Genomic DNA, 115,343 nt, shown 5'->3' with positions numbered 1-115,343 from the left:
TCATCCTAATTAATCACCCATCATATAACACAAGATCTTGTAAGGTGTTTTTTTAATACAAGAGTATTTTTTACCTATACAATTATGTAATAGTAATCGCCCGTCACAAAAAATAGCAATCAGTCATAGCTACCGAGGATAGATATAAAATGCGCTCAAGGAGAACAGACTGGCATTCAGCCGATATTATTGCAGCCTTAAGAAAGAAGGGGACCTCGCTCTCTGCAGTATCCCGACAGGCAGGGTTAAGTTCTACGACGCTGGCAAATACGTTATATCGCCCGTGGCCTAAAGGGGAACTGTTGATCGCCAGGGCATTAGGTGTTGGCCCGGAAGAGATCTGGCCAAGTCGCTACTATGACCCGCAAACCAATACCTTAATTGACCGCCAAAAGCTGATGCGCAACAAATCCAGTCGACAAATTTCAGATTAATACACTATCGTCAGTTGAACACCGAGCAGGCTTATTCTCGTAAAACTCGATAATAAAACAACGCAGAATTAGCGTGACGTAAAAACCTAACCCGAAGGTGTTCCCCGGGTTAGGCATTCAAATTAAGGTAGACGTAAAGGGCAGCGTTATACGTGCAGGGTGGTACCTGAAATCGCAGGTTCCGCGGCACCGGCTTGCAACGCCGCCAGTCCCAAACGTTGGATGATGTCCTGTCGTAACAGATATTTCCTGATTTTCCCTGACGCAGTGCGGGGCAAGCGGTCAATCACCACCAGATGCTCAGGGTATTTATACTTGGCGACACGTTTGCGGCAAAAGAAAGCGATCACCTCTTCCAGCGTCAGCGTGTGGTAATTTTCTTTCAATACCACATAGGCACAGGTACGTTCACCCAGCCGCTCATCCGGCATGGCAACCACGCCCGCATCACGTACTCGCGGGTGTTGCAGCAGTATTTCCTCCACTTCCCGACTGCTGATGTTCTCACCGCCGCGCACGATGATGTCTTTCTTACGTCCGGTGATCTTGATGTACCCGGCCTCATCCATTCGGCATAGATCGCCGCTGTAATACCAACCGTCTTCATCCAGCACGCGTGCCGTCAGCTCCGGTTCGTCCAGATAGCCCATAAACACCTGCGGTCCGCGGGAGGCTTCCTCGCCTTCTTCACCGTAAGGCAGCGTCTGTCGGTACTTGTTAACGACCCGGATTTCCACGCCAGCGACGGCGGTACCGTCAGTGTTGACGACACGGGACAGCGGATCGCCCAGCTTAACCACTGCATGGGGCGAGCTTTCTGTCGCGCCATACACGCTCAGCAACTTGATGCCGGCCTGCAAGCAGTCGCGGGTGATTTTTTTCGGGATCGTGGTGCCACCACACAAGAAAAAGCGCAGCGACGATAGATCATAAGGATGCTGTTGTACGGTGCACAGCAGGTCATAGACAAACGGCGTTGCGCCCAGCACGCAGGTACAGCGCTCCCGCTCCAGCAGTGCGAGGCAGTGCACCGGGTTGAAAATGTCCAACAGCACGCTGCGCCCCCCGATCAGAAACGGCAAGGTGACACCGTGCAGAAAACCGGTGGCATGCGCCAGCGGCGCTGGCATCAGGATGGTGTCCAGCCAGTTCAAATTAAGAGTAGCGGCGTAAGCACGTTCGCTAGCGAGAATATTGTTGTGGGTCAGCATCACCCCTTTGGGCACCCCTTCGGTACCAGAGGTGAACAATACGGCGGCCAGCTCGTCACCGTTTACGCTGACCGGTTGCACCAGCGGTGGATAGTCCTGCAACAGTTGGCTAAGCGCAGGCGTCGAGGTCGCGGGTGCCAGCTTGTCTACCGCCACCAGATATTGCAGGTGCGGAAGCTGCGCACGCAAGGGGATCACCATATCCAGCGGGCTGCTGTTTTTGAACCGGGTCGGCACGAACAACACCCGCGCCTGGCTTTTGTTGAGAGTCCAGATCAACTCGGTTTCACGGTAGGCTGGCAGCAGCGGGACCGATACCGCGCCGACTTTCAGGCAGGCCAGATAAATCAGCGTGAATTCGCTCCAACCGGGAAGTTGGAACGCCACCCTATCGCCCGGCTTAATACCGCATGCCAGCAGATAGGACGCCAGACTCCCGGCTGCACTGTCCAGTTCGGCGTAGGTATAGGCGGTTCCCTGATTGTCGATTACCGCGACCTTGTCAGACGCGGCCTTCGCCGCCTGATGCCAGTAATCGCCAAGCGACGCATCCCCCCAGTAACCCATCCGCCGATAAAACTCTCGGCGTTCGGCGTTAAATTTTATTGTGACCGTCATTGTGTTGTCTCTGTTATACACAGCAGAACGCTCGCACGATACCGTGTCGTTCATCACCAATAGCCGACACATTGAACCGTCTCAACAGGCGGGAACATCGCTGTCGGCGTATGCCCGTACCCACCGCCGGAGCCGATAGCCCCGGCAGGTCGCATCACTCAACCGAAGCGAAACTCGATACCGAACGTCCCCTGGGGATATTCCCATTTTTCCAGGATCGTATCGCCGCACAGGATCCGGCAAGTACCGCACTCCAGGCAGCCCGCGTAATCAAAGTGGATATTGCCTTCGCTATCTTGTTTGTAGAGCCCCGCCGGGCAGGCTTTCACCAATTTGTTAAACTGCTCTTGCGCCGGTTTATCCATCAGCACGATATGCGGATTCCCTTCGTCCACATGGAACTTGTTGATGCCCAGTTTGACGTCAACATTGACGCTATTTTCGTTGCTCATAGCGCAGTCGCTCCCTTGATGCCATCTTTCAACAGATTCATCAGCCCTACCTTTTTAGCGCGACCCATGATTTTCGATCGCATGGATTGGCTGGGGCTGCCATCGATAATAAACATGTCGCTCATGATGCCGGCGACCATCTGCGGGTACTGGGTAAACATGCGAGGGTTTTCCATCATCGCTGGCAGTTTGCGATAGCGCTGCATGTCTTGCAGCACAAAGCTCTGTTCCAGTTTTTTCCGGTATCCGGCCAGGCCAGCGGCGGAAAAGTCCTGCGTACTCTTCGCGTCGATGGCGGTCTGCGCGGCAGCCTCCGCCGAGGCGATAGCCAGATCCATCCCCCGTACGGTAAAGCCCAGATTGAGGCACAGCCCCGCCGCATCGCCGACGATCATCACGCCATCGCTCACCAATGTCGGTACCATCTCCAGCCCGCCTTCCGGTACGACGTGGGCGGAATACTCCTGTAATGTGCCGCCCTGAATCAGCGGGCGAATAGTCGGGTGCTGCTTAAAGTCTTCCAGCATCTGCGGCACGCTCTTGGTGGCATGCGCGATATCGCCAAGACCGCAGACCAGCCCCAATGAAATCGTATCCCGGTTGGTGTAAAGAAAACCGCCGCCCATCAGGCCGTTTGACGGCATGCCAGCGAATAGCCAGGCGGCCCCTTCACCGGCAGCCAGATTAAAACGGTCTTCGATCACCGAGGAAGGCAGTGCGATCAGCTCTTTAACGCCGACAGCATAATGATGCGGTGATGACGACTGCACCATGCCGATAGAGCGGCCCAGCAGCGAATTGACACCTTCGGCCAGAATCACGATGTTGGCCTCCAGTACGTCATCACCCGCCTGTACGCCGACCACCCGATTGCCTTCACGTACCAGTGAATCGACACGCACGCCGGGAATAAACTGTGCGCCCGCTTCTTCCGCTTTTTCCATCAGCCAGGGGTCAAACAGATTGCGCAAGACGGTGTAGGAAGCCTTCGACGCAATATCCGGCTGCTCGCTGTGGTAATCCATCGTGACGGCGCTGTCTTCGGTGAGAAAAGAGATCTTTTCCCGGGTCACCTTGCGCTCGACAGGCGCTTGCTGCGCGAAACCCGGTATGATTTTTTCCAGGCTGTGTGCGTAAAGGCGCCCGCCGGTCATATTCTTGCTGCCCGCGGTGTTGCCGCGCTCAACCACCAGCACGTCCAGCCCGGCTTTCGCCATCACATATCCAGCCACACAACCGGCCACGCCGGCACCGACCACGATGGCATCAAATTTTTCTTCCGACATTGCTTCGGCTCCCTAATCCCGCCACCCAACGTGGCGGGATATACGTCATTAACGAGTCAACCGCTCAATCAAGGTGGGGATGACTTTGTAGATGTCCCCAACCAGACCGTAGTCGGCGTATTTGAAAACCGGCGCATTTTTATCTTTGTTGATGGCGACAATGGTTTTCGCACCGTTACCGCCCACCATATGTTGGATCTGGCCAGAAATACCCAGCATCAGATAAAGATCCGATTTCAGCAGCACACCGGAAACGCCGATGTAGCGTTCACGTTCCATCCAGTGTTCGCCTTCAGCAATCGGGCGGGAACAACCGACTTCCGCGCCGATCGCTGCGGCCAGACCTTGCACCATGAGCAGATCGTCCTGAGACGCCAGACCACGGCCAACACCGATGACACGCTTAGCTTTACTCAGGTCGACACTACTCAGGGATTTGGCACGACGTTCCTTGCACAGGATTTCCTGACGCGGGGCAACATAGCTGGCCTGATAGACCGGGCAGTCGTGTGTCGGATTAATGGCAGCAGGCTCTACCGCGCCGGGTGCCAGTGTGACGATGGCGATCGCGGTGTTGATCTTCTCACGGCCAAAGGCCAGACCACCGTACATGCGGTGTTCAGCAAACACGCCGTCATCGCTGACGCTCAGGGTGGTAACGTCGTTGACCACGGCAGCATTGAGCAGAATGCTGAGGCGTGCGGCCAACGCTTTGCCGCGTTTGGTGGAAGACAACAGGATCAGCGACGCGGTGCGGGTACTATCCGCCGGTTTTTCCACGATGGAGGCCAGTGTTTCAGCATAGTTTTCAATACGTTGATTTTCCGCATTCATGCCCAGCACGTAGAGCGCATCTGCACCCAACGGTTTAACCGCAGGTACGATACCGTCATGCTGGACCAACGCGTCGACGCGTTCGCCCCACTGACGTGCGCCAGCCATCAAGTCGGCATAACGATCGGTGTTGTCGCTGAACACCCATACATTGGCTAATTTACTCATGGTGATTTTTCTCCGTCCCGGGTTAGTTCAGCACTTTCTTCAGATGTTCAGCCAGTTCAGCCACGGCTTCCGGCGAATCGCTTTCAATGATGATATGTTTGCGTTCAGCCTGAGGCGGTACATGGATGGCGGCCAGTTCAGTAAAGGGGGCACCCGGTGTCCACTCGATATCACCGGCTTTCCACTGCGTAACCGGTTTTTTCCCAGCGCCAAGAATGGCTTTCATGGAGGGGATGCGAGGCACATTGATATCGGACGTCACGCACAGCACCGCTGGCAGCGTCAGTTCCAGCACCTCGACGTCTTCTTCCAGCGTGCGCTCAACGATAACGCGGTTACCTTCCAGTTGGATGCGGCTGACCGCGTTGATGGTCGGAACCTGTAGCAGTTCCCCGGCCAGCAGCCCTACCTGCTGAGCGTACAGATCGCCGGAGCCTTCGCCGAACAGCATCAGGTCGAAGCCGATTTTGCCCGCAGCAGCAGCAATCGCCTGTGCGGTGTCCTTTGGCTGCGCATTTTCCAACTGCGCGTCCTGAACCAGGAAAAGCTCATGTGGGCCACGCGACAGCACGTCCTTGCGCACCTTGGAGTTGTCCAGATATTTGCCGCCCACGCAGAGCGCTGCGACCTGGCCGTCGTCATCCACCAGTTGGGTTGCCGCTTCAATAGCGTTGAGATCAAACTGACTGATTTTGGCGTCAGCGCGATCGAAATTGAGTGTCCTCTCTGCGGTAACCACAATGTCTTGCTCTTCGGGTACCAGCTTGAAGCAGGTTATAATTTTCATGGTATCTCCTATCGTCAATCACGAGTATTTGGGTTGGCGGTGAAGGCGTCCGTACCTGAATGACGACAAGCCAGTGGGCAGACGGAACAATTCAGACAGATGCCGGTCGCCGGCAATAAGAAAAATGGAGAGACGCTTGATTGACTCATGTTTTTCTCCGGTTAAGACTCTCTATAAACGCCACGGCCCCCAACGTCAGAGGGGGAATACAGCCAGGCACAGGAACAATCATTTATCTAAAACGAATATACCGGCTGATATATTGATGCTGATATATTGCTGCCGCAGCAGATAAAATACGACATGATAATATGTTTTAGTTACCAACTATCTTGCAGAAAAAAACGTTAACATCAATCCAGTGTTAATTAATTGTTTTCTGTTTATCTCTACTCTGGAGGGGATAAAGCAAACATCGTGTTATGTCACAATCGCCACAAGAGGTAAAACCTCGATAACACGCTGTGACTGCCATCATATTTACTTCTATACATTCTATTTTTCCATGATATTTTTAATTCAAAATAAACATCACATTGTATTATGAATGCCGTATCTCCGCGCTGTACTCTCCTCACCATCCATTCCATAGTTTTTATGCATAATTCTATAGATTTTATTAATAAAAAGCAGAATTATCCATTATTTGCACCAGCGCACAATCTTGCATGACATACAAACAATCTTGTTTGGGGCTTAGTTATTTCGTGTTATATACTGTCTTCACTTACTCGATTGAACCATCCAGTTATTGATTTGCACCTTACGGCTAACCGGGGAGGTCATTATGTATCAGTACAGATTTGATAATAAAATGGATGCCATTTTTGAAAACGGATTGACGCCCAAACTCTCCCGCTATGTTATTAGCGACGATCCCAACTGGGAATCGGGTCATCATGTCCATGAAACAGAAACCGAACTGATATATGTCAAAAAAAGGTGTCGTCAATCTCACAATAGACTCCTCCAGCTACGTTGCCCACGCCGGCGACATCATCGTGATAGAACGCGGCAGCCTGCATACGGTGGCATCCGACGCCACATCCCCTGCCACCACCTGTACCTGTGCTGTTTACGGATTTAAAATTAATGGGCTGGAAGAAGGCAGACTCATGCAGCCGCACTCATGCCCTGTCGTCTCCATGGTCAAGAATAAAGACGTTATCAAAAGCATCCTCCAGGAAATCAGCCTGCTGCTACCACGCCAGAACAATCATGCGTCGTCGCTGGTCTATGATGCGTTCAGTTACGCCTTGACTGTTCTTTATTATGAAAATTTCAAAAATGCCAGCCGGTCCGAGCTGGGATATATGAAAAAAGACGTTCTGGTAAAAGATATTCTTTTTTATCTCAACAACCATTATCGGGAAAAGATCACGCTGGAACAGCTGGCTAAAAAATTCCGCGCCAGCGTCAGCTATGTTTGCCACGAATTCACCAAAGAATATCGAATATCCCCGATCAATTACGTCATTAAACGTCGAATTACCGAAGCAAAATTTTCATTAACCAACACCGACCTCTGCCTGAATGAAATATCACTTAAAGTCGGGTACGATAACGTTGATCATTTCACAAAACTATTTATTCGACATGTAGGCTGTTCACCGTCAGACTATCGAAAACAGTTTAAAAACGACCTCAACAGATTGGAATACATGCCCCAGTTTGACGGTAGTGAGGAAGTACTGATTTGATGCTAAATTGACCGTACCCTGACATAATTATGTTTGGGCATATTTATTGATAACAGTTCCTCATCCTCTTCAAAAAAATATATTGTCCATGTGCCAGTAACTAAATAGCATCCCCGGAAACATGATGAAGCAGTGACCGGGGAGAATGACGCACGTATAAAAATGCATGACTCAACAGAGTAATATTGATGTGGTCAACATCCGTCTACATGACGGTTCACCCATAACGGGTGAACCGCACTGAGGATTATTACTTGTCCTGGTAATCTTTCAGGATCTGACGACCGGCAATATAAATCATGATTTCGTCAGTGCCGCCGCCGATACGTTCGCAACGCACATCGCGCCAGAAGCGGGAAACGCGCGCATCGTCGGTGTAGCCCAGGCCGCCCATAATCTGTATCGCATCATCAATGACTTCCAGAGCAGTACGCGCACAGTACAACTTACACAGCGCCGCGCTGGTACGCAGCGACTGGTGCATATCCGCCTGCCAGGCCACCTTCATCACCATATTGCGCATGTTTTCGATTTTGATAGCCATCAGCGCCAGTTTTTCCTGGATCATCTGGTTATGGCCGATAGGCTTGCCGAACGCAATGCGCTGGTTGGCGTATCTGGCTGCATCCTCAAACGCGCACTCGGCAAAGCCAGTGCTACGAGCGGCGTTAATCAGGCGTTCCATTTCGAAGTTGTACATTACGTTTAGGAAACCCATGCCTTCTTCACCGACCATATCGCTTTCATCCACCTCGACATTGTCCAGATAGACTTCGCAGGTACTCAGCATATGCCAGCCGATTTTATGCAGCGGGTTGATCTTGATACCCGGCTTGTTCGATTCCACCCACCACAGGCTAAAGGCTTTCTTCGGATCCTTCGGTTCCGGATCGCGCGCCAGTACCAGCATGTAAGGGTATTCTTTCGCCCCGGTGATAAAGGTTTTCTGACCGTTCAGATACACTTTGCCGTTCTTGCGCGTATAAGACGTGCTGGCACTACTGTTGTCTGAACCGGCACCGGGTTCGGTCAGCGCCAGCGCGTAAGCCGGGTCACCGGTCGCCAGCGTGCTCTCAGCCGTTTTACGCAACTGCTCCGCCGAACCAAAACGACGCATACTGTGAATGCATTGCCCGTTGGTGATAAGGAACGCCGGCGCACCGCATTTCGCCACTTCCATCAGCGCCAGCATCTGGGTGACATAGTCGGCGGGAATGCCGTTATATTCTTCCGGCACACCCAACAGGGAAATACCGTTGTCAGACAACGCTTTCATGAACTCTTTGGGATAAGTCCCGGTCTGATCGCATGTTCTGAAATATTCTTCCGGGAAATTATTGGTAATTAACTCCCGAATACTGGCAAGCAAGAGTTCTTGCTCTTCGGTTAAAGCAAAGTTCATCTTCTTTACTCCTATTATTAATCTGCTTCAGGCAAGACAAATCCCATGACGTTGTCGTGAAACATTCTTTCATCCATCAATTTCAGATCGCTGGAAATAACTGGCGTGAAGTCCATCTGGGCCAAAATATCTTTTTCCAGATCGACACCGGGTGCGATTTCGACCAAATGCAAACCATCATCTTTCAACGTAAATACCGCACGCTCGGTGATATAACGGACATCGAGACCACGCTCCAGCGCCGTTTTTCCGCTGAAGGTAATTTCCGGTATTTCTTTAATGAATTTTTTAACTTTCCCTTCCTGGGTAATGCTCAGCTTGCCATCCCCCACGACGGTTTTCAGGCTGCCCGCGGTCAGCGTGCCGCAGAAAATGATTTTCTTCGACGTGGCGCTGATATCGATAAACCCGCCAGTCCCCATGATCTTACCGTTGAATTTGTGCACACCGACGTTGCCGTGCTGATCGATTTCGGCAAAACTCAGGTAGCACACGTCCAGACCGCCGCCATGGTAGAAGTCGAACTGGGTCGTCATATCCAAAATGGCGCGCGTGTTCACATTGGCACCAAACGCCACCCCCTGAGTGGTGATGCCGCCCACCGGGCCGGTTTCCACCGTCAGCACAAAATCGTCGGCGCATCCCTCTTCACGCGCCACCAGACCGATACCATCGGCAATCCCAACGCCTACGTTACCCACCGCGCCTTTGCGCATTTCGAACAGTGCGCGACGGGCAACCAGTTTGCGCTGGTTGAGTGGAATCTCCATCCTGGTACTGTCATCCAGCGTGAAGTCACCGGAAATAAAGCGGTTGACCGGCGCGCCGCCATAGAGCTGGGTCTGATTCGAATCGACGACTACAATATCCACCAGATAGCCCGGAATCCTGACCGATTTAGGGTGCAGCGTGGCTTTCTTCACCATCTTCTGAACCTGCATCATCACGATGCCGCCGTTGTTGTGAACGGCCTGTGCGATCACCAGCGCATCCAGATACATCACTTCGTCTTCAAACGAGGCATAGCCTTCGCTGTCACAGGTGGTGGCGCGGATAAACGCGATGTTCGGCGCTATCGCCTTGTAATACAGGTATTCCTGGTTATCGATTTCAACCAGTTTGATCAGCGCTTCGTTGGTGACTTCATTGAGCTTCCCGCCCTGCTGACGCGGGTCGACAAAGGTGCCGATACCGATATTACTCAGGATGCCGGGCTGATGCGCTGCCGCGGCACGCAGAGTCTGGGTCAGCACCCCTTGCGGATAGTTATAGGCAACGATCTTGTTCTGCTCGGCCAGATCGGCAATACGCGGCGACTGCCCCCAATGACCGCACAGCGCCCATTTCACCAAACCTTCCTGAGCCAGTGGGCTGATGCCGCGCTCAGCGCGATCCCCCAACCCTGTTGGGCTGATGAGCGACAGGTTACGCGGTGACTGCGTCGCTTTATATCTTTCGGATAACGCAGTAATTAATGTTGTGGCTTCAAGGATGCCGCCACCAGCACCTAATACGCAAAGCGTGGCTTCATCCGGAATATAGTTAACAGCGTCTTCGGCAGATAATACCGGGACTCTGCCATCGACTCTTTTCGGTTTTTCCAGCTTCATAGCTACTCCTGACTCAGGCCGAATTGAATTATTTTTCTGTTCAAAAATGAAATACGCTGCAGCGGCATTAAATAACCTTCATTTACTGTTATTTAAACGTAATGAATACACATTCATTTTTGAATGAAAATATTTTTACCGTTACACTTATCGCAATTAACGCTATCAATCCTGCTTATTGATAATATGTGGACATTCGAGCCATAGCATTCATGCTATTTCTCTTGTTAGTCATGCTATTTGATATTTATCTTATTCAGGTTCCCCCGAATAGATACGCCAATGCCTGTCAATTAGGCTTCATGCAAAATTCTCAGCACGTCTCTCAAATCCTTGATGGCTATCTGACCGGGTGCGGACGCTTTTTTCAGCGCCCCGAACGTTGCCGCCGACCCGAAGACCTCCCCCGCCAGACGTGAAATCACCCCGGCTTTCGACATCGACATGGTGATGATCGGACGATCCGCATATTTCTCGGACATTTCCTGCGCAGCCAACAGCAACGTCAGCACGTCGTTCTTGTTTTGTGGCATCAATGCAATCTTGGGAATATCCGCACCCAGCTCCTGCATTTTGCACAGGCGTTTGATTATCTCTTCCTTCGGTGGCGTTTTGTGGAAATCATGGTTGGACATCACTACCTTGACGCCTTTGGCATGCGCGTGAGCGATGGTGTCACTCACCAGTTGGTCACCGGTAAATAGCTCCAGATCGATCATGTCCACCAGGCCGCTGTCGATCATCTTCTTGTTCAGCGCGATATAAGCCTGCGGGGCAATCTCTTTCTCACCCCCTTCTTTGGCGGTACGGAACGTAAAGAGAATCGGTTTCTCACGAATGATGGTACGCAGCTTGTACGCGGCATCCAGCACGCTGTCGATGTTATCCACGTGATTAAAGTGGTCGATGCGCCATTCCAGGATATCGAAGTCAAAATCCCGGTAGTAATGCGCCTCCGATTCCACGGAAGACACCTCTTTCCCCATCAACGATACGATGATTTTGGGGGTGCCTTCCCCTATCACCAGATTCTTCACAGTTACGGTTTTCATGTTGTTCCCTTAAAATTGATACCCTGACCGGAACCGCCTGAGCGAATAGCGAGCTTCAGGCGGCCCACCGTTGGGCAACTAACAGCCGACGCGGACCATCAGGCGCCAAACCCCATCGCTTTTTTAATGTATTCCAACGGGAAGTCTTTTCCGGTCCAGAGTTTGAACTGCTCTGCACCCTGCCACAGCAACATGCCATAACCATCAATGGTCTTGCAGCCAGCTTCCATCGCCATCTGCAACAATTTGGTGATATGCGGGTTATATACGCATTCGGTAACCAACAAGCCTGGGCGCAACAAGGATTTATCCGTAACGATGCTCTCGTTTTCCAGCGGTTTCATCCCAAGCTTAGTGCCGTTGGTCAGGATATCGGCGGTAGCGATAGCATCAGCGAACGCCTGTTGATCATCCAGATCGTGCACGGTAACAATGCAGTCGGTGTTGTCGTTCACGCGTTTGGCAAAGGCAAGCGCCTTTTCGTAAAACTCATCACGACGATTGAACAGCTTGATGGCCTTGATGCCTTCGATAGCCGCCTGAGCACCGATCGCGGTCGACGCGCCGCCAGCGCCTACCAGCACCATCGTTTTACCTTTTATATCAAAGCCACTTTCCTTGATGGCGCGGATATGCCCGGTACCGTCGGTGTTATACCCTTTGAGGTAACCATCATCGTTGACGATGGTATTTATCGCGCCGACCAGTTTGGCTGCTGGCGTCAATTCATCCACATAATCGCAGGCCAGCTGTTTATTGGGCATGGACACACCAGTACCACGCATTTTTAGCGCTTTAAGCCCTGCTATCGCCTGAGGGAAGGTGGTGTTATCCACCTCAAAAGCCATATAGGTATAAGGTAACCCAACTTCTTCCAGCGCTTTATTCTGCATTTCAGGCGAAAGACTATGTCTGATCGGGTAAGCCATCAAACCGATCAATTCATATTTTGCAGTAACATCCATTATAAACTCCTTACGCTATGAATATATTCTTGCCACCTGCGCCATTATTATGATGACGCGAAATTCTGCTTATGAATGCGACGGTCTATTACTGGCATTTTTCATCGAAAATAGGCTCTCACCCATACGCACATCGTTTTCAGGAATATTGAAAACCTTGTAATAACGAACGAAAACAATTAATGCGGCGAGCAGCGATAATGCAGCAAAACCAATATCCAGCAGAATGATGTATTTCAATTCAACTTTGGATAAATAACCGGTGATAATGGGAATCACGAAATTAGCCAGGCCGCCCATCAACATATAAAGACTGGTGACTTTTGCTTTGCTTTTCGGGAAGAACTCAGACATCACAGAAACGCCCAGTTGCAATAATCCACCGGCAGCAGAGAAACCGATAATAAATGCACCGACGTTACAAACCAGCGCTGACGGGTACAGATAAATCACCGTGCTGGCCACCACCGCCAATGCTGAGTTGAACACGTTGGCCCAGACTGGACGAACCATGCTTTTCAACAACAGAGCGAAGACGAATACACAGACTAACGAGCCCATGCTGTAATAAGAAATGGTCTTCAAGGCGTCGGTTTCCGCCATACCGGCATAGGCTACGGCATATTTCGGCATCCAGACCACGATAACGTAAAAGGTGGAGAAGATGGCGACGCCGAATACGATGGAGGCCGCGCCTTCCAGCCAGGCCAGCGGCTTCTGATTCATCTGCGGCAAATCTTTGATGGCATTGGCATCCACCATCTGGCTTGGGAATTTACTTCTTACTATCAGCAGCGATACCAGCAGGAACGCGATCCCTGGCAGGACAATGCCGTAGCCGTACCAGATATTGCTGGTGATCAGGTAGCCGACCAACACCGGATAGAACATTTGTCCGAAAGAAATCATTGCCTTGAGCAGAATGACAGCTGAGCCGGACGTTTTGGGATAAGCCTCCATCAATGCCGGATAGGCACCGGTATCCAACGCGGCGTTGGCTACCCCCACGCAGACAGCGAGAATAAAAGCAACGATCAGATTCGGGCTGGAAGGAATACCGAAGAAGAACAGTAAATACAGCACCACCCCGATAAGAATCGACACGCGGCGACCGAACTTATCGGAAATCACCCCGAAAAACAAAATACTGACCAATCTTCCCAGACCAATGCCTGAAATAAGATAGGCAATTCCCGCATTGTCAGTGCCGAATTTTGTCGCCAGACTCGTCATATTCTGCGCCAGGGTGATGACGCTGATACCATGAAGAAAATAGCTTAGATAGATGCCGATAACAGCTAATAAAAATGGCGAATTGAAGGCCTTGCTCTGGCTCATACTTCTCTCCGTTTATAGTGATTTTTTCATTGCACAGTTTTCATTGCACAAACTGTATTTCTTGCACAAATCTTATTTCTCACAAAAATTGTGCAAGCCGTCTTATTTCCCTCTTTTTCTTTTATTTTCTATGAGCACTACGTTTCGTAAAATCTTGCTAAATTATTATCTGTATGTAATGTACCCGGCAAGGGGAACAATAAAAACGTAATATAAGGTTTTCGTTGCAAACTTTATTGCAGGAAAAGACAGATTCCATTAGTTCAGGGTGTTGATGATTTGTTCTCTATTTTACAAAATCACCACATCACGATGCCGAAAGGCACCGTACCCAGCACCAAACCAGCAGAATAAAACAATGCGATTTTCTTCAAATTTATTTTTATAATTCGTACATAAAAATTATTTTCATGCCAACTTCCGCCATGAGAAAAAACAACACCCCATTATTGTGAGCTAGCCTGCATTCATACATGAGAAAGAAAAATGAGAGGACAAACTCCCTCTCTCTCCATCGTCGAATTCGCGTGGCGGGATACAACAGCGCCGTTTTCAATTAACAATCCATTTACCTTACTCTCCTGCATTTCGCACTAGGAAAAACATGCTATTTTGCACAAGGCCATAATAATATTGCATGCCGGGGTGCCGTAGCGCCGTACCATTAAAACACCGCCATATTTAGGCAACGGCCTGACACATTATGTGATTTAATCAGCGGCACACGGCAAATATTTGCAGTATGTTAATATTATTCGGCGACATTACTTCGCGCTGCATTAACTTCATGAGAATCAGAATGAATTTAAAACAACTGCACTATTTCAAGCGACTGGCAGAAAAGCAGCACTACACGGAAGCGGCATTCAGTCTGAACATTACGCAACCCTCGTTGAGCCATGCTATCTCCGAACTGGAAAAAGAACTGGGGGTCACCCTGTTTGAACGGCATGGGCGCAATGTTCGAATTACCCAGAGCGGGCAACTCTTTTTACCCTATGTCGAAGGTGCGCTACTTGAATTGGAAAATGGTCGCACAGCGCTGAGGAAAATGTGTGCGCCTCACGATGAGGTCATCAATCTGGCGTTTATTTACACCATGGGGGAAATGGTAGTACCGCAATTGATCGATCGTTTTATTCATATTCCAGAAAATACCAATAAACGCTTCGCTTTTTTTCAAGGCACCACACTGTCGATCGTGCAGGACCTCAAAGAAGATAAATTTGACATGGCGCTGTGCTCCCATATTCCGGACGAGTCAGACATTGAATTTATCCCGGTGATCAGCCAGGAGCTGGTGCTGGTGACCTCACGCGACCACCCGTTGGCGCAACGCGATGACAGCGAAATCGATCTGGAGGACGCCATCGCCTACCCGTTCATCTTTTTCTCCCAGAAAAGCGGGCTGCGGCAGTTCATCGACAAGATCTTCATGCAGAAAAAACTGATCCCCGAAATCGCCTGTTATGTGGAGGAGGATACGGCGATGGTGGGGCTGGTGAGCATCAACTACGGTATCGCGATCATGCCCCGTATCAGCACGTTGTCACTCTCCAACGTGCATGTCATGCGCATTCGCAATCCCGGCCAGACACGCTATGTCTATCTGGCAACGCACAAAGATCGTACCCTGTCACCGGCGGCAGAATCTTTTAAGCAATTCATCCTCAGTACCTGTCAGTCGTTAGCGTTAACATGATGGCGCTAGCGCCAGGAAACTGAACTCAATGAAAATACTCGCTTTCCGGTAAACATTGGCGGTATTGCACCGGTCTTGTGGTCAGGCTCCAAGCTGATTCATACTGACGGAACAGCGGCGGGCTTCCATATCGCGGTAGCCAATAAACAACGCGGTCAGGAAACCGGCCGCCGCCAGACCAACGTCAAACCACATAATGCTGGCAATACTGACTTGCGACAGCCGGGCCGTTACCAGCGGAATAGTGAATGTCGCCAGGCTACCCGCACTGTAATAAATAGCGGTGGCTTTCCCCTTTGCATAGGGAAAACGCAATGCCATCAGTGTTAGCCCCAGTTGTAACACCCCACCCGCCGCAGAAAAACCGATTACAAAGGCAAATATGATCACCACCTTCACACTGGGATAAAGGCACACCACTAACAACGAGATGAAAGACAGGAAAGTACAGCAGATCAACACCAGACTTGAGTGGGTGTTACTCCTCGCCAGTCCTGCGGTAATCACAACCCCAAACAGCGAGCCGATGGTGTAGATGCTGAGCAGCTTGATCGACATTTCATAAGGGATACCAACCACAAACTGCCCGTACTGCGACAGCCATTGGCTGATCAGGTAGAACGTTGCCATAGCGATGTAGCCGAATAAGGTAAAACTGGCAAGATCCAGCATGGCGCATGTATGGTGCTCTTTCTCCACCCGTGTCGGGCTACTCTTCGTATCAATCAGCCCTGTTTTATCAACCCGTTCAGCCCTATTGGGCTGTGAACGAGATGGCGGAAATGGGTATCGGAACAGACACACCGCGTTTAACATCATGATGCTGGCGGCGAGCAAAAACGACCAACCGAACCAGAGATCAGCCCACACCAGTATACTTATCACCAATGGCAGCAAAAATTGTCCGCCAGAAATAAACGCCTTGATCAGGATATTCGCTGTGCCTGGACTATCAGGAAACGCCTCCATCAGTGATGGATAAGTACCGGAATCCAGAAAACTGTTGGCCATTCCGGCAAGCACGCCAAAACAGTAAGCAACAACAATATTAGTCGTGCCGAGCACGCCCAAAAAGAACACCAGATAGCATGCAATACCAAGATAAACAAAAGGTTTCCGACCAAAGCGATCGGAAAGCGTTCCGGCAATCAGCAACAGACTCAGTCGACCGATACCCAACGAAGAGATGACGACGGAGACCCCAGCCGCATCGGTGTGCCATTGCTGTTCCAGGTGCTGCATATTCAGGCTCATCAGGATGACGCCCATGCCATGTACCAGATAATTGAGGTACAAGCCAAATGCCGTTGGTATATAGCGATTTTTCATACAGGACCTTCTGTTCAGAAAAGGATGCTGTCATTCAGCGGCATTTCCTTATTTCACCCGGATCCCCATTCATCAATGGGTACCACACAGAGGGTGGAGCGCAACCTTCTCACGGCAAATCACCTGGCGTCATGCAGACAAAAAAGTCACCGTTTTGTCTGCCCTAAAACACATTTAATCTCAGATATTCAATACTGCTCTTATGCTATCAACTCATTCTTAAAATAAATAATTCCTTTTTTATTCACAATTCATAGATTCTTTCTATAGTAGAATTTTATGAGCCAATGCACATAAAAAACGAATCACTCTATTTTATCCACACAAATAAAAAACAAAAACGCAACATCCACATTGTTATTTAACAATAGAAGTCCTGTCATGCTTTCATTATGAATAAACCGCGTTCACAGTCACCATATAAGTAAAATGCAAGATAGTATGTTTCTTTTATAGAAATAATCTTTCGTTATTCACTCTTCACACCAGTGGGTCGCTATTCACCACGCTGATTTCAATATCGTTTCAACGGTCAGATTTCACTCATGGAAAGACGCCTCACACATTGCTGTCAGGCCGACAATCACATCCGTGACACGCATGCGCCACACACCATTCTTCCGTGCTGCGCCCTTATCTGGCGCACAATAATCATGTGTCTGGCGGCGTATAAAGGTATGCCTTGTTACTCGAGTGTTCTTAGCACAATCGCTCCAAATCACGTGAGTAAAGCTCGTTGGCAACAGATTGATACACTTTCCATTCCAGAAAATCCCCATCCGTATAAACGGCAAGGAAATCATTAAAACTACTAAATGAACGCATGGTGTTATTACCAATTCTGTTATTAATTTTTTCAATTATTGCGCTGATTCTCTGCCTTCTCTCCTTTTTCATTGATTCAAACTTTTCAACAATCAGCAAAGGTATTTCCCTTTCGCCGTTCTCCCACATTACCCACTGTTCGTTATTTCCATCCTCAGCAATATAGTACGCAGCCTCATCCACACTTAATAGGAAAAGCTGGCGCATTGCCAGTAACTCAAGATGATTCATAATGTATTACTCCACAATAACTCGGGTGAGAGAACGATTAAATATCATCTTCATTCTTAAGACGGTATGATCATTATCACACTATCCTCAATAAAATAGGGCTTCAATAAAATAGTACAGCACTCAATGATAATATTTTAAAGGAAGAAAAGTCGTGTGCAGCTAGTGAGGTATAAATCGAGTATCAAAAAAAAAGCCGGAACAGTATTGCCCCGGCAAGTACATTTACGAACGAGTCCGATAAATTATTCCCGGCCCTGAGCATGCCAGACAATCTTCGAAACCTTCCAGTTTTTAAGAATATCGTCGGACGGCATCAACCCTTCCGGGCCATTCCAGTCGCCAGAGAACAGGTAGCTGACGTGTTTCCCCTGCGGTGCCACACACTCCACGCTGCGGGCATCCGCGCCTTGTCCCGGCTGGCAAACGCCAAACGCTTTACTGTACAGTGAGCTGAACTCATCACCGATTTTTACGCCCCACTCGCTGGTAACAGCCTTATCCATCACGATCACCTGCTTCACCTGGCCTTTCGGCGCGCCGCTGATTTCCAGCCTGACGCTGTCATCCTTAAGCGCTTCATAGATAGAGACCAGTTTGCCGTTACGGGTTTCCATACCGCCACGCAGGCGATAATCGCCATTCAGTGCCTTGTCCAGTTCAGACTCCAGCATAGGAGTAGCGGCATTAATATCACCCACGCCTGCGTCCGACACCGTTAACCGATGACCGAACCAGTTAAACGGCGACAAACTGGACCAGGAAAAACTGGAAAGGGTGCTGCACCCTGCCAACAACAGCGGGAAAGCCAGAAACAACGGACGCACTTTTGTCACACTCGACTCCTCAACATAAAACGGTGCCGACTCACAGTCGTCAGCCCTGATGTGCTGGCTGTTGGAGTCTGCCCCCGGCAAAAAGTGCCGTAAATATTCGCGCGGGGTTATCCACGGCGCGCACAATGGCGCCAAGATTACCACTGTTCAGACTGGCCGGGGACCATTTCAACCTGATAAAACGTTCATCAGATAAAAACGCCGCCGACCAGAAGGAGAACGATCAGCGAAACGCCGCCAGATCGATGTGGTAGTGGAACAAATCAGCCAGTTCCTGCTGGTGAGTCACTGCAATCACGGTGCAATCCGGCAATGCCTGGCGGATGACGCCCAGCAAGTGTCGGGCAGCCTGCGGATCAAGATGGCTGGTGGCCTCATCCAGATACAGGTGATCCGGGCGATTGATCAGCGCCCGTGCCAGCGCCAGCCGTTGACGTTCACCACCGGAGAAAACCCGATCCCAGTTCATCTGCTGCTGTAACCGCTCACCCCAGTCACCGAGACCAACCTGCTCCAGTACCTGACGCAACGTAGCCTCATTATCCAGCGGCGCGTGCGGATAACACACCACCTCCGCTAATGTCCCCTGCCCCAGATAGCTCTGCTGCGGCAGCAACAGCGGTGTACCGCGTCCCACCTGCCAAGCCCCTTCGTAATAGGGCCACAATCCGGCCAGCGTACGCAACAGCGTCGATTTTCCCAATCCGCTGTGACCGGAAAGGCAGTTCCAACTGCCGGGTACGCACTGGAAGGTCACGTGATGTAGCAACCGCCGCCCCTGCGGTGTGGAGAAACTGAGCCGTTCGACATGCAGTTGATCCCCTTGCACCAACGGCATCGCCGTATCCTGATGCGCGTCGATTTCTCGCCGAAACTGATCCAGACGCGTCATGCTGGCAGACAGCTCTACCAGTGAGTAGTACACCCGAATAAACCAGCTCAGTGCGCCATGTACCTGACCGAACGCGCTGCGGATCTGCATCAAACCGCCCAGCGTCACCGTCTTGCTGAGAAATGCAGGCAACGCGGCGAATACCGGTACGATCAGGCTGACACGGGTATAGCCGACGGTGAACAGGCCCAGATTACGCTCGGCGTTCATCAATGCGCGCCAGTTACTGACAATCGAAGCAAAATAGCTGCCGAGTTGGCGTTTTTCCTGCTGCTCGCCGCCGTACAGCGCAATCTGCTCTGCGCTGTCGTGCTTGCGTAACAGTGAGGCACGGAAATCGGCTTCCGCCTGCTGCTTATGGTAATTGATACCGTGCAGCCGCTTGCCGATCCACTGGGTAATCAAACTTCCCAGCAAGGTATAGAGCACCGAGACCCACACCAGATAACCGCTGACCGTGACGCTGTGCCCCCACAACGTAAACTGCTGCACACCGGACAGATCCCACAGGATCACCAGAAACGAGCACAGTTGGGCGAACGTGATGATAAACGACACGGACAGCCGTACCGTTTGGGTGACGAACAGGTCGACATCCTGCGCGATACGCTGATCCGGGTTATCCACCTGACCACTTAACGACAGGCGATAAAACGTGCGTTTCGCCAGCCAGCTATCGATAAACGCCGCCGTCATCTGTTCACGCCAGCGAATGATTAACAGTTTGGTCAGCCACTCCTGATACACGAAGATACCGATATAAATCAGGATATAGAGGCAATATTCTTTGATAAGACGGTAAAGCAGACTGCTATCGAATGCTCCCAACGCATCATAAAAGGTCTTGCTCCAGTCATTGATACGGACGTTGAGGTACACAATGCTGCCGCCCATCGCCACGATCGTGGCCAGCAACAACCAACATGGCCAGTAACGCCGATCAAGCCAGAATGGACGGCATAACAGGGCAAACGCCTGCAGAAAGGTGCTCACGATTTTTTCTCCTGCGGCAGCGTGATGTTCGGCAATGTGGTGTTCGGCAGTGTGATGTACAACACCTGATTTTGCGGATGCCACAGCCGGGACGCCGCGTCACGCACCGTTTCAACGGTGATCGACGGTGCCAGGCTATCCAGTTGGGTCAGATAGCGGGGATCGTGATAATTGCGGTAACTCAGTATCAGCCGGGACATCAGGGTGGTGATGTCTTCCTGACGGGCTCGTTCGCTGTGAATAAACTGTTTGCGCTCCTGTTCGACATCCTGCGGTGTGATGCGCGTCGCCAACGTTTCCAGCACCTGCTGGGCGTTATGCCTCAACGCCTGCGCCCGTTGCGGCGAAGTGGTGAAACGCAGCACTGTTTCAATGCGCTGGCTCTTATCATTCAGGCGGCTTTCCATCTTCAGGTTGTACACGCCCTGCGCCTCATCCCGCAGGCTGGCCTTGAGATAACGCGCCGCCAGCCGGGCGGCGATGTTCACCTGCACCGCCTGCTGCGGCGTCCAGGTTTGGGGTGAAAAACTCCACAGATAAACATCCGCTCTCGGCTCCAGATTGATGGCAGAAATGCGCTCGCGCTTCCCTTCCTGTGCCAGATATTGCGGGCTTTCCCCAACGGACTGGCGAGGCAGTGATGCCAGATAGCGCTCCACCAGTGGGCGCAATTGCTCTGCCGGTAAGTCCGCCAGCAGGTAATAGGTTACCGGTGCCGCCACCGTCTGCCGCCACTGTTGCGCCAGTTGTTCGCTGGTCACGGCATCCAGTTGTACTGGCGTCGGGAAAGGCACACCGGCTTTGCCAAACTGCAATTCGGCGCTCTCCCGCTCCCGCTGGGCGCTAATGCTCTGCTCGCGGGTACTCTGCTGACGTTTTAGTGTCGCCAGGCTCTCGCGGAGATCGCTTTCGTCGATACTCGCCGACCGATTCATCACGTGATAAAGATGCAGCAACGCCTCCAGCTTATCGGGGCTCGTACTCCCGCTCCAGCGCAGTTCATCTGGCTGATAATCCAGACTAAGGGAGAGTTTTCGTGCTTTTTTCCAGTCGTTCAAATCACGGCCTGTCCATCCCGCAGGCCCGCTTTGGCTGATCAACTGGGCAGCAAGCTGAGACAGCCACGGTTCACGCCCCGGAGCCATAAAACCAGCAGACGACAGCATGGTCAGTGAGACTGTTTTGCCAGCCTGAGGCGTGCGTAGCCACACCAGACGATCACCGTTGGTCAGTTGCCACTCTTCCACCTTCTGCTCCGGGAAGAGACGTACACCAGCAACCTCGCCACGGCCTTCGCCCGGCTGCAGTACTGGCGTAACCCGCGTCACCGGCAGTTGTAACGGTGCCAGCTCACGCTGCGCGACCGACTGACGCTGTTGCTCAATCGCTGCCGCGGAAGGCGGCGTGAATGGCAGGCTACCGGGAACACTGAACTGAACCAGTTGATCAGGCGACGACAACCAGCGTTGCAGGCAGGCGTTGATATCATCGGCCGTGATGGTTTTCAGTACCGCCAGCGCCTGTTGCCCCAGTTGTTGCTTGCCGATGTAAGGACGGTCCTGCTGCCAGGACACCACCAGTTGCTGTACCCAATCGGAAAACTCGCGCCGCTCTGGCGTCGCCGCCATGTTCTCCGCCGATTGACGTAACCCGTCCTTGATTGCGGTGATATCCGGCTCGTAAAGCGGATAACGCTGCAAGCGGGCAATTTCCTGCAGCACGGCGTCAATCCCTTGCTGATGTCCCTCCGGCAGCACCGAAGCAAACAGCCCCAACGCTACCGTGGTAGTGCCGATATCAGATTTGCGCACCACCAGACTGCTGACTGCCGAAGACGAAGAGAGCGGCTGACGCTGCACCTGCTTACTCAGGGCATCCAGCGTTATCTGGTTAATCAGACGGCGGCGCATCCCCTCTTCCCCTGTTGCTTTGGTCAAGGCATCATCAAAACGGAACACGAATGACACCTGGCTAACGCTGCTTTGGCTGTCTTGCAAGCGCACCACATGCAGTTGCGGGCGCAACGTCGGCTCATACGACGGCCGCGATGGGATCGGCGTGTCCGGCAGACTCCCCATCACCTGCGAAATCGCTTGTTTTACCTGCTCGGGCTGCAGGTCGCCTATCACGATCAAGCGCATATTACGGGGGTGATACCAGCGATCATAAAAACGGCGCAGCACCGTCACCGGCGTATTCTGAATGGAGGTTTCAGTGCCGATAACCGGTCGCTCGGGATAACGAGAACCATGCCTGATGGCAGCGACCCGCTGCTGATTCATGCGCTCTGCGACCCCGAGCTTGCCGCGCCACTCCTCCAGAATCACCTGACGCTCGCGCTGCCAGTCCTCCGGTTCGAAACGCGCGTGTCCGGCTATCTGCGCCAACACGTTCAGCGCCAACGTCAGCGAGGCTTTACCCGCTGGCGGACTCAACATGTACATCGTGCGTTCGTAATTGGTCATGGCATTGTAGTGCTGCCCACGGATCCAACCCTGTTGCCCCAGCGTTTGTGCCAGTCCGGTCGGATAATCCTGTGTCGCGCGAAACACCATGTGTTCAACCATATGCGCTACGCCGGATTCGCCGTCCTGCTCATCCAACGAGCCCGATTCGACCAACAGCCGGATATCCAGCCGTTGTTGTTGACCGGCTAACGGCACAAGGGTGTAACGCAAGCCATTAGCCAGTTGCCCTTCGGTGATCACCGGTAACGGGCTGGTAACGGTTTGCGCTGATGCCAGCGTACTGAACAGGCACAAGACGATGATGCCAATCCAGCGTGATGTCATTTTTTTCATCAATTACTCAATCATAGATATATGAAACAGACAAAATAGTTCGATAAACCATTGTGTTACTGCCAGGTAATCGTGTTACTGCCGGGAAAGGGTATTACCGCCGGGGAAAGCACTATGCCCGGCGGCAAGCCATTACCAGTTGTACGCAACACCCAGCCAGAACTGGCGTCCCAACTTGTAGGTCACCGTATTGCCGGTAGACTCCTGCGAGGTGGCGATCACGTTGTCGAACACGTTGATCACATCCAGCGTCAGATCCAGCGACTGGTTTTTGTAGGTCGGCAGCGAGTAATTGAAACGCCAGTCATAAGAGAGGTAATCCTGATATTTGTGCTCGGTATACAACGTGGCGCTACCGCTGTAATCACCACAGGCACTGACACGACTGGTGCTGCCGGAGCAGGTTACGCTGGTGGTGCGATAGCCTTTGTAGCCCGAGGTATAGGTCAGGTTATGATCCCAGTTCAGGCGAATGGCCGGGAAATAGGTATTGACGTTCAGTGCAACCGACCACGGCGTGTTGTAGTCCAGTGCATCCATGTCACGGCGATCGGTCAGGCGTCCTTTAAAGATCACCTTGCTGTCATCCATGTTGCTCTGGTCGTAATAAATCTGTGAGCTGGTCTTGTTATCCGCCATGCTGGCGCTGAGTCCCCAGCGAATGTCCGCGTATTTCAGTTTATACGGGCTGATCGGTTCTACCGTCAGCGACACGGTATTGCCTTCGGTACGGGCATCGTTGGTCAGGTAGTAATAGCGTTGACCGCTGCTATCGGTTTGGCTGCTGCGGCCAAACTGGTCACGCCCCTGGCGATTCACCCATTTCAGCGTCCAGACGGTGTCATACACCCGTTGCGACAGCCCCAACGACAGCTCATCGCTGTACGGCGTTTTCAGGTCGGAAATATCGTAGTCATATGTGCCATAGCTGGTCGTGCTGCTCGTCCAGGCGCTGTTGGCGTTGGTTCGATTCTGCACCACCGACTCGTTGATTCCGGAACGCAGTTTGTACGCCAGCATATTCTGGGCGTAGTAGCGGTTGGCACCGCCAAAAACACGGGTAGCACGATCGCCAAATACATCGTAAGAGGCCGCCAGACGCGGGGCGACATTGAGGTTTTTCAGGTAGTCGTCATACTGCAGGCGCACGCCCGGCGTTACCTCCAGGTTCTTGTAGCTGACGCTATCTTGCAAATACAGCGCATAATTCACGTAGTTCCCTTCAACCTGACGCGCTGGATACAGCGTGCGGCTGCGGAAATACTGTTCGCGATTGATACAGAACGCATCGCCAGTCTGGCACACAACGCTGGTACTGATAGTTGGCGTGCTGCGGCTGGTATACACATCGCTAAAACGGCGGTATTGGGCGTGATAAGAATCGACCTGCCAGCCCATATCCCACTGATGGCTGGTTCCCCATAACGCCAGTGGGTTTAGCTCGTAATCCTGTTTGAAAGTGAAGGTGCGCTTCTCGGTGGCATACTTACCATAGCCGCCGATCCCGGATAACTGCGAGGTATTTCCCGCCACACCAGTTCCCCAATCCACAACGTTGGATACAAACCTGGATGTCCGGTTATAGCGATACCAGGACTGGTAAGTATCCGCTTCGTGTTCAATACGGTTTTCTTCAGACTGATACCCAGCAAGGCTGCTGACTTTTCCCCAGTCGGCGTTGTGTTCCCATTCGATATTGCCGCGATAGCCGCCGCCGGTATTGGTATAACCGCCGTTTTTAATGTCTTTCTTGTAATAGCCGGACTCATGCGGCGCGTACATCCCGGTAAGGCGAAAAACATCGCCGTTATCCGCCAGATAAGTGCCTTTAAGCAAATAGGTTTCCGCCTCACGAGTCTGTGTGACCCATTCATCCATCACACTGTTGTAAAACGGAATGGTCGACTGCTGACGGTTATAGGCAAAAATAAATCCGGCTTTATCGCTTAATGGCTGATTAAAGGTGGCCGAATAAAAATGCTTGCGGAATTTCGGCTGATAATAGAGCTGACTGGCGGAATAAAAGTCACCTTCAATATCATCGTCAATGTGATAACGGGCCCAACTGTCGCGAGTGGTGCGATAAGAAATTTTTCCGGAAGCGCGATCCAGTTTCGGGTCTTTTAATTTGGCATCGACCACACCGCCGGTAAAATCACCATATTTCGCAGAGATATTACTGTCGAATACCTGTAACTGCTCGATCAACTCCGAGTTAACCCAGAAGGATTGCGCACCACCGGCAGGCAAATCCGTTGGCGAATAACCATCAGGCGTATTAGTCAATTGACCGTTATTGGCTCCTGGGTTAATGACATTATTATTGGATAACCCATCGATCATGTAGTTATTCTGGTAAAACTTTTCACCATGGAAAGACACGTTTTCCGGCGCCAATTCACCTGGCGTCGTACTGCTATCAAGATCATTTGAAAACCGTACATTAGGGTTGGAACGCAGTAATTCAGTAACGCTACCGTTACGCGTCGGCCGACGCTGAATCTGATCGCTATTAATAATTTGCGTTCCCATACTCTGGCTGGTGGGCGTGGAACGCACCAGAATCGTATCTTCATCGGCTGGCTTTTTTTCTGCCGTCACTGGTTTATCCGTAGCGGTATTTTCCGCCTGCGTTGTCTGTTCGGCAGCCGTCACCGTTGATGATACGCCCAGTATCATCATCAAATAGAGATGCTTATTCATGTCAGTATTTCCTGTACCCTGATGATATTGAAAAGAAAACAATCAATTCTGAAGTTCGATATGACCACTCAATCGAAAAATGACTGACACGGTCTGATCGATGGCGGGTGAGCCCGCCTGATAACGCCAGCGCGCCATATCTTTGATAACGTCGCTGCTGAACATGCCGTCGGGGTTTTCCGATAGCACCCGAATGTTGGTCACCGTGCCGCTGGAGGTCACGTCAAAGCGCAATCGCACCTGACCCTCCACCCCCATTGAACGTGCCCGAACCGGGTAGCTCACACGGCGCTGCAACGCCTTGAGCACGTCGTTTTGACTACTTCCTGCGCCACGACTGGCCTGCCCTTGAGTACTTTCGCCCTGCGGCGCAGCCTGACCGCCCACCGATGCACTGGCGGACACCGGCGCGGTAGCACGATCTCCCTGCCCGGCAAACGGTGCTTCAGCCTTCACCGGCGTATCCCGGTTATCACTGAGCACCGCCGTCGGCATGTTTCGGACATCAGTTTTTTCACTCGCTCGCACCGGTGTGGCATCAACTGGTGTACGCGGCGGTTCCCGTGGTTTTTCCGGTGGTTTTTGCAGGCGCGTTTTCGCCACAGTCTCAGCCGACACCGTACGCACTACAGCGCGTTCATTGACAGGCACCACCGACGCAGCAGCAACTGCGGTTGTTTCTGGAACGGTAGGTGTTGCCGGCTCGGTAACCGGTTCGACACTCGGGGAAGGTTCAGGGTGTGAAGAAAACAGCCGCACCGAATGAGGCGAAAATGACGTGACATGCATACTTGCCGCACTTTCCCCGGCACGCCCGGCCTGCAGCACAACCTGTTCACGAGACACCACGCCCCACAACAAGGCCCAGAGTACCGACAGGTGTACCGCGACAGACAGCAGAAAAGAATGCGTAACTTTCAAAGTAATACCATGTTTTATTTATAAAAATAATCATCGAGCCATGAACAGGGCAACGGTATGCCACCCTGAACTCCCCAATCGGCCCACACAAATGTAAATAATTATTGATAATGGTAATTATTTTACAAATGATATTCATTATCAACAAATATTTGTAGCGAGGATGTTGATAGCGTGCAGAACGTGGAAAAGACAACAGAAGAACGTGGCGCAAGAGCGCATACAGCAAGAGGAGGCGAAAGGAATGCGGCCGATAAGCGCAGGAAAATCAGGCGAGCTGGCATCGCCTCGTAGTTATCAGCCGATGATGCACCAGCGGGATTTAATACTCCTGATCTTCAATCAAACGCTTGCCCAGCGTAATGCTATCGACCAGGTCGTAATTCATCTTTTCATACATGCTGATGACGGCCGTGTTGTTCTGGCGCACCATCAGGTGAATCTTCGGGCAACCACGTGCGATCAGTTTTTTCTCCAGACGGCTGATCAGGGCATTGGCGATACCGCGGCCACGGTAATCAGGATGAACACCCAAATAGTAGGCAGAACCGCGATGCCCGTCGTATCCGCCCATCACGGAACCCACGACCTCACCACCCACTTCCGCCACCAGAAACAGGTCGGGGTCATGGTTGAGCTTACGCTCAATATCCATTTCCGGATCGTTCCAGGGACGCAGCAAATCACAACGTTCCCAAAGGGTGATCACTTCTTCAAAGTCATCTTGCCTGAATATGCGGATTTCCATTGCTGCTCGCCATCTAGAGTCAATCGGTTATTCCTGATTATCCCGCGATTCATCGCAGACGCAATATCTCCGTCATACAGTTTTCAACCGCTGGCTGATAATTCACGCCAGCGACATTTTCAGCAATGGGCGACGTTGCGAAGTCCGATATACTAAGGCCAGAATCAGCCCGGGCAGGAAATCCGCCCTCACTGCCTTTTACTATCATGATAAGGGACATTATGAGTTCACCGGACACCAACGCTATCAAGCAATTTCTGCTCGGTTTGCAAGACACCCTGTGCCGACAACTGGAACTGGCGGACGGCACCGCCAGCTTTATGGAAGACGCCTGGCAGCATGCCTCCGGCGGTGGCGGGCGCAGCCGTGTTCTGCGTCAGGGGCGCGTATTCGAACAAGCTGGCGTCAACTTCTCTCACGTTTCGGGCGCGTCGCTGCCCCCCTCTGCCAGCACCCATCGTCCCGAGCTGGCAGGACGCAGTTTCCAGGCGATGGGCGTGTCGCTGGTTATCCATCCGCTTAACCCTTATGTGCCAACCAGCCACGCCAACATACGCTTTTTCATCGCTGAAAAACCGGGCGAACCAGCGGTATGGTGGTTTGGTGGCGGGTTTGATCTCACCCCGTTCTACGGTTTCGAAGAAGACGCCGTCCACTGGCACCAGACCGCGTTTGATTTGTGCCAGCCATTTGGCAATGACGTTTACCCGCGTTACAAGAAATGGTGCGATGATTACTTCTTCCTCAAACACCGTAACGAAGCGCGTGGCGTCGGCGGCCTGTTCTTTGATGACCTCAATACGCCGGATTTCGACACCAGCTTTGCTTTCATGCGCGCAGTCGGCGAAGGGTTCCAGCACGCCTATCTGCCTATCGTCAATCGCCGCAAAGATATCCCGTGGGGCGAGCGGGAGCGTCAGTTCCAGCTTTACCGCCGGGGCCGTTATGTGGAATTTAATCTGGTATGGGACCGGGGGACCTTGTTCGGCCTGCAAAGTGGTGGGCGTACCGAATCTATTCTGATGTCGATGCCGCCGCTGGTACGCTGGGAATACCAGTACCAACCCGAGCCAGACAGCCCGGAAGCCTCGCTGTACCGGGACTTTTTACCCGCTCGCGACTGGCTTAGTGTCTCAACATCGCCGGAGTCTCACGAATGAGTGCCATCTGGGTCGATGCCGACGCGTGCCCTAACGTCATTAAAGAAGTGTTATACCGTGCAGCCGATCGTACCTCGACACGGCTGACGCTAGTGGCCAATCAGCCGCTCAAAACGCCACCTTCGCCACACATCCACAGCCTGCGCGTGGCCGCAGGGTTTGATGTCGCGGATAACGAAATTGTGCGTCGTGTTCAGCCTGGCGATCTGGTGATCACCGCCGATATCCCGCTTGCCGCTGAAGTGCTGGCAAAGCAGGCTATCGCCCTTAACCCACGGGGTGAACGCTACACAGAAGATACCATCCGCGAGCGGCTGACCATGCGGGATTTCATGGATACGCTGCGCGCCAGCGGTGTACAGACCGGTGGCCCGGCGGCATTAAACCAGCGTGACCGCCAACAGTTCGCCAACGAACTGGATAAGTGGCTCCGCCAGCAGGCGTAAAAAAACCGGCGGGTCACCCTGCCGGTTTCGTTGTTCTCACTGTAATCAGGACGATTACAGCGGTGCGGTCTGTGCTTCCACAACAGCCAGTGCGACCATATTGACGATACGACGAACAGAAGCAATCGGCGTCAGGATATGTACCGGTTTCGCCACGCCCATCAGTACCGGCCCGACGGTCACGCCTTCGGAAGAAGAAACACGCAGCAGGTTATAGCTGATACGCGCGGCTTCCATGTTCGGCATGATCAGGATGTTAGCCGCCCCTTTCAGCGGGCTGTTCGGCATCTGTTCACGACGAATGGCTTCCACCAGCGCGGCATCGCCGTGCATTTCACCATCGATCTGCAACTCCGGCGCCATCTTGTTCACCAGTTCCAGCGTCGCACGCATTTTCTTCGCCGTCGGCGAATCAGAGGTGCCGAAGCTGGAATGCGACAGCAAGGCCACTTTAGGCTCGATACCAAAACGACGTACCGTGTCGGCGGCCATCAGCGTAATTTCCGCCAGCTGTTCTGGTGTCGGATCCGGGTTGACGTAGGTATCGGCGATAAAGGTGTTACCGCTCGGCAGCAGCAACGCGTTCATCGCGCCAGCTACATGCACACCGTCACGGTAGCCGAACACTTTCTCTACCACACCGAAATGCTCTTCGTAATTACCGACTGTCCCGCAGATCATCGCATCCGCTTCACCGCGATGGACCATGATAGAGCCAATCAGCGTCGGGTTAGCGCGCATCTCACGCTGCGCCTGTTCCTGAGACACACCACGGCGCTTCATCATCTCGAAGTATTCAGTCCAATAGGCTTTGAAGCGTGGGTCGGACTCGTTATTGACCACTTCGAAGTCTTTACCAATGGCTATCTGCAAGCCCAGTTTCTGAATACGTTTTTCGATAACACCAGGGCGACCGATCAGCACCGGGAATGCCAGCCCCAGCGACACCAGTTCCTGCGTCGCATGTAGTACGCGCGGGTCTTCCCCTTCCGCCAGTACCACACGTTTTGGCTGGGTACGGGCCTGAGCGAAGACTGGCTTCATGAACAGGTTGGTTTTGTAGACGAATTGCGTCAGCTTCTCGATGTAATCATCGAAGTTTTCAATCGGGCGGGTTGCCACGCCGGAGTCCATCGCCGCTTTCGCTACCGCCGGTGCAATCTTGATGATAAGACGCGGATCAAACGGTTTCGGGATCAGATATTCCGGCCCGAAAGAGAGATCCTGATCGCCATAGGCAGACGCCACCACATCGCTCTGCTCCGCCAGCGCCAGGTCTGCAATCGCATGCACGCAGGCCAGCTTCATCTCTTCATTGATGGTGGTTGCCCCAACGTCCAGCGCGCCACGGAAAATAAACGGGAAGCACAGTACGTTGTTAACCTGGTTCGGGTAGTCAGAACGGCCAGTACAGACGATAGCGTCCGGGCGCACTTCTTTTACCAGCGGCGGCAGAATTTCCGGTTCCGGATTCGCCAGCGCCATGATCAGCGGGCGCGGTGCCATGGTTTTCACCATGTCCTGAGTCAGCACACCTGGGCCAGAACAACCGAGGAAAATATCCGCGTTCGGGATAACATCCGCCAGTAAGCGGCTGCCATTATCGTCAATCGCATAGGCCGCTTTGGTTTCCGCCATATTGGCTTCACGACCCTTGTAGATAACACCGCGGGAATCACACACCACGATGTTTTCACGTTTCAGGCCCAACGCCACCAGCAGATTGAGGCAGGCAATCGATGCCGCGCCCGCACCGGAAACCACCAGCCGGACATCGGCAATCTGTTTTTCTACCACGCGCAGCCCGTTGAGTACCGCTGCGGTACAAATGATAGCGGTGCCGTGTTGGTCGTCGTGGAATACCGGAATCTTCATGCGCTCGCGCAGCTTCTGCTCGATATAGAAGCATTCCGGGGCCTTGATGTCTTCCAGGTTGATACCACCGAAAGTCGGCTCCAGTGCGGCGATCACATCGATCAGCTTGTCAGGATCCTGCTCATCCACTTCGATATCAAAGACATCGACGCCGGAGAACTTCTTGAACAGTACCCCTTTACCTTCCATCACCGGTTTACCGGCCAGTGCGCCGATATTACCCAGCCCCAGCACGGCGGTACCGTTGGAGATCACCGCCACCAGATTACCGCGCGCGGTGTATTTGTAAGCGGCCAGCGGGTCTTGCGCAATTTCCAGACAAGGCGCGGCAACGCCCGGTGAGTAGGCCAGCGCCAGGTCACGCTGAGTTGCCAGCGGCTTCGTCGGGGAGACCTGGATTTTTCCCGGCACCGGATATTGATGGAAGTCCAGTGCGCTTTGCTTGAGTTGTTCATCCATAGCTAATTACCTTGTCTTCTTGCTTTGTTTGTAGGGTAGTGGGCTACCCAGTCTATCGTGTCTGTCATTTGCGAAACCATGAAGCATTACAAAATCCGCGCCGGAATACCGCTTAATATAGTTAATTAATGAGAGTGAAAATCACTCAGCGGCATACCTCCCCACAAGCTGTGACAACGCGTATATCCGCGATAACCCCGCGTGATGCGCCGGGCAAAAAAAGCAGAAAATGCCAGAAAAAACGCCACTCACCCCTCAATTTATCCAACCCGACGGCAGATGGCGTACAGATTAGCTATGCTTAGCCAGTGTTACGGCATGACGGGGTCAGCTCTGCCGATGGCTGCGCAATCAGAAAAAACGCATGTCATTCCACCACAGAATCCTGCAGTGTGATTCCGCCAAATTTATCTTCAGGGAGCTAAGCCATGAACCAGCTAGACGCATTGAAACAATTCACTGTGGTAGTGGCAGACAGCGGCGATATCGAATCGATTCGCCACTTTTCACCGCAGGACGCTACCACTAACCCCTCACTCATTCTGAAAGCCGCCAGCCTGCCTGCGTATCAATCACTCTTTGCCGATGCACTGGCGTATGCCCGCCAGCAAGGCGGCTCGAAAGAGACACAACTCATCAACGCCAGCGACCGCCTGGCGGTCAACATCGGGACGGAAATTCTCAATAGCATTCCTGGGCGAGTCTCCACCGAAGTTGATGCCCGCTTGTCGTTTGATCGCGGTATGTGTGTGGCGAAAGCCCGCAAACTGATCGCGATGTATGAGGAAAAGGACATCCATCGCTCGCGTATTCTGATTAAGCTGGCCGCCACCTGGGAAGGGATCTGCGCCGCCGAAGAGCTGGAAAAAGAAGGGATAAACTGCAACCTGACGCTGCTGTTCTCGTTTGCCCAGGCTCGCGCGTGTGCCGAGGCGGGTGTCTATCTGATTTCGCCGTTTGTCGGCCGTATTTACGATTGGTATCAGGCCCGACAGCCTTCTGCCGACTACAACGCCGAACAGGACCCCGGCGTACTGTCCGTACGACGTATTTACGAGTACTACAAACAGCACCGCTACCGCACTATCGTGATGGGGGCCAGCTTCCGCAAGGTGGAACAAATCCTGGCATTGGCCGGATGCGACCGTCTGACCATCGCCCCGGCGTTGCTGGAACAGTTGAAAAACAGCACCGCCCCGGTAGAACGTCGGCTCAGCCCGTCAACCGAAGGCTTCCATCAGCCAGCACCACTGTCGGAAACCGAATTCCGCTGGCAGCACAATCAGGATCCTATGGCGGTAGAAAAACTCTCTGAGGGTATTCGCCTGTTTGCCGCAGACCAGCAGAAACTGGAAGATCTGCTCGCCGCCCAGCTATAAGCCCGGCGGAATCACCAAACGACACGGGGCCTGTCGGCCCCGGATGTGTTTACCGCATCCTACCGGTTAACGGGCGTTGGCGAACCAGCCGTTAATCTGCGCGTGCTGCAACAACATGATGGTTTTGCCATCCTTAATACGGCCATCTTTGACCATCGCCATCGCTTCACTGAATGGCAACTCCAGCACTTCGATATCTTCGTCTTCCACACCACCGCCGGAAGTCCGTTTTTGCGTATCGTCGTATTCCGCCGCAAAGAAGTGTAGCAGCTCGGTGACACCACCCGGCGACATATAGGCTTCAAACAGCTTTTCCACCTGACCAATCCGGTAGCCGGTTTCTTCGATAGCCTCATTACGGATGCACTGCTCAGGTGATTGATCGTCCAGCAGGCCAGCACAGGCCTCCAGCAACATCCCGCTTTCATTACCATTCAGATAGGTCGGCATCCGGAACTGACGGGTCAACACCACCGTTCCTTTGGCCCGGTTATACAGCAAAATAGTCGCGCCGTTACCACGGTCGTACACTTCCCGCATCTGACGCACCGTGCCGCCGTTTTTTCGCTTCAAATCGAACACATATTTATGCAAAACGAACCAGTGATCAGATAACAGCTTCTTCTCAACGATAGTAATCGGCGCGGACATAATGGTATCTCGGTATCAAAAATCAGCTTCAGATAATAGGCCGGGCATCACCCAATTGCACGTGATCATCCGGTGAAAGCAAAAAGTCAGACACATAAAAACAAAACGCCCCCGACACGCGGAGGCGCAATAATGAGTGAAGAACCGGCGGGCATTATCCCAGTAATGTATCCACAACCAGATACAGGTTGAGCGCAACCACCATACACACGATGACCTTACCGGTATTCTGTACCCGGCGACTGTTGACCAGGTTTCCCATCAAATCGCGGTCACCGGTAAACACCAACAGTGGGATCAGCGCCAGAGCAATACCGAAGCTCAACAACACCTGACTTAATACCAGCACCCGGGTCGGATCCATACCGCACAGAATCACGATAAATGATGGCAGCATGGTCACCACACGGCGAACCCACAATGGAATATGGAAGCGCACAAACCCTTGCATCACCACCTGACCGGCCAGGGTTCCCACCACGGTAGAAGACAGACCAGCCACCACCAGACTCAGACCAAAAATGGTTGCTGCCGCCTGCCCTAACAGGGGTTTGAGCGTCAGATAGGCCTGATCCAGCTCTGCAATCGAGGTATTACCGCTAAAGTGAAACGCCGCAGCCGCTGTCGCCATCATGGCCAGATTGACAAACCCGGCGATAGTCATCGCCACCGCAACATCCACCTTGGTGGCGGAATAACGCTCAGCACGGGTGATGTGACTTTGCTGCTGTGTCAGCGACGAATGCAGATAGATAACATGCGGCATGATGGTGGCACCCAGCACACCGGCCGCCAGTAATACTGCATCGGAACTCGGCAAACTTGGCACCACCATGCCTTTTGCCAGCGATGCCAGTTCAGGACGAGAGAAGATCAATTCAACGATGTAGGCTGCGGCGACGAACATCAGTAACCCGCCGATCACCATCTCCAACGGTTTTTGCCCGCGTTTTTGCAACATCAGAATCAGAAAGGTGGCAATCCCGGTCAGGACCGCGCCTTCCAACAACGACACGCCAAGCAGCAACTTAAAGCCGATAGCCGCGCCGATGAACTCGGCGAGATCCGTCGCCATCGCAATGATCTCGGCTTGTATCCAGTACGCCCAGACCACAGGTTTAGGAAAACGATCGCGAATATGCTCCGCCAGATTCTTGCCGGTCGCGATCCCCAGTTTGGCAGAAAGCAACTGGATTAACATCGCCATCAGGTTAGCCCATACCACCACCCACAACAGCTGGTACCCGTAAGCAGCACCCGCCTGAATATTGGTGGCGAAATTACCGGGATCGATATAACCGATCGCCGCGATAAAGGCCGGCCCCATCAGCGAAAGTTTGAGCTTTCTTGACGTTCGGCTGACTGATTCCACTACACGACTCCCCGGCATATGAGTAACCCTTCTAATGCTATTGTTTTGCTACTGTCGCAAAGTTGATAATGATTATCAAGTGCATTTAGAATGAAAGAAATGATTGCTCTGATAGGTAATGATAATGAAGCATCTGCTTGGCAAGTAACACAGGTTTTAACACGTAAAGATTAACAAAATATAAACACAAAAACGAACAATAAATAACGGACTAACGAATTTGTTTCACAACATGGCACGGGGAAAAGTGGTAAGAAAAGCGGGAAGGAAAACGAGGGAAGAAACCGTAACACAGACACCCCGGGAAGATGCCGTTGGCCGCTTCCCGGAGCACGAACAGACGTTACTCTTTTGCTTTAGACACGGCGACCATCGCCGGACGCAACAAACGACCGTTCAGGGTATAACCTTTTTGCATCACCATCATCACATGGTTTGGTTCATGCTCGGCAGATTCAAGCAGTGTCATCGCCTGATGTACGTCCGGATTAAACGGCACGTTCACCTCAGCCACCACCTCAATGCCGAACTTGCTCACCGCAGAAAGCATCGCTTTTAGCGTCAGCTCAACCCCTTCAATCATGCCGGACAGCGCTTCGTTCGACTTATCCGCCATTTCCAGCGCACGCTCCAGGTTATCAATCACTGGCAGCATTTCTCCGGCAAACTTCTCCAGAGCGAATTTATGCGCTTTTTCCACGTCCAGCTCGGCACGACGACGGACGTTCTCCATCTCGGCACGGGCACGTAATGCGTTTTCACGTTCACGTTGCTGAAGCTCGCTCAGTTGCGCTTCCAGTTCGGCGATACGTTCTTCACGCGGGTCAGCGACATCCGTCGTCTCTGGCACGGCATCCGCTTGCTGACCTTGCGCTGCTTCCTTTTGATCCAAGACTTGCTCGTCAGGCGACTTCTGTTCTTTACTACTCATGAAATTCTCCGCGTTTTTCGCATTCATCTCGCTAGTTCGCTTATTATGGGGATCAAAACCGGGGTTTCAAGGGAACCACTCACATATTGGTCTGATTACCGGTCCGAAAACCGTGAGCTGCCGGTGCGCCTATGAGGACAAACCACCCAAATGAACAGAGCGTTTAACTGCATTGGTATTGTAGGTCATCCACGTCACCCACATGCATTGACCACCCATGAAATGCTGTATCACTGGCTGCGTGCGCAAGGATACAAGGTCGTGCTCGAACAACAGATCGCCCGCGAATTGCAGTTGACGGAGGCCGCCACCGGCAGCCTGTCGGAAATTGGTCAGCAGGCTGATCTGGCGGTGGTGGTCGGCGGTGATGGCAACATGCTGGGCGCAGCGCGGGTGCTGTCGCGCTACGATATCAACGTCATTGGCGTCAACCGTGGCAATCTCGGGTTTCTCACCGACCTCGACCCGGACCACACCCAGCAGCAACTCAGCGAGGTGCTCGCCGGGCGTTACATCCGCGAACAGCGTTTCATGCTGGAAGCACAGGTGTGCCGCGCCAATCACCCCAACAGCAGTAGCACCGCCATCAATGAAGTGGTGCTACACCCGGGCAAAGTGGCACACATGATTGAATTTGAAGTCTATATTGACGACAAGTTCGCCTTTTCCCAACGTTCCGACGGCCTGATTATTTCAACCCCCACCGGCTCCACGGCGTATTCGTTATCCGGCGGTGGCCCCATCCTGACCCCATCACTGGATGCGATTGCGCTGGTGCCGATGTTCCCGCATACCCTGTCGGCAAGGCCGTTGGTGATCAACAGCAGCAGTGCCATTCGGCTGAAGTTTTCCCACATCACCCAGGATCTGGAAATCAGTTGCGACAGCCAAATTGCACTGCCAGTTCAGGAAGGTGAAGAGGTCCTCATCCAGCGCAGCCAGTATCACCTGAATTTGATTCACCCAGAAAATTATAGCTATTTCAATACATTAAGCAGCAAGCTCGGCTGGTCCAAAAAATTATTCTGAAAGTGGCGATTGCCTCTTTACTGTACAAAAAACCAGTCTATACTGTATGTAATAACAGTTGTTGTTACATACAGGACACTATCATGCTGGCGCAACTCACAATCAGTAATTTCGCCATTGTGCGCGAACTGGAAATTGATTTTCAGGCAGGGATGAGCGTCATTACCGGTGAAACCGGGGCGGGAAAATCCATTGCTATTGATGCTCTCGGCCTGTGTCTCGGCAACCGCTCTGATGCCAACATGGTGCGCCCTGGAGCCACTCGCGCTGACATCTGCGCCCGCTTCTCGCTGACGGATACCCCCGCCGCGTTACGCTGGCTGGAACACAATCAGCTTGATGACAACAACGAATGTCTGTTGCGCCGCGTCATTAGTGCCGACGGCCGCTCTCGCGCCTTTATCAATGGTACGGCGGTGCCGTTGTCGCAGTTACGCGAACTGGGCCAGCATCTGATTCAGCTCCACGGCCAGCACGCGCACCAGTTGCTGCTCAAGCCGGAACATCAACGCCATCTGTTGGATGCCTACGCCGATGAATCGCAACTGCTTGGTGCCATGCGCCAGATGTGGCAGCAATGGCACCAGAGCTGTCGCGAACTGGCACAACATCAGCAGGCCACCATCGAGCGGGAAGCGCGCCGGGAATTGTTGCAGTACCAGCTCAAGGAGCTCAATGAATTTACCCCTCAACCGGGTGAATACGAGCAGATCGATGTCGAATACAAGCGGCTTGCCAACAGCGGGCAACTGATGTCACTCAGTCAGCAGACGCTGCAAATACTCAGCGAAGGTGAAGAGCAGAACGTACTTGGCATGTTGCACAGCGCCAAACATCAGTTATCGGAACTGATCAGCATGGATGAGGCGCTCTCCGGGGTGTTTTCCATGCTGGAAGAAGCCAGCATTCAAATTAGCGAAGCCAGCGATGAGTTGCGCCATTATTGTGACCGCATGGACCTGGACCCTATCCGGCTCTACGAACTGGAACAGCGTTTGTCGCGCCAGTTAACGCTGGCACGTAAACACCACGTCACGCCGGAAGAATTGCCTGCGTATCACCAACAGCTGTTGCAGGAACAACAACTGCTGGAACAGCAAGAAAGTGACCACGACGCCCTGAACCGAGCGGTGCAGGAGTACCATCAACAGGCCCTGCATGTGGCGGAGCAGTTGCACATCCGGCGCAGCCAGCACGCCAGTGAACTGGCACAATTGATTACCACCAATATGCATGAACTGGCTATGCCACACGGCCATTTCACTATTAACGTCACCTTCACACCAGATTCGCTGACCGCCACCGGTGCTGATCACATCGAGTTCTGTGTCACCACCAACCCCGGCCAGCCACATCAGCCGCTGGCTAAAGTGGCATCTGGCGGGGAACTGTCGCGTATCGCACTTATTATTCAGGTGATCACCGCCCGCAGAATGGATACACCGGCGCTTATTTTTGATGAAGTGGATGTGGGCATCAGCGGCCCGACGGCAGCTATTGTCGGTAAAATGCTGCGCCAGCTTGGGCAATCAACCCAGGTCATGTGTGTGACCCACCTTCCACAAGTGGCTGGTTGTGGTCATCACCACTACTTTGTCAGCAAACATACCGACGGTGAAGCAACAGAAACCCTGATGCAGCCATTGGGTAAACGTGAGCGGTTGCAGGAACTGGCGCGTTTGCTCGGCGGTTCGGCCGTCACCAAAAACACGCTGGCAAACGCCAGAGAATTACTTGCAGCCTAGTGAGGATCAACTTTTTCGAATTCCCGCGGTCTTACAGACGTCTTGCAGGTTTTCAAGTCAGGCAAGGTCTATTATCATCTGCAACCTATGCCCTTAAGGAATGTAATCACTATGCGCTGTAAAACGCTGACTGTCGTCGCTGCGGTGGTTGTTGTTATGTTGACTGCTGGTTGTTCCACACTGGAGCGTGTCGTCTATCGGCCTGACATCAATCAGGGTAACTATCTGGCCCCCGCTGACGTTGCCAAAATTCATAATGGAATGACCAAACAGCAGGTCATCTATACGTTGGGCACCCCAATGCTGCAGGATCCGTTTGGATCAGACACCTGGTACTACGTCTTCCGTCAGCAGCCAGGGCATGAAGCCGTGAAACAGCAAACGCTGACGTTGACCTTCAACAGTCAGGGTGTGCTGACGAATGTGGATAACAAACCCACGTTACAGGCGCAGTAAGTGAGCAAGTCTGGCGAAGCAGCCCTTCGCTGGAGTAGTCCTTCGCTGACCAGCACAAAAAATAAGGCACGTTACCGTGCCTTATTTTTTGAACGCTCTGCGCGCTGACGGCGTAATTCTTTCGGGTCAGCCAGCAATGGCCGGTAGATCTCCACGCGATCGCCATCACTGAGCACGTCGCTTAGCTTCGCCGGGCGGCTAAAAATACCGATTTTATTGACGCTCAGATCGATATCCGGGCGCAACGCCAGCAAACCGGATGCCTGAATAGCCTGTTCCGCGGTACTCCCCGCTTCCAGCGTTAATGGCCGCAAGTACTGACGCTCCGGCAAGGCGTAGACCACCTCAACATGGATCTCAGGCACAGTAGACCTCTTTGGCTCGCAGGGTGAATGCCTGCACCATACTGTTGGCCAGCTCTTTGAAAATTTTGCCAAATGCCAGCTCAATCAATGCATTCTTGAATTCAAAATCCAGATTCAGCTCCACCTTACAGGCATCATCGCTCAATGGCGTAAAGCGCCAGTCGCCACTGAGTTGACGGAACGGGCCATCCACCAGTTGCATCAAAATGCATTGATTGTCGACAAGCGTATTGCGGGTGGTAAATGTCTTGCTGATGCCGGCTTTTGACACATCAACCGCAGCCGTCATTTCACTTTCGGAAGAAGACAGCACGCGGCTACCGGTGCACCCAGGCAGAAAGGCAGGGTAAGAAGAGACATCATTCACTAATTTATACATCTGCTCGGCACTGAATGGGACCAGCGCAGACCGGCTGATTTTAGGCATACAATTTTCCGTGATTCATAAAACGCGCAAAATCATACCACCGATGAGCAGCCAGACAACCATTCTGCGAGGAACATCGCACCTGTTCATAAAGAACGGGATGAATCCCGGCTGGGGATTTCATTCACGACGACAACCAGTATAATGACGGCACTATGACAAAGAAAAAAGCACATAAACCCGGTTCTGCCACCATTGCGCTTAACAAGCGCGCCCGCCACGAATACTTCATAGAAGAAGAGATTGAAGCGGGCCTGGCTCTTCAGGGATGGGAAGTCAAATCACTGCGCGCAGGTAAAGCCAATATCAGCGACAGCTACGTGCTGATGCGTGATGGCGAAGCTTACCTGTTTGGTGCCACTTTCACCCCGCTGCACGGCGCTTCCAGCCATGTGGTGTGTGACCCGACCCGAACCCGCAAGCTGCTGCTAAACCAGCGCGAGCTGGATTCGCTCTACGGTCGCGTCAACCGCGAAGGCTACACGGTAGTCGCGCTGTCACTGTATTGGAAAAACGCCTGGAGCAAGGTCAAGATTGGCGTTGCCAAAGGTAAGAAAGAGCACGATAAACGCGACGACATCAAAGAGCGCGAATGGAAGCTGGATAAAGCCCGCATCATGAAAAACGCGGCCCGTTAACGGCTGCTAGCGTCGCTACCCATCTTTCTGTTATAATAGTGAAATATCTTGGGGCTGATTCTGGATTCGACGGGATTCGCGAAACCCAAGGTGCATGCCGAGGGGCGGTTGGCCTCGTAAAAAGCCGCAAAAAAATAGTCGCAAACGACGAAACTTACGCCGTAGCAGCTTAATAACCTGCTTACAGCCCTCTCTCCCTAGCCTCCGCTCTTAGGACGGGGATCAAGAGAGGTCAAACCTAAAAGAGATCGCGTGGATGCCCTGCCTGGGGTTGAAGCGTTAAATCCAATCAGGCTAGTTTGTTAGTGGCGTGTCTGTCCGCAGCTGGCAAGCGAATGTAAAGACCAGACTAAGCATGTAGTACCGACGGTGTAGGAATTTCGGACGGGGGTTCAACTCCCCCCAGCTCCACCAAAATTCTCCATCGGTGATTACCAGAGTCATCCGATGAAGTCCTGAAAGCCCGCTAGCGCAAGCCTTGCGGGCTTTTTTGTGTCTATTGTCGTCTAGTGAGAATTACTGATCATGGGTGGCTCAGATTCGGGGTCAGGGCCACTATTGCTAACCACATGAATATGATCATAGAATGCTCCTGCTAGTATCTAGGAGAGAATTTCTCGCAAAAGCTTGATGGTCTGCTTGTCAGCCCATCGTGGAGGTTTCGGCCTCTAATCTCTCCCCCACACGACGCATGCCACGCTTACTCAATGTTCCAACGTTACGATGCTACGCATCACCGACGCTCTGGTTCGTACCTGTACAGCTGGGATTGCTGGATTTGTGGCGAGAGGACGTCACGCTGTGACGTCGAAAACTGAGGTTAATTGCTGAACATCTCTTATTCCTGTCAGTTCAGGCGAGACTGGTGACCACGTTGGTCATCGGGAACTGAAAAGGAGATGTAATTATGGGTCGCAAGACACGTAAGAAATACCGGACTAGTGTTCAGCAAACGTTTTGTGCGAACGACCGTTCCAAAGGTTTTTTCAAGGGCGTAGCCAAGTATCTGCTCGGTTTACTCATCCGCGAGATTATCTCGGAGGTTTTTCATTCTGAAGGAGTTGCTTCCGTCTGGTCATCCATCAAGGATTTATTCCAATGGAGGCCGTAAAAGATAGGACTAACAACGATGATAAGCACAAAACGTTCCTCTAGTCTTCATAGTTCCCCCAAGCTGTATCCTTTGAACCAATCCCCTCTTTTTAAGCTGAAATCAAAAAAGAAGCTATTAGAAATAATAGGCTTAACAAAGAAACAAGCGGATAAACTCATGCTTGATTCTGCGTACAGAGAATTCAAAAACGATGCAGGAAGGACAATCCAAGAGCCTATTGCTCAACTAAAAGCAGTGCATAAACGGATTGGTTCATTATTGAGCAAAGTTGAATTACCTCCCTACCTGCATTCCGGTCGGAAAAAGCATTCAACTCTGACCAATGCTGAATCTCACAGGCAAGCAATTGAACTTCTGAAGCTCGACATTCACAAGTTTTTCCCCTCGACTAGGGCTTCGAAGGTCTACAAGGCATTTGTTGAGAAATTTGAGATGTCGCCTGATGTAGCTTATGTAATGACCAACCTCTCAACCTTTGCAGGAAAAGTACCTACAGGCAGCCCGATAAGCATGGCTATGGCGTTTTGGGCCAATAAAGATATGTTCGATGAACTTAGCAACCTCGCGGCCTCAAGCAGCTTAGTCTTTACGACATATGTTGACGATGTAGCGTTCTCCGGTTCGAAAATCCCGAAAGGATTTGCCGCTCAAGCTAAAAAATGTATCCGTTCTCATGGTCTCACCTCTAAAGACAAGAAAGAGAGATTTTATCCGTCATCAGAGGGAAAGCTGCTTACAGGGATAGTGATTCAGGATGGAGAACTTAAGGTTCGTTGGGCACACAATGATTCAATAGGAAAAGAATTCGCTACATTGGCTGAAGCAAAAGACAACGCTGCAAAAATAATCCATCTAGAAAAGCTAGCAGGTAAGCTGCATGCAGCTGGTCAAGTTGACTTCAGGCAGAAAGATAAAGCTCGCTTTTTCACGCAACAGCTCAAAGTAGCAAAAACACAACCTGAGTAAGATACATAAAACTGCGAAATAACTTGTAAGTAATTATCGTGCCATACAAGGAATACGTATATGTATTATCACGCTGTTATTGAAAAGAAACCTGCAAAAATGAGAAAGTTGGTGCTGAGGAAAAAAACCGGCCTTACAAAAGAGCAGCTTATTGCTCGTTTCATTGAACCCTATGAACATGGTATTGTAAGTATCCCGTTTAACCGAACCATTCACTTTAAGAGATCTTCCGGCAGACTAATTATGTCCCTCAGAAGAGATAGAAATATGCAAGATACAATTAACTAAATGCCATAACATAAACATATCAAGGCTTATTTAAGATGAATATGCAGAACAGAAAGATCAGGTTTTTAATTGCTAATAACACTGATTGAAATTATGGCGAGCACTAGCATAAGATTGAGTACATACAACCATATTCAATCTAATTAATCTCCAAATAGCTTGATGCAGAAAGCTCATATCAGCGAGCAATATAAAAACATGACTCAAGCGCCTTTGATTACAAATCAACTCCACCGAGTCATGAACTCAATAACATTTGAGTAGCTTTCTTAGTATGTTACCACCATGCTATACATCAGCCGGGTTTTACCCCGTAGTCAGCTAACATCTGCATCAAGATCACTCGTGGAACATTCTTGGTTTCAAGCATAAGACTAGATTTCAATCTGGAAAGAATAAGAGCATGCATTAAAAGATGATCTTTGTAATAAATCTCAAGCTCTTTACCCATATTCTGAGTGGTCAGATCGCTAAGTCTTTCCCCGCATTCACCAGTCAGGTTCATATTAACCCGCTCTGGATAATCGTCACTTTTATCATGAAACTCTAAATGTTCTATGCAAGATGCTGGGAAACGGTAAGTTTCATTTTTCACTCGAAAAATAAAATCACTCCCCACAGCACAAGATGCACTCGAGTAAAATAATACCATGCCCAATAACATCCCAATCTTAATTCTCATTATTTCCTCTGTGATGCTCTCTTTCTTAATGCAGTGCCAGGCTAAATCAGAAATCCAGACTTTCTGATCTTGATTCTACCCCCAGAAAAAATACCCGTTCAGTAGACTATCAGCCATGAAGTCCGTATACCAGCAATCCCCTTCACATCATCGCCAGTGCCATTTCACGCACGGCCCGCCCACTAGCTAATTGGTCACAACGGTAATAGTACAGAGCATGGCGTGACACGACAGATACAGGCTTCCTGCCACCAGAATGGTATGAGTGTCGCTAAACAGCGAAAGCGAAGACGCGAATATGCCGAAATAAAACGCGGTGGTGATAAGCCCGTCAAAGACTGCGCAGTGTCGTGATGCGCCCGCCAGATAAGTCTGAAATCGCTAATCGGTAGCGACACCGCTCCCCATAAGCATGGCAAGGTTCACGCGGCTGGATTATATAGCTGATGAACTGTGCATATTAAAGCCAGCCCGGCTCAACATCTGAAGGAGGGAGTGTGATGACAACGGCAGAACATCTGGCGCTATTAAGACGGATCGATGAATGTTACCGCGCATTGAACGGTAAGGAGCTCTATTGTCCTGAGGATGTAGAAGATCGCTATCTGTGGCTGGATCAGGCCGCCCCTTACAGTATCCTGGCCCACAGCAGCACAAGCGACCCTGTCTTTATCTATGCCAACCAGTGTGCTTTGCGTTGCTTTAAGTATAGCTATGAGGAGATGTTACAGTTGCCGTCGCGGCTGAGCGCTTCCCCGGCGGATCGCGCTGAACGCCAAAAGTTACTCGATATCGTCACCCGTGATGGCATTGCGAAAAACTACACCGGGCCACGTGTCGATAAGCAAGGCAATACCTTCACGATTTATGATGGCGAGGTATGGCAGTTAGGATACAACAGCGGCAACGTCTGGGGACAAGCGGCGCTGTTCTGGCCTGTACCACGTAAAAATATCCTATATACCCAATAACGGCTCTTTAGGCGTTGAATGTTTTCCGGAAATAACAAGGCCCAGAGATGGGCCAGATAATACAGCCAACACAGCTACAACCTGATGTATAACGGACATATCGCAACTAATACCTGTTCACATAAGACTCGTCCGAATAAAAAATGATTCTTTTATTGCAAATAACGCGAATTTATTAAAAGCAATCTCTCACCACTACGATATTTACGCCCTGTTACCATTAACACGCCCGGTAAAATGCCTTGCTCTGCCAAGCTAAATTCAGGCATCGACACCTGAGTATGCATAGATTTACATCCTGAAAATAAAATAACACCACCCGATCATTGTTTCACGTATAAATTAACGTCCACTTTCCGGATAAGGTATGAATAGGGATATGAATCAATACAGGAATGTAGCAAAAAATAATCACGCCGTGCCCGACGTTTTTTTCGTTCTCGCTCTTCAGGTTCTATACCGTGCCGCCTTTGGTGATACAGCATCCACACTGTCGCCCGGCGCGTTGTTGTTCACACTGAGTGAGAACATGCTTTCCCCTATGAAAAGCATGGTTTTACGGAGCATAGCATATCCTTACCAGTGCTATTTCCCCCAGGTAATAGCAGAACTGATTAACAGCGTTTTCAAACATACCCGCCGGGAGTGCAACCGGTAATATCCGGGCACCAATGGAATGTAAAGAGCATCCCATGTCAGGTCAGCTCCTTTATTTCACAGGTAGTGATATGAATATCTAAATATTCACATTCATTTTATACGGTTAAAAAGAGGTGTCATTATTATGTTTAAAAAACTATTCATTTTTCCAGCCATTATTCTCCTCGCGGCCTCACCGGTCGTATTTGCCAGGCAAGGCGTCATTCGTATTGGTGTGGATCTCGCTTATTCACCGTTTCAAACCAGAGATGTCAATGGCAATCCGGCAGGATTTGACATTGATATTACCGATGCCATCTGTAAATCCGTCAACGCCAAATGTGATTACATCGTTAATACCTTTGATGCTCAAATCCCGGCACTGCTTGCCAGAAAAATAGATGTCATCTCACCACTGGCAGTCACCCCCAAGCGAAAAGAAGCGATAGATTTTAGCCACTATCTTTTTCATGTCCCGACCCGCTTCGTTGCCAGAAAAGGGAGCACGCTGCTGCCTCAAGCCGATAAGCTGCGGGGTAAAAGTATCGCTGTACAGCAAGGCACCATTCAGGAAGCCTACGCCAACAAATACTGGCTACCCGCCGGGGTCAACGTGAAAAGCTACCCTGATCAGGACGCCATCTATGAAGATTTACGCGCCGGAAGGGTTGACGGTGCGCTGTGCCCGTCCGTGTCCCTGATATTCAGTTTTCTACAGACCCCACAAGGTAAGGATTTTGAATTAAAAGGACCGGAAATCACGGATGACGGGTTATTCAGCATTGGCTCAGCCTACGGTATACGCAAAGGGGATACGGAAACCCAGCAGCTTCTCAATCAGGGCCTGCAAAATATCATCAATGACGGTACGTTTTTGCGTATCAAGACGCGGTATTTTGGGGATACGGATTTAAGCGTAAAAGAATAATTGGGGGTAATTGGCTATCCCTTCACGTGTTTTTCCTTACCTCCTTGCACTCACCACATTGCCCCGGCCCACAACGAGGCCGGGAAAAATAACATGCTGTAGCACCGCCCACCTTTCGTACCGCTGCGACAATCGCTTGACCCTGTAGTAACTATAGGGTGTTGAATGGCTCGCACATCGCATACGGGTACCCAACGGCATTAGGGTTAGCCGGTCAGGTCATTCAACACGCCATTCAAAGGGCGCATACGGAGGTCTTCATGGGCATTTTCGATAAGTTGCTGGGCGGTCATCATGGGCAAAATCACCACGGGCATCATCGCAGCGATCATCACACTGATCATCACCACTCTCATAACACCACCCCAGCCGGGAACCAAAACGGAATGAGTTGCCCACAATGCCGCTCGCTCAACGCCCCGAACGCGCGATTTTGCCAACAGTGTGGCGTCTCGCTGCTACCGGCAGCCTGTCCACAGTGCGGCACGTCAGTACAGGCCGGTGCAAAGTTCTGCGCACAGTGCGGGAACACCCTCGGTTAAATGCCGTGGGTGTCACGCAATAGCGCGCGACACCGGCTAAAACACCGCCACATGCAGCACTGTTCTGACTGCAATACCGAACAGTGCGCCCAATGCGGCGTAGCGAAACAAGCGAGTAAAACGGGAACCGACGCCGAGAAAAATACCGATCCCCGGTAAATCAAAGGTCTGAATCAGCAAACCGGCCGAAGCGTTGATCTGGCTGGCGGTCATCTTGCCTTGCTGCATCAAGTCCGACACCACACCAAAATAAGCGGTACCGCCCGCCAGACATTTCACTAGCGTCGGCAACACAAAAACCGGAGAAATATGCGCGGCAGCCAGCAGCGGCGAGAAAAAGTGCTCAAGTGCCGTCACCGCGCCCGCCGCTTCCAGTATGCCAACGATCGTCATGGAGAGGATCAGCATCGGCACCGACCCCAGCGCCAGACGGATGGCATCCGCCCCGGCACTGTTGATAATGCCGATGAGGCCCCTGGCGGTGGGTTCATCCGCCGCGATCTCGCTGGAACGCTGACTCTCTGCGACAGACAATCTGCGCCCCAGCACATGATAGGTCAGCGCAGCGGCGGCCAGCCCGCCGATAATCGAGATGACAATCGCCCCCGCCCAGTGCAGACCAAACGGCGTCAGCGGATAAAACACGTTGCCCTGCCCCATCGCAAACACCATCGCCAGCGTCGCCGCCATGTGGCGATCGGACACACCACGTTTTTCCATCATCGACAAGGTGGCGAGCGGCGCGGCGAAACTGACAAAATTGAGCTGGATCAACGCGAAGGTGCTCATCCCGGTGAGCCCAAACGGCTTGAGAATCGGTGCCATCCAACGAACCAGCGCATCAACCACGCCTTTCACTTCCAGAAAACGCATGATGACCAGCATCACCACCATAATCGGCAACAGTGTATACAGTGCAACGTCAACGGAGGCCTTCCCCGATGACATGATAATTCCAATCACGTTCATGTAATGTCCCTGCCCGGGTGAAACAGTGCCGGTTGCTGTCGCTGGCGACACCAGTCCGACTTTTCTTGCCAGCTATTTTCGTGACATTCATCACAATATTCCACCACGTTTTTATCCCTGCCTGCGCCATGGTCGTGACTGGCAGCGATGTCATGACTGACAGATAACCCATTGTGTGCCGGTGCGCCACAATTCGGTTTTTTCCCTATGGACGTTGCGCTACCATGGCCGCCACGTTGTTTTTGACAGAATTATATGGATATCTGATGCGTCGCCTGGTTGCTGTTCTCCCGCTGTTATTGGCGCTGTCCGCCTGCAGCAATAAATCCGCTGAGCCCGCTGGGGCTGAAATTATCGGTACTCCCCCTTCCTCTGCCCCTTCCGGTGGTTTTCTACTGTCTCCTGGTCATTCTGGTGGCCTGCTGACTAACGGCGATTTCGCCAACAGCCCGGACGTGGACCGCTTCGTAGACAAGATGGTGCGGCAGTATGGCTTCGAGCGCCAGCAGTTGCATGACGTGCTGGCACAAGCGCAGCGGCTGGACTGGGTGATAAGGCTCATGGACAAGCAGGCACCCGCGCCGTCCACCGCCACCCCGTCCAACATTCCCAATGGCTCCTGGCTGCGTTACCGCAAGCAGTTCATCACCCCGGATAACGTGCAAAACGGTGTCGCATTCTGGAACCAGTATCAGGACGCACTGGTGCGCGCCCAGCAGGTCTACGGAGTGCCGCCAGAGATCATCGTCGGTATTATCGGGGTAGAAACCCGCTGGGGCCGGGTGATGGGCAAAACCCGTATTCTGGATGCGCTGGCGACATTGTCCTTCGCTTACCCACGCCGCGCTGAGTACTTCCAAAGCGAGCTGGAGTACTTTCTGCTGATGGCGCGGGAAGACGGCTTTGACCCGTTATCGCTGCGTGGTTCGTTTGCCGGTGCGATGGGCTACGGTCAGTTCATGCCATCAGCGTTCAAGAAATACGCCGTGGATTTCAACGGCGACGGCATCGCCAACCTGTGGGACCCGGTGGACGCCATCGGCAGCGTCGCCAACTACTTCAAATCAAACGGCTGGCAACCGAACCAACAGGTCGCCATACCCGCCAGCGGTCAGACTTTCTCGCTGGAAACCGGCTTTAAAACCCGCTACTCCCTGTCAACGCTGGCAGCCGCCGGGCTACGCCCGACCGCGTCACTGGGTGGCTATCAGGAAGCCAGTTTGCTGCGCCTCGATATGGGTAGCTACTACCAGTTCTGGTACGGTCTGCCGAACTTCTACGCCATCACCCGTTACAACCACAGCGTGCACTACGCGATGGCGGTATGGCAGTTAGGGGAAGAAGTCAGAAAAGCACGGCAGGGGTATTAAACCTGGACTGGCTGTTGAACAACAGCCGAGTTGTTTTGTTACTGGCACATTTATGTCAGGGCAGTGGAAAGTTTCGTGCGTGATAACGTCCGTTGTCCCTTTGCAACGTCACCGCACGCACGACAAGGAGAGGTCCAAAGCCACCTCTCCTTGACCTCTGGCTAGGGGCTAAACTGTGCCGCTGCGCGGTCCCTTCGGCGTTCGCCTTCGCTGTTCGGACCGCTCGTGACGTGTTCCCAACACGGCACGAGCTTGCGCGGCTTCCCTGCCGCGCATCCGGCGAAGTCGTCCACCTCAGCACAGTTTTTAACGCCAGGAAAACCTCTCACTTTAAACTCAAGATGTTATCTGCGATAAAAAGCCTCATACATCATCTCACCCGCTGTGTTTTGCGGCATATTCCGCGCTGTTCACCCACTGGTGATCCTGCTCCCAGCTAAAGCGCCACTGGCGCACCGGCCCGGCCATCACGTTGAGATAGTAGCTGTCGTAGCCCGCCAGCGTCGCTACCGGGTGGTAACCACGCGGCACCATCACCACATCCCGGTCGTACACCGCCATGCACTCGTCCAGCGAGCGATCCTCGGTATACACCCGTTGCAAACAGAAGCCCTGCGGCGGGTTGAGCCGGTGATAGTAGGTTTCCTCCAGATAGGTTTCCTGCGGCGGATTATCGACATCATGTTTATGGCTGGGGTAAGAGCTGGTACAGCCCTCGTCGGTGTAAACTTCAACCACCAGCAGACTGTCTGCCGCTTTATCCTCCGGCAAAATGTTGTGCACGAAGCGGCGGTTGCGCCCGGCACCACGCGCTTCGGCACCGATATCCTGTGGCGCAATCAACCGGGTAGGATGGTTCCCGGCGCCCGGCGCGGCACAGACCGCCAGTTCCAGCGGTGTGTCGGCTATCACCGTCACCGTTTCCCCCGGCGTGACGTACACCGCCCAGGGTTTCTTGCGCTCGAACGGGTTCATGCGTTCGCCAATATGTTCAAAGCGCGCTTGCGGTGTTATCACCGTCGCCCGGCCACCAACCAACACCAGACAACGCTCCTGCGCCACCGCAGGCAGTGACAGCGTTGCACCAGTCGATAGCTGGTAAACCTCAAATCCGACATGACGCCACCCCGCGCGAGCCGGGGTAATCTGTTGGATACGCCCTTGCTCATCCGGCGCATGATAACGAGACAGTAATTCAGACATGACCCACCTCCTGGCTGCAACCGTCAGATCAAACCGGCATCGCGGGCGAAGCGCTGCAGGTTATTGAATCCCAACGTCGCGTAAGTCAGCGGATGTGCCACTGCCGGGTCCTGTTCAGCTTCCACCACCAGCCAGCCCTGATAATCCTGCGCTTTTAGCAGTTGGAACAGCGACGGGTAATCGACACAGCCGTCACCCGGCACGGTGAACACCCCACTGAGTACCGCATCCAGAAAACTGGTTTTGCGGTTTTTCACGTCTTTGAGCACCTCGGGGCGGATATCTTTGCAATGCACGTGGTTGATGCGCGCCGCCCAGCGTTGCGCCACCGCCAGCGGGTCGGCACCGGCAAAGGTAAGATGGCCGGTATCCAGCAGCAACCCGACCTCCGGCCCGGTATGGGTCATCAACTGGTCTACATCGTCGGCGGTTTCAATCACCGTCCCCATATGGTGGTGATAGGCGATTTGCACCCCCTGCTGCTGGGTATAACGGGCGAATTCGCTGAGTTTCTCACCATACTCCTGCCAGCGCGCCGCCGGGAAACGCGGACGTAAATGCACCGGTGTGCCTTGCTCGCCGTGGATCGCGCCGGTCACCTCAGCGAACACCAGCACGCTAGCGCCCAGTTCCCGCAGCAGGTTGAGGTGGTCTTGTACCGCAGCAATTTCCTCTGCTACCGAACGGGTCAGCAGTTGGCCGGAATACCAGCCAGAGACCAGACGCAGCCCATGCTGTTGCAGAATCGGCCCCAGCACGCTGGACTGGCGCGGAAACTTGTTGCCCAGTTCAAACCCGGCGAAACCGGCCTCACGCCCCTCGCTCAGGCAGGTTTCCAGCGGGGTTTCCGCCCCCAGCGATGGCAGGTCGTCATTGGTCCAGGTCAGCGGATTAATACCCAATTGAACGCTCATTTCGATTCCCTCTGCTCAGAATTAATGGAGTTAGCCGCGCTGACGCCACAGGGCGATCAGGTGCAAGTAATTATCTTTGATGTCGGCGATCAACTGCTGATCATCGATGTCACCGCGCAGCCATTGCTGCGCCGGTTGGGCAAACAGTGTTCGTCCCACCGCAAAACCTTTCACCACCGATTGACCCGCGGCGGCGTTGAACCCCTGACGTAACGTCTCGATCGGCGCATCCAACCCGAGGATCACCACACCACGGCAGTAGGGGTCGCGCTCGGCCAGTAACGCTTCCAGCCGTTGCCAGCCGCTGGCCGACAGCGGCGGTAGCTTCCACCAGTCCGGCCGGACGCCAAGGTTGTAAAACCGCTGAATTGCCCGCAGGTACAAGTCATCGCTGCGCGGCATATCGGCAGGGAGGATCACCTCCAGCAATAGCTCATGACCCGACTGGCAACAGGCTCGATAGACCTCGCTCACCTGCCGCTCCTGCGCCAGTCGTAACGGGCTGTCGTCTTCCGGGTGGAAGAACACCAGACATTTCACCACCTGCTCCAGCGGCCAGCTCACCAATTGCGAACCGATGTTGCCGTGTTCCAGTGCCAGTGGACGCGAACCCGGCAGTTCGATTGGGCGACCGATCCACCAGCCTTGCCCGGTAATGGTATTCAGCGCGTCCTGCCCGAAGGTGCCATCGCACAATAATCCGGCTTTGCCGGGGGCTAATCCGGCTCTGCCGGGTGTTCCGGCTTTGTCAGCCGCCCCGGCAAAGCCCAGCAACCCGGCCTGCTCCGCTGCCTGCTGGCTGGCGTTGAGAATCAACTGTTTGAGCAGCGGGATCCGGCTGCGATCTGCGCCGCAGGCCAGTGCCATCTCTTCCAGTTGGATGCGGTGATCGAAGGCGATCACACACAGTTCTTCCCAGCGCTGCCGACGGGTGGTGACGCGATGCAGGTGGTTCAGTTCCGGATCCAGATCCGGCCTTGGCACCGCATGCGCCCGCGCCAGATAGTTATCCAGTTCGATGCGGCTCGGCATCGCTGGGGCGCAGCCGTGGCGTGATACCACCAGCGCACCGCAGGCATTGGCATAAGCACAGGCTTTTTCCCAGCCTTCACCGCTGAGATAACCACGCAGCAGACCAGACATGAACGCATCGCCCGCCCCCAACACGTTGAGCACCTCGACGCGCACACCTTGCACGGTAATACCGTCATCCAGCGACGCCGGAATAGCGCCGGTGAATACCGAACAGCCCAGTGGGCCACGCTTGCACACCAGTTCCGCTGCGGTGTGCGCCCGCACCTGCCGCAACGCATTCAGGGTATCGGTGCTGCCACCGGCAATATGAAATTCCTCTTCGGTGCCAACAATCAGGTCAAACAGGTTCAGTACCTGTTGCAACTGTGCCGTCACCGCCGCGGATTCGATAAAACGGGTTTCGCCGTCACCTAACGAGGTCAACCCCCACAGCACCGGCCGGTAATCGATATCCAGCACCGTTTTCACGCCGTGGCGACGGGCGTAACGCAATGCGGTTAATACCGCCTCGCGGGTATTGGGATGCGACAAGTGAGTGCCGGTGATCGCCAGACAACGCGATGAAGCGATGTATTCTTCGCTGACGTCTTCCGGCGTGATGGCCATATCGGCGCAGTTATCGCGGTAAAAAATCAGCGGAAAGGTTTCCCGGTCTTTGATACCGAGCAGTACCAGCGCCGTCAGCCGTGTCGGGTCGGTAATCAAATGACTGGTATCGCAGCCGACCTGCTGTAGCTCCTCACGCAGAAAGCGCCCCATGTGTTCATCGCCGACCCGCGCCAGCATGGAAGAACGTAGCCCCTGCCGGGCGGTACCGTAAGCGACATTACCGGAAGAGCCGCCCAGATATTTGGCGAAGCTGCCCATGTCTTCGAGACGTGCGCCGATCTGCTGACCGTACAGGTCCACCGCCACCCGCCCCATGCAAATCACATCAAACTGCTTTTGCGTAGTCATTACGTCCATTCCTGTCAGCCAAAAAGGGAAATCGACAACACGTCGGCCCGACGGTTATCCCACTTATTCCACTTATCCCACCTCATGTACCGCCACCCAGCGCGCAGCCTGATGCGACAACACAATCGCGTCCAACACCCGGGAGACTCGCCAGCCCTCTTCAAAATCGGGCCACAGTGGCTGGTCGGCGGCGATGCCGTCGATAAGATCGCGTACCTCGACGGTTTTCTGATCGTTAAAGCCGATGCCATGCCCGGCGCTGGCGCAAAACGCGGCGTATTCCGGGTGCTGCGGCCCAATCAACAAGGTTTGGAACCCCTGCCGGTTTACCGGGTCGTCATGCCGATAGAGCTTCAGTTCCGCCATCCGCTCCTGGGTAAAGCTGATGGCACCACGGGTGCCGGTAACGACATAACTCAGCCCCATTTTGCGGCCACAGGCCACTCGCGAGGCTTCAATCACCCCGCGTGCGCCGCTGGCGAAACGCACCATGGCATGGGCCTGATCCTCGTTTTCCACCGTGACTCGATCCGCACTCCCGACACTCACCGGACGCTGCGGCACCACCGTGTGCAGATCGCCGCATACCTCAGCAATCTCACCCACCAGGTAGTGCGCCATATTGACGATGTGCGCCCCCACGTCGCCCAGTGCACCCAACCCGGCGGTGTGCCGGAAGCAGTGCCAGTCCGCCGGTTTATTCGGGTCGGCCAGATAGTCTTCATTGTGGGTGCCATAGAAATGGGTCACCTCGCCGATTTCACCGCGGGCGATAATCTCTTTCGCCAGCTGTGCTGCCGGGTTTTTCATGTAGTTAAACCCGACCAGCGTTTTCACCCCAGCCTGACGCGCGGCATCCACCATCTCGCGTGCTTCGGCGGCATTCAGCGCCAGCGGTTTTTCCGAATAGACGTGTTTGCCGTGGCGAATCGCCGCCATCGCCATGGTCTGGTGCAAAAAGTTAGGCGCGCAGATATCCACCACGTCGATGGCTGGGTCGGCCACCAGTTCCTGCCAGTCACTGGTGAAACGGGCAAAACCCATCTCACGCGCGCGTTGCTCTGCCAGCGCTGGCGAGACTTCCGCCAGCATTTCACGCACCAGTTGCCCTTTAAGCGGATACACCACCGGTGCCTGCGCATAAGCGATGGCATGAGCGCGGCCGATGTAACCAGTGCCGATAAGACCAATTCGAACCTGTTTCATGACTGTCGCTCCCGCTGTCAGAGTGCACCACGTCGGTTTTTGGCGTAGGTATCAAACGCCACCGCCAGTACGATAATCAGCCCGGTGATGATCTGCTGGTAATAGGCCGAGACATTCATCAGCACCAGCCCGTTAATCAGGATCCCCATAATGACGGAACCGATAATGGTGCCGCTGATACGCCCGTAACCGCCCATCAGCGAGGTGCCGCCAATCACCACCGAGGCGATCACCCGCAGTTCGAACGAGATACCGGCCACCGCTTCGGCGCTGCCTAAACGTGCGCTGAGAATAAAACCGGCCAGCCCCGCCAGCATGCCGATCACCACGTAAACGCTGACCAGTACCCGCTGCACGTTCACCCCGGCCAGTCGTGCCGCTTCGGTATTACCGCCGATGGCATACACGAAGCGTCCCCAGCGGGTTTTATGCAGCGCCAGCCAGCCGACCAACGCCACCAGCGCGAAGATCCAGATAGGAATGGAAACGCCGAGCAGTTCGCCGCGCCCCCACCAACGGTAGCCAGGGTCAAACCCGGCGATGGGCGCGCCGTCGTTGACAACCAGCGTCAGGCCACGCCAGATGGTCATGCCGCCCAGCGTAACGATGAATGGCGACAGACGCAGGCGGGTGACCCCCAAGCCGTGCAGAAAGCCGATGGCCGTGCCCATCGCCAGACAGATGCCAAGCCCCACCAGCCAGCTCATGCCGCCCCAGGCTTGTGCATCAACCGTGGTGAAGTTATCGCCTTTAATCACATAAGCGGCGGTCATCGCGCACACCGCCAGAATCGACCCGACCGACAGATCGATACCCGCCGTCAGGATCACGAAGGTCATCCCCACCGCCATGATGCCGTAGATAGACACCTCGGTAAGAATGTTGGTGATGTTGCGTTCCGTCAGGAAGTTGCTGTTCTGCGACTGAAAAAAGATCAGCAGCAGGATCATGAAAATCAACACGCCGAAACGCTCGAAGAAGGCGATCGGGTCGATGCGTCCCCGGCCGTTGGTCGGCGTCGGCAATTTAATGCGCGATAAAGGTTGTTGCATACTCATAGACTCTCCGTTATGCGGCCTGTTGTGCGTCATGGCAGATGGCCATCAGGGTCATCAGCCGCTCTTCCGTAGCGTCATCGCCGTGCAGTTCGCCGGTCATCCGGCCTTCGCTCAACGTGATGATGCGATCGGAAATCGCCATCACCTCTGGCAGGTCGGAAGAAATCACGATCACCGCCACGCCGCGTTTTGCCATATCGAACAGCACCTGATGCACTTCGGACTTGGTGCCGACATCGATGCCGCGCGTCGGCTCATCGACAATCAACACCCGGGGGTTGAGCGCCATACAGCGCGCCAGAATCACTTTCTGCTGGTTGCCGCCAGAGAGCTTGCGCACCTCCTGCTCGCTATCCACCATCTTGATGCGCAACGCCTGCCGGTAAGACTCGATCAGGTCGTCCTCACGGCGGGTATCAACGAAGTAGCGCCAGCGCAACAGTGACGACAGGCTGGAGAGCGACAGGTTATTGCGGATAGACAGCCCCAGCACGGCACCTTCTTTTTTGCGATCTTCCGGTACCAGCGCGATGCCTTGATCCAGCGCGTGCAGCGGATCGACCGGCTGATAAGGCTGGCCGTCGAGCCAGAACTCACCGGAAGTAAACGGGTCAGCACCGAACAGGCAGCGTGCCACCTCGGTACGCCCGGCTCCCACCAGCCCGGCGATCCCCAGGATCTCGCCCTCGTGCACCTGAAAACCGATGTTATCGAGTGCGATGCCGTGCGGGTCGAGTGGCGGCTTTTCCCGGCACAGCCCTTTCACCGCCAGCCGTACCGGCTTGTCCTGGTGATGGGTTTCTGATGGCGGACGACGGGTAAACACCACATCGCGCCCGACCATCATGCGGATGATGCCCGCCACATCGATGTCGGCCACATTGCCGGAACCGGTGTAACGGCCATCCTGCAAGACGGTGAAGCGGTCGCACAGTTGGAACACTTCATGCAGCCGGTGGGTGACATAAATCACGCTGACACCGCGTGCTTTGAGTTCACGTACCACCCGGTGCAGGCTTTCGACCTCGCTGTCGCTCAGCGCGGCGGAGGGTTCATCCATCACAATCAGGCGGGCATTCAGCGTCAGTGCACGGGCGATTTCCACCATCTGTTGCTGCGCCACGCTCAGCCGCGCCACTTGCGTGGTCGGCGATATGTTCAGTTGCAGGTACTCCAGTACCGTACGGGCTTCCTGATTGACCGCCTGCGCATCGACAAACAGCCGGTTGCGCTGTAACTCACGGCCGAGAAACATATTTTCCGCCACCGTCATGTTGGGCAACAGGTTGAATTCCTGATAGATGGTGACGATACCGCGGTTTTGCCGTGCTACCGGCGACTCCTGCGGTGACAGCAGCTCACCGTTGAAGCGGATATCGCCGCTGGTCTGGGGTTGCGCCCCGGCCAGTGCCTTGAGCAGGGTGGATTTTCCCGCGCCGTTCTCACCCAGCAACGCGTGGATTTCCCCCGGCAATACCGTCAGTTGCACTTTGTTCAGCGCCCAGACGCCGGAGAAATTCTTGGCCAGATCGGTAATAGCCAGTAAGGGTTCAGTCATGGGATAGCCCTCCTTCATCACCGGCCTCCCGGCCGGTGAGTGAGTGGTGTGTCCGCTTATTTGCCCGCTTCGCCGATACGTTCCGCATCGTTCAGGTTGTCTTTGGTGATCATGGTCGGTGGGTAGTCCGCTCCGGTGATCGCCGACTTGGTGCGAATATTGTTGGTCAGTTGCGTCATCGCTTGCGTGACTGCATAGCCGGGGCGCTGATCAGCGGTCACCGCCATCCAGCCATCACGCACACGCGCCAGCGCCTCCGGGACGGCGTCAAAACCGGTCACCATGACATCACCCGGCTTCAGCCCCTGGCTTTGCAGCGCTTCAATCGCCCCCAGTGCCATGTCATCGTTAGCTGACAAAATCACCTGTGGACGTTTGGGCAGCGACGGCAGCACGCTTTCCACAATGCGCATCCCTTCAGAACGCATCCAGTTGCCGGTCTGATCCGCCACCAGACGGTACTTGCTGCCGCCCGCTTTCAGACTGTCGCGGATGCCTTGCGTACGTTCGATGTTGGATGACGACCCCGGCTGACCGGTCAGCAACACGATGTCGGCACCGTTTGGAAAACGCGCTTTGACGAAATCGGCAATCGCCTGACCACCTTTGTAGTTATTCGCGCCGAAGTGCGGCACTTTCTTGTCGGTCTTCACCGAGCGGTCCAGTGTCACCACCGGCAACTTGGCATCCTGAATTTCCGTTACCGCACCGGACACTGCGTTGACATCATTCGGTGACACGATAAAACCCTGGGCTCCGCGAGTGATGGCGTTTTCCAGATCGGCCACCTGTTTCGGCGAACTGCCCTGGCTATCCAACACCTGCAGGTTCACGCCCAGCTCTTTGGCGGCCTTGACCGCAGTACGCTGCATGTGGACTTCAAAAGGCATCGCCAGGTTGGGGGTACTGAATACAATCTGTTCGTTCTGTGCCTGCGCCAGACCGGACGACATCGTGAAGGCCATCGCGGCGGCCAGGATGGTTATCTTTTTCATGGTGTTGTCTCTGCATCAGTTAGTTGGGTGTAAAGGTAAGGTTATGTTGTTATTGATGTCGTGATGCCAGGGCCTGATGCCATGCCAGACCCTGTAGTTATGTCAGAGCGAAACCGCACGCCCTGTCGCCAGCGACTCCAGCGCTTTGTCGGCCAGATACAGCGCCCGCTCACCGTCGACGCCACTGCACTCAGGCCGGGTACGCCCGTGCAACACCTCAACGAAATGACGCCATTCTGCCGCGTAGGCGTCGCGGTAACGCTGCAGGAAAAAGTGTTCCGGTTTGGCGGCAAGGCACCCGGCATCGCCCCAGTGTTCCACCTGGTTTTCGCGGATATTACCCGCGCTCAACACGCCGAGTTCGCCGTGCAGTTCCAGCCGCTGGTCGTAGCCATAACCGGAGCGGCGGCTGTTAACAATGGTCGCCATCGCACTGGAAGCAAATTTGAACACCACAAACGCGGTATCAATGTCGCCAGCCGCGCCGATAGCCGGGTCTACCAGATTGCTGCCTTGTGCAAACACAGAAACCGGCTCTTCGCCCATGATGAAACGCACCATGTCGAAATCGTGGATGGTCATATCGCGGAACATGCCGCCGGACACTCGCACATACTCGGCAGGCGGCGGTGAAGGATCACGGGAGATAATCATCAGGGATTCCGGCTTGCCGATACGCCCTTCACCTGCCAGCGTCTTCACCCGGCGAAATTGCGGGTCGTAGCGACGGTTAAACCCGACGAACAATGGCACCTGCTGTTGCTCCACCACTTTCAGGCAGTCGCGTACCCGTGCGATATCCAGATGCACCGGTTTTTCACAGAAGATGGCTTTGCCGTGGCGGGCGGCCAGCTCAATCAAGTCAGCGTGGGTGTCGGTAGCAGAGGCAATCAGCACCGCGTGTACCGCCGGGTCAGCCATCGCCTCATCTATGGTTTGCAAACGCGCCTGATACTTATCAGACAACGCCTGCGCGTTAGCGAGGTTGGGATCAACCACCGAATAGAGACAGGTTTCCCGATGTTCGGCGATGTTGACGGCGTGAACCTGGCCAATGCGGCCGGCACCTAGTAAAGCGATGTTAAACATGGCTACTCCCTCGATACCCTGGGGTATCACTGGTTGGTTGTAGGGGTCAGGGTCTGTTCTGCTTGTTAGAGTAAAGACAATAAAACGTTTATTTCAATTTCAGTAAAACTGGAAATTATGTTTTTGCGTGCCAGCTAACATTTTGGTGACATATGAGCAAAATAGTGTTAGCAAAATCACGAAACCACCGTCATGTCGTCGGCGTGTTGCAAGGCAGGAAAAAACCCAGTGAAGGCAGGGTATTAGTGCGTCAGAATAGCTGAATCACTGGCAGTGGAGACCCACGAGGTGCGCGCAGCCCCTCTGTCAACCTCATCACTACAGGGTTCGGTTTGTCAGACTGAAATGAAATAAATATTTCATGAAAAAGCGGGAAGAGATGACCGGCTTACCCTGCCTCGGTTAACCAGTTAAAACACGACGAATGCGTTATTCACATGCAGCGCAAAAGACCCGATCGTGCGCCAGGCAACACGATCAGGCTCCAGTGGTAAGAAAAATCGCCAAAAGCATCAGTGCGCCGTCAGGCTTAATACTGTCTGGCCTTCGTCCGCTGCAAGTGCACCTCACGCGCGGCGGCTTCAATCGCCGGGTTGTCCGCGACTTGCGCGGTCCCGGTGTTCCACCAGGCGTCGTAGCCGTGGGTCATGGTTTTCGGCAACACCTTGATATCCAGCAGACAAGGGCCGGGGTGTGCCTGTGCTTCGCGCACCGCCTGTAACAACGACGCCTCATCACGTACCGTCCACGCCCGACAACCGTAACTCTCGGCGTTGCGGGCGAAATCTACCGTGACCAACGGGCCTGTCAGCTTGCCGCTGCCCTGATCACGCCGACGGTTCTCGGTGCAAAAACTGCCCATCCCCTGACTCATTTGCAGGTTGTTGATGCAGCCGAATCCGGCATTGTCGAACAGCAGCACGGTGACCTTGATGCCTTCTTGCACCGCAGTTTGCAGCTCGCTGTGCAGCATCAAATAGGACCCGTCCCCCACCATGGCGTACACCGGCTGCTGTGGTGCAGCCAACCGCGCACCCACCGCCGCTGCGATTTCATACCCCATGCAGGAATAACCGTACTCCAGGTGATAGCTGTCCGAGGTTTTCACCTGCCATAACCGTTGCAGGTCGCCGGGCAACGACCCGGCTGCACCTACCACGATAGCGTTATCTTCCAGCGCGTCGTTGAGCAGTCCCAGCACCCGGGTTTGTGTCAGACGGGTCCCCAGAGTTTCGCGGTACTCCGCCAGTTGTGCCTCCAGATGCCCGGCAATTTCCAGCGGCTGTCCGTCGTCGTCGCGCCGTGCAAACAACCGCTGGCGCTCTTGGTGCCAGTCGGCGCGAGCCTGCGCTATCTCCGCCCCCCAGCCACTGCGATAGCCCTGCGTCGCCAGCGCCTGCGTCAGTTGCGTCAGCCCCTCACGGGCATCAGCCACCAGCGCAGTAGCATCCAGCTTGAACGCGTCGAACTCCGCCACGTTGAGCAGCAAAAACTCGACCTCCGGGTGCGTGAACAGCGATTTGGAGGCAGTGGTGAAATCGGTCAGACGGGTGCCGACACCAATCACCAGGTCCGCCTGCGCCGCCAGCCGGTTGGCAGCCTGCCCGCCAGTGACGCCAATGCCGCCCACATTCAGCGGATGCGACGAGACCACCGCGCCCTTGCCCGACTGGGTTTCGCCGAACGGCAGGTTGAAACGTTCCGCAAACTGGCAAAATGCCTCATGCGCACCGGCATAGCGTACCCCGCCGCCGCAGATCAGCAACGGGCGGTGCTTACGCGCCAGCAATGCCGCCGCCTGCGCCAGCCGGGTGGTATCTGGCGGGCGGCGTTCCAGATGGTGCACCCGCCGCTGGAAGAACGACCGCGGGTAATCCCAGGCTTCCGCCTGCACATCCTGCGGCAGACACAGCGTTACCGTACCGGTATCCGCCGGGTCAGTCAGTACCCGCATGGCGTTAATCAGCGCGCTCATCAGTTGCTCCGGGCGGCTGATACGATCCCAGTAGCGCGAAACCGGCCGCAGGCAATCATTGGTGCTGATGGTGGCATCGTGATATTGCTCTATCTGCTGCAACACCGGGTCAGGCTGTCGACTGGCGAACAGATCTCCCGGCAACAACAGGAGAGGAATCCGGTTGGCCGTCGCGGTGGCCGCCGCCGTCACCAGATTGGCGGACCCCGGCCCCACCGAGGTGGTCACCGCGTACACTCGCCGCCGCCGGTGCTGTTTGGCAAATCCCGCCGCGATGTGCGCCATACCCTGCTCATTACAGCCCTGATGCACCTGCAGGTGCCCGGCGTCCTGCTCCAGCGCCTGCCCGATACCCAGCACGTTACCGTGCCCGAAGATGGTCATTACCCCAGCAAACAACGGTGTTTCTTCACCGTCAACCTCAAGGTATTGCTGATTAAGAAACCGGACCAGCGCCTGCGCCATGGTCATTTTCAACGTGTCCATCGTTTTGCTCCCGCAAATCAGGTGGAATTACTCCAGCGTCGGCATCACAAAGCTGCTGGCGTGCTGTTCCAGACGCACGCTGGCAGGCCAACGACTGGTGACGGTTTTCATTCGGGTATAGAAACGCACGCCGTCGTTACCGTGTACATTGAGCGGACCAAAAATGGACCGTTTCCAGCCGCCAAAACTGTGGAACGCCATCGGCACCGGGATCGGTACGTTGATCCCAACCATCCCTGCCTGCACCTCTTCACTAAACTGGCGGGCGGTTTCGCCGTCGCGGGTAAATATCGCCGTGCCATTGCCGTATTCATGCTGGTTAATCAGGGTCAGCGCGGTGTGGTAATCCGGCACGCGCACCACCGACAGCACCGGGCCAAAAATCTCTTCCCGGTAGATCTGCATGTCTGGCATGACATGGTCAAACAGCGTTGGGCCGACGAAATAGCCCTGCTCATGCCCCGAAACACGAAGCCCGCGGCCATCGACGCGCAACGTCGCGCCCTGATCGACGCCACTTTGAATATAACCGCTAATCTTGTCGCGATGTGGGCCTGAAATCACCGGCCCCATGTCGTTTTCTTTCCCGTCCACCAGACCGGGGCCGACACGCATGGCGGCAATCTGCGTTTCCAACCGGCTGCACAACGCTTCGGCGGTGTCATCACCCACCGCGACCACCACCGACAGCGCCATGCAGCGCTCGCCCGCTGCGCCAAATGCCGCACCGAGGATCGCGCTGGCCGCCATGTCCATGTCGGCATCCGGCATCAAAATGCAGTGGTTTTTAGCGCCGCCCAGCGCCTGACAACGCTTACCGTGCGCTGATGCGGTGTGATAGATGTACTCTGCCACCGGTGTCGAGCCGACAAAGCTCACCGCCTGAACACGTGGGTCGGTCAACAGCACGTCGACCGCTTCTTTATCGCCCTGCACGACATTGAATACGCCATCCGGCAGGCCCGCTTCTTTCAGCAGTGTTGCCAGCATCAGCGACAGCGACGGGTCTTTCTCCGAAGGCTTGAGCACAAAGGTGTTACCGGTGGCCAGCGCAATCGGGAACATCCACATCGGCACCATCGCCGGGAAATTGAATGGCGTGATCCCCACGCACACCCCGAGCGGCTGCATCAGCGAATGGCTGTCCACACCGGTGCCAACGTTGGCGGAATGCTCGCCTTTTTGCAGATGCGGAATACCACACGCAAATTCCACCACTTCCAGCCCACGGGTCAGTTCGCCTACGGCATCAGAGTAGACTTTGCCATGCTCTTCGGAAATCTGCCGTGCCAGCGTACTCATGTTCTCTTCCAGCAACGCTTTGAAACGAAACAGGATGCGGGCACGGCGCAGCGGAGAATGCTTCGCCCAGTCGGGGAAGGCCGCGGCGGCGGCGCTGATGGCGTGCTTTGCTTCGTCGGCGCTACTCAGCGCTACCTGACGAATCGCTTCGCCGGTCGCAGGATTAAATACCGGTGCGGTGCGCCCGCTATGACTGGGCGCAATCTCGCCATGAATGAAATTGGATACGGTTTCCATGGTTACACCTCTGCAGGATTTAGGGTGACAGATGGCTAATACCGCTTTACTGTATATGAAATAAAAATTCCATTTTAATAAGAAATAAAACAAATGTTGATTATTGTGATCCAGGATAGATTTTCTGGTAAACGTCAGGTAACCGGCATTTAACCGCGTTATTCAGCGAATTCATTCGCTCATGACGTACGGGAAAACTGAATTATTCATTCTATTTTTCGTCGAAAAAATAACAAATCGGTTTGAAATGCCGGTTCAACTCACTAGAATCGGATCAACAGCATCCCGCCGGGATGACGGAGAAGACGATTATGGCGATGGCGACCAGCCTGAGAGAACTACAGGAACAGATCCGCGCACGGTACGATTCCCTGAGCAAGCGTTTGCAGCAGGTGGCGCGTTATGTGCTGGACAACACCAACAGTGTAGCGTTCGACACCGTCGCGGTGATCGCCGAGCAGGCAGACGTGCCCCCTTCCACGTTGATCCGTTTCGCCAACGCGTTCGATTTCAGCGGGTTCAATGAAATGAAACAGCTGTTTCGCATGAATCTGGTGGAAGAAACCGCCAGCTATACCGACCGGGCGCGCTTATTTCGTGAGATGGAAGACCGGGTGCCAGAACGCCCGCAGGATATTTTGCATGAATTCGCCCGTTCCAACGCACAGGCGATGCAACAACTGGCCGCCCGCACCCAGCCAGACGATCTGGAAAAAGCGGTCGACCTGTTGGCACAGGCTGACACTATCTACATCGTCGGGCTACGGCGTTCATTCAGCGTCGCCACCTACCTCTCCTACGCGCTGAGCCATCTGGAAAGCCGCCCAGTGCTGGTTAACGGACTAGGTGGGATGTTCCGCGAACAGTTATGCCGCCTGAGCGACAAAGACATCGTGGTCTCCATCAGCTTCTCGCCTTACGCGCAGGAAACCGTGATGGTCAGTGAAATGGCCGCCAACGCCGGTGCACGCCAGATAGTGATCACCGACAGTCAGCTAAGCCCGCTGGCTACCCTCAGCGACCTGTGCTTCGTGGTAAAAGAAGCGCAGGTCGATGCCTTTCGCTCCCAGTCCGCCACGCTGTGTCTGGTGCAATCGCTGATGGTGTCGCTGGCTTACCGCCAGGGCAACAGCCTGCGTCAACGTGAAGAAGGGCAAAAAAGTGCCTGATCGGCACCGACGAGAGAAATTTCAGCCGGGTCGCCCTCCCGGCAGTCAGGTTCATCATCCCTGGTTGACGCTCTCATACCTCACGCCGCGACTGTAGCAAACGATGTGAAATCAGGTTCGCCCCCCTCTCTTTTTACGCCCTTTCTTTCATATGGGTTAATTCTGCATCACCACTGAAAAAGACAGCGCCCAGTGACCTGAAAAAAGTCCCGCCTCGCGGTATGAAGTGATACTCTTGCACCCACAGATCAAGACGTTTGACTTAGAGCCTGTCCCATTAGGTGCCAGACAGTTCAATGATCCTAATAACAGAAAACGATCCCATAACGGAAAGAGTGATATGAGTAAAATTCGGGTTGGCGTGGTTTTTGGTGGTAAATCCTCTGAGCACGAAGTGTCACTGCAGTCCGCAAAAAAATATTGTGGATGCCATTGATAAAACGCGGTTCGATGTGGTGTTGCTGGGCATCGACAAGCAAGGGGAATGGCACGTCAACGACGCCTCCAACTACCTGCTCAACGCCGATAATCCAGCGTTGATCGCCCTGAACCGTTCCAGTCAGAATGTGGCGCTGATCCCAGGACAAACCCACCATCAGTTGATCGATACAGCCAGCGCCAGCGCGTTGTCGCAGATTGACGTTATTTTCCCCATCGTTCACGGTACGCTGGGCGAAGACGGCTCCTTGCAGGGTTTGCTGCGTATGGCGAATATCCCGTTTGTCGGCAGCAGCGTGCTGGGTTCCGCCGTCAGCATGGATAAAGACGTCACCAAACGTCTGTTGCGCGACGCTGGATTGCAGGTTGCTCCGTTCGTCACCCTGACCCGTGCCAACCGCGCCCGCCATCCTTACGACAGTGTGACCGCCGAGCTCGGTTTGCCGCTGTTCGTCAAACCCGCCAATCAGGGGTCGTCCGTCGGCGTCAGCAAGGTGCGCAATCAGGCGGAATTCGAACACGCTGTCGAGCTGGCGTTCCGTTATGACCATAAAGTGTTGGTGGAATCGGCGATTGTCGGGCGGGAAATTGAGTGTGCGGTGCTGGGTAATGACTACCCGAAAGCCAGTGTCTGCGGCGAAATCGTGTTGCATGACGAATTCTATTCCTACGACACCAAGTACATCAACGAAGACGGTGCCGCTGTGGCTATCCCGGCGGAAATGGACGACGACGTACACCAGCATATTCGCGACATCGCCTTGCGAGCGTTCCAGGCATTAGAGTGTCAGGGTATGGCGCGGGTAGACGTCTTCCTGACACCGGACCAGCAGGTTGTCGTCAACGAGGTCAACACCTTGCCCGGCTTCACTAACATCAGTATGTATCCCAAATTGTGGGAAGCCAGTGGTCTTGACTACACCAGCCTGATCACGCAACTGATCGAACTGGCGCTGGAGCGCCACGCGCAAGACAGTAACCTGCAAAGCTCAGTACACGCCTGAGGGTGCTGCTCCGGTACGCGCACGACGCCTGCCGGAGCCTGTTAACTCAGATACGACTCAGTGGGGCGAAAGCCTCAGCCGTCATGGATGGCTGGAAGTCGATAACATCGTAATTTGCTACCGCCTGGAACGGATCCTGTTCAAGAAACGCCTCCAGTTCTTCTCGTGCGACACTTTTGGCCAGAATAACACCGCCAGTACGCGGGTTTTTACGTCCGGAAGCCACAAACAGGCCTTGTTCATATCCTCGCTTCAACCAGGTTACATGCCGTTCCAACAAGGTTTCCACATCATCCAGCGGCGCATGGTATGTCAGACTGATGATATACATGGTTACTCTTCTCTTCGTTATTAATCGGTATTTGGCCAGCGCCCTTGCTGCAGCACCACCCGGTAACCGTCGGGATCACGGAAAGTCTTCCCCTGCCGCTCCCAATAAGGATTAAATGACGCCACCACGCTGAAGCCGGCCTGCACCATACGATCGCAGGACTCTCGCCAGCGTTCATGGTCAGGTATGTACAGCACCAGTAAATCGTCTTCCGTCGGTGCTGGCATGACCGGATGAGTATGACAAAGGGTAAACTCAAGGTGCCAGGCCAGTCCCTGTTGTCCCAGCATAACACCACTAAAGCCATCGTGTTGCGCAAACGAGCCAAGTTTCTGCAACCCCATGCCGTCACAGTACATTCGCTCACTTCGTTGCAGGTCCGCTACTGGTCGCGCTATCCGTAATGTGGTCATGCGCCACTCCTTTTCCGTTGATGGCAAAGACAGTGATATCACGAATCCCCCCTGGCGGCCATGTTGCTTATTCCCCTTTTTTATCATGGTATTATATGAAATAGTACGTCGATGACTGGTTACCCGGGAGCCCGTGATGCCCACACATTGCACGCCGTTGTTTACCATCCGGCCAGAGGCCGTTGATCAGCCGGACATTCTGACGCTGTTGGAAAAACTGGATGCTTATCAATCGACGCTGTATCCGCCAGAGTGCTGCCACTTTACCGATTTGCGCACACTGGCCGCTGACGAACTGATTTTTCTGGTGATCCGCCACCGTGACGGGCACGCGGTAGGTTGCGGCGCTATCGTACTGCGCCAACCGGGAGAAGGTGAGATGAAACGCATTTATGTCGAGCCAACCTATCGTGGCAGCGGTGCGGCGGATCAGTTACTGCGTCAGTTGGAAAAACAGGCGATTCTGGCTGGGTGTCAGGTCATCCGCCTCGAAACCGGCATCCATCAACCACAGGCTATCCGGCTCTACCAACGTCATGGTTATCACCTGCGCGGCCCATTTTTGCCCTACGGCGACGATCCACTTAGCGTGTATATGGAAAAAAGGCTGGGTACGTGATCCGAAAAAACGATTGCGGATCCTGCAATAAAAACTGTATATTTAGCCAGTATTTTTCATGGAGATGCGGCTGATGTATGTAGAGCTGGTGTACGATAAGAGAAACGTGAGCGGGTTACCCAACGCGGCAGAGCAGATAAAAAACGAACTCACCAAACGGATCCACAAGGTATTTCCTGATGCGGAAATCAAGATAAAACCGATGCAGGCCAATGCCATCAATTCCAATGCCAGCAAACAGGACAAATCCACCATAAACCGGATCATCGAAGACATGTTCAATGAAGCCGACGAATGGCTGGTGCAGGAATAACTACTGTCTATCCAATAACCACTATCTATCCCATGCCGACAGGGGCTTCTGACACCCTCAGTCGGCATGGACAAAAAGCAATGCAGCGCCTGTCATCAATCCGTGACAGGCAAGATGAGAGAGACGAACACCGCGCAGGTTCGCTGTCGGTGAAGCATTCATCAAACGTCAGCTACTCATCGCGAACCCATTATCTGACGGGACTGATTATTCGTAATACTCAATTTTGGTCGTATGCGTCAGTGTGGTGACCGTTTGCGCCACGCCTTTGCCATTTGATACCAGCACCTGACATACGCGCGGGTTAAAATGCGAGTCATACTGGCATGTGGTACGGGTCACGCTCACCTGCTGGTTGTCTTCTGTCACGATAACCGTGGCATCCAGCCGTTTTTGCATCGGCGCATCGCTTTGCATCTCCACGCGGGTCACCTTACCATTTTCCGGTGAAACAAACGTCATGCTGACCGGGAATCCCTCATCATCGTAGCGGTAACGCGCCAGCGGCGTCGGTCGGTCGCGATACACCACCTCGCTGATAGCCTGTTTATCGTCAGAACGGTAGCTCAGGCGACCATCTGAGGTTTTTGCCAACTGGCAGTGTTCCGTCAGTTGAAACAACGCTTGTCGATCGCTCTTTTCTAACAGCGTCTGCCCCGCTCGCACCAAATCCAGGTCAAAATTCATCGCCGGTTGATAGGTGCGTAACGTCACAAGGCACCCTTCGGCATCAAAGGTCCCATCCACATAGGCGGTCACTTTGCCTGCTTCGTCGGTCTGGGTTTGGGTAAAGTGCTTCACCTTCCCCCGTAGCGCATCAAAACCAAAAATATTGGAAAGCCCAGCCAACACCGGGTTCACCGGCTCAGGCGTCGGTTTTCGATCACACCCTGCCAGTAATACCACCCCCACCAGCGCCATGGCGTGTAGTTTCATAGTCCTTACCCTGGATACCTTGCTAAGTCGCGCCAGTTTACGCCAATTCCAAAAGAGAGGATAAAGATAACGCGCCATCACTCCTGAGAAAGAATAAGGATATCGCCAGACAGAAGCACTCACGCCGTCGCCATCATGGGCGATGGCATCATATAAACCGCCACGGTTTCCTGCTGGCGTCGTGATGACAGCAACACCTGACGTATCCCCAGCGAGTGGAAACCACATTTGAGTAACACCCGGCCTGACGCCACGTTCTGTGGCAAATGGCAGCCGTAGATTTTCGCAATACCCAACTGACTAAACGCGAACTGACATAATGCCCGACTGGCTTCGGTGCTCAATCCTCGTCGTCGGAAATCAGCACTCAGCCAGTAACCGATCTCTGGCTGGGCAGTATCCAGCGACACCAGCGAAATGGAGCCGATCAACTGCTGGTTTTGCGATAAACAAATGGCGTAGGCCACACCTTTACGCTGCTCCCAATTGCTGTGCAAATCGGTAATCCAGTTGGCGACCGTTTCACGTGGACAAGGATAGGGAATCAACATGGTCATGGCAGAAATATCAGGGGTGCTGTTAAGCAAAGCGCAGACATCAGTGACGTCTGACGCCTGTAATGGTCGCAACAGAAGATGTTCGGTGGTCAGGGTAGGTTGCCGCATCAGATTCTCCTCATCAGTCGCCTCCCGTCATCGTGTCTACGGGCGCGCTGTTAGGTGGCATCATGGCGGAGCAGAGTTCCAGCCGACGCGAATCTCGTCGGCTTACTATACCGTTTGCTATACAGCATAACCGTTTGCTACACAGCATCACCTGCCGCTGATGTCGCTTGTCAGCAAGGCTCAGGAATACAGGCTTTTAGCCGCCTGTTCACTCTCTTCGCGGGAATACCCGCCGTAAGTCATGGCAGCGATAAAAGAGGCGCGGTCAGTTTTGGGGTAAACCTTTTCACTCAGTAATAGCCGACCGACCTCTTCTGGCGTCAGTTGCGGAAACTGTTCATGAATTCCACCTACAACATCCCGGTTAGCATAGCCAAGCATACGGATGATAGCGGCAATCTCCAGTGGTGACGTTTCATCCTGATAGGTCGAATAAATCACATCGGCTATCAGTTTCGAGGTCAGCACATTGACCTTGGATACATCGCTATAGCGACTACCCAGCGATTGAACAATATGATTGATGGCATCTTCCGGCCCATAACCCCTTTCACGAATTCGGGTTAATACCGAAATCATTTTGTCTCTCAGATCGTTAAACATAGTGCTATTCCTTCGTCAAAGTCGATAATCAACCCGAAGCGCGCGAAGGCTATCCCTGAGGTATAAACAGATTTCCTTAATGGTCGCGTCTGGGATTTTCCTGCCTGTCTGCCGTTATCCCCCGCATCAGCAGGCCCGGTGCTTTATTTCAGCATAGGCGCAGATGCCTATCCTTCCACTGGCATTTCCTGCTTTGCAGGCAAACGCCGAATTTTTACACTGACCCGGTAACACGCGCCCTGGTCAGCGCCTGTTACCCACCACTACACCCTAATTCTATTAACGATACATTAATATTATTTTTTATCGCTGCGCTTATATTCCTGATAAGAATGCGACACCGGTAAAATTGATGGTATGACCATCGTTCACAAAACTGCACAAGCCCGTTTTTAGCTGGTATTATTTCCCACCCTATGCTACTGCGCCTGCACGCCATACACATCTTGCAACAACCCAGTGCGCTATAATCGGTCAACAAAACCCGCTGAATGTTGATAATGGCCGTCTTTGTCTTGTCGGGCCATCCTTCAGCAAGGAGGTTTAATCATGATTACCACCGACGGTAATAACGCAGTCGCCTCAGTCGCCTGGCGCACCAATGAAGTTATCGCTATCTACCCTATTACCCCCAGTTCTACCATGGCCGAACAAGCCGCAGCCTGGTCGAGCGATGAACGTAAAAATATATGGGGAGATACGCCGCGCGTCATCGAGATGCAATCCGAAGCGGGAGCTATCGCGACGGTACATGGCGCATTACAAACCGGTGCGTTATCCACGACATTTACATCGTCACAAGGGTTGCTGTTAATGATCCCAACGCTGTACAAGCTGGCCGGTCAGTTAACGCCGTTTGTACTGCATGTCGCTGCTCGTACCGTGGCTACCCATGCGTTGTCGATTTTCTGCGACCATTCAGATGTGATGGCGGTACGCCAGACCGGTTGCGCCATGCTATGCGCCAGTAATGTGCAGGAAGCACAGGACTTCGCGCTGATTTCTCAGATGGCCAGCCTCAATAGCCGTCTGCCGTTCATTCATTTCTTCGACGGTTTTCGCACTTCGCACGAAATCAACAAAATAGAACCGCTCAGCGATGCCCAGTTACATAGTCTGCTACCGCAGGCGGCGATTGACGCACACCGTGAGCGTGCACTTACTCCTGAGCGTCCGGTGATTCGTGGCACCGCCTCGAACCCCGATACCTTTTTCCAGGCCCGTGAAGCCACCAACCCGTGGTACAACGCGGCATTCGGCCACGTGGAACAGGCCATGAACGACTTCGCCCGCGAAACCGGTCGTCAGTACCAGCCGTTCGAATACTACGGCCATCCGGATGCCACCCGCGTTATCGTGATGATGGGCTCTGGCGTCGGTACCTGCGAAGAAGTGATCGACACCTTGCTGACACGCGGCGAAAAAGTGGGGGTAGTGAAAGTGCGGCTGTACCGGCCGTTCTCTGCGCAACACCTGCTGGCGGTCATCCCGCACAGCGCGCAATCCATCGCGGTATTGGACCGCACCAAAGAACCCGGTGCGCTGGCTGAACCGCTGTATCTGGATGTGATGACCGCACTGGCCGAGGCATTTTCACGAGGTGAGCGCCCACTTATGCCGAAGGTGATTGGCGGGCGTTATGGGTTATCGTCAAAAGAGTTCACCCCACAATGCGTTGAAGCGACGTATAAAGAGTTGGCGCTTACCAACCCCAGACCGCGTTTTACCGTGGGTATTTATGACGATATCACCCACCTGTCGTTGCCGCTGTCCGACCAACCGATGCCTACCCAGATGTCTCTGGAAGCGCTGTTCTACGGGCTTGGCAGCGATGGCACCGTTTCGGCTGCCAAGAACTCGATCAAAATCGTCGGCAACTCGACCCCGCTGTTCGTTCAAGGCTATTTCGTTTACGACTCCAAAAAAGCCGGTAGCCTGACGGTATCGCACATGCGTGTCGGCCCGCACCCGATTCACTCTGCTTATCTGATTGAGCAGGCTGATTTCGTGGCTTGTCATCAGTGGCAGTTCATCGACAAATACAGCATGGTGGATCGCCTCAAGACAGGCGGTATCTTCCTTATCAATTCGCCATACAGCGCTGACGATCTGTGGCATCGACTGCCACAGGAAGTGCAGGCCGGTCTGAATCAGCGTCAGGCGCGGGTGTACTGCATCAATGCGGCGAAAATCGCGCGTGAATGCCAGTTGGGCGCACGCATCAACACCGTGATGCAAATGGCGTTCTTCCATCTGACACAAATCCTGCCGGGCGGCGATGCGCAAGATAAGCTGCGCGCGGCTATCGCCAGTAGCTATGGCAACAAAGGCCAGGAACTGGTAGAGCGCAACTGGCGGGCACTGGACGCGACACTCGATGCACTGGAGGCCGTCGCACTTGAGCCGGTCAATCCCCAAAGCGCATGCCGCCCACCGGTCGTCTCCGACGCGGCACCTGATTTCGTCAAAACCGTTACCGCCGCCATGTTGGCCGGTCTGGGCGACAGCCTGCCGGTTTCCGCCCTGCCACCGGATGGGACCTGGCCTGTCGGCACAACACAGTGGGAAAAACGCAACATCGCCGAAGCTATCCCGCTGTGGAAGCCAGAGCTGTGTACCCAATGTAACCACTGCGTGGCCGCCTGCCCGCACTCCGCCATTCGCGCCAAAGTAGTGCCCGCCGAGGCGATGGCTGATGCACCGGCGTCGTTGCAGTCGCTGGACGTGAAAGCGCGTGACATGCGTGGTCAGAAGTATGTGTTACAGGTCGCGCCGGAAGACTGCACCGGCTGTAATCTGTGCGTGGAAGTCTGTCCAGCGAAAGATCGCCAAAATCCAGAAATCAAAGCCATCAACATGGAACCGCGTCTGGAACATGTGGCGACCGAGAAAACCCATTACGATTTCTTCCTCAAGCTGCCGGAAATTGACCGCAGCAAACTGGAACGCATCGATATTCGTACCTCGCAGTTGATCACACCGCTGTTCGAGTATTCCGGGGCCTGCTCCGGTTGCGGCGAAACCCCGTACATCAAGTTGCTGACCCAGTTGTATGGCGATCGACTGCTGGTTGCCAACGCGACCGGGTGCTCCTCGATTTACGGCGGCAACCTGCCAACAACCCCCTGGACCACCGACGCTAACGGCCGTGGACCAGCCTGGGCCAACTCGCTGTTTGAAGACAACGCCGAATTCGGCCTGGGCTTCCGTCTGAGCGTCGACCAGCACCGTCAGCGCGCGCTGCGTCTGCTGGCTGAACTTAAGCCTCAACTGCCTGCTGAGCTGGTGGCCGACCTGCTGGAAGAATCGGTTGCTGCCGATGTACGACGCGAGCAGATTGCCCGCTTGCGTCAGTCGCTCAGCGCCATCGACAGCGCCGATGCCCGTCAGTTGGCCGCTGATGCCGATCATTTGGTGGATAAATCCATCTGGCTGATTGGTGGTGACGGTTGGGCTTACGATATCGGCTACGGCGGTCTTGACCACGTGATGAGTCTGTCGGAAAACGTCAACGTGCTGGTACTGGACACCCAGTGCTATTCCAACACCGGCGGTCAGCAATCTAAAGCCACCCCGCTCGGTGCCGTCACCAAGTTTGGTGAGCACGGCAAACGCAAAGCACGCAAAGACCTCGGCGTCACTGTCATGATGTACGGCCATGTCTATGTGGCGCAAATTTCACTGGGGGCTCAGTTGAACCAAACAGTGAAAGCGATTCAGGAAGCGGAAGCCTGGCCGGGCCCCTCCCTGATCATTGCCTACAGCCCTTGCGAAGAGCACGGCTACGACCTGGCATTTAGCCACGACCAAATGCGTCAGTTGACCGCCACCGGCTTCTGGCCGTTGTACCGCTTCGATCCACGCCGTACAGCAGAAGGGAAACCGGCACTGGTGACAGATTCCCGTCCACCATCAGCCAGCCTGAACGAAACCCTGCTCAACGAGCAACGTTTCCGTCGGCTCAATACACAGCAACCGCAAGAAGCAGCACGGTTGTATGAAGAAGCCGAAGCTGACTTGCGCCGCCGCTATGACTTCCTGAGCTTGCTGGCAGGCAAAGCAGAGAAAAACGCACAGGAATAGAAACGCGCGAAAACAGTACCACCTTCCTCGCCGTTCACCACCGGGAGTGACAAAATCACTCCCGGTGTTTTTTTAACCAACCACGCCTGACGACACTTATTCGATTTTTTTGTTCGTATCCTTCATCCGTCGCCCTATTTCCTGCTCCAACACGTCAGTAGCCTGAAATATGAGTGGGATATAATGTAATGGATTGTACATCTGGTTTTCCTGCCGACCTTCTGCACATATAATGCGCATCCGGGCTTTATGATCCGGATAACAACAATTCCTTTGCCGCAATGGCTTTTAACACTCAACAAAGATATGAAAATGAGTATTCGCGCGATCCTGACGTTAGTTGTGGCGGCGGCTGCCTTCAGCCAGACAGCACTCGCCGTAGTTTATCCATTGCCAGCTCCGAATAGTCGGCTGGTAGGAGAAAACATCCAAGTTACGATTCCCAGCGGCAGCACCGATGCGCTGGAGCACTTTGCCGCCCAGTATCAGATGGGTCTGAGCAACCTGCTGGAAGCCAACCCCGGCATTGATGTCTATCTGCCGAAACCGGGCACCACCATGACGGTGCCGCAGCAACTGATTCTCCCCGACGCACCGCGCGAAGGCATCGTGATCAACAGTGCCGAAATGCGCCTGTATTATTACCCGAAAGGTTCCAAAACCGTGGTGGTCTTGCCGATTGGTATTGGCCAGCTCGGCAAAGATACCCCGATCAACTGGGTGACGTCGGTACAACGTAAGAAAGAGCGTCCGACCTGGACACCGACTGCCGCCATGCATGCGGAATACGCAGCTCGCGGCGAATACCTGCCTCAGGTTTACCCGGCAGGTCCGGATAACCCGATGGGGCTGTATGCGCTGTACATCGGTAAGCTGTACGCTATTCACGGTACTAACGCTAACTTTGGTATCGGCCTGCGCGTCAGCCACGGTTGCGTTCGTCTGCGTGATAAAGACATCAAATACCTGTTTGAACACGTTCCGGTCGGTACCCGCGTTCAGTTCATCAACGAACCGGTGAAAGCCACTGTGGAACCTGATGGTTCACGGTATGTTGAAGTACACAACCCACTGTCTCGTACCGAAGCTGAGTTCAACTCTGACACGCCAGCCCCGCTGCAGCTGAGCCCGGTCGTCGCCAAAGTACTGTCTGACGCCAGCGTCAGCGAAAGCGCAATTGACCAGGCACTGCAGAACCGTTCTGGTATGCCGACGAAAGTGAACGGTACCGATGAAAACATCGCCCCGATCGCACCCGCTGCGCCTGCCGCTCCGCAGGCACCGGCTATTCAGCAGACCAGTACACCGGATAACGCACAACCTGCAGCGCCTCAGGCTCAGCCTGTCGTCACCGACGCCAATCAGGCTGCTGCGGCTGACAGCAGCAAATCCTGATACCTACGGGTAAATGCTTTTCACAGGGCGGCGTAAGCTGCCCTGTTTGTTTTCAACCAGCGCCTTCTTCGCTAGTCGTCTTCATCCGGCCATGCCTTATTCTCTGATGCTGTCCTCGGGTTCCCCCCGCTCACGCTCATTACCTGACACATTCATTAAAAAACCGCCCCGCCATCCAGCGATATCACCCGAACACACCTTATCAATCAACTGCCTGGTTATTTCGTCCACACCGCGCAAAATCAATTGACTTATCATTAATTGACTTGTTAACTAATGACACTGTCATCTATTCAAACGGAACTTATCATGTCACAGACAGAATCTTCAGCCCGCCGACGTTTCGCCATCCAACTGGGGCAGACTACCCGTCTGTGGCGCCGGGTCATTGATCGGGAATTACAGCCCTTCGGCTTAACCCAGGCCAGTTGGCTGCCCTTGCTGTTTATTGCCCGCGAAGAAACGTTCACTCATCAAAAAGCGCTGGCCGAAGCCTTGGGACTGGATGCCTCCGCGGTGGTGCGAATACTGGATAATCTACAAAAACAGGGGCTTATTGAACGTCGGGAAGGCCATGACCGCCGTTTTCGCGAAATTCATCTCACCGCACTCGGGCAGGAACAAGTGAAAAAGGTGGAGTCTATCGCCGGGCAGGTGCGCAATCAGGCGCTGGCCGGGGTATCAGAGCAGGATATTCAACAGGTCAGCCGGATTGTCGATCAGGTTATTGCTAATCTCTCCCGCAACGAAAACAGCCACTCATGAACCATCACTTATCTAAACTGGCGGGATTTCGCCGTCTTAGCCAGCGTCAGCGTACTTTTTTGCTGACCGGCACCACTCTGCTGTTGCTGGCATTGTTGATGCTGGCCTATTGGTTTCACCAGCGTTTTACACACATCAGCGAAACAGATGCCCGTGTCATGGGGGAAGTGATCTCGCTGGCCAGCCGTGAAGACGGTTGGGTGACAGCCCGCCCGGTCATCGACGGCGATGTCATCCACAAAGACCAGTTACTGGCACAAATCGACGATCGCGACGCCCGTCTGCGACTGGCGGAGCAGGAAGGCAATCTGGCCGCAGCGGAGGCGCAAATTACCTACAGCCAGACCCAGCGTCAGGTCACCGACCTCACGACGCAGGCGGCGTTGGATCAAGCGCGGGCCAAACTGGCATCCAATGACTCCGCCGTCAGTAACGCCGGTTATCAGCTCACCCTGGCCCAGAACAATTTTCAGCGCGACGATCAATTACTGAAGAGTAACCTGACCGCCCGTAAAACCTGGGACGAATCGCACACCCTGCTGTTGCAACGCCAGAGCGAGCTACGTGAAGCCGAAGCCCAGCGTACAGCGCAGCAAGCCGATCTGAACAACGCCTTAGCACAGCGCAACACACTGCAGGTGCTCGACAGGCAGATAGAGATGCAGCGCCAGCAGCGCATCGCGTTGCAAGCGCAAGTCGATCAGATCAAACAGGAGATCGCCGACCGGGCGTTACGCTCCCCGGTAGACGGCGTCGTGGATCGTACCATCGTCAATGTGGGCAGTTACGCACAAACCGGCCAGTGGATCATGCTGGTACACGATCCGCGTAACCTGTGGGTCGAGGCTAACATCAAAGAAACAGCCATTGGTCGGGTACGGGTCGGTCAACGTGTCGATATTCAGGTCGATGCTTACCCGGACAAGCATTTCAGCGGCCATGTCATCCGGGTTGGCGATGCAGCCACCAACCAGTTTGCATTGCTGCCAAGCCCTAATCCTTCTGGCAATTTCACTAAAATTACCCAACGCGTCCCGGTGCGTATCGCGCTGGATTCCCAGGATAACGGCCTGAAACCGGGCCTGATGGCGGAAGTGAGCATCAATGTCGCCGATTGAAGCCCAGGCAGCCCGTTTTGGTCACCGCTACCGCTGGCTGGCGACGGTTACTATCATGCTGGGCACTATCGCCACCACCGCGACGGCGACCATCGTCAATGTCGCAATGCGTGACATCATGGGGGCATTCGGTATGGGTCAGGATCAGGCACAGTGGCTGTCCACCGCCTTTCTGGCCTCAATGACCGCGACCATGCTGATCACCGCCTGGATGCTGGAGCGCTTTGGTTACCGCGCCACTTACGTCGGTTCACTGGCGGTGTTCATCGCAGGTAGCCTGCTAGGTACCTTCAGCCAGAGCAGTACCGAAGTGATCCTGGCTCGTATTCTTCAGGGTAGCGCCAGCGGGCTGATCCAACCGTTGGCGATGATCATCATTTCACAGGTTTTTCCGGTATCAGAACGTGGCAAAGCGATGGGGATTTACGGTGTCGGGGTGGTGCTGGCACCGGCACTGGGGCCAGCCGCTGGCGGCTTGATGGTTGACCAGCTCGACTGGCGCGCCGTCTTTATGGTAGTCGTCCCGTTCTGTCTGGCCGGGATCGCTGCGGCATGGATTATCTTGCCCGCGAAAAGCACGCAAACGACAAATACACCGCGTCGTTTCGATACATTGGGATTTATTCTACTGGTCATCGCGCTGACTTCACTGTTGGCCGGGTTATCCAATGGGCAGCGCGAAGGCTGGGACTCCTTTTTCATTCTCTGCCTGCTCACCACCGCCGTGATAGCCACACTGGCCTTTATTATCCGTGAATTCACCACACCGTACCCGTTACTCAGCCTGCGGGTGTTCGCGAACCCGGCATTTACCTCTGGCTGTGTCGTGGCGTTCGCATTGGGTGCCGGTATCTACGGTTCGACGTATATCATCCCGCTGTTTGTACAAAGCATTCAAGGGTATACCCCGACCCGCTCCGGTCTGTTGCTGATGCCAGCCGGGCTGGCGCTCGGTATGGTGTTCCCACTGGCGGGCTCGCTCAGCGACAAGCTCAAGCCTCATCTGCTGGTAATTTCAGGCTTAGCCCTGTTTGGACTATCCTGCTGGTTATCCAGCGAAGCAGATACCGATACGCCATTCTGGACCATGGCCTGGTGGATAGTCATTGGGCGTATTGGGCTGGGGGTCATGCTACCTGCCATGAACGCCGGTGCGTTGCGGGCACTGCCACCAGCGCAACTGGCGCAAGGCGCAGGCAGCCTCAATTTTGTCCGCCAGTTAGGCGGCGCGATGGGGGTCAACCTGCTGTCGGTATTTATTGAGCGACGCGCCACCTTTCACGGCCAGATGCTGGCGCAATCACTCACGCTGGATAATATCCGCAGTACCGATGCTATTCGTCAGCTTAGCCTGTTGTTTGGTCACGGCGGTAACCCGCTTGGCGATCCACTCAGTACTCACATCAACCCGGGGATCATGACGTATCTGGAATCCATGTTAACGCCCAAGGCACAAATGTTTGCTTATCTGGACGGCTTTTTCATGGTGGCGCTGTTCTTTTTTCTGGCGATAGTCCCCGCCTGGTTTATACGACCTCGTCCGGTACTGACCCCAACCTCGCAGGCAGAGACGGCAAAAGCCCCCTCATGACTCTGTGAATAGTCTTCAGAACACGTGATATGACAGTTGCCGCCCAGCCGAAAGATCGCTAAGGTTGGGCGGTTAATTTTTCCCTTTTCAGGACGCCAGCTATGTCCAGTAACAGTCTGTCCGGCAACGAAAAAAATCTGTCCAATACGGCGCTTCCCGCCGCCGTTCAACAACCCCGCTACGACCGTCAGTCGTTGAAACCCCGCATCGTACACATCGGCTTTGGCGCTTTTCATCGTGCCCATCAGGCGCTGCTGACCGATCGGGTGCTCAACCGTCAGGGCGGCGACTGGGGGATTTGCGAAGTGGTGCTATTTAGCGACGACTCCCTGATTTCTGCCCTGCGTCGGCAGGATCACCGGTTTACCGTGCTGGAGAAAGCCGCCAACGGTAATCAGGCCATCGTGGTGGGCGCCGTCTGTAAGTCGCTACATGCCCGTGTCGAAGGGATTGCGGCCATTCTGGAACAACTGGCGGATCCTGTCGTCGCGATCGTTTCGCTGACCATCACCGAAAAAGGTTACTGTCGCGCAGGCAACAAAGGCGAACTGGATCAGAATAACCCGCTGGTTCAGCAAGACCTGGCCACCCCACGTCAGCCATCGTCAGTACCCGGCTTACTGGCCGAAGCGCTGCGCCTGCGTCGTGAGCGCGGTATCGCGCCCTTCTCGGTGCTATCCTGCGACAACGTACCGGAAAACGGTAAAGTGACCCGACAGGTTGTTATGGATGCCGCCCGTTTGCAGGATCCCTCGTTGGCGGACTGGATAGCCCAACACGTGACCTTCCCCAACACCATGGTAGACCGCATCGTACCGGCCGCTACACCGGAAACCCTGACCCAGATAGCCGATGCCATTGGGGTTGCCGATCCATGTGGTATCGCCTGCGAGCCGTTCATTCAGTGGGTGGTGGAAGACAAGTTTGTTGCCGGTCGCCCCGAGTGGGAACTGGCGGGAGCACAGTTGGTTGATGACGTACTGCCGTTTGAAGAGATGAAACTGCGTATGCTCAACGGTAGCCACTCTTTCCTGGCTTACCTCGGTTATCTGGCGGGTTACGAGCACATCAATGATGGTATGGACGATCCGCACTATCGCCAGGCAGTACGCCACCTGATGTTGCAGGAACAAGCACCGACCTTACAGGTTTCCGGTGTGGATCTGACCGCGTATGCCGACCAACTGCTTGAGCGTTTTTCTAACCCGGCGCTGAAACACCGCACCTGGCAGATTGCGATGGATGGTAGCCAGAAGCTGCCACAACGTATGCTGGCTTCACTGCGCTGGCATCTGGCGCATGGCAGCGACCACCGCGCGCTGACGCTTGGCGTGGCGGGTTGGATGCGTTATGTCGGCGGTGTTGACGACGCGGGTCAGACGATCGATATCCGCGACCCGCTGGTCACCACCTTGCAGCAGGTTGTCAGCACAACCGCTGACAACGAAGCGCGTGTTCGCGGCCTGCTCGCCATCAGTGCCTTGTTTGGCGATGATTTGCCCAACAACGCGCCGTGGGTAGCCGAGCTGACCAATGCCTACCTGTCGTTACGTGATAACGGCGCGAAAGCAACCGTCGCCGCGCTATTCAACCACTAGTCAGCAGCTAGTCACGAGTCAGTCTGTCACCAGAGCCGTGCAGGGAGTGCACGGCTTTATTTTTCAGGTAAACACTCCGGCAGAGACTCCAGCACATCGCCAGGCTGGCAGGACAGCGCTTCGCATATTTTCTGCAACGTCTCGAACCGGATGCTCTTCACCTTACCGGATTTCAGCAATGACAGGTTTTGCTCCGTAATACCAATAAGCCTCGCCAGCTCGCGGGACTTCATCTTTTTCTGTGCCAGCAGTACATCCAGCCTGATAACGATTGGCATAACCCGCCTTACCAACGATTCACCCATAACCCGATAAAATACACTGTCTGGCACAGTGAGATAAATCACACTTTGCGCGGCGCATGGATGCAAGGCCTAAGTGAGATCACATAGCGGTCACAATTAATCGCTATTTTTTACAATTATACTTGCTTTTTATTGGCCCAGACGGCGAAATAGTGTCGATAGTTTCATCACTTCTGCTGATGTCACCACACGCAGCAACACCTCTTTTTATCGCATAACGATAAAAAAACAATCATTCCCGGTAAGACATTACGTTTTATCCGGCAGCAGCCATGATCAAATTAAAAAACTTATTTCATGATCTCCATGACAGATTCCTATTAAAAGCCGTCAGGAGCGGGATGGCTAGTTTACTTTTGTCGCAATCAGGCAAATGATAAGAACATAAGTTCATTTCAAATGAAATAATGTTTTAATATTGTTAGGCGAATTGACTATGAGTAAACCCATCACATTGAAACACACGCTCTGCTACGGCAGCGCGAACCTACTAGGCAGTGGCGCCTTAGCCATTAGTGGTGCCTGGTTAATGTACTTCTATACCACCTTTTGTGGATTGTCTCTGGTTGAGGCCGCTGCCATTTTCTCCGTGGCCAGCGTCATCGACGCCATCAGTAACCCGGTCATGGGTTACATCAGCGACAACTTCTACAATACCCGTATTGGACGCCTGTTCGGTCGCCGTCGTTTCTTCATTCTGCTCGGTATCCCGCTGGTGTTGGTCTACCCGATGCTGTGGAGGGAAGGATTAGGTTTCTGGTATTACCTGTCGACCTATGTGTTGTTCGAGCTGATCTACACCTCCATCATGGTGCCGTACGAAACCCTCGCCACCGAGATGACCACTGACTTCAAAGCCCGTTCTAAACTGACCGGCTCCAAGGCTATCTTCGGTAAAGTCGCCAATTTCCTGGCCGCGTTCATCCCAGGCCAGTTCATCGGGATCTACGGTAAAGACTCCGCCACACCGTTCTTCTACACCGGTCTGGCCTACGGTTTCATCATGTGTGCGGCGATGATCGCCCTTTACTTCACATCCTGGGAACGTTCTCCAAACGAAGTGGCCCGCGAACATACTCAGAATCTGTGGCAGTCGCTGAAAAAACTCAGCATCGATATGGCTTCCACATTCCGCCTGCGTATTTTCCGCAAACACCTTGGAATGTACCTGTTCGGCTTTGGTGCTGAATGGCTGTTCGCTTCCGCGTTCACGTACTTCATCGTGTTCGGCCTGAAACAAAGCACCGCGGTGGTCTCCCAGCTCAACAGCTTCAGTTCCATCATGCAGTTTATCTCCACCTTCCTCTTTATCGGTATTTGCGTGAAGATGGGCTTTGGCCGTCCGTACCGTATGGCGTTGATGGTGGTGATCGTCAGTGTGATCGCGTATGCCGCGCTCTATTTCACTGGCTGGTCTCAGACAGCCACCATGATCGTTCTGTTTGGTATTACCGCTGTCTTCGGTTTGAGTACTGGCGGTATCTACTACATTCCGTGGACGGTCTACACCTTCCTGGCGGATGTAGACGAAGTGCTGACAGGGCGTCGTCGTGAAGGGATTTATGCCGGTGCCATGACATTCGCGGGCAAGATGGTGCGCTCTGTCATCGTCTTCGCCATGGGCTGGATTCTGAGTCAGTTCGGATTTGTCTCCGGCAAAGCCGCCCAACCGGAAAGTGCAGTACTGGCAATTATCGGTGTATTCTCACTCGGTGTTATCGCACTGGCGGTAGTAGCCATCTACTTCAGTGCTCAAATGCGTCTGGACCGTAAGAACCATATGATTCTGCTGCAGGAAATTGCACGTATCAAAGCAGGTGGCGCCATTGCTGATGTTCCGGCAGAAGCCCGCGCCGTTGCTGAAGAGCTTACCGGCTGGAAATACGAGCAATGCTGGGGTAACAACCCGCTCGGCCTGCAACCGACTGAGCCTGAGCCCGTCATTGCAACCTCTTCTCGCTAAGTTATTCTAATCTATTGCCAGTCAACACAATGCCGCCCTCGGGCGGCATTGTCGTTTTTATACGGCTGGTCAGTTGGTCGGCTGATTCCACATGACAGCATCGGTGAATACCACGCTGCCATGCCCGAGACAGTACATCAGATCAACGCCGCTTCCCGCAATTCACTTTTCAGGTAGGCATAATAAATGGGGGCGGCAATCACGCCGGAAATACCGAATGCCGCCTCAAACACCAGCATCGCCAGCAAAATCTCCCAGGCATGCGCCTTGATGCGAGTGCCGACAATCTGCGCATTGAGGAAATACTCCAGTTTGTGGATCAGCATCAGGTAGACCAGTGCCAGCAGTGCTATCGGCAAAGAGATCGATAACGCCGCGATGAACACCACGGAATTGGAAATCAGATTACCGATAACCGGCAGCAAACCAAAAATGAAGGTAAGCGCTACCAGTGTCTTGGAAAACGGCAGATGAATGCCGAAACCGGGCAACAGACCCAAAATGAACAACGCAGACAGTACCGTGTTCACCAGCGAAATCTTCACCTGCGCAAACACAATATTGCGAAACGAGGACGACAACAGCGCAACCCGATGCATCAACTCAGTTTTCAGCAAAGGCTTCTCCACCGTCGGCTCAATGCTATACAAAGAGATGATCGCCCCCAGGATCATGCCGATCAACATGGTGACAAAGCCATGCAGGAAATCTTTCCCCATGTTTTGCAGCATCTCCACGTGCTTTTGTAGCCACATCACGAACTCATGCTGCAACTCTTCCACACTGACCGGTAGGTAACCCGGCAGATAGGTCATGATCTGCTTTTGTACATCTTCGAGAATAAAAGCAATGCGAGCGTTGAACACACTGGTATCTTTCATTTCCTGCATCAACAGCCCAACCAGCGAGCCGAAAATTACGCTCAGCAGGCAGACGACTAAGGTACTGATCACTGCCACGACAGCCAGACGGGCACGCTTACCGCTGATCACCTTCTGGAAATACGGTGTCAGCAGATTAATGATTTCATACACCAGAAAACCGGCGATAAAGCAGGCAAGCAGTCGCAGCTCAATCAAGAGCAGCAACCCCCCAAGGATAAACGCGAAGCTCAACAATCTGGCTTGTTTCAAATTCAACAACTGCATACGACATCCTGTTTCTTACCGCGACGTCAGAAGGGAGCGCCACACCGGTCAGCAAGGAGGAAACCTTACGCCAGAAGCGGCAATACCCTGACCTGAAATAATATTTCAGTAACCATTCTTAGCGTTTTGACCACGAAACACCAGTAGGATTAGCATCATTTTTGGTCACCTGCCGTATAGTTTGGTCACCTGCAGTATAGATAGGCAGCATCATCTCGGGAGAAGCGTCAGTAACAATGAAAAATGATGTCTGACACGTGTGAGTCATCATCAGGCAGTAAAACGGTGAGATGTCACACTTGCGGATAGCAAGCCATTGCATTGATGGAGCATCGCAAACAATTTCTTTTTGTTCTGGCAATAACCTGCCAGTAAAATTCATGTGTCCATATTAATAGAAAGGATACATTTGATGTAAAAAGTGTATTTAAATATGAATGTTCTATTAGTCTGCTTGCTAAATTGATTATCGAAACGTATCGATATAAAGGCGGGACAGAAAGTGGGGAATTAAAACGCGCTCGATATAATAGTAACAGCCAGTATAAAAGCATAAAAAATCATATCAACAAATTACATTGATAGTGTGCAAAATTCATTTCCCTAATCGCTGGCTCGTTATGACGCCATCGTCGTGGTCATATCCCCGTCATCTTGATTGAGGATTAACAGCGACAGAACCCTGTCTTCTACATTCAACTTGGAAAACGAAAGCGTACTGAGCGGCTTTTTAGCGAAACCATCAGACAACAAATCCCAGGCGACATGTGTGCTCAGTAACTCATTGTTAGTCATGAAGTCCTGGTAAGCGAACCGAACGTTAATCGGCAGGACCTCATCAATAGAGGCAGGGGCTGCAGTACCGGTACGCAAACCAAAATGCGCATTAAATGCGGAATTTGCACACAGTATCTTGCATTTATCATCAATGACCGCAATTGCTCGTCTATCATTGTGAACAGGGGCACTTAACATGTTCATGATTTCATTCTGCCCAAATATCAGACTCATATGTCCTCTGCTTCTTGCTATGTGAAATCTATCCCTCCTGAAGCAACCAGAGAATGTCGGCGCAGGGGAGTACGGGGATAGTTTTTAAAGTCAGCCAGCAAATGTCTCTGGCAACCACAATGATCAAACCGTTGATATAATTAGAATTCAACCAACCTGAACAAGACATTATGAGTGATAACTTAATTTCCTGCGTGATTACGCAGTCCAAACAATATAAATATTATAATTTGGTAAATTATATCCCATTTCATCTGGCTGACTGAAAGTCGAAATTACCTATCATAATAATCAGCCTACCTATTGCTACTAATTGCTTACAAAAAAAACAATTTCGTAACCCATCAGCGGCATTAAATGAGCCCTCTTTAGGTATCGTAAGCACTATATCCGCTTTCGCTGGAGGTCGATCGCTCAAATAAGGCCGATCTTTTGCCTGTTTGATCATATCGTCCGATCAAATTCTTGCTAATGATAGTTAATGCCAATTGAATAGTCATTTTCATTCACCGTTCCCTTTACCAGCCAAACGGGCCGCTACAATCGGCAAAAACGTGAACGGAATCGCATAAAACAGCGTACTTCTACAACAGCTCCCCACGCTTCTCGATCTGGGACTACTCTTAAAAGCAAACATCTGGAAACCTTTCCTGCAATGCGTGATCCATCGCGCAAAAAAGAAACAAATGTTAACGGCTCACTATTATTAACCATTGATTGACATAATATTAACAATGTTTAAGGAGAAGCGCTATGAGCCAATATAATAAACACCCTATACCTACCGCGATTGCGGAGAACGCCTTAATCACCGCCGAACAATATAAAAAGATGTATCAGGAATCGGTGCAAGATCCTGATTCTTTCTGGCGGGAACAAGGCAAGATCGTCGATTGGATCAAACCTTATCAGCAGGTCAAAAACACCTCTTTTGACCCAGGCCATGTTCGCATTCGCTGGTTCGAAGACGGTACGCTCAATGTCGCAGCGAACTGTCTCGATCGCCATCTTGCCACGCAAGGCGATCAAACCGCGATCATCTGGGAAGGTGACGATGCAAAAGAAAGCAAGAAAGTCACCTACCGCGAGTTGTATCAGGCGGTATGCCGTTTTGCTAACGTATTAAAAGCAAAAGGGATCCGCAAAGGTGATGTAGTCGCCATTTATATGCCAATGGTGCCGGAAGCGGCTGTCGCGATGCTGGCTTGTGCCCGTATCGGTGCTGTGCACTCGGTTATCTTCGGAGGGTTCTCCCCTGAATCGATCGCCGGGCGCATCGTCGATTCCAGCGCCAAACTGGTGATCACTGCCGATGAGGGGATCCGCGCCGGGCGTTCGATTCCACTGAAAAAGAACATCGATGAAGCACTGCGTAATCCTGCCGTGACCACTGTGAGCAATGTCATCGTTTTCCAGCGCACTGGCAAACCCGGTAACTGGCAGGATGGCCGCGATCTATGGTGGCACGAGCTGGTTGCTCAGGCGAGCGATGACTGCCCACCGGAAGAAATGAATGCCGAAGACCCCTTGTTTATCCTGTATACCTCCGGTTCAACCGGCAAACCCAAAGGGGTTCTGCACACTACCGGGGGGTATCTGGTATACGCTGCCACAACCTTTAAGTATGTCTTTGATTACCATCCCGGCGATGTCTATTGGTGTACCGCGGACGTTGGTTGGGTCACGGGTCACAGCTATTTGTTGTACGGACCGCTGGCCTGCGGTGCCATCACGTTGATGTTCGAAGGCGTACCTAACTGGCCAACCGCCAGCCGGATGGGCCAGGTCGTAGATAAACATCAGGTCAATATTCTGTATACCGCTCCCACCGCTATTCGCGCATTGATGGCGGACGGCGACAAGGCTATCGAGGGCACCTCACGCCAGTCGCTCAAAATCATGGGCTCAGTGGGGGAACCCATCAACCCGGAAGCCTGGGAATGGTACTTCAAGAAAATTGGTAACAGCCGCTGCCCCATCGTTGATACCTGGTGGCAGACAGAGACCGGGGGATTCATGATCACCCCGCTGCCCGGCGCGATTGAAGCCAAACCCGGTTCCGCAACGTTGCCGTTTTTCGGGGTGCAACCAGCCCTGGTGGATAACACCGGTAATCCGCAAGACGGTGCCTGCGAAGGCAATCTGGTGATTACCGACTCCTGGCCAGGTCAGGCTCGCACGCTGTTTGGTGACCATGACCGTTTTGAACAGACCTACTTTTCTACGTTCAAAGGCATGTATTTCAGCGGTGACGGCGCGCGCCGTGATGAAGACGGTTATTACTGGATAACCGGCCGCGTAGATGACGTACTAAACGTATCTGGACACCGTCTGGGGACAGCAGAAATCGAGTCTGCACTGGTGTCACACCCGAAAATCGCCGAAGCCGCGGTGGTTGGCATACCGCACAGTCTCAAGGGACAGGCTATTTATGCCTACATCACGCTCAATCATGGCGAAGAACCCACCAGCGAGTTGTACACCGAGGTGCGCAACTGGGTGAGAAAAGAGATCGGCCCGATTGCGACGCCCGATATTCTGCACTGGACCGATGCACTACCGAAAACCCGATCCGGCAAAATCATGCGCCGTATTCTGCGCAAAATTGCAGCCGGGGATACCAGCAATCTGGGTGATATTTCTACCCTCGCCGATCCTGGCGTAGTAGAGAAATTGCTGGAAGAAAAACAAGCCATGGGCAACACACCGTCTTAACCGTTATCCGATAGATAAAAACAGCGCCGCCCGCACCAGGTAACAATATGTTGTTGGTAACAATATGTTGTTCTGGTGTGTGGTGGCACCTAAAAAACAGTCGTCTGTCAAGGCGACGTGACTTATCTGACTGGAGATTTATGATGAATGATCTCATTTATCAACGGATTGAAGATAACCCGCTATTTAAAGAACTGGTTCAGAAACGACAACGTTTTGCCGCCTTTCTTTCGCTGATCATGCTGGTGTTGTACGTCGGTTTCATTCTGTTGATCGCCTTTGCACCGGGGTGGCTGGGAACGCCTATTTCTCCCGGAGCGGGGACGACCCGCGGCATCCCGTTGGGTATCGGGCTCATTATCATTTCTTTTGTACTTACCGGTACTTACGTCTACCGAGCTAATGGTGAATTCGACCGCCTGACCAAAGCATTGCTAAATGAGGTGCAAAAATGAAAAGCCGCATTTTCCTGCTGACCGGTCTTCTGGGGCTACCGATATGGGCGCACGCGGCGGATGCCGTTTCCGGCAACGTCCAGAAACAACCGCTGAATATTCAGGCTATCGTACTGTTTGTGTTATTTGTGGCGGCAACGCTCTATATCACCTACTGGGCCTCCAAGCGCACCCGTTCGCGTAGTGATTACTATACGGCGGGCGGTAATATTACCGGCTTTCAAAACGGGCTGGCGATTGCGGGCGACTACATGTCTGCGGCGTCGTTCCTCGGCATTTCCGCACTGGTATACACCTCCGGTTTTGACGGCCTTATCTACTCGCTCGGTTTTCTGGTGGGCTGGCCGATCATTCTGTTCCTGATAGCGGAGCGGCTGCGTAACCTTGGTCGCTACACCTTCGCTGACGTGGCGTCTTACCGGTTGCAGCAAAAACCTATCCGTACCCTGTCGGCCTGTGGTTCGTTAGTGGTCGTGGCGCTATACCTGATAGCCCAGATGGTGGGGGCCGGTAAGCTCATTCAGTTGCTGTTCGGGTTGAATTACCATGTCGCTGTGGTGTTGGTTGGCATTCTGATGGTGATGTACGTGCTGTTTGGCGGCATGCTGGCGACCACCTGGGTGCAAATTATCAAAGCGGTCTTGTTGCTGTGTGGCGCGACCTTCATGGCAATCATGGTACTGAAAACGGTCAATTTCAGCTTTGACAGCCTGTTCACCGAAGCTACCAAGGTTCACGCGAAAGGCATCGCCATCATGAGACCCGGTGGCCTGGTATCCGACCCGGTCTCTGCCCTGTCTCTTGGGTTGGGATTGATGTTCGGTACGGCTGGTCTGCCGCATATCCTGATGCGTTTCTTCACCGTCAGCGATGCCAAAGAAGCACGTAAGAGCGTACTCTTTGCTACCGGTTTCATGGGGTATTTCTACTTCCTGACCTTCATTATCGGCTTTGGTGCGATTCTGCTGGTGAGCTCCAATCCGGCATTCAAAGATGCAGCAGGCGCGTTAATCGGCGGCAATAATATGGCGGCGATACATCTGGCCAATGCGGTCGGCGGTAACTTCTTCCTGGGCTTTATCTCCGCTGTGGCCTTTGCCACTATTCTGGCGGTGGTGGCTGGGCTGACGCTGGCGGGTGCATCTGCGGTATCGCATGACCTGTACTCGAATGTTATCAAGAAAGGTCAGGCCACCGAGCGTGACGAGCTGAGAGTATCCAAACTGACGGTACTGGTGTTAGGGATCGTCGCCATCCTGCTGGGGATTCTGTTCGAAAACCAGAATATCGCCTTCATGGTGGGTCTGGCATTCTCGATTGCCGCCAGCTGTAACTTCCCGATTATCCTGCTGTCGATGTACTGGTCGAAGCTGACCACACGTGGAGCGATGATCGGCGGTTGGGCTGGGCTGTTGACGGCAGTCATTCTGATGATTCTGGGGCCGACCATCTGGGTGAAAATCCTCGGTCACGCGACGCCAATCTACCCCTATGAATACCCGGCACTGTTCTCAATGCTGGTGGCGTTCATCGGTATCTGGTTTTTCTCCATTACCGATAACTCCGCTAATGCGGTCGAAGAACGCGGCAAATTCAAGGCGCAGTTTATCCGTTCACAAACCGGCCTTGGTATCTCCAAAGGCTCATCTCACTAACGCGAGACAAGAACGAGCGTACAACAAACCGGGGGGCCTGCTCCCCGGTTTTTTTACACCTTCTCACTGAGTATGGCTTCCAGTAAATCCAGTTCCCGCAGCATCTTTTGCAGCGTTTCATTACTGATACGCTGCGTAGCACGCAGGTGATACAGTTCAGCACGCTCGGCACTGACCGCCGCCAGACGAAAGCGCCGCTCCAGATTCTCAACCGCCATATTGTTTTCCAGTTCATCGGTGCCCGCCACACGCCGGTGTAGCATACCGATGACGCGAGCGCTGACCTCCGCCAGTACCTGATCATCCAAATTCTCTTCCCTATCAGCCGCCAGACGCTCCTGCATTTTCTTCAGGCAATCGATCGCGACCTGCGCCATCGTCACCCGCGCCATACGTTCCTCTTTCTTCTGCACGCTGTGATCCGTCAGGGTAATCCCCCGCAGTAGCAACGGTAGCGCCACGACACCGCACAACAGTGAAAACAGGATCACACCGGTAGCAATAAATACCAGTTGATAGCGGGATGGGAACGGCTCACCGCTACTCAGAAACAACGGGATCGACAGCACACCCGCCAGCGTAATGGCTCCGCGCACACCGGCAAAGGTACTGATCCAGATTTCACGCGCGGTATAACGGGCAAACAGCATCGGGCGTTTATGCTGCACATAGCGGCTGTAGAGTTTCATCAGCCACAACCAGGCAAAACGCAGCAACAACAAGGCGCAATAGATCAACGCGATATCAGCAAACAGCAGCCAGGTTTCAATGGTAGGGTCCAGTTCCGCCTGCACAATCGACTCTTCAATCACGCCCGGCAGTTGCAGCCCCAGCATCAGGAACACCATGCCGTTGAACACAAACTCCAGCATGTTCCAAACGCCGTTAGCCCGCAACCGCATGTTGAGCGGTGCCTGCCGCAGCAGTTGCGTTCGGCTGATCGTCATACCCGACGCGACCGCAGCCAAAATGCCCGACACACCGAAATGTTCAGCAATCAGGTAAGCCGCAAACGGCAGCAGCAGCAACAATACGATCTGAGTAGCGGCATCATCATCGTTTTGATGGCCGAGCAGCGACAGGGATTTGCTGTACACCCAGGTGATGCCGATCCCGGCCAACAGCCCCCCTAGCGCTACCTGCAAGAACGCCAGCGTCGCGCCGGACACGGTAAACACCATGGTGCCCATGGCAATCGCCACGGCAAACTTGAGCGACACCAGCGCAGAGGCGTCATTCATGAGCGCCTCCCCTTGCAGGATCCCCATCAGCTTTTTAGGGATCCGGTCTTCACCGACGATACCGGACAACGCGACCGCATCGGTGGGAGACAACACGGCAGCCAGCGCAAACGCGGCGACCAGCGGCATTTCTGGGATCATCCAATGCAACAGGTAACCGATACCCACTACGGTAATCACCACCAGCACCAGCGCCATGCCCAGAATTTCGCGCATATGATGCAGGAACTCACGGGTCGAGGTTTTCCAGCCGTCAGCAAACAGCAACGGCGGGATAAACAACACCATGAACAGTTCTGGATTAAAGTCGACATGCAAGCCGAACTGCGGCCACGCCAACATGGCGCCAAGCGCAATCTGCATTAATGGCAGTGGTATCTGGAAAGGCAGGATGCGTGTCATCACGCCGGAAAGCGACACGACCAACGTCATGATCAGAATGGTGAAAAATATTTCCATGTGTTCCTTGGTTAATTGCCGTTACATGAAAGGACTCCGGTTAGCTACCATCAGGGCGGACTGTGCTCGCCAATGGGTGATCTTTATGAATAATAACAATATATTGTGTGATGAACAGAAAACGATGACAAAAAATCATCACATTGGCATTACAGGATAAAAAAGGGGAACCCATGTTCCCCTTCGCGTAGTGCCAGATACGGTAAAACGGGTTTACAGCGCCCAGCCGCCAGCGTAAAAGGCCACCAACGCCGCAGCGATAATCACCGTGCCGACATTCAGCTTGCGCCATTCGCCGGAGAACAAACGGCCCAGCACCAGTGAGCCAAAGCCCAGCATAATCCCGGTCACAATGTTACAGGTCAGTACGATGAATACCGCACACACCAGACCGGACATCGCATCGACAAAGTCGTTGAAATCCAGTTTGGACACATTGCTCAGCATCAGCAGGCCGACATACATCAGCGCTGGTGCGGTTGCATAAGCCGGTACCAGATAGGACAACGGCGACAGGAACAGGATCAGCAGGAACAACACGCCAACTACCGTCGCGGTCAAACCGGTTTTACCGCCTGCGGCAGTACCCGCCGCCGACTCAATGTAAACCGCCGCCGGAGAGGTTCCCACCAGACTGGAGAAAATGCTGCTGATGGAGTCTGCGGTCAACGCGCGACCACCATTGATAATCTGTCCGTCTTTATCCAGCAGGTTAGCCTGACCGGCCACCGCGCGGATGGTGCCCGTAGCGTCAAATACCGCCGTCATCACCAGCGCCAGCACACTCGGCAGCACCACCGGCTGCAACGCGCCTTTGATGTCGAGGCTGAAAATCAGCGACTGACCATTGGCATCCGTCAGGCTCGGCAACGCAAACAGCCCTTGGTATTTTACATTCGGATCAAAAATCAGACCGATGACCGAAATAGCGACGATCACCAGCAGGATTCCACCCGGTACGCGGCGTTTTTCAAGACCGATAGTCGCAGCCAGACCGATCAGTGACATTATCACCGGGAACGCGGTGAAATGCCCCAATGCCACCGGTAAACCATCGATCGGGTTTTTAATAACCAGACCGATGCCGTTCGCCGCAATGATCAGCAAGAACAACCCGATACCGATACCCGCACCGTGCGCCACGCCCATGGGCAGATTGCGCAGGATCCAGGAACGGATGCCGGTCGCAGAAATCACTGTAAACAGCACGCCCATCATGAAGATCGCACCCAGTGCTACCGGCACACTGATATGCTGCCCTAGCACCAGACTAAAGGCAGTAAACGCCGTCAGCGAGATAGCGCAGCCAATCGCCATCGGCAGGTTGGCCCACAACCCCATCAGCAGAGAACCGAACCCCGCCACAAGACAGGTGGCGACAAACACAGCCGCAGGCGGAAAGCCTGCTTTGCCCAGCATGCCGGGTACGACGATGACCGAGTAAACCATCGCCAGAAACGTGGTCAGACCCGCCAGCACTTCCTGACGAACGCTGCTGCCGCGCTGTGTAATCTTGAAAAAGGCATCAAGCGCGCCTGCGGGACGAGCCGCATCGTCAGCCTGACGAGTGGTATTGGACATGGTGTATCCCCTGAAATGTCGTTGTTATCAAATGCTATTGGTTATCAAACGACTGGCTATCAAACGCCGGGTTATTACGCGGGCGAGTTATCACCGCACGGTGGCCGGCATCTGGTCAACATTCGAAAAACGGCGTGAATCAACGTCCTTGCCAGACGCTGTAAACCTGCCGCTTTCCCCTGCCAGTCTGACACGCAAACGATTAACCATTGCGTTACAGAGCGGCTGAATCCTGCCAGTTGTTGTTGAGGCGGCAGATTATCCTGCCTTCGGGACATCCATTTCAACTGCTATTCCCTGCATACGCATCATGGTTGCACTAAAAATGGCACCAACCCCGCGCAATACAGCGCCGACACAGCTACCTATCGGGCAACCTGCTGACATCGTTCACATAGCAATACATTGAGTATGAAAGAAAATAAAACCATGGTTCAGGAAGAGCAGACTGTACGTTTATTTTTTTGTGATGGAGTTCACAAAAAAGTTGACCACTGCCCGAGCTGGGTATATCTTTAAAACCGTGAACAACATCACATAAATAATGAATCACACAGAGGAATACGACAATGAAACTGCTGCACAAAATTATCGCCATGTTTGAAAACTTCAACATCCACTTCGGTACGTTCAACCAGTAATTCTTTTATGCGTAGGGGGAAAACACCATGAGTCTTGTCCGTCAAATCACTCAACTACTAAAAGCGCTGGGCAAAACCTACCGCGGTGTCCGTCCTTACGCGCTGTTCCGTTAATCATCAAATCATTCTCTCCTTCTTGAATTGTGGCAGCCCTGGAGCTGCCACTTTTTTATCTCTTGTTCTTATACTGGTAGCGCTTGTGTGTTTATACCGCATGTTATCGGTACAACGACGCCTCGCCGCACGGACGCGTTTTGAAACGGCGATGCAGCCATAGGTATTGTTCCGGTGCGCGCAGAATTTCCCGCTCTATTACCCGGTTCATGTATTGCGCGGCCTGCTGTTGATCTTCACTCGGGTAGTCTTCCAGCTCCGGCTCAATCACCAACTGGTACCCCTGATGGTTTGGTTTGCGAATCAACACGGTGGTGATCATCGCTGGCTTGGCTAACCGATGAATGGTGAAGGTACCGCAGGTTGTCGCCGCCTGATCCACCGCAAAGAACGGTGCGAATACGCTACCTTTGGGGCCATAGTCCTGATCTGGCGCAAACCATACCGCTTCGCCGCTTTTCAGCGCCTGCACCATGCCACGCAAATCTTTTCGATCAATCATCGCTTTATTAGAACGGGAACGTCCCCAAGTCTGCACCAGTTCCATCACTTTATTGTTATGGCGGCGGTACATCGCCATCATCGGCTGGCAGAGGCCCATCGCACGGCCGCCTAACTCCAGCGACATAAAGTGAATGCCTATCACCATCACACCACGTTGCTCACGCCCCGCCTGCTGAAGGTTTTCAAAACCAGATACCTCGAACCAGGCTTTGACTCGCCGATCCGACCAGAACCAGGCCATACCGGTTTCCATCAGCGCCATCCCCAACGATGCAAAATTCGCCTCCAGCAGCGCGTCACGCTGGGATGCCGACATCTCGGGAAAGCACAGCTCCAGATTACGACGCGCAATGTTCACACGTCGTTTGAGAAAATGGCGGGAGGTGCGTCCCAGCCAGTTTCCCAGCCGCATCAGTAGCGGATAGGGCAGTTGTACCAGCAAAAATAACACCGCAAGGCCAAACCACAGCAGCCAGTAGCGAGGGTGGAACAAGTCCTTGGTAAAGGTTTGTTGAGTCATTATCGAATATCTTCTTGAAAGTCATACCAGCCAGTTTTAACAAACCAACCATGTACGACTGCTATTCTCAGTATCCAGACAGCACGAAGGAAAACACAGTTAATGTGAAAAACGGTCAATGTGAAAAAGAGGAAAAACAGGCAGCAGAGAACGCGCTAATAAACCCCATGCTTCTCTGCCACTACGAGGTTACCCAGATTACCCGAAATCGGCCCTGGAAAGGAGAGATTCGAGTGTAAAGATTGTGAGCAGCAACGAACCGTTTGTCAGGCGCGGGTTGCCAGAATCACACTCGAAGCCTTAACCAACGCAATCACGGCAGAACCTGCGTATAACCCCATCTCCTGCACACTGTCATTGGTTACGCTGGCGGTCAGTTTTAATCCTTTGGTGGTGGTGATATGCACCGTCGCATTCACTGCACCGTCGACAATACGATTAACCGTGCCGCTAAACTGGTTACGGGCTGAGAAATTCAGGCCACAGTCTGCCGATGCCAGAATCACCCATGGTGCTTTAATCAACGCCAGCGCCGGTTTACCTGGCACCAGCCCGAGTGTCGCCACACTATTGCGGGTGATAACCGTGGTGAGTGTTTCTCCGCTTTCCAGCGTTAGCACCACTTCACTGTTAACAGCCCCCTCGGTGACACTGGCCACCGTGCCGCTTAATTGGTTTCGAGCAGAAACGGACATATCCCCTCCTGGATGAATCAATGAATAACCGCTAAATAGGATGAAGCGCCTCCATCAAACGCTTTTTCCCTCTTCAGCACAAGCCATCCACGTTGGTTTTATTTTCTGGAAACTACCGTCACCAAATCGTCACCGACCTGCCATGCCCTTGCAGTATTCCCCGCACAGCATATGTGTTCCGTTTTTACCGAAATTCGTTGACTGGCATTAACCATCAACATGCGAAAACTATCACCATGCAAAAAAAATGGCTCCCCTGGGTGATTCTGTCGCCTTCTTTACTGTTCCTACTGCTGTTTACCTATTTTCCGCTGTTTCGTTCCGTTTATGACAGCCTGTTCGATACCCGTATGGCCAGCGCCAATGCCCCATTTGTCGGTCTGGGAAATGTGATTCGCCTATTGGATGACACCGTTTTCTGGCGTGCCGTGTTCAATAATCTGCTCTACATCCTGTTGACAGTCATCCCCGGCGTGGTACTGGCGCTGATGTTAGCCGTAGCGTTATGGGAGAACCACGCGGTCAATCGCTGGCTACGCACCGCCTTCTTCTTTCCGATGATCATTCCGATGGTCAGTGCCGCCGCGCTGTGGCTGTTTATCTTCATGCCCGGTATCGGCTTGCTGGACTATTACCTGGCCAAATTGTTCGGTCCGATGAACAACAATTATCTGGGCCGTAGCAATAGTGCTCTGCTGGCACTCGCGCTGATTGGTGTGTGGAAATTCGCTGGCTATTACATGCTGTTCTTTTTGGCCGGTCTGCAAAGCATCCCGCCGTCTACCCGTGAAGCTGCCGTCATGGAAGGCGCTACGCCGACACAGGTGTTTTTCCGCGTCACACTGCCGCTGCTGCGCCCAACGTTGAGCTTCGTCATTACCACGGCGCTGATTTACTCCATCACCCAGATTGACCACGTAGCGGTCATGACCCACGGTGGACCGGATAACGCCACTACCGTGCTGTTGTATTACATCCAGAATTTAGCCTGGGACACCCACGACCTCGGCAAAGCCTCCGCCGCGACCTTTCTGACGCTGGCCGGTCTGTTCGTCTTCTCGCTGATTAACCTGAAAGTTCTCGAGAAAGGGGCACATTATGAGCGTTGATATTTCCCCCGCTGTCGTCTGCTCGACACGAGCCCCGTTACCGACCTGGCTGCGCTGGCGCCAGTCAAGACGCGCCACCCTGAGTCTACTGATGATCTGTGCCGCGCTGCTTTGGGTCAGCCCGTTTATCTGGATGCTGTCATCCGCTTTTAGCGCCACTACCTTTGGCACCGGTATGGCCTCACTGTTACCGCGCTGGCCATTAACGCTGGATAACTTCCGCGATGCCTGGCAAAGCGCTGACTGGATAAGCCTCTATGCCAACACGATTTTCTTTACCTTCGGCACCTTTTTCGTCCAGTTACTGACCATCACCACGGCGGGTTACGTGTTCGCCTGCCACGAGTTTCGCGGCAAACAGACACTGTTTCTGCTGTTTCTGGTGCAGTTGATGATCATGCCGGTCGTGATGATGGTACCGAACATGATGACGCTGAAGGCATTCGGTCTGCTCAATACGTTAACCGGCGTGATGATGCCCTATTTCACTTCAGCATTCGGCGTGTTTCTGATACGCCAGGCGTTCCTGTCCATTCCCAAAGAGATTGAAGAGGCTGCGCTGATGGAGGGATGTCGTTGGTGGCAGGTGCTGTTTCGCGTACTGCTGCCGATGTCCTGGCCCTCCATTCTGGCGTTTGCCACCGTCAGCATTACCTATCACTGGAACGAGTATCTGTGGCCACTGATGATGCTCAACGACCCGGACAAGCAGGTGCTGACCGTCGGGTTAGTGTCATTTGCGATGGGTGCGGAGTCTGGCGGTCAGTGGGGAATGATCAGCGCCGGTACGCTGATGGTATGCCTGCCGTTAATGCTGGCGTTTATTGCTTTCCAAAAACAGTTCCTGAGAAGTTTTGGTTTCTCAGGAATAAAATAAGGGGTTTTTCATGCTGTTAGCACAAATTTCTGATACTCATTTTCGCAGCTCAGGGCAAAAACTGTACGGTTTTATCGATATCAATGCCGGTAACGCCGATGTGGTGTCACAACTGAACGCGCTCACCGAACGCCCAGATGCGGTTGTGGTCAGCGGCGATATCGTCAACTGCGGCCTTGCGTCGGAATACCAGGTCGCCCGCCAGATTTTAGGTAGCCTCAACTACCCCTTGTACATTATTCCCGGCAACCACGACGACAAAACGCATTTTCTGGAGTATTTGCAGCCACTGTGCCCCCAGTTGGGTAACGATCCACAAAATATGCGTTACGCGATTGATGATTTCGCCACGCGGTTGCTGTTTATCGACTCCAGCCGTGCAGGGACATCCAAAGGCTGGCTGACGGAAGAGACTCTGTCCTGGCTGGAAGCACAACTGGCATGTGATAACAAACCTACCGCCGTCTTTATGCATCACCCGCCGCTGGCTCTCGGCTCCGCCCAAATGGACCGTATCGCCTGCGAAAACGGGCACCGCCTGCTGGAACTGGTGGAGCGTTTTCCGTCGCTGGTGCGCATTTTCTGCGGTCACAATCATTGCCTGATCATGACGCAGTACCGTCAGGCCATCATTGCCACCGTGCCGGGTACGGTTCATCAGGTGCCCTACTACCACGAAGATACTCGCCCTTATTACGACATGTCCCCGCCAGCCTGCCTGATGCACCGTCAGATTAATCAGCAGTGGGTCAGCTACCTGCACCCACTGTCGCATTATGCCGGTCCATGGTTGTACGACGAAAAAATCAGTTGCCCGGTGGATGCACGTTAATGGCCATGTTACGACTGCACAACGTCAGCAAACAATTTGACGATAAACCGGCACTGAGCTCCCTTTCACTGGAGATCGCCGATGGCGAATTTCTGGTGCTGGTCGGGCCGTCCGGCTGTGGTAAAAGTACCCTGCTACGCTTACTGGCCGGGCTGGAAACGGTGAGCGACGGCGAAATTTGGCTGGATGGCGATAACATTACCGCCCAGTCACCGCGTGAGCGGAACTTCGCGATGATCTTTCAGAACTACGCGTTATTTCCCCACCTGACGGTGAAAGAAAACATCACCTTCGGTATGCAGATTCGCCATGAGCCGAAAGCAAGCTGGCAGCCCCGGCTGGAAAAAGTGGCACACTTGCTGCAACTGGACACACTGTTGGATCGCAAACCGGGCAAGCTGTCTGGTGGTCAGCGCCAGCGGGTGGCGATGGCACGCGCCATCGTACGTGACCCAAAACTGTTCTTGATGGATGAACCACTGTCCAACCTGGATGCCCGACTGCGCACCGAAGTACGCGACGGTATTATGGCGCTGCATCAGCAACTCAAGACCAGCACCGTTTACGTCACCCACGACCAGATAGAAGCCATGTCGATGGCGGATCGCATCGTGGTCATGAACAACGGTGAGGTCCAGCAGGTCGGCACCCCGGAACAACTGTACGCTTTCCCGACCAACCTGTTTGTCGCCAGTTTCATCGGCTCACCGGCCATGAACATTATCACCCTGCCTTGCAGCGGCGGCGTGGTACAGGTCAGTGAAAGAACACTCCCTCTGCCACCCCACGCGGCACATCTTCAGGAGGTTTTTTTCGGTATTCGCCCGGAACACCTCACCGATACGCCAGAGGCAGAACAACATACGCATCACGTGTCCGGCACCGTGACGCAACGAGAATTGATGGGCGCAGACTATCTGCTGCACATCAGCACGCCAATCGGCGAACTACGCTACAGCCGCAAAAATCGCGGCGATATCCCGATGGTCGGCGACACCGTCAACCTCGGCTTTTCACCTTTTGATGTTCATCTTTTTCATGCTGAAACACAGCAGAATATATACCAGGAGATCACCCATGCATAAGCCCCTGAAACAGCGGTTACAGGCGCTCACTCTCAGCATTTCGCTGGCCTTTAGCGCGTCTGCGCTGGCCAAACAGAACATCGATTTCATGTTTCCCGCCCCGGTGGACGGCAAACTGACGATGGAAATGACGCGCATCATCAAAGAATTCAACAATTCCCAGCAGGATGTCGAAGTGCGGGGAATTTTCACCGGTAACTACGACACCACCAAAATGAAAGCGGAAGCGGCGCAAAAAGCCGGTCAGCCTCCGGCATTGGTGATTATGTCCGCCAACTTCACGACCGACCTGGCGCTGAAAAATGAAATCCTGCCGATGGACGAGCTGTTCAAATACGGCAATGAACAAGCCGGTACGTTTTTAACCAACGAATTCTGGCCCGCCATGCACAAAAACGCCCAGGTGATGGGTGTGACCTACGCCATCCCGTTCCACAATTCCACCCCGATTCTCTACTACAACAAAAACCTGTTTGAAAAAGCCGGGATAGCACAACCGCCGCAGACCTGGCAGGAACTGCTGGCCGACGCGAAAAAGCTGACCGACCAGAGCAAAGGCCAGTGGGGTATCATGCTGCCTTCAACCAATGACGACTACGGCGGCTGGATTTTCTCTTCGCTGGTGCGCGCCAACGGCGGTAACTACTTCAACGAAAATTATCCGGGCGAAGTCTATTACAACAGCCCGACCACGATCGGTGCCCTGCGTTTTTGGCAGAACCTGATCTACAAAGATAAAGTGATGCCATCCGGCGTGCTGGATTCTAAACAGATCAGTGCCGCCTTCTTCTCCGGCAAGCTGGGTATGACGCTGCTGAGCACCGGCGCACTGGGGTTCATGCGTGAAAACACCAAAGACTTTGAGCTGGGTGTCGCCATGTTACCTGCCAAAGAGCAACGAGCCGTGCCGATCGGCGGTGCCAGTCTAGTCAGCTTCAAAGGTATCTCTGATGAGCAGAAAAAAGCGGCTTACCAATTCCTGAGCTATCTGGTCAGCCCACAGGTTAATGGTGCCTGGAGTCGCTTTACCGGTTATTTCTCACCGCGCAAAGCGGCGTACGACACGCCAGAAATGAAAGCGTATCTGCAGCAAGATCCCCGTGCTGCTACGGCGCTGGAGCAGTTGAAATACGCGCACCCGTGGTACTCCACCTATGAAACAGTGGCGGTGCGCAAAGCGATGGAAAACCAGCTGGCTGCTGTGGTGAATGATGAGAAGGTGACGCCGGAGGCGGCCGCCAAAGCCGCCCAGCAGGAAGCTGACACCATCATGAAGCCTTACGTTGATCAGACCGCGTTAGCCCCAATAAAGTAATCCCTCAACGTACATGATGTTGTACTGATGATATTGCACTTACGATGCCGGTCTGACCGGCATCGTTTTTTATCAGGGGTATCAGCGCACCCGATCGCCGGAGCCTTTACCGACTACCGTTTGTACCAGATAGGTAAAGTAGTGCTTCACCGACAGGGTCTGAATCATCTTCTGATCCCACTCGGCCAGTTTTTGCGGTGTGGACATGTCGATAGCATTCACCTGTGCCAGCCCGGTTATGCCCGGCAACACATCAAAGACGCCACGCGACTGACGTTCGGCAATCAGTTCTTGTTGATTGAACAGACAAGGGCGCGGCCCGACCAGACTCATTTCCCCTCTCAGCACATTGATCAACTGAGGCAATTCATCCAGCTTGGTTTTACGCAAAAACGCGCCTAAACGGGTCACCGAGCTACGACTGGCCAGATGTGTCGCCACTGACTCAGTCGCTACCGCCATGGTGCGAAACTTGATCAGATTAAATGGCCGCTGATGCCGTCCAACCCGTTGCTGGATAAAAACCGGCGACCCCGTATCAAATAACCCCAGCACATAAACAATCAGCATCACTGGCCACAAACACAGCAATCCCACCAACGCCAGTAAGATATCCAGAACACGCAGCATAATAATCGGTCAACCTTCTTTGGATAGAGACTCAGATGCGCCGGGCATTTCCGACAGGAACGCCCGCGCCGTGATGGCAATCGCCTGATGATAGGAAATGGCTGGCTGCCAGCCAAGCTGTCGCCGGGTTTCACTCACATCGACCTGCAATGAGCCCAGCAGGCGCTCCGCCACGGCTGCTTTTCCCAACAGTGTCGCAGCACCTTTCAATACCCACGACGGCAGCGGCCAGCAGCGGTTTTTAACCCCCAGCGCCATGGCCATGTCCGCCAGCAAGTCAGCGGTAGAGACATCATGACAGTCCGATACCAGCCACACCCGCCCAGGCGCCTGCGGATGACGCACACTCAGCAAAATCAGGTCAGCCAGATTATCAACGAACACCAGGCTACGTTGATTATGTACCGCCGCCAGCGGCAGCGGCACGCCTTTGTGAACCCAATTCATCATGGCACGGAAATTGGCTTTTACACCGGGGCCATACACCAACGGCGGGCGAATAATCACCACCTCCAGATCGGTCTCCTGGGCCAAACGCATCAGGCCCTGTTCCGCCTCATATTTGCTCAAACCGTAAGGGTCAAGCGGCGGCACGGCCACATCCGGCTGAAAAGGCGCCCCCGGTTGCGTTGCCTCGCCATTCACTTTAATTGAACTCACAAAGACAAACCGCTTCACACCCGATTCCGCCGCCTGCTGCGCCAGACGCAATGTCCCTGCGACATTGGTTTCCCGGTACAATGCCAGTGCGTCGGGGCCATCTTGCATCTGGTGAACTCTGGCGGCGCAATGTACGACTGCATCCACATCCTGCAGTGCCGGTGCCCAGTCTGTCGTTGCCGTCAGATTGGCACGAATCATGCGACTGTCGGTTGTGTTGCTGTGTTCGCTGACATGCAAAACACAGCGAATGCCTTGCTCATTCGCCAACGCAACCACCCGGTTACCGATAAATCCCCGGCTTCCCGTTACTAAGATTTTCAATGAGATTACCTTCCTGAATAGCCCGGCTCATAATACCCGGCATAACACCATAACTAAAATTAAGATGAGCACATCTGGTCAAGACATTGTTAGGCAACTAAAATAGTCCGCTAATACCACTCTATTGTCGCACACGGACATTCAGGCTCTGATGTTTAAACTTATTCCGCTTTTGCTTAGTGCAGAGCGAGCCACCAAACGCATAGTGACTGTATTCTATGACGTTGTTGCCATTGTGGCCTCATTGTATCTGGCCGTCGCCGTCCGTTTAGGTACCACTGATTTTCAAATCGGCGCAGCTGAAATAGCCAGCGTCGTTGTCACGTTATCCATCACAATCCTGGTTTTCATACGTTGCGGCATGTACCGCGCCGTGCTGCGCTACATGATGCTGCCCGCGATGGGGTATGTATTTCTATCGGTTATTTTATCCGCTGTCAGCCTGGCATTGAGTAGCTTCTTTTTTCAGTCTTTTGTCCCACGCAGCGTACCGTTTATTTACGCGGGTCTGGCGACTCTCGCTTTGGGCAGCCCTCGCGTACTGATACGAACATTCTATTATCACTACTATAAGCGCCAGAAACCGAACGTGTTTATTTACGGAGCAGGGGCAACCGGGCGAGACTTACTTTACGCGTTGATTCAGGGCGATGAATATCACCCCGTTATCATCCTTGATGATGACGAGAAGAAGGTAGGCCAAATCATTTGTGGTATCAAAGTGCACCACAGTAATGAATTCGAAAAGCTAAAACCACTCTATCAGCCTGTAAAATTACTTTTAGCTATCAATAATATACACAAAGGCCAGCGGTTAAGATTACTTGAAAGACTCTCCCACTGGCCCATCGAAGTGCAGTCTGTTCCCTCGGTTGAAGATATCGCGGCAGGCAAAGCAACTGCGACAGAGATACGTGACCTGGATGTTGCTGACCTGCTGGGACGCGAAGCGGTTGCGCCCGATAAAAACCTGATGGCGAAAAACATTACGGGAAAATCGGTGATGGTGACAGGCGCTGGCGGTTCGATAGGTTCAGAGCTTTGCCGTCAAATTCTGGCCCAGCGCCCAAAAACGTTGGTGTTGTTTGAACTCAACGAATACAACCTCTATACCATCGATCAGGAGCTGCAGGGCATCAAAAAGCGTCTCCTGCTTGAGACAAAAATCGTCACAGCATTAGGTTCGGTACAAAAGCAGAACCGGGTGCAAAAGCTGATTCATACCCACCAAGTCGAAACGATTTACCATGCCGCCGCCTACAAGCATGTGCCGCTGGTTGAAGAGAATGTGATTGAAGGGATCCGCAACAACGTATTTGGTACATTGGCCTGCGCCGAAGCAGCGATAGCCGAAGGGGTGGAAAATTTCACACTGATCTCCACAGACAAAGCGGTGCGTCCAACCAATATCATGGGCACCAGCAAACGGATGGCGGAATTAATTTTACAAGCATTGGCAGAGCGCCAAAACCAGACCACATTTACCATGGTCCGATTTGGGAACGTGCTGGGGTCATCCGGCTCTGTTGTACCACTGTTTAAAAGGCAGATCCGGCAGGGTGGCCCAGTCACCGTGACGCACCCAGATATTATTCGTTATTTCATGCTCATTCCTGAAGCGTCGCAGTTGGTCATACAGGCGGGTGCAATGGGAATTAACGGGCAGGTGTTCGTACTGGATATGGGCGAACCGGTCAAAATACTCGATTTGGCCCGCAGGATGATCAACCTGATGGGGATGAAGAGCTACATAGAAGGACAGGGGCACGCAGAAGAAGGCGATATCGCGATTAAGTTCACGGGATTACGCCCTGGGGAGAAACTCTACGAAGAGTTATTGATCGGTGAAAATGTTGAAGGCACCAGTCATCCTAAAATTATGACTGCCCAGGAAGAGAAGCTGAGCTGGCAAGAGATGGACTCTCTATTGAAATTGCTTGATCTTTATTGCCACAACTTTGATGTTAATAAAATTAAAGAAACACTGCTTCAAGCACCAACAGGCTATAATATCAGCTGTTATACAGACACGAACTAGTATGTTTTACATACGATTATAGTTTGATTATGGAAAGGCTATAGGGTGCATGGCACCCTATAGCTAAATATTCTTATCTTTTTTATGATTTGCAATAACCTTTTTATAAAGGGCCATATATTTATTAACCATATGGTCTGCAGTAAAATTCTCACTAAACCGCTGTTTCGCTAGTCTCCCCATTTCTTGGGATTTTTCAATATCCATCCACAGCGTCATTAGTGCATTTTTTAGTGCTGCCGGATCGGCCGGGGGCACCGAGATACCGGTTAACTGATCCTGATTAATATAGGTTGTTCCGGTTCCTATCTCACAGGAAATCATCGGTTTACCATACATCGCAGCTTCAACTAATGTCATTCCATAAGCTTCAGAGCGAAGATGGGAAGGAAATATTACACCATAACATAACTCAAATAGCGCACATTTATCTTCATCGGATAGAGCCCCCACAAAATGAGTATTCTTCAAACCTAACGAAATAGCCTGCGACTTCAATTCATTTTCGTAAGGTCCCTCACCTACAATAACCAGTGGGTAATCAATATCTCTCATGGCTTCGAGCAAAAATGATAACCCTTTATAGTAGCGCAAGAAGCCTACAAATAGGAAAAAACGCTCGCCAAATCGGCCTTTCCATTTATCAAGGGCGGCTTGTGTTGACTGATGATAAGAGTCAGGATCCAGACCAAATGGGATAATCTCTACCGGTTTTATCAACGACTTCAGCACTGGACTGGTAGCAACATAGTTTGGTGACGAGGCAACAACACTATCAACGCTATTCAGAAAGCGCTTCATTAGTGGCTGATAGAGCTTAAGCAGATATTTTTGTTTTACGATATCTGAATGGTAGCTAACAATTGCAGGTTTATCTATCTTCGCAATAAAGTGCACCAGATCCATGTAAGGCCATGGGAAGTGATAATGTATGATATCTGCTCTCCTGGCCAACTCCTTGAAATCTTTTATTGCCGATAAAGAAAATCCTGTTGAAGCCAGATAAAAATCTTGCCGGGATGTGTGAACATGGTGATGCCCAATAACCCCATCTCTGGATGAGCCATCAGGGCTCAATGAAAGTACATCAACAGTAGCCCCTTGCCTGGAAGCGCCTTCTGCCAGTTGATAAATAACTTGTTGTACACCACCATAGGCTACAGGATAATATGTTTTAAAAAAATGTAATATTCTCATTATCTATTAATAACTTCTTTATAAACTTCGATTGTTTTGCTGGCGCATTGCTGCCAAGAAAATTCACCTGCTCGCTGTATTCCCCTAATAATAGAGGTCTGCCTCCAGGTATCATCCTCAATAGCCTGAATCAGCAAGGTTGTCATTTGTTCAATATCATCAGCTTTGCACATAAGACCGACATCCCCCACAACCTCAGGTAAAGAAGACGAATCTGAACAAACAACAGGAACACCCGATGCCATCGCTTCAAGCACTGGCAAACCAAATCCTTCATACAATGAAGGGAAACAAAACACTCGCGCACCAGAAAACAGAACCGGTAGCTCTCTGGCAGGTAAATAACCAAGATAACGAACCCATCCTTCTCGTTGGGCCGAATCTATTCGATGCATAATAGATTCATTCTGCCACCCTTGATACCCCGTTAATATAAGAGGTATTCGTCGGCGACAATCGATAGGTATTCTAGAATATGCATCTAACAGTGCAATTAAGTTCTTACGCGGCTCAATCGTACCAACATATAAAGAATACTCCTGATGCTTCAGACCATACTGTGACAATACTTCATGACACATCTCTGGAGTTCGTTGATGAAAATCAGCCGAGCAGGCTAACGGGACAGAATAAATACGCTCAATAGGCCAATTAAAGTAATCAGCTACCTCTTGCCGAGTGTAGGCTGAATCGGTGATCAATGCATCTGCAGAGGAGATCGTTTTTTGCAATTCTTTCTGGGTGAAGCGAATTCGTTGTGGTGTATTACACTGAGGCCAGGTAAAAGGCGATAAATCATGAAAGGTAGCAATTTTCCTCCCTGGAAATGGAGGGAGAAAAAAATTAGGCCCATGGTAAATGTAATCGTCATACCCTTTTAATGCATTCTGCTTCAGCAACGGCATTAATAGCCGATACGCCTCAGTTGCGATATAGCTTTTTTGGACCCATCTCTTCACACCATGTTGAAATCCTGCATTTTCCTGAGCTACCGGGAGCTCAGGGAGAAATCGCCTTCCTGCAAAAAACTTCAACTCCGAGACCTGAGACGATTGCATCAATGCGGATGCCAATTCCCAAGTATAGCGTCCAATACCTGTTAGCGGAAACCGGATCGGCTCAACGGATAATATAACTCTCACTTTGACTCCAACATCCAACGGAGAGTGTCTTCCAATTTCAGCGACTGCCACTCACCAATCATAGAACATAACAGGCTAGCATCACCACACAATGTTTTGACTTCATTAGCCCTGACAAATGCAGGGTTCACCTGGATTTCAATCTTGTGACCAGAGATAGACTCACAGAGAGCAACAACATCTCGTAAGCTATATGTTTTACCAGAGCAAACATTGACAACACATCCAGACGCCTTCACATCAATTAGGCGGGCATAGGCCTGAACCAAAGAACGTACATCACTGAAATCACGCCAAACATCCAGATTGCCCAATTCGATAACTTCAGCTTTACGCCTAAAGTGAGAAACAATCTTTGGCAGAAGAAAACTATCAGCCTGCCCTACTCCCGTATAATTAAACGGGCGGGTAATAACAATAGGCAAACGATCCATCCATAGACGAGTCATAAACTCCATGGACAGTTTGCTAACAGCATAGTCATTTGCTGGATCTGGCAAAGTGTTCTCAGACAGGGCACCTTCGGAACGGTTACCGTAAACATTGGCGCTACTGGCAATTAATATCATTTCTGGTGTTTGCTTCAACTGAGCCAGAGACTCAAGTAAATTGCGGGTGCCAATGACATTCACCTGATAGAAATCATTCGGATCGCCATGGCCAACAAAGGCCAACGCGGCGAGATGAATAACGACATGAGGTTGAACCTCATTGATCGCATATTCAAGTGAAGCGCGATCCGCCAAGTCAGCCAAATAGATATTTTTTTCAGATGATGCTTTCGTTCCTAACCCAAAAACACGATATCCAGATGCCGCCATTTCGGCCGCCATATAGCGGCCTGTGAAGCCCTGAATCCCGGTTATCAAGACACGTTTTTCTATCATCAGAAAGAAAACCCTGCTTCATTACGACGAATATCTTCTTTGACCATCATTTGGCAAAGTTCTTCCAGCGTAGTTCTTGGTTCCCATCCGAGTTTCTCTTTAGCATATGCAGGATTGCCAATGAGTAACTCCACTTCCGCAGGGCGGTAGAATTTGGGGTTCACACGAACAAGAACTTTACCCGTATCCGCATCAATACCTACTTCGTTTTCTGCAGATCCTTTAAATTTCAATGTAAAACCAGCAGCTTTGAATGCCATAGAGACGAAATCACGCACAGTTTCAGTACGATTAGTCGCAAGCACATACGTACCCGCTGAATCTGCTTGTAACATTCTCCACATGCCTTCGACATATTCTTTTGCAAAGCCCCAGTCGCGTTTTGCATCAAGATTACCCAACTCCAGCACATCCAATTTACCAAGTTTGATTTTGGCTGCTGAATCGGTAATTTTTCGCGTCACAAACTCACGACCACGCAATGGAGACTCATGGTTAAAAAGAATACCGCTGCAAGCGAAAATACCATAGCTCTCGCGATAGTTTATAGTCATCCAGTGTGCATACAACTTTGCCACACCGTAGGGGCTACGCGGATAAAAAGGTGTGCTTTCAACCTGTGGAATAGCCTGAACCTTACCGAACATCTCAGACGTTGATGCTTGATAGAAGCGAATTTTGGGATTTACTATACGAATGGCTTCTAAAAGGTTTAGCGGCCCTATGCCAGTGATTTCAGCCGTGGTTACTGGCTGTTCGAAAGAGACGCCAACAAAACTCTGAGCAGCAAGGTTATAGACCTCTGTTGCCTGAGTGTCTTGTAACAGGCGAATACTGGCTGACAGATCTGTCAAATCGTACTCTACTAGATGCAAATTAGGGTCTTTATCGATACCTAGCTCTTCAATACGCCAGAAATTTACAGAACTAGTACGACGATAAGTACCATACACTGTATAGCCCTTACTCAATAATAGCTCAGCCAAGTAAGCACCATCTTGACCAGTAATACCTGTAACAATTGCACGTTTCATTTAGTAATCTCAGAATTAGATAACATACTTATCGTTTAAAGCACCTGGTAGTTTTACAACAACATTTACAGCGTCGGTCAATGCTGTAAAATCAGTTACCTCTCCAGGCTGTAACACAATAATATCACCTTTAGAATACACTTGCCCAGACATCATAATATCCCCTTCGACAACGACAGTAACTTCAGTCGCAATCTTATGGTAGTGGGCAGACTCTTTATCACCCTTCAAATATCGTTTTACAGCAACCTCACAATCACTGGTGTTAACGACGGCAGGAGAAAAAGCGCCAACGAACCATCCACCGATCATATTATCTAAATTATCTAGCTTCATTGAAGAACTCCTCAACCTGATAGACATTTTTCAGTGGGTGATAGTCATCCTTATCGATTCTAAATACTCCGACTTTACCACCGTCGAGAATAACCTCATTGAGCGAAGGGCAGATATAGAATTTACTATCAACTCTCGCATCTTTTCTTATCATATTCTTTACCGAATCGACAAAAAGAGCTGTCGACTTAAACCAATAAATGCCTGCTGTTGCATTCTTACTAATCGGTTTCTTCTCTGACGCCTCATTAACCAGGCCATCATCATCTAAACTAACAAATGAATATCGTGGATGAATGGCTTCAAATATTACAGTGCCTGCATCATACTGCATATCAAGCATGTTTTTAGTAAAGCAATCATAATCAATATCAGTCAATTGATTGCTACTTATTATCAGTAGCGGCTCATCTTGATTCAGGCTAACGGCCCCTAGCAGTGCTGATGTGGCAGCACCGGCAGTATTTTCGGGCACAGATGTTACGAGACCTTTACCCGATGACAGTAGTTCAACAATTGTAGATAAATGATACTTTCTGATGTGTTTTTCTTGGAAAATGAAGAGGATTTCGTTATTTTCAAAATTTAAAGAGTCTGCAATATGTTGGATAATAGAACGACCATGCAGCTCTGTTAAACAAAGAGGGTATTTATTATCTTTCGATGCTATGTATTCTTCACCAGCAGCAAGTATAATAATATTCATTATTACCGTTCCCCTTCTGTTTTTAAAATGAAGTTCTTAATATTTTTATAATTGACATCGGTTACCTCATCAACAGTCAGAACATTAGCTCCAGCAGCTAGTGCAGCTCTAATCCCATTTTCATTATCTTCAACCACAACACACTCACTGGGAAGAACACCTAGCTTATTAATAGCAGTAATGTAAATTTCAGGGTCTGGTTTTCCTTTGCGAACATCCTCGTTAGAGAGCATTATATCGAGATAATCACTTAAGCAGGCCTTCTCCATCATTGTCACTACCGAATTTTTTATAGAGTTAGATGCTACTGCCAGTTTGTATCCTTCGCTTTTTAGCTTTGAAAGCGCATATTGATGAATAAACATAGGCTTACAATGCGTATGAACAATCTCCATTGTATAATGCTGTTTCATCTCATTAATAAAGGAGTGGAGTTCGCTAGGTAGTGAATATTCTTTACTTAACATATTCAGCTTATCTTTAGTAGGCAAACCATCGAACTTAGTAAGATGATCATACCGACTAATGTTATAGCCGAATAAATTGAGAGCACGGTTTAATGCATCGTAATGCCAATCCTTAGCCTCAATTAGAACACCATCCATATCAAAAATTATCGCCTTTATCATATAAGTCATCACCTAAAAAAAGTAACAGCATCTTCAGGAAAATCGGTGCAGAGAACAACTTTATCTGAATCGGATATACCGTGCTCTTTGATATTACCCCAAAAATCCAAGTGATTGCGTTTATGCAGTTCAGGAGATACGATACATAACTCTTTCCCATCAGAAAGAATCTTTTCAATATCAGTTTCATCGTACCAATGTTCAAAAAATGAATCCAACCATACACCATGTGATTCTTGGTAAAATGCAGGATATCTCTCTTGCTCACTCATTCTGGTATAAACTCGGACAGCAGATTGCTCATAATAAAGTTTCTGGTCTGGTACAGACATATCAAAAACAAAAGCATTAGTAATGTTGAAACTTTCCATTTCCTTAACTAATAAATCTCTTAGCCCGTCTGCTTTAATATTTAAAGCTAAAGTGAGATTTCGCCCCGCCAGGCACTGGAAAAAATCAGAAAGCAGAATACAGTTCTCATCAGGTACATCATGAGATATTACCAATTTTCCTTTGTAATCACGAATATCAGTTTCTGTTCCAAATCCTTTATCAAAGGAACGAGAAAATGCTTCAAGAGTATTTTTCTCTTTAGTATCTTTCCAATATCCTCTATGAGAAATAATTTTCATTTTGAGATGCCTTTTGTTGCTCTAAATGATACGTCTTTGGAAAGAAAGAGGTTCAAATCATCAGGTATTCCGAGGCCATACATACCATTCGATTCCTCTCCTATATTATAAACACCTATCTTCCTTCCATTTTTTATTAGAGAATTATATGCAGGTGCAACATAAAACTCACCATTAACACGCTCATCATTAGATATCATCATCTCTGCTGCATGAACAAAATCAGATCCACGCTTGAAGTTATAGATACCGACAGTTGCCTCGTTTGATATGACTTCTTTTTCAACGACTCTAGAGACAAGATTTTCCTCACCGAATCCAACAAATGACCATTTAGGATCATCTGCAGTCATAGTCATTATCAGGCCATCCAGGGAGCCAGACTCCAGTGTATTAAGGTAATTATTTATATCAATATCAACATACTGATCACTATTAGCAATCATCAATGGGTCATCATTGTTTATAAATTCTTTAGCAGAAAGAACCGTACAAGCAGCCCCTTCAGATAAGCCATTTAGTGTCACCACCTCACACCCAGGAGCCCAGCGATGCAGCTCACTTGCGATCCCATATTTATTATTATGCTCTTTCTGTATTATAAAAATAAAACGATGATTCGTTTTTGGCGCCAAGTTATTAATAACGAGACGAATCATGGGAATATCATGTACCTTAATCAAAGGTTTCGGGTCTGCATAACCAGCCTTCGCAAAACGACTACCAGCGCCAGCCATAGGAATAACAATATTTAGCATTTTTCAACCTCAATTAGATTTTTTGAATAATTTAAAAACTTATAAAAAATAGATTTTTTTATAAAAATGACGTTCATTTCAAGATATTCATCATTTTTCATCTTGAGTTGATTGTTTTCTTCGCGGGCTTCAGCTAAAGCATTCGTCAGATGCATAATATGCTCTTCTGGATACTCTTGGCGAAAAGAAGGAAAATGCCAATAGTGTTTACCATCATAATAATGCATTTCTCGAAGACTCAAATTTCTCTCTAACAATTCATAAGAGAGTTCATTTCGACAAAAGAAAACATTAAACTCATTTGATGCAGGATCATTAGGTTTTATCTTATGAATTTTAAACCCATTTTCATTTAAAAATTTCAGTGCAGAATATAAATCATCATCAGTTTTTGCATACAAGGAGCAATCTTTGGTTGCTGGAACTTCAAGCATACCAGCATCAATCCTATCTAAATATTTACCCGCTGACTTTAGTGCAGTAAGGTCTAACCCTTGGATATCTATTTTGATAAACGAGATCCGATCGAACACTAAGCCATCAAGAAAATGCTCCAGTGGCATAGTTTTGACTTTTATTTTTTCAGAGTATTTTAAGTCTATTCGAGTCGCCCAGTACTCATCCTGTTGCAAATGTTCCGTTGAAAAATCTAGAAGACTAGATGTCCCACCATCAGATTCAGACGATATATTGAACGTATGCTCCCCCTCTTCATCAGAGATCGCAACCTGGTGAACTATGTGGTTATCAATACATTCATCCTTAGCTTTCTGAATTAGGGTATCGGCTAATTTTGGATAAGGTTCTATAGCATGAATTATAATATTAGAGTTCCTTTTAGCCACTTCTAAAGAAAACCCACCGACATTAGCCCCAAGATCTAGAATAATATCACTCACATTAAACACCTGTATAATTAGTTATATCTTTAATGAACTCTACTAGATATTCCCCACTCCACTTACAATCGAACTCATGAACGGGATAATCCGAGTTAAATACATTATTTATTTTAGAAGTACTATCTATTAAATTATCAAAATGAATAATGTATTCTTTATCTACTAAAATATTTAATGGCTTTATATCAGATACTATTGCTGGTCTATTGCAAGCCAATGCCTCCAATACAGGCAATCCAAGCCCTTCATTTAAAGATGGAAATAATAGCATTCTTGATTTCTTGTATAGCTCAATTTGCTTTAGTGTTGTAACAGAGTACCACCACTCAATCTTTTCAAGATTTATTGATTTGAAAAAACCCATCAAACTATCAAGAGAACAGCGAACTCCGCCAAAGATAATTAACTCATCTACATCAGTTTTATTAATTATCTCTGGCATATATTTTAACCCTTTTCTCTCATCAAAAGGGGCGGCTAGAATTATAGATTTCTTTCTTGGTTCAATGTCTGAATTTTCAATATCATTAAAACCGGCTGGTTTAAACGGTGGTAACGAGTATATCCTTTCACGTCTTGACGTAAACGAAGAGATCTGCTCCTTACTATCTTCTGATATAGATAGGATCATATCATAATACTCAAATCCCACTTTATGACGCCAGGCAAACTCTCTTAATGGGTGATTACCTATATCATGAAATGCATAAATATTAGGTATTGCATCTAAACCTATGCAAGCGACAGGACATGAGAAAATATTTTTATTTATATGTATCCAAGGTGCTGCAACTATAACAAAAGAATAATCTGTAGAAATCCGACTGCCGATACAACTCGTTGTATACAATGCCTTTATACTTGATTGACTATCTTTATAATTATTAGATGATATTTTTTTATAATATCTGATTTTGATTCACCCACCAAATAGTCACTAAAAAAACCGTTATTCACCACAAAATCACGACTAAAAACAACCTTATAAAAACTATCACAGAAAGAAATTTTTCTATGAATAACAAAATCGACATCAAAAATATTCTTTATAGCTTCAGAAAGAGATAATATATATCTCCTTACTCCATGATGAACTGTTAAGATGTCATCATCAATGATGAATAAAATTTTTGATTTTTTCATATAAACCGGTTCGTCTTCTCAATTTGTCTTTAATTGAATCTGGCAATCTTCGCCATACCGAGTACGCAATATAGAAAAGAATACGGCGTTTCCTTCCCGATACTCCACGACCATTGAGAGATGATGATGTTATATCAACGAATGTGGATGTATAGTCTAGAGGAATACCTATCGTCTTAGCCGATGAAAATCCATTGAATCTGGCAACAATACCGCTCTCTGATAGATGGAAAGCAAGCTCGACATCTTCAGCTTCATTGTGCAATAACAGACTGTTAAATAACGGATTGATAAAGATATTCTTCTTTATAACAATCAGACCACCATTAATAAAAGATCCAGGCAAAGCTAAATCATGATTTACAATATTGAGTGGCCTCTGCCATTTTTTCTCTCTATGCTCGAACGCTAAATAAGCAGGAAACTCCCTACCATTCTCATAGAATTGTTTAATAGTCAGAAAATCGAAATTGTAGCCAAAATTATCAAAACCGTCGAAGAAATCATCATTAACTATATATCGATCATGAAATATAGCAATGTTAGCCATTTCTGCCGCATTTATAATATTATTTTTCTTCTCAGATATTCTTGGCGAATCATCTTTTATTGCTGTATTAACATATTTAATAACTACTCTATCGATTCTTTTATCAACTATCTCTGGACCAGCAATAATAAATTCGATAGGTAAATTTTGGTGATTAGCCTTATTTATGCTTTCAATTAAGTTGAGAACAACATCTTCCTTTTTTCCATTAGAAAGAATGCCTATACTCCAACTCCTATCATTGTAATTTATAATATTATTTTTAATTATTTTAAATATTGATATGACTGCTCCATCCAAAAATTTACTTTGTTTTGTCAATATCACATTGATATTCTTATTTCTAAATAATTGTGATTTTAGATCAAACAAAGTTCCAAAGTGACTATCAACACTTCTTATAATTAAAAAACCATCATTACTCAGCAATCGTATAGATTCATCTAATACTAGCCGCCAACTATTACCATAATCAAATATATTTCCTGAAAATAAAAACACAACCTTATAGGTATCGTGATGAATAGGATCAGCACGGAAGTTCGTTGATAGAGATAAAGCCAACTGCTCACATTCTATAAATGGAAGAGTATCACCAACCCAAGCAATGTCACCTTCCATTCTGTCATTTATATATTCCTTAATGAACTCAAAAGATTTTGACTTATCTACACTCATGAATGAACTCTCATATTACACAGTCCGGCCCAGGATCTGTCTACATTTCTAATGACAGAAAATTTTTTTCTTCCCACATCGTGAAGTAATACATCTCTGAAAGAACTCAAGCCATATCCATCTGATGCAACCCCAAAGCTTAATATATATGCTCCCTGACATAGGTTATTGGTCAGATGAAATACAGATTTAAAATAGTTACCTTCATGGACAGGAGAAATTTTCTGACAATATGTATTAGTTTCAAAATAAATATTTCCCTTTGCATCTCTTATTTGAAATCCAATATGTAAGTCATCCGAAACATTCCCTATTTTCTCTATTTCAACAGCTATGGAAAACTCGGCACCTTCATCAATAGAATCGGTAGCTACACCCTCACAAAAGATCTGACCACTAATAAATTGAACAGGGGGTGAAAACACACTCTCATCATATTGAACAGCCAGTGAATCATTACTCTTCGAAAGATCTTCCTCATCATTGGACTCTTTCTTTATTTTTTTTAGATCAAGCTCATATCTCGCAATTGTTTCTCTGACATCACCAAATGCTTTTACCATACCATGGTCAATA

Annotated in this window: 100 protein-coding genes, 1 other RNA gene and 2 pseudogenes (1 of these 103 cut by a window edge); 38 read left to right on the top strand and 65 right to left on the bottom strand. The window is 51.9% G+C overall.

The window, feature by feature from the left end; translation table 11 throughout:
* Window positions 1-149 precede the first annotated feature (149 nt).
* Window positions 150-434, top strand: coding sequence for a helix-turn-helix domain-containing protein (locus DZE2538_RS20135; protein ID WP_071603554.1), 285 nt, complete (start codon window positions 150-152; stop codon window positions 432-434).
* A 146-nt stretch (window positions 435-580) separates the two neighbouring features.
* Here DZE2538_RS20135 and fadK read toward each other — a convergent pair whose 3' ends face one another.
* The 5 genes from fadK to DZE2538_RS03780 all read right to left on the bottom strand — a co-directional run bounded on the left by fadK (window position 581) and on the right by DZE2538_RS03780 (window position 5,790).
* Window positions 581-2,263: a medium-chain fatty-acid--CoA ligase gene (gene fadK / locus DZE2538_RS03800; RefSeq protein WP_038915626.1), complete on the bottom strand. Its 1,683-nt coding sequence runs from the start codon at window positions 2,261-2,263 to the stop codon at window positions 581-583.
* 158 nt (window positions 2,264-2,421) lie between these two features.
* Entirely contained in the window at window positions 2,422-2,715 is a 294-nt protein-coding gene (locus DZE2538_RS03795) for a ferredoxin family protein (RefSeq protein WP_012883533.1), read from the bottom strand.
* On the bottom strand, window positions 2,712-4,001 hold the full coding sequence (locus tag DZE2538_RS03790; protein ID WP_038915625.1) for an FAD-dependent oxidoreductase: 1,290 nt from the start codon (window positions 3,999-4,001) through the stop codon (window positions 2,712-2,714). Before DZE2538_RS03790 ends, DZE2538_RS03795 begins: the two co-directional genes overlap by 4 nt.
* 48 nt (window positions 4,002-4,049) lie before the next feature.
* Window positions 4,050-5,003 (bottom strand): electron transfer flavoprotein subunit alpha, encoded by a 954-nt coding sequence (locus DZE2538_RS03785; protein ID WP_038915624.1) that lies wholly within the window; start codon window positions 5,001-5,003, stop codon window positions 4,050-4,052.
* Between the two features lie 22 nt (window positions 5,004-5,025).
* Entirely contained in the window at window positions 5,026-5,790 is a 765-nt protein-coding gene (locus DZE2538_RS03780) for an electron transfer flavoprotein (protein WP_023638997.1), read from the bottom strand.
* Window positions 5,791-6,577: 787 nt separating this feature from the next.
* On the opposite strand from DZE2538_RS03780, the pseudogene DZE2538_RS03775 reads away from it, so the two are divergent.
* Window positions 6,578-7,490, top strand: a pseudogene (locus DZE2538_RS03775) (AraC family transcriptional regulator).
* 250 nt (window positions 7,491-7,740) lie between these two features.
* Here the strand turns inward: DZE2538_RS03775 and DZE2538_RS03770 are convergent.
* The 5 genes from DZE2538_RS03770 to DZE2538_RS03750 all read right to left on the bottom strand — a co-directional run bounded on the left by DZE2538_RS03770 (window position 7,741) and on the right by DZE2538_RS03750 (window position 13,857).
* Window positions 7,741-8,892: an acyl-CoA dehydrogenase gene (locus DZE2538_RS03770; RefSeq protein WP_012883528.1), complete on the bottom strand. Its 1,152-nt coding sequence runs from the start codon at window positions 8,890-8,892 to the stop codon at window positions 7,741-7,743.
* A gap of 17 nt (window positions 8,893-8,909) precedes the next feature.
* Window positions 8,910-10,502: an acyl CoA:acetate/3-ketoacid CoA transferase gene (locus DZE2538_RS03765; protein ID WP_019844452.1), complete on the bottom strand. Its 1,593-nt coding sequence runs from the start codon at window positions 10,500-10,502 to the stop codon at window positions 8,910-8,912.
* 293 nt (window positions 10,503-10,795) lie between these two features.
* Window positions 10,796-11,554, bottom strand: a complete 759-nt coding sequence (gene aroD / locus DZE2538_RS03760) for a type I 3-dehydroquinate dehydratase (protein WP_038915623.1) — start codon at window positions 11,552-11,554, stop codon at window positions 10,796-10,798.
* Window positions 11,555-11,652: 98 nt separating this feature from the next.
* Window positions 11,653-12,519 (bottom strand): quinate/shikimate dehydrogenase, encoded by an 867-nt coding sequence (gene ydiB, locus DZE2538_RS03755; RefSeq protein ID WP_023638994.1) that lies wholly within the window; start codon window positions 12,517-12,519, stop codon window positions 11,653-11,655.
* Window positions 12,520-12,588: 69 nt separating this feature from the next.
* Window positions 12,589-13,857 (bottom strand): MFS transporter, encoded by a 1,269-nt coding sequence (locus DZE2538_RS03750; protein ID WP_038913233.1) that lies wholly within the window; start codon window positions 13,855-13,857, stop codon window positions 12,589-12,591.
* A gap of 799 nt (window positions 13,858-14,656) precedes the next feature.
* Between DZE2538_RS03750 and DZE2538_RS03745 the strand changes: the two genes are divergently transcribed.
* Window positions 14,657-15,559 (top strand): LysR family transcriptional regulator, encoded by a 903-nt coding sequence (locus DZE2538_RS03745; RefSeq protein ID WP_019844456.1) that lies wholly within the window; start codon window positions 14,657-14,659, stop codon window positions 15,557-15,559.
* An 81-nt stretch (window positions 15,560-15,640) separates the two neighbouring features.
* On the opposite strand, the gene DZE2538_RS03740 is transcribed toward DZE2538_RS03745, so the two are convergent.
* From DZE2538_RS03740 to DZE2538_RS03705, 8 genes are all read right to left on the bottom strand, one after another.
* Window positions 15,641-16,888 carry an MFS transporter gene (locus tag DZE2538_RS03740; protein ID WP_038915622.1) on the bottom strand — a complete coding sequence of 416 codons (1,248 nt, stop codon included), beginning with the start codon at window positions 16,886-16,888 and terminating at the stop codon, window positions 15,641-15,643.
* Between the two features lie 699 nt (window positions 16,889-17,587).
* Complete coding sequence (locus DZE2538_RS03735; protein WP_038915621.1) at window positions 17,588-17,944, bottom strand: Aca2/YdiL-like domain-containing protein; 357 nt, start codon at window positions 17,942-17,944, stop codon at window positions 17,588-17,590.
* Between the two features lie 245 nt (window positions 17,945-18,189).
* Window positions 18,190-18,780 carry an RpoE-regulated lipoprotein gene (locus tag DZE2538_RS03730; protein WP_023638990.1) on the bottom strand — a complete coding sequence of 197 codons (591 nt, stop codon included), beginning with the start codon at window positions 18,778-18,780 and terminating at the stop codon, window positions 18,190-18,192.
* A 223-nt stretch (window positions 18,781-19,003) separates the two neighbouring features.
* Window positions 19,004-20,665 (bottom strand): ABC transporter ATP-binding protein/permease, encoded by a 1,662-nt coding sequence (locus DZE2538_RS03725; RefSeq protein ID WP_038915619.1) that lies wholly within the window; start codon window positions 20,663-20,665, stop codon window positions 19,004-19,006.
* Complete coding sequence (locus DZE2538_RS03720; protein WP_038915618.1) at window positions 20,662-23,466, bottom strand: M16 family metallopeptidase; 2,805 nt, start codon at window positions 23,464-23,466, stop codon at window positions 20,662-20,664. The genes DZE2538_RS03725 and DZE2538_RS03720 overlap by 4 nt, the downstream gene beginning before the upstream one ends.
* 132 nt (window positions 23,467-23,598) lie before the next feature.
* On the bottom strand, window positions 23,599-26,169 hold the full coding sequence (locus DZE2538_RS03715; protein ID WP_038915617.1) for a TonB-dependent receptor plug domain-containing protein: 2,571 nt from the start codon (window positions 26,167-26,169) through the stop codon (window positions 23,599-23,601).
* 42 nt (window positions 26,170-26,211) lie between these two features.
* Entirely contained in the window at window positions 26,212-27,090 is an 879-nt protein-coding gene (locus DZE2538_RS03710) for a TonB family protein (RefSeq protein ID WP_038915616.1), read from the bottom strand.
* A 322-nt stretch (window positions 27,091-27,412) separates the two neighbouring features.
* A complete protein-coding gene (locus DZE2538_RS03705; protein WP_016942301.1) occupies window positions 27,413-27,838 on the bottom strand; it encodes a GNAT family acetyltransferase in 426 nt (141 codons plus the stop codon).
* Between the two features lie 221 nt (window positions 27,839-28,059).
* Here DZE2538_RS03705 and hemF point away from each other — a divergent pair, with 221 nt between their 5' ends.
* Together hemF and DZE2538_RS03695 are read left to right on the top strand one after the other, a co-directional pair.
* Window positions 28,060-28,998: an oxygen-dependent coproporphyrinogen oxidase gene (gene hemF, locus DZE2538_RS03700; protein WP_038915615.1), complete on the top strand. Its 939-nt coding sequence runs from the start codon at window positions 28,060-28,062 to the stop codon at window positions 28,996-28,998.
* Window positions 28,995-29,444: a YaiI/YqxD family protein gene (locus DZE2538_RS03695; protein ID WP_023638985.1), complete on the top strand. Its 450-nt coding sequence runs from the start codon at window positions 28,995-28,997 to the stop codon at window positions 29,442-29,444. Before hemF ends, DZE2538_RS03695 begins: the two co-directional genes overlap by 4 nt.
* A gap of 54 nt (window positions 29,445-29,498) precedes the next feature.
* Here DZE2538_RS03695 and maeB read toward each other — a convergent pair whose 3' ends face one another.
* Entirely contained in the window at window positions 29,499-31,778 is a 2,280-nt protein-coding gene (gene maeB / locus DZE2538_RS03690; RefSeq protein ID WP_038915614.1) for an NADP-dependent oxaloacetate-decarboxylating malate dehydrogenase, read from the bottom strand.
* Window positions 31,779-32,206: 428 nt separating this feature from the next.
* Between maeB and tal the strand changes: the two genes are divergently transcribed.
* Window positions 32,207-33,157 carry a transaldolase gene (tal, locus tag DZE2538_RS03685; protein WP_019844466.1) on the top strand — a complete coding sequence of 317 codons (951 nt, stop codon included), beginning with the start codon at window positions 32,207-32,209 and terminating at the stop codon, window positions 33,155-33,157.
* A gap of 66 nt (window positions 33,158-33,223) precedes the next feature.
* Here tal and nudK read toward each other — a convergent pair whose 3' ends face one another.
* The 3 genes from nudK to grpE all read right to left on the bottom strand — a co-directional run bounded on the left by nudK (window position 33,224) and on the right by grpE (window position 36,111).
* Window positions 33,224-33,808 (bottom strand): GDP-mannose pyrophosphatase NudK, encoded by a 585-nt coding sequence (nudK, locus tag DZE2538_RS03680; protein WP_023638983.1) that lies wholly within the window; start codon window positions 33,806-33,808, stop codon window positions 33,224-33,226.
* A 154-nt stretch (window positions 33,809-33,962) separates the two neighbouring features.
* The gene (locus DZE2538_RS03675; protein WP_038915613.1) at window positions 33,963-35,198 is read right to left on the bottom strand and encodes an Nramp family divalent metal transporter; all 1,236 of its coding nucleotides are present in this window, start codon (window positions 35,196-35,198) and stop codon (window positions 33,963-33,965) included.
* Between the two features lie 325 nt (window positions 35,199-35,523).
* Window positions 35,524-36,111 carry a nucleotide exchange factor GrpE gene (gene grpE, locus DZE2538_RS03670; protein ID WP_019844469.1) on the bottom strand — a complete coding sequence of 196 codons (588 nt, stop codon included), beginning with the start codon at window positions 36,109-36,111 and terminating at the stop codon, window positions 35,524-35,526.
* 150 nt (window positions 36,112-36,261) lie between these two features.
* Here grpE and nadK point away from each other — a divergent pair, with 150 nt between their 5' ends.
* The 3 genes from nadK to bamE all read left to right on the top strand — a co-directional run bounded on the left by nadK (window position 36,262) and on the right by bamE (window position 39,341).
* Complete coding sequence (nadK, locus tag DZE2538_RS03665; RefSeq protein ID WP_012883507.1) at window positions 36,262-37,140, top strand: NAD(+) kinase; 879 nt, start codon at window positions 36,262-36,264, stop codon at window positions 37,138-37,140.
* An 83-nt stretch (window positions 37,141-37,223) separates the two neighbouring features.
* Window positions 37,224-38,885 (top strand): DNA repair protein RecN, encoded by a 1,662-nt coding sequence (gene recN / locus DZE2538_RS03660; protein ID WP_012883506.1) that lies wholly within the window; start codon window positions 37,224-37,226, stop codon window positions 38,883-38,885.
* 111 nt (window positions 38,886-38,996) lie between these two features.
* Complete coding sequence (gene bamE, locus DZE2538_RS03655) at window positions 38,997-39,341, top strand: outer membrane protein assembly factor BamE (protein WP_012883505.1); 345 nt, start codon at window positions 38,997-38,999, stop codon at window positions 39,339-39,341.
* Window positions 39,342-39,412: 71 nt separating this feature from the next.
* On the opposite strand, the gene DZE2538_RS03650 is transcribed toward bamE, so the two are convergent.
* Window positions 39,413-39,706 carry an RnfH family protein gene (locus tag DZE2538_RS03650; RefSeq protein ID WP_016942312.1) on the bottom strand — a complete coding sequence of 98 codons (294 nt, stop codon included), beginning with the start codon at window positions 39,704-39,706 and terminating at the stop codon, window positions 39,413-39,415.
* Window positions 39,699-40,133 carry a type II toxin-antitoxin system RatA family toxin gene (locus tag DZE2538_RS03645; RefSeq protein ID WP_012883503.1) on the bottom strand — a complete coding sequence of 145 codons (435 nt, stop codon included), beginning with the start codon at window positions 40,131-40,133 and terminating at the stop codon, window positions 39,699-39,701. Before DZE2538_RS03645 ends, DZE2538_RS03650 begins: the two co-directional genes overlap by 8 nt.
* Before the next feature lie 155 nt (window positions 40,134-40,288).
* On the opposite strand from DZE2538_RS03645, the gene smpB reads away from it, so the two are divergent.
* The 5 genes from smpB to DZE2538_RS21065 all read left to right on the top strand — a co-directional run bounded on the left by smpB (window position 40,289) and on the right by DZE2538_RS21065 (window position 43,139).
* A complete protein-coding gene (gene smpB / locus DZE2538_RS03640) occupies window positions 40,289-40,771 on the top strand; it encodes an SsrA-binding protein SmpB (protein WP_012883502.1) in 483 nt (160 codons plus the stop codon).
* A gap of 50 nt (window positions 40,772-40,821) precedes the next feature.
* Window positions 40,822-41,185, top strand: a transfer-messenger RNA (tmRNA) gene (gene ssrA, locus DZE2538_RS20130).
* 493 nt (window positions 41,186-41,678) lie between these two features.
* Window positions 41,679-41,882: a hypothetical protein gene (locus tag DZE2538_RS03635; RefSeq protein ID WP_019846186.1), complete on the top strand. Its 204-nt coding sequence runs from the start codon at window positions 41,679-41,681 to the stop codon at window positions 41,880-41,882.
* Window positions 41,883-41,954: 72 nt separating this feature from the next.
* Window positions 41,955-42,851, top strand: a complete 897-nt coding sequence (locus DZE2538_RS03630; protein ID WP_236616993.1) for a reverse transcriptase family protein — start codon at window positions 41,955-41,957, stop codon at window positions 42,849-42,851.
* A gap of 60 nt (window positions 42,852-42,911) precedes the next feature.
* Entirely contained in the window at window positions 42,912-43,139 is a 228-nt protein-coding gene (locus tag DZE2538_RS21065) for a hypothetical protein (RefSeq protein ID WP_019846188.1), read from the top strand.
* 295 nt (window positions 43,140-43,434) lie between these two features.
* Here the strand turns inward: DZE2538_RS21065 and DZE2538_RS03620 are convergent, their stop codons facing one another.
* Entirely contained in the window at window positions 43,435-43,821 is a 387-nt protein-coding gene (locus DZE2538_RS03620) for a hypothetical protein (RefSeq protein ID WP_038915611.1), read from the bottom strand.
* Window positions 43,822-44,321: 500 nt separating this feature from the next.
* On the opposite strand from DZE2538_RS03620, the gene DZE2538_RS03615 reads away from it, so the two are divergent.
* Window positions 44,322-44,792, top strand: coding sequence for an MEKHLA domain-containing protein (locus tag DZE2538_RS03615; RefSeq protein WP_019846190.1), 471 nt, complete (start codon window positions 44,322-44,324; stop codon window positions 44,790-44,792).
* 784 nt (window positions 44,793-45,576) lie between these two features.
* The gene (locus DZE2538_RS03605; RefSeq protein WP_026358073.1) at window positions 45,577-46,359 is read left to right on the top strand and encodes a transporter substrate-binding domain-containing protein; all 783 of its coding nucleotides are present in this window, start codon (window positions 45,577-45,579) and stop codon (window positions 46,357-46,359) included.
* Window positions 46,360-46,565: 206 nt separating this feature from the next.
* Here DZE2538_RS03605 and DZE2538_RS21130 read toward each other — a convergent pair whose 3' ends face one another.
* Window positions 46,566-46,715: a hypothetical protein gene (locus tag DZE2538_RS21130; RefSeq protein ID WP_201765539.1), complete on the bottom strand. Its 150-nt coding sequence runs from the start codon at window positions 46,713-46,715 to the stop codon at window positions 46,566-46,568.
* A gap of 30 nt (window positions 46,716-46,745) precedes the next feature.
* Here DZE2538_RS21130 and DZE2538_RS21425 point away from each other — a divergent pair, with 30 nt between their 5' ends.
* Window positions 46,746-46,901, top strand: a complete 156-nt coding sequence (locus DZE2538_RS21425; RefSeq protein WP_201765538.1) for a double zinc ribbon domain-containing protein — start codon at window positions 46,746-46,748, stop codon at window positions 46,899-46,901.
* A 36-nt stretch (window positions 46,902-46,937) separates the two neighbouring features.
* Here DZE2538_RS21425 and DZE2538_RS03600 read toward each other — a convergent pair whose 3' ends face one another.
* Window positions 46,938-47,870, bottom strand: a complete 933-nt coding sequence (locus DZE2538_RS03600; protein ID WP_023638973.1) for a nucleoside recognition domain-containing protein — start codon at window positions 47,868-47,870, stop codon at window positions 46,938-46,940.
* Window positions 47,871-48,136: 266 nt separating this feature from the next.
* On the opposite strand from DZE2538_RS03600, the gene mltB reads away from it, so the two are divergent.
* Window positions 48,137-49,240: a lytic murein transglycosylase B gene (gene mltB, locus DZE2538_RS03595; protein ID WP_023638972.1), complete on the top strand. Its 1,104-nt coding sequence runs from the start codon at window positions 48,137-48,139 to the stop codon at window positions 49,238-49,240.
* A 375-nt stretch (window positions 49,241-49,615) separates the two neighbouring features.
* Here mltB and iolB read toward each other — a convergent pair whose 3' ends face one another.
* The 10 genes from iolB to DZE2538_RS03545 form a co-directional block, all read right to left on the bottom strand.
* Window positions 49,616-50,443 (bottom strand): 5-deoxy-glucuronate isomerase, encoded by an 828-nt coding sequence (gene iolB / locus DZE2538_RS03590; protein ID WP_038915609.1) that lies wholly within the window; start codon window positions 50,441-50,443, stop codon window positions 49,616-49,618.
* Between the two features lie 23 nt (window positions 50,444-50,466).
* A complete protein-coding gene (gene iolE / locus DZE2538_RS03585; protein WP_012883452.1) occupies window positions 50,467-51,357 on the bottom strand; it encodes a myo-inosose-2 dehydratase in 891 nt (296 codons plus the stop codon).
* Between the two features lie 30 nt (window positions 51,358-51,387).
* On the bottom strand, window positions 51,388-53,349 hold the full coding sequence (locus DZE2538_RS03580; protein WP_038915607.1) for a bifunctional 5-dehydro-2-deoxygluconokinase/5-dehydro-2-deoxyphosphogluconate aldolase: 1,962 nt from the start codon (window positions 53,347-53,349) through the stop codon (window positions 51,388-51,390).
* A 72-nt stretch (window positions 53,350-53,421) separates the two neighbouring features.
* Window positions 53,422-54,555 carry a Gfo/Idh/MocA family protein gene (locus DZE2538_RS03575; RefSeq protein ID WP_038915606.1) on the bottom strand — a complete coding sequence of 378 codons (1,134 nt, stop codon included), beginning with the start codon at window positions 54,553-54,555 and terminating at the stop codon, window positions 53,422-53,424.
* 17 nt (window positions 54,556-54,572) lie between these two features.
* Window positions 54,573-55,607 carry an ABC transporter permease gene (locus DZE2538_RS03570; protein ID WP_023638968.1) on the bottom strand — a complete coding sequence of 345 codons (1,035 nt, stop codon included), beginning with the start codon at window positions 55,605-55,607 and terminating at the stop codon, window positions 54,573-54,575.
* A gap of 16 nt (window positions 55,608-55,623) precedes the next feature.
* A complete protein-coding gene (locus DZE2538_RS03565) occupies window positions 55,624-57,171 on the bottom strand; it encodes a sugar ABC transporter ATP-binding protein (protein ID WP_038913203.1) in 1,548 nt (515 codons plus the stop codon).
* A gap of 56 nt (window positions 57,172-57,227) precedes the next feature.
* On the bottom strand, window positions 57,228-58,166 hold the full coding sequence (locus DZE2538_RS03560; RefSeq protein ID WP_019846201.1) for a substrate-binding domain-containing protein: 939 nt from the start codon (window positions 58,164-58,166) through the stop codon (window positions 57,228-57,230).
* Window positions 58,167-58,268: 102 nt separating this feature from the next.
* Window positions 58,269-59,255: an inositol 2-dehydrogenase gene (gene iolG / locus DZE2538_RS03555; protein ID WP_038915605.1), complete on the bottom strand. Its 987-nt coding sequence runs from the start codon at window positions 59,253-59,255 to the stop codon at window positions 58,269-58,271.
* Window positions 59,256-59,784: 529 nt separating this feature from the next.
* Window positions 59,785-61,716 (bottom strand): 3D-(3,5/4)-trihydroxycyclohexane-1,2-dione acylhydrolase (decyclizing), encoded by a 1,932-nt coding sequence (gene iolD / locus DZE2538_RS03550; protein WP_038915604.1) that lies wholly within the window; start codon window positions 61,714-61,716, stop codon window positions 59,785-59,787.
* 27 nt (window positions 61,717-61,743) lie between these two features.
* Window positions 61,744-63,255 (bottom strand): CoA-acylating methylmalonate-semialdehyde dehydrogenase, encoded by a 1,512-nt coding sequence (locus DZE2538_RS03545; protein ID WP_019846204.1) that lies wholly within the window; start codon window positions 63,253-63,255, stop codon window positions 61,744-61,746.
* Between the two features lie 311 nt (window positions 63,256-63,566).
* Between DZE2538_RS03545 and DZE2538_RS03540 the strand changes: the two genes are divergently transcribed.
* Window positions 63,567-64,424: a MurR/RpiR family transcriptional regulator gene (locus tag DZE2538_RS03540; RefSeq protein WP_023638964.1), complete on the top strand. Its 858-nt coding sequence runs from the start codon at window positions 63,567-63,569 to the stop codon at window positions 64,422-64,424.
* 340 nt (window positions 64,425-64,764) lie between these two features.
* Window positions 64,765-65,866: pseudogene (gene ddlA / locus DZE2538_RS03535) on the top strand (D-alanine--D-alanine ligase).
* A gap of 46 nt (window positions 65,867-65,912) precedes the next feature.
* On the opposite strand, the gene DZE2538_RS03530 reads toward ddlA, so the two are convergent.
* Together DZE2538_RS03530 and DZE2538_RS03525 are read right to left on the bottom strand one after the other, a co-directional pair.
* Window positions 65,913-66,197, bottom strand: a complete 285-nt coding sequence (locus tag DZE2538_RS03530; protein ID WP_019846207.1) for a YciI family protein — start codon at window positions 66,195-66,197, stop codon at window positions 65,913-65,915.
* A gap of 20 nt (window positions 66,198-66,217) precedes the next feature.
* Window positions 66,218-66,610: a VOC family protein gene (locus tag DZE2538_RS03525; RefSeq protein ID WP_038915602.1), complete on the bottom strand. Its 393-nt coding sequence runs from the start codon at window positions 66,608-66,610 to the stop codon at window positions 66,218-66,220.
* Window positions 66,611-66,746: 136 nt separating this feature from the next.
* Between DZE2538_RS03525 and DZE2538_RS03520 the strand changes: the two genes are divergently transcribed.
* Together DZE2538_RS03520 and DZE2538_RS03515 are read left to right on the top strand one after the other, a co-directional pair.
* Window positions 66,747-67,229 carry a GNAT family N-acetyltransferase gene (locus tag DZE2538_RS03520; RefSeq protein ID WP_080638945.1) on the top strand — a complete coding sequence of 161 codons (483 nt, stop codon included), beginning with the start codon at window positions 66,747-66,749 and terminating at the stop codon, window positions 67,227-67,229.
* 73 nt (window positions 67,230-67,302) lie between these two features.
* Window positions 67,303-67,542: a DinI family protein gene (locus DZE2538_RS03515; RefSeq protein ID WP_012883438.1), complete on the top strand. Its 240-nt coding sequence runs from the start codon at window positions 67,303-67,305 to the stop codon at window positions 67,540-67,542.
* A gap of 207 nt (window positions 67,543-67,749) precedes the next feature.
* Here DZE2538_RS03515 and DZE2538_RS03510 read toward each other — a convergent pair whose 3' ends face one another.
* The 3 genes from DZE2538_RS03510 to DZE2538_RS03500 form a co-directional block, all read right to left on the bottom strand.
* Window positions 67,750-68,478, bottom strand: coding sequence for a YnfC family lipoprotein (locus DZE2538_RS03510; RefSeq protein ID WP_019846210.1), 729 nt, complete (start codon window positions 68,476-68,478; stop codon window positions 67,750-67,752).
* A gap of 119 nt (window positions 68,479-68,597) precedes the next feature.
* Window positions 68,598-69,143 (bottom strand): GNAT family N-acetyltransferase, encoded by a 546-nt coding sequence (locus DZE2538_RS03505; protein WP_038915601.1) that lies wholly within the window; start codon window positions 69,141-69,143, stop codon window positions 68,598-68,600.
* 180 nt (window positions 69,144-69,323) lie between these two features.
* A complete protein-coding gene (locus DZE2538_RS03500; RefSeq protein WP_019846212.1) occupies window positions 69,324-69,746 on the bottom strand; it encodes a hypothetical protein in 423 nt (140 codons plus the stop codon).
* A gap of 549 nt (window positions 69,747-70,295) precedes the next feature.
* On the opposite strand from DZE2538_RS03500, the gene nifJ reads away from it, so the two are divergent.
* From nifJ to DZE2538_RS03470, 6 genes are all read left to right on the top strand, one after another.
* On the top strand, window positions 70,296-73,829 hold the full coding sequence (gene nifJ, locus DZE2538_RS03495) for a pyruvate:ferredoxin (flavodoxin) oxidoreductase (RefSeq protein ID WP_038915600.1): 3,534 nt from the start codon (window positions 70,296-70,298) through the stop codon (window positions 73,827-73,829).
* Between the two features lie 312 nt (window positions 73,830-74,141).
* On the top strand, window positions 74,142-75,224 hold the full coding sequence (locus tag DZE2538_RS03490; RefSeq protein WP_038915599.1) for a L,D-transpeptidase family protein: 1,083 nt from the start codon (window positions 74,142-74,144) through the stop codon (window positions 75,222-75,224).
* Window positions 75,225-75,533: 309 nt separating this feature from the next.
* On the top strand, window positions 75,534-75,989 hold the full coding sequence (locus tag DZE2538_RS03485) for a MarR family winged helix-turn-helix transcriptional regulator (protein ID WP_019846216.1): 456 nt from the start codon (window positions 75,534-75,536) through the stop codon (window positions 75,987-75,989).
* Entirely contained in the window at window positions 75,986-77,107 is a 1,122-nt protein-coding gene (locus DZE2538_RS03480; protein WP_038915598.1) for an HlyD family secretion protein, read from the top strand. Before DZE2538_RS03485 ends, DZE2538_RS03480 begins: the two co-directional genes overlap by 4 nt.
* Window positions 77,094-78,698, top strand: a complete 1,605-nt coding sequence (locus DZE2538_RS03475) for a DHA2 family efflux MFS transporter permease subunit (protein WP_038915597.1) — start codon at window positions 77,094-77,096, stop codon at window positions 78,696-78,698. The genes DZE2538_RS03480 and DZE2538_RS03475 overlap by 14 nt, the downstream gene beginning before the upstream one ends.
* A gap of 101 nt (window positions 78,699-78,799) precedes the next feature.
* Entirely contained in the window at window positions 78,800-80,296 is a 1,497-nt protein-coding gene (locus DZE2538_RS03470; protein ID WP_023638954.1) for a mannitol dehydrogenase family protein, read from the top strand.
* Between the two features lie 56 nt (window positions 80,297-80,352).
* Here DZE2538_RS03470 and DZE2538_RS03465 read toward each other — a convergent pair whose 3' ends face one another.
* Window positions 80,353-80,574 (bottom strand): helix-turn-helix domain-containing protein, encoded by a 222-nt coding sequence (locus DZE2538_RS03465; RefSeq protein ID WP_019846220.1) that lies wholly within the window; start codon window positions 80,572-80,574, stop codon window positions 80,353-80,355.
* Between the two features lie 463 nt (window positions 80,575-81,037).
* Between DZE2538_RS03465 and DZE2538_RS03460 the strand changes: the two genes are divergently transcribed.
* On the top strand, window positions 81,038-82,564 hold the full coding sequence (locus DZE2538_RS03460; protein ID WP_019846221.1) for an MFS transporter: 1,527 nt from the start codon (window positions 81,038-81,040) through the stop codon (window positions 82,562-82,564).
* Between the two features lie 137 nt (window positions 82,565-82,701).
* Here DZE2538_RS03460 and DZE2538_RS03455 read toward each other — a convergent pair whose 3' ends face one another.
* The gene (locus DZE2538_RS03455) at window positions 82,702-83,712 is read right to left on the bottom strand and encodes an AI-2E family transporter (RefSeq protein ID WP_012883424.1); all 1,011 of its coding nucleotides are present in this window, start codon (window positions 83,710-83,712) and stop codon (window positions 82,702-82,704) included.
* 618 nt (window positions 83,713-84,330) lie between these two features.
* Window positions 84,331-84,723, bottom strand: coding sequence for a hypothetical protein (locus DZE2538_RS03450; RefSeq protein WP_019846222.1), 393 nt, complete (start codon window positions 84,721-84,723; stop codon window positions 84,331-84,333).
* Between the two features lie 753 nt (window positions 84,724-85,476).
* On the opposite strand from DZE2538_RS03450, the gene acs reads away from it, so the two are divergent.
* From acs to actP, 3 genes are all read left to right on the top strand, one after another.
* Window positions 85,477-87,438: an acetate--CoA ligase gene (acs, locus tag DZE2538_RS03445; protein ID WP_038915596.1), complete on the top strand. Its 1,962-nt coding sequence runs from the start codon at window positions 85,477-85,479 to the stop codon at window positions 87,436-87,438.
* Between the two features lie 143 nt (window positions 87,439-87,581).
* A complete protein-coding gene (locus DZE2538_RS03440; protein WP_023638952.1) occupies window positions 87,582-87,893 on the top strand; it encodes a DUF485 domain-containing protein in 312 nt (103 codons plus the stop codon).
* On the top strand, window positions 87,890-89,548 hold the full coding sequence (gene actP, locus DZE2538_RS03435; protein WP_019846225.1) for a cation/acetate symporter ActP: 1,659 nt from the start codon (window positions 87,890-87,892) through the stop codon (window positions 89,546-89,548). Before DZE2538_RS03440 ends, actP begins: the two co-directional genes overlap by 4 nt.
* A 53-nt stretch (window positions 89,549-89,601) precedes the next feature.
* On the opposite strand, the gene DZE2538_RS03430 is transcribed toward actP, so the two are convergent.
* The 4 genes from DZE2538_RS03430 to DZE2538_RS03410 form a co-directional block, all read right to left on the bottom strand.
* Complete coding sequence (locus DZE2538_RS03430) at window positions 89,602-91,248, bottom strand: Na+/H+ antiporter (RefSeq protein ID WP_038913186.1); 1,647 nt, start codon at window positions 91,246-91,248, stop codon at window positions 89,602-89,604.
* 213 nt (window positions 91,249-91,461) lie between these two features.
* On the bottom strand, window positions 91,462-92,829 hold the full coding sequence (locus tag DZE2538_RS03425) for an NCS2 family permease (protein ID WP_016943696.1): 1,368 nt from the start codon (window positions 92,827-92,829) through the stop codon (window positions 91,462-91,464).
* A gap of 858 nt (window positions 92,830-93,687) precedes the next feature.
* Window positions 93,688-94,611, bottom strand: a complete 924-nt coding sequence (lpxP, locus tag DZE2538_RS03415) for a kdo(2)-lipid IV(A) palmitoleoyltransferase (protein WP_413783127.1) — start codon at window positions 94,609-94,611, stop codon at window positions 93,688-93,690.
* Window positions 94,612-94,874: 263 nt separating this feature from the next.
* Window positions 94,875-95,303 carry a TOBE domain-containing protein gene (locus DZE2538_RS03410; protein WP_023638949.1) on the bottom strand — a complete coding sequence of 143 codons (429 nt, stop codon included), beginning with the start codon at window positions 95,301-95,303 and terminating at the stop codon, window positions 94,875-94,877.
* 236 nt (window positions 95,304-95,539) lie between these two features.
* On the opposite strand from DZE2538_RS03410, the gene DZE2538_RS03405 reads away from it, so the two are divergent.
* Genes DZE2538_RS03405 through DZE2538_RS03385 form a run of 5 tightly spaced genes read left to right on the top strand, consistent with a single transcriptional unit; the run spans window position 95,540 to window position 100,521 of the window.
* On the top strand, window positions 95,540-96,412 hold the full coding sequence (locus DZE2538_RS03405) for a carbohydrate ABC transporter permease (RefSeq protein WP_023638948.1): 873 nt from the start codon (window positions 95,540-95,542) through the stop codon (window positions 96,410-96,412).
* The gene (locus DZE2538_RS03400; RefSeq protein WP_038915592.1) at window positions 96,402-97,289 is read left to right on the top strand and encodes a carbohydrate ABC transporter permease; all 888 of its coding nucleotides are present in this window, start codon (window positions 96,402-96,404) and stop codon (window positions 97,287-97,289) included. The genes DZE2538_RS03405 and DZE2538_RS03400 overlap by 11 nt, the downstream gene beginning before the upstream one ends.
* Before the next feature lie 10 nt (window positions 97,290-97,299).
* The gene (locus tag DZE2538_RS03395) at window positions 97,300-98,121 is read left to right on the top strand and encodes a phosphodiesterase (RefSeq protein ID WP_019846231.1); all 822 of its coding nucleotides are present in this window, start codon (window positions 97,300-97,302) and stop codon (window positions 98,119-98,121) included.
* Window positions 98,121-99,206: an ABC transporter ATP-binding protein gene (locus tag DZE2538_RS03390; RefSeq protein ID WP_080638944.1), complete on the top strand. Its 1,086-nt coding sequence runs from the start codon at window positions 98,121-98,123 to the stop codon at window positions 99,204-99,206. Before DZE2538_RS03395 ends, DZE2538_RS03390 begins: the two co-directional genes overlap by 1 nt.
* Entirely contained in the window at window positions 99,199-100,521 is a 1,323-nt protein-coding gene (locus DZE2538_RS03385) for an ABC transporter substrate-binding protein (RefSeq protein ID WP_026358079.1), read from the top strand. Before DZE2538_RS03390 ends, DZE2538_RS03385 begins: the two co-directional genes overlap by 8 nt.
* An 81-nt stretch (window positions 100,522-100,602) precedes the next feature.
* Here DZE2538_RS03385 and DZE2538_RS03380 read toward each other — a convergent pair whose 3' ends face one another.
* The gene (locus tag DZE2538_RS03380) at window positions 100,603-101,151 is read right to left on the bottom strand and encodes a sugar transferase (protein WP_019846234.1); all 549 of its coding nucleotides are present in this window, start codon (window positions 101,149-101,151) and stop codon (window positions 100,603-100,605) included.
* Window positions 101,152-101,160: 9 nt separating this feature from the next.
* A complete protein-coding gene (locus tag DZE2538_RS03375; RefSeq protein ID WP_038915591.1) occupies window positions 101,161-102,135 on the bottom strand; it encodes a UDP-glucose 4-epimerase family protein in 975 nt (324 codons plus the stop codon).
* A gap of 151 nt (window positions 102,136-102,286) precedes the next feature.
* Between DZE2538_RS03375 and DZE2538_RS03370 the strand changes: the two genes are divergently transcribed.
* A complete protein-coding gene (locus DZE2538_RS03370; RefSeq protein ID WP_038915590.1) occupies window positions 102,287-104,173 on the top strand; it encodes a polysaccharide biosynthesis protein in 1,887 nt (628 codons plus the stop codon).
* Window positions 104,174-104,236: 63 nt separating this feature from the next.
* Here the strand turns inward: DZE2538_RS03370 and DZE2538_RS03365 are convergent, their stop codons facing one another.
* The 14 genes in view from DZE2538_RS03365 to DZE2538_RS21405 are tightly spaced (at most 15 nt apart) and all read right to left on the bottom strand, a layout consistent with a single transcriptional unit that may run on beyond the window.
* On the bottom strand, window positions 104,237-105,370 hold the full coding sequence (locus DZE2538_RS03365) for a glycosyltransferase family 4 protein (protein ID WP_019846237.1): 1,134 nt from the start codon (window positions 105,368-105,370) through the stop codon (window positions 104,237-104,239).
* Window positions 105,370-106,563, bottom strand: coding sequence for a glycosyltransferase family 4 protein (locus DZE2538_RS03360; RefSeq protein ID WP_330217006.1), 1,194 nt, complete (start codon window positions 106,561-106,563; stop codon window positions 105,370-105,372). Before DZE2538_RS03360 ends, DZE2538_RS03365 begins: the two co-directional genes overlap by 1 nt.
* Window positions 106,509-107,399, bottom strand: coding sequence for a GDP-mannose 4,6-dehydratase (locus tag DZE2538_RS03355; protein WP_038915587.1), 891 nt, complete (start codon window positions 107,397-107,399; stop codon window positions 106,509-106,511). The genes DZE2538_RS03360 and DZE2538_RS03355 overlap by 55 nt, the downstream gene beginning before the upstream one ends.
* Complete coding sequence (gene gmd / locus DZE2538_RS03350; protein WP_038915585.1) at window positions 107,399-108,433, bottom strand: GDP-mannose 4,6-dehydratase; 1,035 nt, start codon at window positions 108,431-108,433, stop codon at window positions 107,399-107,401. Before gmd ends, DZE2538_RS03355 begins: the two co-directional genes overlap by 1 nt.
* 15 nt (window positions 108,434-108,448) lie before the next feature.
* Window positions 108,449-108,769, bottom strand: a complete 321-nt coding sequence (locus DZE2538_RS03345) for a cupin domain-containing protein (protein WP_023638938.1) — start codon at window positions 108,767-108,769, stop codon at window positions 108,449-108,451.
* Window positions 108,756-109,475, bottom strand: coding sequence for a glycosyltransferase family 2 protein (locus tag DZE2538_RS03340; RefSeq protein ID WP_023638937.1), 720 nt, complete (start codon window positions 109,473-109,475; stop codon window positions 108,756-108,758). The genes DZE2538_RS03345 and DZE2538_RS03340 overlap by 14 nt, the downstream gene beginning before the upstream one ends.
* 2 nt (window positions 109,476-109,477) lie before the next feature.
* Window positions 109,478-110,104, bottom strand: coding sequence for an HAD family hydrolase (locus DZE2538_RS03335; RefSeq protein WP_023638936.1), 627 nt, complete (start codon window positions 110,102-110,104; stop codon window positions 109,478-109,480).
* 8 nt (window positions 110,105-110,112) lie between these two features.
* Complete coding sequence (locus DZE2538_RS03330) at window positions 110,113-110,736, bottom strand: PI-PLC domain-containing protein (protein WP_038915584.1); 624 nt, start codon at window positions 110,734-110,736, stop codon at window positions 110,113-110,115.
* Window positions 110,733-111,494 carry a glycosyltransferase family 2 protein gene (locus DZE2538_RS03325; RefSeq protein WP_038915583.1) on the bottom strand — a complete coding sequence of 254 codons (762 nt, stop codon included), beginning with the start codon at window positions 111,492-111,494 and terminating at the stop codon, window positions 110,733-110,735. The genes DZE2538_RS03330 and DZE2538_RS03325 overlap by 4 nt, the downstream gene beginning before the upstream one ends.
* A complete protein-coding gene (locus tag DZE2538_RS03320) occupies window positions 111,488-112,393 on the bottom strand; it encodes an FkbM family methyltransferase (RefSeq protein WP_038915582.1) in 906 nt (301 codons plus the stop codon). The genes DZE2538_RS03325 and DZE2538_RS03320 overlap by 7 nt, the downstream gene beginning before the upstream one ends.
* Window position 112,394: 1 nt before the next feature.
* Window positions 112,395-113,246, bottom strand: coding sequence for a glycosyltransferase (locus DZE2538_RS03315; RefSeq protein ID WP_152486117.1), 852 nt, complete (start codon window positions 113,244-113,246; stop codon window positions 112,395-112,397).
* A gap of 5 nt (window positions 113,247-113,251) precedes the next feature.
* Complete coding sequence (locus DZE2538_RS20750; protein WP_152486116.1) at window positions 113,252-113,539, bottom strand: hypothetical protein; 288 nt, start codon at window positions 113,537-113,539, stop codon at window positions 113,252-113,254.
* Window positions 113,508-114,767 carry a hypothetical protein gene (locus DZE2538_RS03310; protein WP_038915580.1) on the bottom strand — a complete coding sequence of 420 codons (1,260 nt, stop codon included), beginning with the start codon at window positions 114,765-114,767 and terminating at the stop codon, window positions 113,508-113,510. Before DZE2538_RS03310 ends, DZE2538_RS20750 begins: the two co-directional genes overlap by 32 nt.
* A protein-coding gene (locus DZE2538_RS21405) for an ABC transporter ATP-binding protein (protein ID WP_038915579.1) crosses the window boundary here: on the bottom strand, window positions 114,764-115,343 show its final stretch. It continues 650 nt past the right edge of the window; only the last 580 of its 1,230 coding nucleotides appear in the window; its start codon lies beyond the right edge, outside the window; the stop codon is at window positions 114,764-114,766. The genes DZE2538_RS03310 and DZE2538_RS21405 overlap by 4 nt, the downstream gene beginning before the upstream one ends.

Origin of the sequence: Dickeya zeae NCPPB 2538, assembly GCF_000406165.1 — a bacterium.
Taxonomy (GTDB): Bacteria; Pseudomonadota; Gammaproteobacteria; order Enterobacterales; family Enterobacteriaceae; genus Dickeya; species Dickeya zeae.
The sequence above is the reverse complement of the archived record's forward strand: the minus strand, read 5'-3'. Positions and strand labels throughout refer to the sequence as shown.

What these genes read in the sequence shown, in the direction of transcription:
- DZE2538_RS20135 (WP_071603554.1), top strand. Translation starts at nt 150, where the DNA reads ATGCGCTCAAGGAGAACAGACTGGCATTCAGCCGATATTATTGCAGCC.
- fadK (WP_038915626.1), bottom strand. Translation starts at nt 2,263, where the DNA reads ATGACGGTCACAATAAAATTTAACGCCGAACGCCGAGAGTTTTATCGG.
- DZE2538_RS03795 (WP_012883533.1), bottom strand. Translation starts at nt 2,715, where the DNA reads ATGAGCAACGAAAATAGCGTCAATGTTGACGTCAAACTGGGCATCAAC.
- DZE2538_RS03790 (WP_038915625.1), bottom strand. Translation starts at nt 4,001, where the DNA reads ATGTCGGAAGAAAAATTTGATGCCATCGTGGTCGGTGCCGGCGTGGCC.
- DZE2538_RS03785 (WP_038915624.1), bottom strand. Translation starts at nt 5,003, where the DNA reads ATGAGTAAATTAGCCAATGTATGGGTGTTCAGCGACAACACCGATCGT.
- DZE2538_RS03780 (WP_023638997.1), bottom strand. Translation starts at nt 5,790, where the DNA reads ATGAAAATTATAACCTGCTTCAAGCTGGTACCCGAAGAGCAAGACATT.
- DZE2538_RS03770 (WP_012883528.1), bottom strand. Translation starts at nt 8,892, where the DNA reads ATGAACTTTGCTTTAACCGAAGAGCAAGAACTCTTGCTTGCCAGTATT.
- DZE2538_RS03765 (WP_019844452.1), bottom strand. Translation starts at nt 10,502, where the DNA reads ATGAAGCTGGAAAAACCGAAAAGAGTCGATGGCAGAGTCCCGGTATTA.
- aroD (WP_038915623.1), bottom strand. Translation starts at nt 11,554, where the DNA reads ATGAAAACCGTAACTGTGAAGAATCTGGTGATAGGGGAAGGCACCCCC.
- ydiB (WP_023638994.1), bottom strand. Translation starts at nt 12,519, where the DNA reads ATGGATGTTACTGCAAAATATGAATTGATCGGTTTGATGGCTTACCCG.
- DZE2538_RS03750 (WP_038913233.1), bottom strand. Translation starts at nt 13,857, where the DNA reads ATGAGCCAGAGCAAGGCCTTCAATTCGCCATTTTTATTAGCTGTTATC.
- DZE2538_RS03745 (WP_019844456.1), top strand. Translation starts at nt 14,657, where the DNA reads ATGAATTTAAAACAACTGCACTATTTCAAGCGACTGGCAGAAAAGCAG.
- DZE2538_RS03740 (WP_038915622.1), bottom strand. Translation starts at nt 16,888, where the DNA reads ATGAAAAATCGCTATATACCAACGGCATTTGGCTTGTACCTCAATTAT.
- DZE2538_RS03735 (WP_038915621.1), bottom strand. Translation starts at nt 17,944, where the DNA reads ATGAATCATCTTGAGTTACTGGCAATGCGCCAGCTTTTCCTATTAAGT.
- DZE2538_RS03720 (WP_038915618.1), bottom strand. Translation starts at nt 23,466, where the DNA reads ATGAAAAAAATGACATCACGCTGGATTGGCATCATCGTCTTGTGCCTG.
- DZE2538_RS03715 (WP_038915617.1), bottom strand. Translation starts at nt 26,169, where the DNA reads ATGAATAAGCATCTCTATTTGATGATGATACTGGGCGTATCATCAACG.
- DZE2538_RS03705 (WP_016942301.1), bottom strand. Translation starts at nt 27,838, where the DNA reads ATGGAAATCCGCATATTCAGGCAAGATGACTTTGAAGAAGTGATCACC.
- hemF (WP_038915615.1), top strand. Translation starts at nt 28,060, where the DNA reads ATGAGTTCACCGGACACCAACGCTATCAAGCAATTTCTGCTCGGTTTG.
- DZE2538_RS03695 (WP_023638985.1), top strand. Translation starts at nt 28,995, where the DNA reads ATGAGTGCCATCTGGGTCGATGCCGACGCGTGCCCTAACGTCATTAAA.
- maeB (WP_038915614.1), bottom strand. Translation starts at nt 31,778, where the DNA reads ATGGATGAACAACTCAAGCAAAGCGCACTGGACTTCCATCAATATCCG.
- tal (WP_019844466.1), top strand. Translation starts at nt 32,207, where the DNA reads ATGAACCAGCTAGACGCATTGAAACAATTCACTGTGGTAGTGGCAGAC.
- nudK (WP_023638983.1), bottom strand. Translation starts at nt 33,808, where the DNA reads ATGTCCGCGCCGATTACTATCGTTGAGAAGAAGCTGTTATCTGATCAC.
- DZE2538_RS03675 (WP_038915613.1), bottom strand. Translation starts at nt 35,198, where the DNA reads ATGCCGGGGAGTCGTGTAGTGGAATCAGTCAGCCGAACGTCAAGAAAG.
- grpE (WP_019844469.1), bottom strand. Translation starts at nt 36,111, where the DNA reads ATGAGTAGTAAAGAACAGAAGTCGCCTGACGAGCAAGTCTTGGATCAA.
- nadK (WP_012883507.1), top strand. Translation starts at nt 36,262, where the DNA reads ATGAACAGAGCGTTTAACTGCATTGGTATTGTAGGTCATCCACGTCAC.
- recN (WP_012883506.1), top strand. Translation starts at nt 37,224, where the DNA reads ATGCTGGCGCAACTCACAATCAGTAATTTCGCCATTGTGCGCGAACTG.
- bamE (WP_012883505.1), top strand. Translation starts at nt 38,997, where the DNA reads ATGCGCTGTAAAACGCTGACTGTCGTCGCTGCGGTGGTTGTTGTTATG.
- DZE2538_RS03645 (WP_012883503.1), bottom strand. Translation starts at nt 40,133, where the DNA reads ATGCCTAAAATCAGCCGGTCTGCGCTGGTCCCATTCAGTGCCGAGCAG.
- smpB (WP_012883502.1), top strand. Translation starts at nt 40,289, where the DNA reads ATGACAAAGAAAAAAGCACATAAACCCGGTTCTGCCACCATTGCGCTT.
- DZE2538_RS03635 (WP_019846186.1), top strand. Translation starts at nt 41,679, where the DNA reads ATGGGTCGCAAGACACGTAAGAAATACCGGACTAGTGTTCAGCAAACG.
- DZE2538_RS21065 (WP_019846188.1), top strand. Translation starts at nt 42,912, where the DNA reads ATGTATTATCACGCTGTTATTGAAAAGAAACCTGCAAAAATGAGAAAG.
- DZE2538_RS03620 (WP_038915611.1), bottom strand. Translation starts at nt 43,821, where the DNA reads ATGAGAATTAAGATTGGGATGTTATTGGGCATGGTATTATTTTACTCG.
- DZE2538_RS03615 (WP_019846190.1), top strand. Translation starts at nt 44,322, where the DNA reads ATGACAACGGCAGAACATCTGGCGCTATTAAGACGGATCGATGAATGT.
- DZE2538_RS03605 (WP_026358073.1), top strand. Translation starts at nt 45,577, where the DNA reads ATGTTTAAAAAACTATTCATTTTTCCAGCCATTATTCTCCTCGCGGCC.
- DZE2538_RS21130 (WP_201765539.1), bottom strand. Translation starts at nt 46,715, where the DNA reads ATGAGAGTGGTGATGATCAGTGTGATGATCGCTGCGATGATGCCCGTG.
- DZE2538_RS21425 (WP_201765538.1), top strand. Translation starts at nt 46,746, where the DNA reads ATGAGTTGCCCACAATGCCGCTCGCTCAACGCCCCGAACGCGCGATTT.
- DZE2538_RS03600 (WP_023638973.1), bottom strand. Translation starts at nt 47,870, where the DNA reads ATGAACGTGATTGGAATTATCATGTCATCGGGGAAGGCCTCCGTTGAC.
- mltB (WP_023638972.1), top strand. Translation starts at nt 48,137, where the DNA reads ATGCGTCGCCTGGTTGCTGTTCTCCCGCTGTTATTGGCGCTGTCCGCC.
- iolB (WP_038915609.1), bottom strand. Translation starts at nt 50,443, where the DNA reads ATGTCTGAATTACTGTCTCGTTATCATGCGCCGGATGAGCAAGGGCGT.
- iolE (WP_012883452.1), bottom strand. Translation starts at nt 51,357, where the DNA reads ATGAGCGTTCAATTGGGTATTAATCCGCTGACCTGGACCAATGACGAC.
- DZE2538_RS03580 (WP_038915607.1), bottom strand. Translation starts at nt 53,349, where the DNA reads ATGACTACGCAAAAGCAGTTTGATGTGATTTGCATGGGGCGGGTGGCG.
- DZE2538_RS03575 (WP_038915606.1), bottom strand. Translation starts at nt 54,555, where the DNA reads ATGAAACAGGTTCGAATTGGTCTTATCGGCACTGGTTACATCGGCCGC.
- DZE2538_RS03570 (WP_023638968.1), bottom strand. Translation starts at nt 55,607, where the DNA reads ATGCAACAACCTTTATCGCGCATTAAATTGCCGACGCCGACCAACGGC.
- DZE2538_RS03565 (WP_038913203.1), bottom strand. Translation starts at nt 57,171, where the DNA reads ATGACTGAACCCTTACTGGCTATTACCGATCTGGCCAAGAATTTCTCC.
- DZE2538_RS03560 (WP_019846201.1), bottom strand. Translation starts at nt 58,166, where the DNA reads ATGAAAAAGATAACCATCCTGGCCGCCGCGATGGCCTTCACGATGTCG.
- iolG (WP_038915605.1), bottom strand. Translation starts at nt 59,255, where the DNA reads ATGTTTAACATCGCTTTACTAGGTGCCGGCCGCATTGGCCAGGTTCAC.
- iolD (WP_038915604.1), bottom strand. Translation starts at nt 61,716, where the DNA reads ATGGACACGTTGAAAATGACCATGGCGCAGGCGCTGGTCCGGTTTCTT.
- DZE2538_RS03545 (WP_019846204.1), bottom strand. Translation starts at nt 63,255, where the DNA reads ATGGAAACCGTATCCAATTTCATTCATGGCGAGATTGCGCCCAGTCAT.
- DZE2538_RS03540 (WP_023638964.1), top strand. Translation starts at nt 63,567, where the DNA reads ATGGCGATGGCGACCAGCCTGAGAGAACTACAGGAACAGATCCGCGCA.
- DZE2538_RS03530 (WP_019846207.1), bottom strand. Translation starts at nt 66,197, where the DNA reads ATGTATATCATCAGTCTGACATACCATGCGCCGCTGGATGATGTGGAA.
- DZE2538_RS03525 (WP_038915602.1), bottom strand. Translation starts at nt 66,610, where the DNA reads ATGACCACATTACGGATAGCGCGACCAGTAGCGGACCTGCAACGAAGT.
- DZE2538_RS03520 (WP_080638945.1), top strand. Translation starts at nt 66,747, where the DNA reads ATGCCCACACATTGCACGCCGTTGTTTACCATCCGGCCAGAGGCCGTT.
- DZE2538_RS03515 (WP_012883438.1), top strand. Translation starts at nt 67,303, where the DNA reads ATGTATGTAGAGCTGGTGTACGATAAGAGAAACGTGAGCGGGTTACCC.
- DZE2538_RS03510 (WP_019846210.1), bottom strand. Translation starts at nt 68,478, where the DNA reads ATGAAACTACACGCCATGGCGCTGGTGGGGGTGGTATTACTGGCAGGG.
- DZE2538_RS03505 (WP_038915601.1), bottom strand. Translation starts at nt 69,143, where the DNA reads ATGCGGCAACCTACCCTGACCACCGAACATCTTCTGTTGCGACCATTA.
- DZE2538_RS03500 (WP_019846212.1), bottom strand. Translation starts at nt 69,746, where the DNA reads ATGTTTAACGATCTGAGAGACAAAATGATTTCGGTATTAACCCGAATT.
- nifJ (WP_038915600.1), top strand. Translation starts at nt 70,296, where the DNA reads ATGATTACCACCGACGGTAATAACGCAGTCGCCTCAGTCGCCTGGCGC.
- DZE2538_RS03490 (WP_038915599.1), top strand. Translation starts at nt 74,142, where the DNA reads ATGAGTATTCGCGCGATCCTGACGTTAGTTGTGGCGGCGGCTGCCTTC.
- DZE2538_RS03485 (WP_019846216.1), top strand. Translation starts at nt 75,534, where the DNA reads ATGTCACAGACAGAATCTTCAGCCCGCCGACGTTTCGCCATCCAACTG.
- DZE2538_RS03480 (WP_038915598.1), top strand. Translation starts at nt 75,986, where the DNA reads ATGAACCATCACTTATCTAAACTGGCGGGATTTCGCCGTCTTAGCCAG.
- DZE2538_RS03475 (WP_038915597.1), top strand. Translation starts at nt 77,094, where the DNA reads ATGTCGCCGATTGAAGCCCAGGCAGCCCGTTTTGGTCACCGCTACCGC.
- DZE2538_RS03470 (WP_023638954.1), top strand. Translation starts at nt 78,800, where the DNA reads ATGTCCAGTAACAGTCTGTCCGGCAACGAAAAAAATCTGTCCAATACG.
- DZE2538_RS03465 (WP_019846220.1), bottom strand. Translation starts at nt 80,574, where the DNA reads ATGCCAATCGTTATCAGGCTGGATGTACTGCTGGCACAGAAAAAGATG.
- DZE2538_RS03460 (WP_019846221.1), top strand. Translation starts at nt 81,038, where the DNA reads ATGAGTAAACCCATCACATTGAAACACACGCTCTGCTACGGCAGCGCG.
- DZE2538_RS03455 (WP_012883424.1), bottom strand. Translation starts at nt 83,712, where the DNA reads ATGCAGTTGTTGAATTTGAAACAAGCCAGATTGTTGAGCTTCGCGTTT.
- DZE2538_RS03450 (WP_019846222.1), bottom strand. Translation starts at nt 84,723, where the DNA reads ATGAGTCTGATATTTGGGCAGAATGAAATCATGAACATGTTAAGTGCC.
- acs (WP_038915596.1), top strand. Translation starts at nt 85,477, where the DNA reads ATGAGCCAATATAATAAACACCCTATACCTACCGCGATTGCGGAGAAC.
- DZE2538_RS03440 (WP_023638952.1), top strand. Translation starts at nt 87,582, where the DNA reads ATGAATGATCTCATTTATCAACGGATTGAAGATAACCCGCTATTTAAA.
- actP (WP_019846225.1), top strand. Translation starts at nt 87,890, where the DNA reads ATGAAAAGCCGCATTTTCCTGCTGACCGGTCTTCTGGGGCTACCGATA.
- DZE2538_RS03430 (WP_038913186.1), bottom strand. Translation starts at nt 91,248, where the DNA reads ATGGAAATATTTTTCACCATTCTGATCATGACGTTGGTCGTGTCGCTT.
- DZE2538_RS03425 (WP_016943696.1), bottom strand. Translation starts at nt 92,829, where the DNA reads ATGTCCAATACCACTCGTCAGGCTGACGATGCGGCTCGTCCCGCAGGC.
- DZE2538_RS03410 (WP_023638949.1), bottom strand. Translation starts at nt 95,303, where the DNA reads ATGTCCGTTTCTGCTCGAAACCAATTAAGCGGCACGGTGGCCAGTGTC.
- DZE2538_RS03405 (WP_023638948.1), top strand. Translation starts at nt 95,540, where the DNA reads ATGCAAAAAAAATGGCTCCCCTGGGTGATTCTGTCGCCTTCTTTACTG.
- DZE2538_RS03400 (WP_038915592.1), top strand. Translation starts at nt 96,402, where the DNA reads ATGAGCGTTGATATTTCCCCCGCTGTCGTCTGCTCGACACGAGCCCCG.
- DZE2538_RS03395 (WP_019846231.1), top strand. Translation starts at nt 97,300, where the DNA reads ATGCTGTTAGCACAAATTTCTGATACTCATTTTCGCAGCTCAGGGCAA.
- DZE2538_RS03390 (WP_080638944.1), top strand. Translation starts at nt 98,121, where the DNA reads ATGGCCATGTTACGACTGCACAACGTCAGCAAACAATTTGACGATAAA.
- DZE2538_RS03385 (WP_026358079.1), top strand. Translation starts at nt 99,199, where the DNA reads ATGCATAAGCCCCTGAAACAGCGGTTACAGGCGCTCACTCTCAGCATT.
- DZE2538_RS03380 (WP_019846234.1), bottom strand. Translation starts at nt 101,151, where the DNA reads ATGCTGCGTGTTCTGGATATCTTACTGGCGTTGGTGGGATTGCTGTGT.
- DZE2538_RS03370 (WP_038915590.1), top strand. Translation starts at nt 102,287, where the DNA reads ATGTTTAAACTTATTCCGCTTTTGCTTAGTGCAGAGCGAGCCACCAAA.
- DZE2538_RS03365 (WP_019846237.1), bottom strand. Translation starts at nt 105,370, where the DNA reads ATGAGAATATTACATTTTTTTAAAACATATTATCCTGTAGCCTATGGT.
- DZE2538_RS03355 (WP_038915587.1), bottom strand. Translation starts at nt 107,399, where the DNA reads ATGATAGAAAAACGTGTCTTGATAACCGGGATTCAGGGCTTCACAGGC.
- gmd (WP_038915585.1), bottom strand. Translation starts at nt 108,433, where the DNA reads ATGAAACGTGCAATTGTTACAGGTATTACTGGTCAAGATGGTGCTTAC.
- DZE2538_RS03345 (WP_023638938.1), bottom strand. Translation starts at nt 108,769, where the DNA reads ATGAAGCTAGATAATTTAGATAATATGATCGGTGGATGGTTCGTTGGC.
- DZE2538_RS03340 (WP_023638937.1), bottom strand. Translation starts at nt 109,475, where the DNA reads ATGAATATTATTATACTTGCTGCTGGTGAAGAATACATAGCATCGAAA.
- DZE2538_RS03335 (WP_023638936.1), bottom strand. Translation starts at nt 110,104, where the DNA reads ATGATAAAGGCGATAATTTTTGATATGGATGGTGTTCTAATTGAGGCT.
- DZE2538_RS03330 (WP_038915584.1), bottom strand. Translation starts at nt 110,736, where the DNA reads ATGAAAATTATTTCTCATAGAGGATATTGGAAAGATACTAAAGAGAAA.
- DZE2538_RS03325 (WP_038915583.1), bottom strand. Translation starts at nt 111,494, where the DNA reads ATGCTAAATATTGTTATTCCTATGGCTGGCGCTGGTAGTCGTTTTGCG.
- DZE2538_RS20750 (WP_152486116.1), bottom strand. Translation starts at nt 113,539, where the DNA reads ATGAAAAAATCAAAAATTTTATTCATCATTGATGATGACATCTTAACA.
- DZE2538_RS03310 (WP_038915580.1), bottom strand. Translation starts at nt 114,767, where the DNA reads ATGAGTGTAGATAAGTCAAAATCTTTTGAGTTCATTAAGGAATATATA.